The sequence below is a fragment of the Salinicoccus jeotgali genome (genome assembly GCF_055379195.1).
The window spans coordinates 2,117,345-2,232,687 of record NZ_AP043830.1; the positions used below are offsets into that span (position 1 = coordinate 2,117,345).

119 protein-coding genes, 7 tRNA genes and 1 other annotated feature (1 of these 127 cut by a window edge) are annotated in these 115,343 nt (G+C 48.2%); of the genes, 29 read left to right on the forward strand and 97 right to left on the reverse strand.

Translation table 11 applies throughout. The annotated features are described in order from the left end of the window. Positions 1–108: 108 nt before the first annotated feature. A complete protein-coding gene (nhaC, locus tag ACZ43I_RS10900) occupies positions 109–1,575 on the forward strand; it encodes a Na+/H+ antiporter NhaC (protein WP_344704293.1) in 1,467 nt (488 codons plus the stop codon). A 62-nt stretch (positions 1,576–1,637) separates the two neighbouring features. Here nhaC and ACZ43I_RS10905 read toward each other — a convergent pair whose 3' ends face one another. Further along, positions 1,638–2,267 (reverse strand): SDR family oxidoreductase, encoded by a 630-nt coding sequence (locus ACZ43I_RS10905; protein WP_344704291.1) that lies wholly within the window; start codon positions 2,265–2,267, stop codon positions 1,638–1,640. A gap of 231 nt (positions 2,268–2,498) precedes the next feature. Here ACZ43I_RS10905 and ACZ43I_RS10910 point away from each other — a divergent pair, with 231 nt between their 5' ends. Then, entirely contained in the window at positions 2,499–3,383 is an 885-nt protein-coding gene (locus ACZ43I_RS10910; RefSeq protein ID WP_344704289.1) for a DMT family transporter, read from the forward strand. 32 nt (positions 3,384–3,415) lie between these two features. Here the strand turns inward: ACZ43I_RS10910 and ACZ43I_RS10915 are convergent, their stop codons facing one another. The 13 genes from ACZ43I_RS10915 to pta all read right to left on the reverse strand — a co-directional run bounded on the left by ACZ43I_RS10915 (position 3,416) and on the right by pta (position 16,859). Then, complete coding sequence (locus ACZ43I_RS10915; protein WP_344704288.1) at positions 3,416–4,516, reverse strand: M24 family metallopeptidase; 1,101 nt, start codon at positions 4,514–4,516, stop codon at positions 3,416–3,418. Between the two features lie 86 nt (positions 4,517–4,602). Then, positions 4,603–5,160, reverse strand: coding sequence for a sugar O-acetyltransferase (locus ACZ43I_RS10920; protein ID WP_344704286.1), 558 nt, complete (start codon positions 5,158–5,160; stop codon positions 4,603–4,605). 100 nt (positions 5,161–5,260) lie between these two features. Continuing rightward, on the reverse strand, positions 5,261–7,201 hold the full coding sequence (locus tag ACZ43I_RS10925) for a S9 family peptidase (RefSeq protein ID WP_344704284.1): 1,941 nt from the start codon (positions 7,199–7,201) through the stop codon (positions 5,261–5,263). Positions 7,202–7,288: 87 nt separating this feature from the next. Further along, the gene (locus ACZ43I_RS10930; RefSeq protein WP_344704282.1) at positions 7,289–8,239 is read right to left on the reverse strand and encodes a FecCD family ABC transporter permease; all 951 of its coding nucleotides are present in this window, start codon (positions 8,237–8,239) and stop codon (positions 7,289–7,291) included. Further along, positions 8,232–9,104 carry an ABC transporter substrate-binding protein gene (locus tag ACZ43I_RS10935; RefSeq protein WP_344704280.1) on the reverse strand — a complete coding sequence of 291 codons (873 nt, stop codon included), beginning with the start codon at positions 9,102–9,104 and terminating at the stop codon, positions 8,232–8,234. Before ACZ43I_RS10935 ends, ACZ43I_RS10930 begins: the two co-directional genes overlap by 8 nt. 74 nt (positions 9,105–9,178) lie before the next feature. Beyond that, entirely contained in the window at positions 9,179–10,825 is a 1,647-nt protein-coding gene (gene argS / locus ACZ43I_RS10940; RefSeq protein WP_344704278.1) for an arginine--tRNA ligase, read from the reverse strand. A 4-nt stretch (positions 10,826–10,829) separates the two neighbouring features. Further along, entirely contained in the window at positions 10,830–11,228 is a 399-nt protein-coding gene (locus ACZ43I_RS10945; RefSeq protein WP_344704276.1) for a YwiB family protein, read from the reverse strand. A 50-nt stretch (positions 11,229–11,278) separates the two neighbouring features. Then, entirely contained in the window at positions 11,279–12,628 is a 1,350-nt protein-coding gene (gene mgtE / locus ACZ43I_RS10950; protein ID WP_344704274.1) for a magnesium transporter, read from the reverse strand. Positions 12,629–12,816: 188 nt separating this feature from the next. Further along, on the reverse strand, positions 12,817–13,341 hold the full coding sequence (locus tag ACZ43I_RS10955; protein WP_344704272.1) for a YwhD family protein: 525 nt from the start codon (positions 13,339–13,341) through the stop codon (positions 12,817–12,819). A 14-nt stretch (positions 13,342–13,355) separates the two neighbouring features. Next, positions 13,356–14,657, reverse strand: coding sequence for an HD domain-containing protein (locus ACZ43I_RS10960; RefSeq protein WP_344704270.1), 1,302 nt, complete (start codon positions 14,655–14,657; stop codon positions 13,356–13,358). 97 nt (positions 14,658–14,754) lie between these two features. Further along, a complete protein-coding gene (locus ACZ43I_RS10965) occupies positions 14,755–14,964 on the reverse strand; it encodes a hypothetical protein (protein ID WP_344704268.1) in 210 nt (69 codons plus the stop codon). Between the two features lie 100 nt (positions 14,965–15,064). Beyond that, the gene (locus ACZ43I_RS10970) at positions 15,065–15,883 is read right to left on the reverse strand and encodes a lipoate--protein ligase family protein (RefSeq protein ID WP_344704266.1); all 819 of its coding nucleotides are present in this window, start codon (positions 15,881–15,883) and stop codon (positions 15,065–15,067) included. Further along, complete coding sequence (gene pta, locus ACZ43I_RS10975) at positions 15,873–16,859, reverse strand: phosphate acetyltransferase (RefSeq protein WP_344704264.1); 987 nt, start codon at positions 16,857–16,859, stop codon at positions 15,873–15,875. Before pta ends, ACZ43I_RS10970 begins: the two co-directional genes overlap by 11 nt. A gap of 134 nt (positions 16,860–16,993) precedes the next feature. Between pta and hemQ the strand changes: the two genes are divergently transcribed. Beyond that, a complete protein-coding gene (gene hemQ / locus ACZ43I_RS10980; RefSeq protein ID WP_344704262.1) occupies positions 16,994–17,740 on the forward strand; it encodes a hydrogen peroxide-dependent heme synthase in 747 nt (248 codons plus the stop codon). 202 nt (positions 17,741–17,942) lie between these two features. Here the strand turns inward: hemQ and ACZ43I_RS10985 are convergent, their stop codons facing one another. The 6 genes from ACZ43I_RS10985 to ACZ43I_RS11010 all read right to left on the reverse strand — a co-directional run bounded on the left by ACZ43I_RS10985 (position 17,943) and on the right by ACZ43I_RS11010 (position 21,379). Next, positions 17,943–18,632, reverse strand: coding sequence for a hypothetical protein (locus ACZ43I_RS10985; protein ID WP_344704260.1), 690 nt, complete (start codon positions 18,630–18,632; stop codon positions 17,943–17,945). A gap of 1 nt (position 18,633) precedes the next feature. Then, entirely contained in the window at positions 18,634–19,500 is an 867-nt protein-coding gene (locus tag ACZ43I_RS10990; RefSeq protein ID WP_344704407.1) for an ATP-binding cassette domain-containing protein, read from the reverse strand. A 1-nt stretch (position 19,501) separates the two neighbouring features. Next, positions 19,502–19,882 (reverse strand): GntR family transcriptional regulator, encoded by a 381-nt coding sequence (locus tag ACZ43I_RS10995; RefSeq protein WP_344704258.1) that lies wholly within the window; start codon positions 19,880–19,882, stop codon positions 19,502–19,504. A 145-nt stretch (positions 19,883–20,027) separates the two neighbouring features. After that, positions 20,028–20,393, reverse strand: coding sequence for a DUF423 domain-containing protein (locus ACZ43I_RS11000; RefSeq protein WP_344704256.1), 366 nt, complete (start codon positions 20,391–20,393; stop codon positions 20,028–20,030). Between the two features lie 24 nt (positions 20,394–20,417). Next, positions 20,418–20,729: a DUF5327 family protein gene (locus ACZ43I_RS11005; RefSeq protein WP_344704254.1), complete on the reverse strand. Its 312-nt coding sequence runs from the start codon at positions 20,727–20,729 to the stop codon at positions 20,418–20,420. Then, positions 20,729–21,379 carry a uracil-DNA glycosylase gene (locus ACZ43I_RS11010; RefSeq protein ID WP_344704252.1) on the reverse strand — a complete coding sequence of 217 codons (651 nt, stop codon included), beginning with the start codon at positions 21,377–21,379 and terminating at the stop codon, positions 20,729–20,731. The genes ACZ43I_RS11005 and ACZ43I_RS11010 overlap by 1 nt, the downstream gene beginning before the upstream one ends. Positions 21,380–21,496: 117 nt before the next feature. Here ACZ43I_RS11010 and thiD point away from each other — a divergent pair, with 117 nt between their 5' ends. The 6 genes from thiD (at position 21,497) to ACZ43I_RS11040 (ending at position 25,998) form a co-directional block, all read left to right on the forward strand. Beyond that, a complete protein-coding gene (gene thiD, locus ACZ43I_RS11015) occupies positions 21,497–22,327 on the forward strand; it encodes a bifunctional hydroxymethylpyrimidine kinase/phosphomethylpyrimidine kinase (protein ID WP_344704250.1) in 831 nt (276 codons plus the stop codon). A gap of 58 nt (positions 22,328–22,385) precedes the next feature. Then, entirely contained in the window at positions 22,386–22,745 is a 360-nt protein-coding gene (locus ACZ43I_RS11020) for a DUF1806 family protein (protein WP_344704248.1), read from the forward strand. A gap of 11 nt (positions 22,746–22,756) precedes the next feature. Then, positions 22,757–23,425 (forward strand): bacillithiol biosynthesis deacetylase BshB2, encoded by a 669-nt coding sequence (gene bshB2 / locus ACZ43I_RS11025; RefSeq protein ID WP_344704246.1) that lies wholly within the window; start codon positions 22,757–22,759, stop codon positions 23,423–23,425. Between the two features lie 11 nt (positions 23,426–23,436). Continuing rightward, a complete protein-coding gene (gene folE2, locus ACZ43I_RS11030) occupies positions 23,437–24,315 on the forward strand; it encodes a GTP cyclohydrolase FolE2 (RefSeq protein ID WP_344704244.1) in 879 nt (292 codons plus the stop codon). A gap of 121 nt (positions 24,316–24,436) precedes the next feature. Next, positions 24,437–25,105: a transposase gene (locus tag ACZ43I_RS11035; protein WP_344703107.1), complete on the forward strand. Its 669-nt coding sequence runs from the start codon at positions 24,437–24,439 to the stop codon at positions 25,103–25,105. Positions 25,106–25,152: 47 nt separating this feature from the next. Next, positions 25,153–25,998, forward strand: a complete 846-nt coding sequence (locus ACZ43I_RS11040) for an IS3 family transposase (protein WP_464761327.1) — start codon at positions 25,153–25,155, stop codon at positions 25,996–25,998. Positions 25,999–26,219: 221 nt separating this feature from the next. Here ACZ43I_RS11040 and ACZ43I_RS11045 read toward each other — a convergent pair whose 3' ends face one another. The 5 genes from ACZ43I_RS11045 to ACZ43I_RS11065 form a co-directional block, all read right to left on the reverse strand. Beyond that, a complete protein-coding gene (locus tag ACZ43I_RS11045; RefSeq protein WP_344703523.1) occupies positions 26,220–27,125 on the reverse strand; it encodes an HAD family hydrolase in 906 nt (301 codons plus the stop codon). 61 nt (positions 27,126–27,186) lie between these two features. After that, positions 27,187–27,645 (reverse strand): tRNA adenosine(34) deaminase TadA, encoded by a 459-nt coding sequence (gene tadA, locus ACZ43I_RS11050; RefSeq protein WP_425568400.1) that lies wholly within the window; start codon positions 27,643–27,645, stop codon positions 27,187–27,189. A 5-nt stretch (positions 27,646–27,650) separates the two neighbouring features. After that, positions 27,651–28,355 (reverse strand): HAD family hydrolase, encoded by a 705-nt coding sequence (locus ACZ43I_RS11055; RefSeq protein WP_344703527.1) that lies wholly within the window; start codon positions 28,353–28,355, stop codon positions 27,651–27,653. 45 nt (positions 28,356–28,400) lie between these two features. Next, the gene (locus ACZ43I_RS11060; RefSeq protein WP_344703529.1) at positions 28,401–29,342 is read right to left on the reverse strand and encodes an L-threonine 3-dehydrogenase; all 942 of its coding nucleotides are present in this window, start codon (positions 29,340–29,342) and stop codon (positions 28,401–28,403) included. A 15-nt stretch (positions 29,343–29,357) separates the two neighbouring features. After that, positions 29,358–30,548 carry a glycine C-acetyltransferase gene (locus ACZ43I_RS11065; RefSeq protein WP_344703531.1) on the reverse strand — a complete coding sequence of 397 codons (1,191 nt, stop codon included), beginning with the start codon at positions 30,546–30,548 and terminating at the stop codon, positions 29,358–29,360. A gap of 134 nt (positions 30,549–30,682) precedes the next feature. Between ACZ43I_RS11065 and ACZ43I_RS11070 the strand changes: the two genes are divergently transcribed. The 3 genes from ACZ43I_RS11070 to ACZ43I_RS11080 are packed head-to-tail and all read left to right on the forward strand — an operon-like array spanning position 30,683 to position 34,205. After that, positions 30,683–31,861, forward strand: a complete 1,179-nt coding sequence (locus ACZ43I_RS11070) for an amidohydrolase (RefSeq protein ID WP_344703533.1) — start codon at positions 30,683–30,685, stop codon at positions 31,859–31,861. Continuing rightward, positions 31,846–33,036, forward strand: coding sequence for a M20 metallopeptidase family protein (locus ACZ43I_RS11075; RefSeq protein ID WP_344703535.1), 1,191 nt, complete (start codon positions 31,846–31,848; stop codon positions 33,034–33,036). Before ACZ43I_RS11070 ends, ACZ43I_RS11075 begins: the two co-directional genes overlap by 16 nt. Beyond that, a complete protein-coding gene (locus ACZ43I_RS11080; protein ID WP_344703537.1) occupies positions 33,033–34,205 on the forward strand; it encodes an amidohydrolase in 1,173 nt (390 codons plus the stop codon). Before ACZ43I_RS11075 ends, ACZ43I_RS11080 begins: the two co-directional genes overlap by 4 nt. A gap of 83 nt (positions 34,206–34,288) precedes the next feature. Here the strand turns inward: ACZ43I_RS11080 and tuf are convergent, their stop codons facing one another. The 31 genes from tuf to ACZ43I_RS11235 all read right to left on the reverse strand — a co-directional run bounded on the left by tuf (position 34,289) and on the right by ACZ43I_RS11235 (position 66,385). Continuing rightward, the gene (gene tuf, locus ACZ43I_RS11085) at positions 34,289–35,476 is read right to left on the reverse strand and encodes an elongation factor Tu (protein WP_344703539.1); all 1,188 of its coding nucleotides are present in this window, start codon (positions 35,474–35,476) and stop codon (positions 34,289–34,291) included. 123 nt (positions 35,477–35,599) lie between these two features. Beyond that, on the reverse strand, positions 35,600–37,681 hold the full coding sequence (gene fusA, locus ACZ43I_RS11090) for an elongation factor G (protein ID WP_344703541.1): 2,082 nt from the start codon (positions 37,679–37,681) through the stop codon (positions 35,600–35,602). Positions 37,682–37,738: 57 nt separating this feature from the next. Beyond that, positions 37,739–38,209 carry a 30S ribosomal protein S7 gene (gene rpsG / locus ACZ43I_RS11095; RefSeq protein WP_344703543.1) on the reverse strand — a complete coding sequence of 157 codons (471 nt, stop codon included), beginning with the start codon at positions 38,207–38,209 and terminating at the stop codon, positions 37,739–37,741. A 39-nt stretch (positions 38,210–38,248) separates the two neighbouring features. Further along, positions 38,249–38,668, reverse strand: coding sequence for a 30S ribosomal protein S12 (gene rpsL, locus ACZ43I_RS11100; protein ID WP_344703545.1), 420 nt, complete (start codon positions 38,666–38,668; stop codon positions 38,249–38,251). Between the two features lie 222 nt (positions 38,669–38,890). After that, positions 38,891–42,514 carry a DNA-directed RNA polymerase subunit beta' gene (gene rpoC, locus ACZ43I_RS11105; RefSeq protein WP_344703547.1) on the reverse strand — a complete coding sequence of 1,208 codons (3,624 nt, stop codon included), beginning with the start codon at positions 42,512–42,514 and terminating at the stop codon, positions 38,891–38,893. A 37-nt stretch (positions 42,515–42,551) separates the two neighbouring features. Next, the gene (gene rpoB / locus ACZ43I_RS11110; protein ID WP_344703549.1) at positions 42,552–46,088 is read right to left on the reverse strand and encodes a DNA-directed RNA polymerase subunit beta; all 3,537 of its coding nucleotides are present in this window, start codon (positions 46,086–46,088) and stop codon (positions 42,552–42,554) included. Between the two features lie 217 nt (positions 46,089–46,305). Further along, positions 46,306–46,911 (reverse strand): class I SAM-dependent methyltransferase, encoded by a 606-nt coding sequence (locus ACZ43I_RS11115; protein WP_344703551.1) that lies wholly within the window; start codon positions 46,909–46,911, stop codon positions 46,306–46,308. Positions 46,912–47,007: 96 nt separating this feature from the next. Beyond that, a complete protein-coding gene (gene rplL / locus ACZ43I_RS11120; protein WP_344703585.1) occupies positions 47,008–47,376 on the reverse strand; it encodes a 50S ribosomal protein L7/L12 in 369 nt (122 codons plus the stop codon). Between the two features lie 27 nt (positions 47,377–47,403). Further along, a complete protein-coding gene (gene rplJ, locus ACZ43I_RS11125; protein ID WP_344703552.1) occupies positions 47,404–47,904 on the reverse strand; it encodes a 50S ribosomal protein L10 in 501 nt (166 codons plus the stop codon). A gap of 30 nt (positions 47,905–47,934) precedes the next feature. Beyond that, positions 47,935–48,081, reverse strand: a sequence feature (ribosomal protein L10 leader region). Between the two features lie 51 nt (positions 48,082–48,132). Next, on the reverse strand, positions 48,133–48,825 hold the full coding sequence (rplA, locus tag ACZ43I_RS11130) for a 50S ribosomal protein L1 (RefSeq protein ID WP_344703554.1): 693 nt from the start codon (positions 48,823–48,825) through the stop codon (positions 48,133–48,135). A gap of 76 nt (positions 48,826–48,901) precedes the next feature. Continuing rightward, a complete protein-coding gene (rplK, locus tag ACZ43I_RS11135) occupies positions 48,902–49,327 on the reverse strand; it encodes a 50S ribosomal protein L11 (protein WP_344703556.1) in 426 nt (141 codons plus the stop codon). 140 nt (positions 49,328–49,467) lie between these two features. Continuing rightward, positions 49,468–50,007 carry a transcription termination/antitermination protein NusG gene (gene nusG / locus ACZ43I_RS11140; protein WP_344703558.1) on the reverse strand — a complete coding sequence of 180 codons (540 nt, stop codon included), beginning with the start codon at positions 50,005–50,007 and terminating at the stop codon, positions 49,468–49,470. A 16-nt stretch (positions 50,008–50,023) separates the two neighbouring features. Continuing rightward, the gene (gene secE / locus ACZ43I_RS11145) at positions 50,024–50,200 is read right to left on the reverse strand and encodes a preprotein translocase subunit SecE (protein WP_344703559.1); all 177 of its coding nucleotides are present in this window, start codon (positions 50,198–50,200) and stop codon (positions 50,024–50,026) included. Between the two features lie 18 nt (positions 50,201–50,218). Continuing rightward, complete coding sequence (gene rpmG / locus ACZ43I_RS11150) at positions 50,219–50,356, reverse strand: 50S ribosomal protein L33 (RefSeq protein WP_344703562.1); 138 nt, start codon at positions 50,354–50,356, stop codon at positions 50,219–50,221. A 37-nt stretch (positions 50,357–50,393) separates the two neighbouring features. Beyond that, on the reverse strand, positions 50,394–51,026 hold the full coding sequence (locus tag ACZ43I_RS11155) for an RNA polymerase sigma factor (RefSeq protein WP_344703564.1): 633 nt from the start codon (positions 51,024–51,026) through the stop codon (positions 50,394–50,396). A gap of 59 nt (positions 51,027–51,085) precedes the next feature. Beyond that, positions 51,086–51,613 carry an NYN domain-containing protein gene (locus ACZ43I_RS11160; RefSeq protein WP_344703566.1) on the reverse strand — a complete coding sequence of 176 codons (528 nt, stop codon included), beginning with the start codon at positions 51,611–51,613 and terminating at the stop codon, positions 51,086–51,088. A gap of 1 nt (position 51,614) precedes the next feature. After that, a complete protein-coding gene (gene rlmB, locus ACZ43I_RS11165) occupies positions 51,615–52,352 on the reverse strand; it encodes a 23S rRNA (guanosine(2251)-2'-O)-methyltransferase RlmB (protein ID WP_344703568.1) in 738 nt (245 codons plus the stop codon). Continuing rightward, positions 52,345–52,746, reverse strand: a complete 402-nt coding sequence (locus tag ACZ43I_RS11170; protein ID WP_344703570.1) for a Mini-ribonuclease 3 — start codon at positions 52,744–52,746, stop codon at positions 52,345–52,347. Before ACZ43I_RS11170 ends, rlmB begins: the two co-directional genes overlap by 8 nt. After that, positions 52,739–54,133: a cysteine--tRNA ligase gene (gene cysS, locus ACZ43I_RS11175; RefSeq protein WP_344703571.1), complete on the reverse strand. Its 1,395-nt coding sequence runs from the start codon at positions 54,131–54,133 to the stop codon at positions 52,739–52,741. Before cysS ends, ACZ43I_RS11170 begins: the two co-directional genes overlap by 8 nt. Then, positions 54,117–54,761: a serine O-acetyltransferase gene (cysE, locus tag ACZ43I_RS11180; protein WP_344703573.1), complete on the reverse strand. Its 645-nt coding sequence runs from the start codon at positions 54,759–54,761 to the stop codon at positions 54,117–54,119. Before cysE ends, cysS begins: the two co-directional genes overlap by 17 nt. Before the next feature lie 255 nt (positions 54,762–55,016). Further along, entirely contained in the window at positions 55,017–56,468 is a 1,452-nt protein-coding gene (gene gltX / locus ACZ43I_RS11185) for a glutamate--tRNA ligase (protein WP_344703575.1), read from the reverse strand. After that, on the reverse strand, positions 56,461–56,952 hold the full coding sequence (gene ispF, locus ACZ43I_RS11190; RefSeq protein WP_344703577.1) for a 2-C-methyl-D-erythritol 2,4-cyclodiphosphate synthase: 492 nt from the start codon (positions 56,950–56,952) through the stop codon (positions 56,461–56,463). The genes gltX and ispF overlap by 8 nt, the downstream gene beginning before the upstream one ends. Position 56,953: 1 nt before the next feature. Next, entirely contained in the window at positions 56,954–57,634 is a 681-nt protein-coding gene (gene ispD / locus ACZ43I_RS11195) for a 2-C-methyl-D-erythritol 4-phosphate cytidylyltransferase (protein ID WP_344703579.1), read from the reverse strand. Then, a complete protein-coding gene (locus tag ACZ43I_RS11200; RefSeq protein WP_344703581.1) occupies positions 57,631–58,686 on the reverse strand; it encodes a PIN/TRAM domain-containing protein in 1,056 nt (351 codons plus the stop codon). The genes ispD and ACZ43I_RS11200 overlap by 4 nt, the downstream gene beginning before the upstream one ends. Before the next feature lie 18 nt (positions 58,687–58,704). Next, positions 58,705–60,078: a DNA repair protein RadA gene (radA, locus tag ACZ43I_RS11205; protein ID WP_344703583.1), complete on the reverse strand. Its 1,374-nt coding sequence runs from the start codon at positions 60,076–60,078 to the stop codon at positions 58,705–58,707. A gap of 208 nt (positions 60,079–60,286) precedes the next feature. Beyond that, complete coding sequence (locus ACZ43I_RS11210; RefSeq protein WP_464761327.1) at positions 60,287–61,132, reverse strand: IS3 family transposase; 846 nt, start codon at positions 61,130–61,132, stop codon at positions 60,287–60,289. A gap of 47 nt (positions 61,133–61,179) precedes the next feature. Next, positions 61,180–61,848 (reverse strand): transposase, encoded by a 669-nt coding sequence (locus ACZ43I_RS11215; RefSeq protein WP_344703107.1) that lies wholly within the window; start codon positions 61,846–61,848, stop codon positions 61,180–61,182. 86 nt (positions 61,849–61,934) lie between these two features. After that, positions 61,935–64,373 (reverse strand): ATP-dependent Clp protease ATP-binding subunit, encoded by a 2,439-nt coding sequence (locus ACZ43I_RS11220; RefSeq protein ID WP_344703221.1) that lies wholly within the window; start codon positions 64,371–64,373, stop codon positions 61,935–61,937. 3 nt (positions 64,374–64,376) lie between these two features. Next, positions 64,377–65,405: a hypothetical protein gene (locus tag ACZ43I_RS11225; protein WP_344703219.1), complete on the reverse strand. Its 1,029-nt coding sequence runs from the start codon at positions 65,403–65,405 to the stop codon at positions 64,377–64,379. Beyond that, positions 65,395–65,913, reverse strand: coding sequence for a UvrB/UvrC motif-containing protein (locus ACZ43I_RS11230; protein WP_344703217.1), 519 nt, complete (start codon positions 65,911–65,913; stop codon positions 65,395–65,397). Before ACZ43I_RS11230 ends, ACZ43I_RS11225 begins: the two co-directional genes overlap by 11 nt. Before the next feature lie 4 nt (positions 65,914–65,917). Next, positions 65,918–66,385 (reverse strand): CtsR family transcriptional regulator, encoded by a 468-nt coding sequence (locus ACZ43I_RS11235; protein WP_344703215.1) that lies wholly within the window; start codon positions 66,383–66,385, stop codon positions 65,918–65,920. A gap of 212 nt (positions 66,386–66,597) precedes the next feature. Between ACZ43I_RS11235 and ACZ43I_RS11240 the strand changes: the two genes are divergently transcribed. Beyond that, positions 66,598–67,809 carry a NupC/NupG family nucleoside CNT transporter gene (locus tag ACZ43I_RS11240; protein ID WP_344703213.1) on the forward strand — a complete coding sequence of 404 codons (1,212 nt, stop codon included), beginning with the start codon at positions 66,598–66,600 and terminating at the stop codon, positions 67,807–67,809. A 137-nt stretch (positions 67,810–67,946) separates the two neighbouring features. Continuing rightward, positions 67,947–68,762 carry a metallophosphoesterase gene (locus ACZ43I_RS11245; protein WP_344703211.1) on the forward strand — a complete coding sequence of 272 codons (816 nt, stop codon included), beginning with the start codon at positions 67,947–67,949 and terminating at the stop codon, positions 68,760–68,762. Positions 68,763–68,987: 225 nt separating this feature from the next. Here the strand turns inward: ACZ43I_RS11245 and ACZ43I_RS11250 are convergent, their stop codons facing one another. The 6 genes from ACZ43I_RS11250 to ACZ43I_RS11275 form a co-directional block, all read right to left on the reverse strand. Beyond that, complete coding sequence (locus ACZ43I_RS11250) at positions 68,988–69,866, reverse strand: hypothetical protein (protein ID WP_344703209.1); 879 nt, start codon at positions 69,864–69,866, stop codon at positions 68,988–68,990. A gap of 74 nt (positions 69,867–69,940) precedes the next feature. Next, entirely contained in the window at positions 69,941–71,119 is a 1,179-nt protein-coding gene (locus tag ACZ43I_RS11255; RefSeq protein WP_372909181.1) for an IS256 family transposase, read from the reverse strand. A 167-nt stretch (positions 71,120–71,286) separates the two neighbouring features. Further along, positions 71,287–72,819, reverse strand: coding sequence for an HNH endonuclease (locus ACZ43I_RS11260; RefSeq protein WP_344703129.1), 1,533 nt, complete (start codon positions 72,817–72,819; stop codon positions 71,287–71,289). 108 nt (positions 72,820–72,927) lie between these two features. Next, entirely contained in the window at positions 72,928–73,887 is a 960-nt protein-coding gene (locus tag ACZ43I_RS11265; RefSeq protein WP_380710055.1) for an IS30 family transposase, read from the reverse strand. Between the two features lie 86 nt (positions 73,888–73,973). Next, positions 73,974–74,351, reverse strand: coding sequence for a hypothetical protein (locus ACZ43I_RS11270; protein ID WP_344700689.1), 378 nt, complete (start codon positions 74,349–74,351; stop codon positions 73,974–73,976). A 531-nt stretch (positions 74,352–74,882) separates the two neighbouring features. Then, positions 74,883–75,842: an IS30 family transposase gene (locus tag ACZ43I_RS11275; protein WP_464761595.1), complete on the reverse strand. Its 960-nt coding sequence runs from the start codon at positions 75,840–75,842 to the stop codon at positions 74,883–74,885. Between the two features lie 496 nt (positions 75,843–76,338). Here ACZ43I_RS11275 and ACZ43I_RS11280 point away from each other — a divergent pair, with 496 nt between their 5' ends. After that, complete coding sequence (locus ACZ43I_RS11280; RefSeq protein ID WP_344703757.1) at positions 76,339–77,226, forward strand: ABC transporter ATP-binding protein; 888 nt, start codon at positions 76,339–76,341, stop codon at positions 77,224–77,226. Continuing rightward, positions 77,223–78,032 carry an ABC transporter permease subunit gene (locus tag ACZ43I_RS11285; protein ID WP_344703651.1) on the forward strand — a complete coding sequence of 270 codons (810 nt, stop codon included), beginning with the start codon at positions 77,223–77,225 and terminating at the stop codon, positions 78,030–78,032. Before ACZ43I_RS11280 ends, ACZ43I_RS11285 begins: the two co-directional genes overlap by 4 nt. An 83-nt stretch (positions 78,033–78,115) precedes the next feature. On the opposite strand, the gene ACZ43I_RS11290 is transcribed toward ACZ43I_RS11285, so the two are convergent. Beyond that, entirely contained in the window at positions 78,116–78,493 is a 378-nt protein-coding gene (locus ACZ43I_RS11290; protein WP_344703653.1) for a hypothetical protein, read from the reverse strand. A 324-nt stretch (positions 78,494–78,817) separates the two neighbouring features. On the opposite strand from ACZ43I_RS11290, the gene ACZ43I_RS11295 reads away from it, so the two are divergent. Next, positions 78,818–79,837 carry a YeiH family protein gene (locus ACZ43I_RS11295; protein ID WP_344703655.1) on the forward strand — a complete coding sequence of 340 codons (1,020 nt, stop codon included), beginning with the start codon at positions 78,818–78,820 and terminating at the stop codon, positions 79,835–79,837. A 22-nt stretch (positions 79,838–79,859) separates the two neighbouring features. Beyond that, the gene (locus ACZ43I_RS11300; RefSeq protein ID WP_425568404.1) at positions 79,860–80,642 is read left to right on the forward strand and encodes an arsenic resistance protein; all 783 of its coding nucleotides are present in this window, start codon (positions 79,860–79,862) and stop codon (positions 80,640–80,642) included. Between the two features lie 91 nt (positions 80,643–80,733). On the opposite strand, the gene ACZ43I_RS11305 is transcribed toward ACZ43I_RS11300, so the two are convergent. After that, positions 80,734–81,021 (reverse strand): YerC/YecD family TrpR-related protein, encoded by a 288-nt coding sequence (locus tag ACZ43I_RS11305; RefSeq protein WP_344703657.1) that lies wholly within the window; start codon positions 81,019–81,021, stop codon positions 80,734–80,736. Between the two features lie 162 nt (positions 81,022–81,183). On the opposite strand from ACZ43I_RS11305, the gene ACZ43I_RS11310 reads away from it, so the two are divergent. Genes ACZ43I_RS11310 through hisIE form a run of 9 tightly spaced genes read left to right on the forward strand, consistent with a single transcriptional unit; the run spans position 81,184 to position 88,035 of the window. After that, positions 81,184–81,987, forward strand: coding sequence for an ATP phosphoribosyltransferase regulatory subunit (locus tag ACZ43I_RS11310; protein ID WP_344703659.1), 804 nt, complete (start codon positions 81,184–81,186; stop codon positions 81,985–81,987). Next, positions 81,984–82,589 (forward strand): ATP phosphoribosyltransferase, encoded by a 606-nt coding sequence (gene hisG / locus ACZ43I_RS11315; protein WP_344703661.1) that lies wholly within the window; start codon positions 81,984–81,986, stop codon positions 82,587–82,589. The genes ACZ43I_RS11310 and hisG overlap by 4 nt, the downstream gene beginning before the upstream one ends. Then, positions 82,586–83,818: a histidinol dehydrogenase gene (gene hisD, locus ACZ43I_RS11320; protein ID WP_344703663.1), complete on the forward strand. Its 1,233-nt coding sequence runs from the start codon at positions 82,586–82,588 to the stop codon at positions 83,816–83,818. The genes hisG and hisD overlap by 4 nt, the downstream gene beginning before the upstream one ends. 4 nt (positions 83,819–83,822) lie before the next feature. Beyond that, complete coding sequence (locus ACZ43I_RS11325) at positions 83,823–84,857, forward strand: pyridoxal phosphate-dependent aminotransferase (RefSeq protein WP_344703665.1); 1,035 nt, start codon at positions 83,823–83,825, stop codon at positions 84,855–84,857. Beyond that, positions 84,802–85,380: an imidazoleglycerol-phosphate dehydratase HisB gene (gene hisB, locus ACZ43I_RS11330; RefSeq protein WP_344703667.1), complete on the forward strand. Its 579-nt coding sequence runs from the start codon at positions 84,802–84,804 to the stop codon at positions 85,378–85,380. Before ACZ43I_RS11325 ends, hisB begins: the two co-directional genes overlap by 56 nt. Next, complete coding sequence (gene hisH / locus ACZ43I_RS11335; protein ID WP_344703669.1) at positions 85,377–85,952, forward strand: imidazole glycerol phosphate synthase subunit HisH; 576 nt, start codon at positions 85,377–85,379, stop codon at positions 85,950–85,952. Before hisB ends, hisH begins: the two co-directional genes overlap by 4 nt. Next, positions 85,953–86,654 carry a 1-(5-phosphoribosyl)-5-[(5-phosphoribosylamino)methylideneamino]imidazole-4-carboxamide isomerase gene (hisA, locus tag ACZ43I_RS11340; protein WP_344703671.1) on the forward strand — a complete coding sequence of 234 codons (702 nt, stop codon included), beginning with the start codon at positions 85,953–85,955 and terminating at the stop codon, positions 86,652–86,654. It abuts the gene before it with no gap. Continuing rightward, on the forward strand, positions 86,651–87,415 hold the full coding sequence (gene hisF / locus ACZ43I_RS11345; RefSeq protein WP_344703673.1) for an imidazole glycerol phosphate synthase subunit HisF: 765 nt from the start codon (positions 86,651–86,653) through the stop codon (positions 87,413–87,415). Before hisA ends, hisF begins: the two co-directional genes overlap by 4 nt. After that, positions 87,412–88,035 (forward strand): bifunctional phosphoribosyl-AMP cyclohydrolase/phosphoribosyl-ATP diphosphatase HisIE, encoded by a 624-nt coding sequence (hisIE, locus tag ACZ43I_RS11350; protein WP_344703675.1) that lies wholly within the window; start codon positions 87,412–87,414, stop codon positions 88,033–88,035. Before hisF ends, hisIE begins: the two co-directional genes overlap by 4 nt. Before the next feature lie 162 nt (positions 88,036–88,197). Here hisIE and pdxS read toward each other — a convergent pair whose 3' ends face one another. Next, complete coding sequence (pdxS, locus tag ACZ43I_RS11355) at positions 88,198–89,079, reverse strand: pyridoxal 5'-phosphate synthase lyase subunit PdxS (RefSeq protein WP_344703677.1); 882 nt, start codon at positions 89,077–89,079, stop codon at positions 88,198–88,200. Between the two features lie 101 nt (positions 89,080–89,180). Between pdxS and pdxR the strand changes: the two genes are divergently transcribed. Then, complete coding sequence (gene pdxR, locus ACZ43I_RS11360; RefSeq protein ID WP_344703679.1) at positions 89,181–90,518, forward strand: MocR-like pyridoxine biosynthesis transcription factor PdxR; 1,338 nt, start codon at positions 89,181–89,183, stop codon at positions 90,516–90,518. 57 nt (positions 90,519–90,575) lie between these two features. Here the strand turns inward: pdxR and ACZ43I_RS11365 are convergent. The 30 genes from ACZ43I_RS11365 to ispE all read right to left on the reverse strand — a co-directional run bounded on the left by ACZ43I_RS11365 (position 90,576) and on the right by ispE (position 113,858). After that, positions 90,576–90,649, reverse strand: a tRNA-Ile gene (locus ACZ43I_RS11365). A 21-nt stretch (positions 90,650–90,670) separates the two neighbouring features. Beyond that, positions 90,671–90,743: transfer RNA gene (locus ACZ43I_RS11370), tRNA-Ala, on the reverse strand. Between the two features lie 23 nt (positions 90,744–90,766). After that, positions 90,767–90,840 (reverse strand) — tRNA-Pro (locus ACZ43I_RS11375). 11 nt (positions 90,841–90,851) lie between these two features. Continuing rightward, a tRNA-Arg gene (locus ACZ43I_RS11380) sits at positions 90,852–90,925 on the reverse strand. Between the two features lie 42 nt (positions 90,926–90,967). Then, positions 90,968–91,042 (reverse strand) — tRNA-Gly (locus ACZ43I_RS11385). Between the two features lie 57 nt (positions 91,043–91,099). After that, positions 91,100–91,175, reverse strand: a tRNA-Thr gene (locus ACZ43I_RS11390). 16 nt (positions 91,176–91,191) lie between these two features. After that, a tRNA-Val gene (locus ACZ43I_RS11395) sits at positions 91,192–91,267 on the reverse strand. 123 nt (positions 91,268–91,390) lie between these two features. Next, on the reverse strand, positions 91,391–92,878 hold the full coding sequence (gene lysS / locus ACZ43I_RS11400; protein ID WP_344703681.1) for a lysine--tRNA ligase: 1,488 nt from the start codon (positions 92,876–92,878) through the stop codon (positions 91,391–91,393). 12 nt (positions 92,879–92,890) lie between these two features. Continuing rightward, positions 92,891–93,886, reverse strand: coding sequence for a tRNA dihydrouridine synthase DusB (dusB, locus tag ACZ43I_RS11405; protein ID WP_344703683.1), 996 nt, complete (start codon positions 93,884–93,886; stop codon positions 92,891–92,893). After that, a complete protein-coding gene (gene folK, locus ACZ43I_RS11410) occupies positions 93,879–94,355 on the reverse strand; it encodes a 2-amino-4-hydroxy-6-hydroxymethyldihydropteridine diphosphokinase (protein WP_344703685.1) in 477 nt (158 codons plus the stop codon). Before folK ends, dusB begins: the two co-directional genes overlap by 8 nt. After that, positions 94,355–94,720 carry a dihydroneopterin aldolase gene (folB, locus tag ACZ43I_RS11415; RefSeq protein WP_344703687.1) on the reverse strand — a complete coding sequence of 122 codons (366 nt, stop codon included), beginning with the start codon at positions 94,718–94,720 and terminating at the stop codon, positions 94,355–94,357. Before folB ends, folK begins: the two co-directional genes overlap by 1 nt. Next, on the reverse strand, positions 94,713–95,501 hold the full coding sequence (gene folP / locus ACZ43I_RS11420) for a dihydropteroate synthase (RefSeq protein ID WP_344703689.1): 789 nt from the start codon (positions 95,499–95,501) through the stop codon (positions 94,713–94,715). Before folP ends, folB begins: the two co-directional genes overlap by 8 nt. Before the next feature lie 122 nt (positions 95,502–95,623). After that, positions 95,624–96,553: a cysteine synthase A gene (gene cysK, locus ACZ43I_RS11425; protein WP_344703691.1), complete on the reverse strand. Its 930-nt coding sequence runs from the start codon at positions 96,551–96,553 to the stop codon at positions 95,624–95,626. 68 nt (positions 96,554–96,621) lie between these two features. Beyond that, the gene (gene hslO / locus ACZ43I_RS11430) at positions 96,622–97,491 is read right to left on the reverse strand and encodes an Hsp33 family molecular chaperone HslO (RefSeq protein WP_344703693.1); all 870 of its coding nucleotides are present in this window, start codon (positions 97,489–97,491) and stop codon (positions 96,622–96,624) included. Between the two features lie 75 nt (positions 97,492–97,566). Beyond that, entirely contained in the window at positions 97,567–99,630 is a 2,064-nt protein-coding gene (ftsH, locus tag ACZ43I_RS11435) for an ATP-dependent zinc metalloprotease FtsH (protein WP_344703694.1), read from the reverse strand. Positions 99,631–99,704: 74 nt separating this feature from the next. After that, positions 99,705–100,253 (reverse strand): hypoxanthine phosphoribosyltransferase, encoded by a 549-nt coding sequence (hpt, locus tag ACZ43I_RS11440; RefSeq protein ID WP_344703696.1) that lies wholly within the window; start codon positions 100,251–100,253, stop codon positions 99,705–99,707. Next, entirely contained in the window at positions 100,237–101,490 is a 1,254-nt protein-coding gene (gene tilS, locus ACZ43I_RS11445) for a tRNA lysidine(34) synthetase TilS (protein WP_344703698.1), read from the reverse strand. The genes hpt and tilS overlap by 17 nt, the downstream gene beginning before the upstream one ends. Positions 101,491–101,547: 57 nt before the next feature. Beyond that, positions 101,548–101,922 (reverse strand): S1 domain-containing RNA-binding protein, encoded by a 375-nt coding sequence (locus tag ACZ43I_RS11450; protein ID WP_344703700.1) that lies wholly within the window; start codon positions 101,920–101,922, stop codon positions 101,548–101,550. A gap of 85 nt (positions 101,923–102,007) precedes the next feature. Further along, on the reverse strand, positions 102,008–102,418 hold the full coding sequence (locus ACZ43I_RS11455; RefSeq protein WP_344703702.1) for an FtsB family cell division protein: 411 nt from the start codon (positions 102,416–102,418) through the stop codon (positions 102,008–102,010). Positions 102,419–102,480: 62 nt separating this feature from the next. Next, positions 102,481–102,756 carry an RNA-binding S4 domain-containing protein gene (locus tag ACZ43I_RS11460; protein WP_344703704.1) on the reverse strand — a complete coding sequence of 92 codons (276 nt, stop codon included), beginning with the start codon at positions 102,754–102,756 and terminating at the stop codon, positions 102,481–102,483. Continuing rightward, on the reverse strand, positions 102,746–103,924 hold the full coding sequence (locus ACZ43I_RS11465) for a MazG nucleotide pyrophosphohydrolase domain-containing protein (RefSeq protein ID WP_344703706.1): 1,179 nt from the start codon (positions 103,922–103,924) through the stop codon (positions 102,746–102,748). The genes ACZ43I_RS11460 and ACZ43I_RS11465 overlap by 11 nt, the downstream gene beginning before the upstream one ends. Then, positions 103,921–107,391 carry a transcription-repair coupling factor gene (gene mfd, locus ACZ43I_RS11470; RefSeq protein WP_344703708.1) on the reverse strand — a complete coding sequence of 1,157 codons (3,471 nt, stop codon included), beginning with the start codon at positions 107,389–107,391 and terminating at the stop codon, positions 103,921–103,923. Before mfd ends, ACZ43I_RS11465 begins: the two co-directional genes overlap by 4 nt. Further along, positions 107,384–107,956, reverse strand: a complete 573-nt coding sequence (gene pth, locus ACZ43I_RS11475) for an aminoacyl-tRNA hydrolase (protein ID WP_344703710.1) — start codon at positions 107,954–107,956, stop codon at positions 107,384–107,386. The genes mfd and pth overlap by 8 nt, the downstream gene beginning before the upstream one ends. 64 nt (positions 107,957–108,020) lie before the next feature. Next, the gene (locus ACZ43I_RS11480; RefSeq protein WP_344703712.1) at positions 108,021–108,650 is read right to left on the reverse strand and encodes a 50S ribosomal protein L25/general stress protein Ctc; all 630 of its coding nucleotides are present in this window, start codon (positions 108,648–108,650) and stop codon (positions 108,021–108,023) included. 118 nt (positions 108,651–108,768) lie between these two features. Then, complete coding sequence (locus tag ACZ43I_RS11485) at positions 108,769–109,743, reverse strand: ribose-phosphate diphosphokinase (RefSeq protein ID WP_344703714.1); 975 nt, start codon at positions 109,741–109,743, stop codon at positions 108,769–108,771. Positions 109,744–109,756: 13 nt separating this feature from the next. Then, complete coding sequence (gene glmU, locus ACZ43I_RS11490) at positions 109,757–111,118, reverse strand: bifunctional UDP-N-acetylglucosamine diphosphorylase/glucosamine-1-phosphate N-acetyltransferase GlmU (protein WP_344703716.1); 1,362 nt, start codon at positions 111,116–111,118, stop codon at positions 109,757–109,759. Positions 111,119–111,248: 130 nt separating this feature from the next. Continuing rightward, positions 111,249–111,635, reverse strand: coding sequence for a septation regulator SpoVG (spoVG, locus tag ACZ43I_RS11495; protein WP_344703718.1), 387 nt, complete (start codon positions 111,633–111,635; stop codon positions 111,249–111,251). A gap of 65 nt (positions 111,636–111,700) precedes the next feature. After that, positions 111,701–112,078, reverse strand: a complete 378-nt coding sequence (locus ACZ43I_RS11500; protein ID WP_344703720.1) for a RidA family protein — start codon at positions 112,076–112,078, stop codon at positions 111,701–111,703. A 23-nt stretch (positions 112,079–112,101) separates the two neighbouring features. Further along, positions 112,102–112,950, reverse strand: a complete 849-nt coding sequence (gene purR / locus ACZ43I_RS11505) for a pur operon repressor (protein WP_344703722.1) — start codon at positions 112,948–112,950, stop codon at positions 112,102–112,104. A 62-nt stretch (positions 112,951–113,012) separates the two neighbouring features. Beyond that, entirely contained in the window at positions 113,013–113,858 is an 846-nt protein-coding gene (ispE, locus tag ACZ43I_RS11510; RefSeq protein WP_344703724.1) for a 4-(cytidine 5'-diphospho)-2-C-methyl-D-erythritol kinase, read from the reverse strand. 211 nt (positions 113,859–114,069) lie between these two features. On the opposite strand from ispE, the gene ACZ43I_RS11515 reads away from it, so the two are divergent. Continuing rightward, positions 114,070–114,633: an NADPH-dependent FMN reductase gene (locus tag ACZ43I_RS11515; RefSeq protein ID WP_344703726.1), complete on the forward strand. Its 564-nt coding sequence runs from the start codon at positions 114,070–114,072 to the stop codon at positions 114,631–114,633. An 85-nt stretch (positions 114,634–114,718) separates the two neighbouring features. On the opposite strand, the gene ACZ43I_RS11520 is transcribed toward ACZ43I_RS11515, so the two are convergent. Further along, positions 114,719–114,982 carry a Veg family protein gene (locus ACZ43I_RS11520; RefSeq protein WP_344703728.1) on the reverse strand — a complete coding sequence of 88 codons (264 nt, stop codon included), beginning with the start codon at positions 114,980–114,982 and terminating at the stop codon, positions 114,719–114,721. 74 nt (positions 114,983–115,056) lie between these two features. Beyond that, on the reverse strand, positions 115,057–115,343 hold the end of the coding sequence (gene rsmA / locus ACZ43I_RS11525; RefSeq protein ID WP_344703730.1) for a 16S rRNA (adenine(1518)-N(6)/adenine(1519)-N(6))-dimethyltransferase RsmA. The gene runs 610 nt beyond the window's last position; the window shows 287 of its 897 coding nt (coding positions 611–897); its start codon lies beyond the right edge, outside the window; the stop codon is at positions 115,057–115,059.

A 115,343-nucleotide genomic window follows, 5' to 3' on the forward strand; every position in this document is an offset into this window, starting at 1 on the left:
TTCAATTCCATAATGTCATTTAACAGAAAATACTTTATTCGGTTATTTATGAAACCGTTTTTATAGTATAATCTAGAAGAATGATTAATATGGAATGATGGTGATTAAATGGCTTCACAAAACAACAAAAAAGACTTTACATTCTTCATGGCACTTCTGCCTCTGCTATTGATGATTCTCGCAATGGCCACTGCTGTAATATGGCTTGCTCAAGATCCGCACCTGCCGCTTATTTTTGGAACTGCTTCAGCTGCAGTTGTAGCGTTGCTTCATGGGTTCAAATGGAGGGAGGTAGAAGAAATGATGTATAAGGGGATCCGTCTGGCCCTACCTGCCATCGTCATAATCATACTGGTTGGATTGGTCATCGGCTCCTGGATTGGCGGTGGGATTGTCGCCACCATGATCTACTACGGCCTTGCCCTGATCAGCCCCTCCCTTTTTCTGGTGACCATTACGATTCTGTGCGGCATCGTCGCATTATCGATCGGCAGTTCATGGTCGACGATGGCAACAGTCGGTGTGGCTGGTATGGGAATTGGCATGAGCATGGGCATCCCGCCTGCCATGGTTGCAGGTGCTGTTATATCTGGTTCTTATTTCGGTGATAAGATGTCTCCGATGTCCGATACGACCAACCTCGCTTCCGGGCTGACGAACACCGATCTTTTCGTACATATCAAGCACATGTTCTATTCGACCATACCAGGGCTCATCATTGCACTCACGGTCTTCTTTTTCCTCGGCCGTCGATTTGGAGGGGATGGCAGTGTCAACGCCAGCGAGATTTCAGGCATGATGACATCACTTGATGATCAATTCCTCATTTCACCGTGGCTGCTCGCTGTACCGCTTGTCGTCATACTATGCATTGCCTTCAAGATGTCCGCCATCCCTGCATTGATAGTCGGCATAGTGCTCGGATTCCTCTGTCACCTCTTCGTCCAAGGTGGAGATCTCGGGACGGCGATTTCAACGTTGCAGGGAGGATATGTTATTGAATCGAGCAATGAGATGATTAATGAACTCTTCAACAATGGCGGTCTCGAATCGATGATGTACACCGTCTCCATGACGATAGTCGCAATGACTTTTGCAGGTATACTCGAATACAGTGGCATGCTCCAATCCATCATGAAACAGATTATAAAGATCGCCAAGGGGACACTTGGCTTGGTCACTTCCACAGTGGTTGCGGCGTTTGCCACGAATGCAACATGTTCAGAACAGTATATTTCCGTAGTGGTGCCGTCCCGGATGTTCCTACGTACCTATATCGAGAAGAATCTGCATTCCAAAAACCTGTCGCGTTCCCTGGAGGACGGTGGTACCCTGACTTCAGTATTCATCCCGTGGAATACATGTGGCGTATTCATCTACGGAGTACTCGGGGTCGCTGCCTGGGAGTATGCACCCTACGCAATATTCAATATGGTAGCGCCGTTCATTTCAATACTGCTTGCCGCCACAGGCATCGGCATCCACAAAATCACGGATGAAGAGAAGAATGCTTTTCTCACAAAATATTATGGCGGGGAATCAGAAAAAGATGATCTGGCCGCCGAGAAGCTCTAGAACCCGCGCATCAATAAAAAACCTGCAGTCCAGATTTTCCCGGACTGCAGGTTTTATAATTACTATTTCAATGTGTCTTCAACAGGCGTATCGCCTTCCAATACATAATAGGTCTTGTTTTCAGGCTTAGCCGTATCCACTATATGGGCCAATACATTCGCCACATCTTCTCTTGGTACTTCGCCCATCTCAGTACCGCCTTCAAACAACCTTACTTTGGAAGTGCCCGCTTCATTTTTAAGCATACCTGGTCTCAAGATTGTGTAATCCAACCCTGAAGATTTCAAGTATTCATCTGCACGATGTTTTGCATACATATAGAATTTCATTTTCTCATCAGATTCTTTCGGTTGGTCAGCCCCCATGGAGCTGAGCATTACGAAATGTTTGATGCCTGCATCCTTCGCATTATCGACAGTTTCAATGGCCCCTTCCTGGTCGATGACAATTGTCTTATCAGCGCCTGTATCGCCGCCTGATCCGGCTGCGAATACAACTGATTCAACGTCTTCAAATGCATGGGAGAAATCTTTTTCAAGATCTCCGAGAACTGTGTCGATACCTTTATCTTTGAATACTTTCTGTTGTTCTTCCTTGCGTACCATCGCTACCGGCTGATGGCCCTGATCCTTCAATTTTTCAACAAGTTGATGGCCTACCTGACCATTCGCACCTATTACAAGTACTTTCATGTCAAAAGTCCCTCCTTGATTTGTCTTTTATCTATACCCAATTGGGGTGGGGGGTCTAAACATAAAAGACGCACTTTCTCTATACGAGATGCCCTACTGGCCTCTGACAGGAGATTGAGAAGCTTCCAGTGAGGGATTCTACAGATTATTTTCTAAATATTTCAAATAAAGCGCTTTATAGCGTATATTGTTTATAATGTATCTTTCTGAAAGTGTTGGAGGGGAATATCAATGAATAGAAACTTAGCACCGTTCCTTATACTGATGGCTGCAGTTCTATGGGGCACGGTGGGGACCGCAAAAACTTGGCTGCCAAACGATGTCGACAGTATTTCACTCGGGGCCATGCGACTTTTGATCGGCAGTCTTATCCTGCTCGTCATTGCCGTGTCGACCGGCCAACTAAAGCGCCGGGGATGGCCCATCCATATTGTATTGATGGCCGGTGTGGCCATGGCCCTCTTCCAGCCTTTCTTCTTCAATGCGGTCACTTTGACCGGGGTGGCTGTCGGCACGGTGGCCTCAATAGGCAGCGCGCCGGTATTCTCTGGCTTTATAGAGTGGGCCGTCCATAAAACCCGTCCGGGACGCATCTGGTGGCTTTCGACTTTCCTTGCAGTCACGGGATGTCTGCTACTTATGCTCAATTCAGGGGCGGTGACGGTCGACCCGCTTGGAGTATTATCAGGGCTTGGGGCAGGTTTTTCCTTCGCAAGCTATGCCATCCTGAACTCAAAGCTTGTCCAGACCCACCCACCGGTCGCCAGTGCTGCGGTAGTCTTTACACTCAGCGCTGTCATGCTGGCACCGTTCCTCTTCTTCAATGATCAAACTTGGCTGATGACGGCAAATGGTCTATCCGTATCCCTCTATATTGGTCTGATAGCCACAGGCTTGGCCTATTTCCTCTTTGCCTACGGCCTGCAGCATGTGAAGTCTTCTTCCGCGGTCACCATGGCTTTGGCAGAACCGCTTACGGCCGCCCTGCTTGGTGTACTACTAGTAGGTGAAGTACTGTCAGCACTTTCCTGGGTAGGCATGATCATGCTGCTTATGGGTATAATGCTCCTTGCCCTCCAGTCGCGCCTCTCGCGCCGCACAAGGCGTCCCATATAAAAAACCCGCCCTTCACCCGGGCGGGCGCAGTCTTATGCTTCTAACGTAATATCTTCTATATCTTTAGGGAATGTAGTCAATACTTCTGTTTCTTCATCGATATACAGCATATCTTCTATACGTACACCGCCGAACCCTGTCTTATAGACGCCGGGCTCTATCGTAATGACATGTCCTTTCTCCAGCAGGTCCGTATTTTCGGCATCAAGGGATGGCGCTTCATGTAGTCCAAGGCCCAGTCCATGACCAATGCGGTGGGTGAAGTAATCTCCATAGCCATCTGAATGGATTGAACTCCGGGCTACGTCATCCAGTTCATGCATCGGTGTGCCAACCTGTGACTTCTCTATACCGGCAGCATTCGCCTTGAGCACGGATTCATAGATCGAGCGCTGCTCTTCTGTTGGCTCACCAATGATGAAGGTCCGCGTCATATCCGAGACATAACGGTCTTTGGTCACCACTCCAAAATCGATAAGGAGGAAATGTCCAGGCTCTACTGCCTTGTCCCCCGGCTCACCATGGGGCATCGCTGATTTTTCGCCCGTCAGTACAAGTGGCCCGAACGATACATCGATGGCGCCGTAGGCTTTGACACGTTCAAGCAGAAATTCTGCTATCTCCTTTTCCGTCTTGCCGGACACCGGCTCCTTCACGAAGTCATGCAGCGCTTTTTCAGTGATCTCCACCGCTTCCTGAAGTTTTTTCTTGTCGTCTTCATCCTTTTGCCCGCGCAGTGAATTGATGCTGTCTTCAACTGAAACAATCTGGTCCGCTGTATAGTTTTCCAGTAGTTTCTGATAGCGGTTATACGTGACATGACCGCCTTCAATGCCGATGCTTTCTGCCTCCAGCATATGTTCAAACAACTGGTTGAATGGTTCTTCTCCGTCGTTATATGGCAGATGCACATCTGCGGTCGCGGTATCATTCACCACTTCCTGGTCGAGCGCTGGGAACATCAATGCTGTTTCCTTCGTCTTCGTATCCACAAGCAGTGCCAGCATGCGCTCATGCGGTTCGATGAAACAGCCCGTGAAATAGAATACGTTCATCGGATCGGTGATCATCACCATATCTACATCCACCTGTGCCGTCAGGCGTGCCACTCTGTCTTCATATTTGTGCGTCATACTCTACATCCTTCCTGATGAATTATAATGTTTCACCTTACCATTATAATAAACATCTCCACACATTCAAAATGCTTGAGGGTCCTTTATTCATCAGGACCGGCAAGCGCTCTGATCACGCGGCATGGATTTCCTGCCGCCACAACATTCGGGGGCATGTCTTTCGTGACGACTGAACCTGCACCGATGACCGTATTATCCCCAATCGATACCCCAGGGTTCACCGTGACATCGGCACCCAACCAGACATCATCACCGATTGTAATCGGCAGGCCGAATTCCAGCCCTTCCCGCCTCTTCATAGGATCGAGGGGGTGGGTTGCTGTTATCAGTGAAACATTAGGGCCTAGACACACATGATTCCCGATAGTGATTTTAGCGACGTCCAGCAATGTGCAGTTGTAGTTTGCATAGAAATTGCGCCCCACCTTGATATTGATGCCGTAATCACAAAAGAAAGGCGCCCGGATTGATGCATCGTCGGCATGGTATCCAAACAGCATATCCAAAAGACGCGTCTGCCCGCCTCCACCCGGATGGTTATACTCATCCATCAGATATTGGGCATTTTCACGCAGATGAACAAGTGTCGGATCACTCGGATCATAATACTCCCCGCTGAGCATTTTCTCCTTCTCTGTCATTCCATATCCCCCATCTCCATTTCAGCGTCCCGGCCTACGCCGGCTGATAAGCATAAATGCAATGATTTCCCGGGAAATCATTGCATTTATAGAAATATTTCTACTTCATATATTCATTAAACCAATTGACGATCCGCTTCAGCCTATCGATCCGCAGATTCGGTTTGCCGGTACGTGACAGATTGTGGTCTGCCTCCGGGAACCGTACAAACTGGACGGGCTTCTTCCTATATTTCAATGCGATATACAATTGCTCGCCCTGTTCAATCGGACATCTCAAATCCTGTTCACTATGCAGTATAAGCAAGGGTGTCTCGACGGCATCCACATATCTGATCGGAGAGTGATGCCACATTTTATCGATATCATTAAATTCTGCCCTGATCTGCCAATCTGTAAAGTAATAGCCGATATCCGACACTCCCCGGAAACTGATCCAGTTGGATATACTGCGCTGCGTCACCGCAGCTTTGAAACGGTTTGTATGCCCAACGATCCAATTCGTCATGAAACCGCCATAGGAGCCGCCCGTCACTCCAATATTATCGGCATCTATCCATTTGTACCTGGACGTGATGAAATCCACACCTGCCAGGATATCCTTGTAGTCGCCGCCACCGTAGTCGCCCCGTACCGCGTCGACGAATGACTGCGAATAGCTGTGCGAACCGCGCGGATTGACGAATAGTACGGCATACCCGGCAGCTGCAAGCACCTGCATTTCATGGAAATATGAATGTCCATAAAATGCATGCGGTCCACCATGGATATTGACGATCATCGGATGCGCCCCGTCCGGGGTGAAGCCGACTGGCGGCATGAACCATCCATGCACTTCTGTGCCATCAAAACTATTGTAGACGATATCCTCCGGTTCGATGATGAGAGTCTTTTCCGTATAGTCGGTGTTGATGCGGCTCAATTGTTCAAGCGCTCCTGTCGCATAGTCGTAGCGGTACAATTCTCCCGGGGAGGTATGGTTCGCAATCGTCAAGGCAGCAAAATCCGGCCCCACGTCCATCCCATGTATATGATGCCTACCTTCCAGCACCGGTTTTATGTCCCCTTCTATATTTCCTTCGTAAAGGTTTACACTGCCATGATCGGAAACAAGGAAAAGGAACCGTTCGTTGGAGATCCACTTCGCAATATCCGTTTCCACGGATTGCTGCGTGTCGGCCACAAGATGATCACCGACTGGTCGGTCGAGTCCTGCTGTCACATGCAACTTGTCGCCTGACTTCAGATCATAGAGATGAAGTGTTGCGTGTGTGGCATTTTCATATTCCCGGCCCATCTCGACGATAAGGAGCCGCTGTCCATCAGGAGAGACTTCGACTTGCACCACTCCGCCTTCTTGCGTCGGTATTTCAGTGTCTTCCCTGCCCCTTCTGATGAAGAGCCTCTCACTGAAGTTGAAATCCCTGTCTTCACTTCTGTCCGTCGCATAGATGAAGCCATCATCAAGCGTTTCCAGAAGTGTATGGTTCTCCTCTCCCTCAAGAAGAGTATCCACCGTTTTGGAACTGATGCTGATCGATTTGATGTTTGCATACTTCTCTTCCATGAGGCCGACGCCATCTGCCTTATATTTCATCCGATCGATGACGACAGGCTCAGGTTTTTTGTCTTCATCAGCTATGTCACCCGTCTCCTCTCCCTTCAGACTATGGAGAGACTGGTAGAATACACGTCCGCCTCCTTTGGAGAACTCGGCATGTGAAACCCCTTCCTTTTCATGGGTCAGCTGCATCCTCTCTCCGCCAGATGTCTCAAGTAGGAAGACCTGGTTTTTATCATCCGCCTTGGTGATGAACAGGAGCCACCGGCCATCTGCTGAATGCCTGATGTTCGACAGCCGCTCTTCGTTATATGTAAGTTGCCTTTCCCCGTCCTCATCCATCTTGTAAAGGTGGGTAAAATAGTCGTTCTTTTCTTCATCGAGACGTGTCACCAGCGCCGTTATGCCAAAAGTGCCGATTTTAGGTGCCGTCACGGCGCGGATTTTAAATATATCTTCCACTTGTGTTCTCTCTGCCACTGCCATTCCCCCTTAAAATAGAAAAAAGACTGAATATACAGCCTTTTCTCTATTTTAGCATGTAACGTATCGTTTGCATAATCATCCCTAGGCTTTGGTCAGTACGCGCTTATACATCAAAAAGATGAACAGCGGTACAGCCGATATCATGACCATGACGCCGGTCGGTATCTGGAGCGGCGCGATGACCGTACGGCCGATTGTATCCGCAATATTGACATAGATCGCACCGTAAAGGAATGACAGTACCAGCAACGGACGAAATCGCATCGGCTTGAAGTAGAGCAGCATCTGCGGGACGATGATGCCGACCAGGGCGATCAGTCCGGTGTAGCTGATGATGACCAGAGGTGGAACGGCAGCCGCTATAAGGAGGAAAGGACGGATTTTTGCGGCATCGACGCCCAAACTGTAGGCTCTGATATCCCCGAGGTTCAACATATCGAGCGCGTGTCCATACCTATAAAGGAAAGCCGCCCCCAACACAGTCAATACCCCCGTCAGCAGCGTTTCCTGATAACGTGATCCAGATAATGAACCGAACATATAGCGGGCGATTGATTCGGTCTGTTCCGGTGCCATCAGAATGATGATGTAGAGCACGCCACTCATCATCGCTCCAAGGAGCACACCGATGACGATCAATGTTTCCGGACGATACGCTGTATCTATGCGCTTCGCTGCAGCAAGTACAATCCCCATTGCAATCATGCCCGCCAGTATGCTCAATATCGGACGCATGAAAAAAGGCATGATGCCTGCCACCGCCACAGCACTGCCGAGCACTGCGGCATTCGCCATGCCTAATGTAAAGCTATCTGCCATCGGGTTTCTGAGGACAATCTGGAAGACTGCACCGCTCATCGCCAAGGCGGCCCCTGTTATCATGGCAGACAACATACGGGGCAGCCGGATTTCAAAGAGGATCGTATGTTGCTGTTCAGCATCCAGGGTTGCCAGGCCGACGGAGCCTGCAAACAGGGAGGCCCCCCCGCTGATGATGAGCACCAACAGTAGAATCCAGACATGCCTACTCATAGATGCAGCGTCCTACCGCCCTCAACCCATCCGCTATACGCGGACCCGGACGTGCCAGGAGGTCAGGCTCGATGTTGCATTGTTTTTTGGGGTCATCCAGTTCATGCCCTTCAATACCCGGGATGCCACTGAGTGCCTCCTCCAATTCTTCATCGTCAAGTCCCATGATGGAAACCACCTCGGTTGGATTACGTTCAATGACTGCTTCAGGACTGATTGCTGCGTAGCCGTCGATATCATCAAAAGCATTTTCGACATGTATTTCAGATAGGGCGTCATCTATGAATGTTTCCGCCCCCGCTGTATACAATTCAGGATCGCTTGAAATGTGGATGAATACCCGGGCTTCTTCATCACGATTTTCGAAGACGCTGTTCTGGACATTGACCTTTCGTTCAATATCCTCTTTCAACCACTCGGCCGCAGTCTTCTCATTGACGAATTCTCCGATAGCCTTTATGGAGTCGTATATGCCTGAAATCGATTTGGCTTCATCCACTATAAGCACTTCCGCTCCGGTACTTTCAGAAACTCGTTTCAGAGTATCTTCATAATAGGGTGCCGAAGATTCATAGCCGAGGATATGGGTCGGTTCAAGGGCGATCATTTTCTCGGCATCAAGTTCAAACGTGTTGAATTTTGTAAGTGACGCGTCATTCGCCACTGATTCTGGATAGTTATCTTCGCTCGTTACCCCAACCAGATTGCCCTCCAGGCCAAGCTCGACCAGTATTTCCGTGTTGCTCGGCATCAGCGAGATGATGCGCCTATCTTCAAAGCCCGACTCGATATCCTCTTCCGTACCACTGCATCCCGTCAGGATGAACAGCGTCATGGCCAGAAGGACCAACCATCTTTTCATCATAGAACCACTCCCCCTGGTCTTTTTCGTGCCTCACGACACATGATCCCCCTTGCCGGGAGGCAGGGGGGACCCGTCTACATTTTATCAGGCGCAGAAACACCTATCAGTCCAAGTGCATTGGCGAGTGTTTGCCTCACTGCCTCTATCATAAGAAGATAGGCGGCGGTCTTGGCACGGTCATCCGTCAATACTTTGTCTGCATTATAGAATTTATGGAATGCCGAAGCAAGTTCCTGGATATAATTCGGAATGCGGTGGGGCGCACGGTTTTCCGCCGCATTTTTGACGATGTTCGGGAAGTCGGCAAGCTTCTTCAATACCAGAAGCGCCTGTTCATGCTGGATGACATCAAGGTCCGCAGACTCATCTAATGTATGACCTGCGTCCTTCGCCTGACGCAATATTGAACAGATCCGCGCGTGGGCATACTGTGCGTAATAGACCGGATTGTCGCTTGATTCCGATTTGGCAAGTTCCAGATCGAAGTCGAAATGGGTGTCCGGACTGCGCATCGCAAGGAAGTAGCGGCTGGCATCCACACCGATCATATCAATGATATCCCTCAATGTAATCGCTTTGCCGGTACGCTTGCTCATTTTGACCTCTTCGCCGTTTTCAATCAGGCGCACCATCTGCATGATCTGAATTTCAAGTCGCTCCGGATTTTCACCAAGCGCACCGAGAGATCCCTTCAGACGTTTGATGTAACCATGATGATCAGCACCGAAAAGGTTGATCAGCTTGTCGAATCCCCGTTCAACCTTATCAAAATGATAGGCCACATCCGGCATCAGATAAGTATAAGTCCCATCCTGCTTCCTCAGCACGCGGTCCTTATCATCCCCGAAATCTGTCGTTCTAAGCCACAATGCTCCATCCGCTTCATAAGTGTAGCCGTTCTTCGACATCTTTTCCAAAGCCAGATCGATTTCGCCTTTTTCATAAAGCATCGATTCACTGAACCAGTTGTCGAAATGCACATTAAAATCTTCAAGGTCCTGCTTCAGCTTCTTCATTTCGTAGTCGACGCCCATCTGACGGAACATCCTGATGCGGTCTTCACGGGTGGTTTCCGCAAGCTCCGGGGACTCCTCTGCCAACTTTTCGGCCATCTTCTTAATATCCTTGCCCATATAGCCGTCCTCCGGCATATACAGTTCCTGGCCAAGTGCTTCCATGAATCTTGCTTCGATGGATTTGGCCAGATTCTCAATCTGGTTTCCGGCATCGTTGATGTAGTATTCGCGCGTAACATCGTAACCGGCAAAATCCATGATGGCAGCGAGCGTATCTCCAACACTGGCATTGCGTGCATGTCCGATATGGAGGTCCCCTGTCGGATTCGCGCTGACGAATTCGATCAGGATCCTCTCCTTGTTCTCCAGTTCACTCCGGCCGTAATCCTCTTTCTCTGATAAAATCTGCGTGATGATGGCCGCCAGCGAAGCTTCATCCATCCTGAAGTTGATGAACCCGGGCCCTGCAATCTCGACGGATTTGACGCTTGCCGCTTCACAATCCAGATTATCGATGACGATCTGGGCGATTTCACGTGGATTGCGCTTGGCCTGCTTAGTGAGCACCATTGCCACGTTTGTGGAAAAGTCACCATTCGCCTTATCTTTAGGTACCTCTATCTTGACCTCAGGGACGGCTTCAACTATCCCGGCCTGTTCAACTGCTGCTTCGATTGAGCTCTTCAACTGCTGTCTCAAATCCATCGTTTTACCCTACTTTCCTGATTTTATAATGGTAATCCCCAAGCTTGTCTCCGGAGTCATGCACTTCATAATGGATCTCAATGGCCTGCTCACCGATTTCAAGCGACTTTGTCCTGATTCTCAGATGATGTTTGCCGGCCGGGGATTCATAGAATGTGTCCGTCATTTCACCTTCAACGAAATGGAAGTTCATATTGATGACACCGCGGCGCTGTATCTTTACAAAGCCATCACCCACCCGGAGGATGACATCCAAAGCATGCTCATCAAGCTGTTCGACATAGCGCATGTAGATGTCATTGCGCTCTATCACTTCAACATCGACGCTCTGGCTGTAGCGCTTTGTTTCGTCATTCATCTTGACCGTTTGGTCCACCTGGTATTCTGCTCTAATGTTATTCATATTATCTCCTTCAAGTACCGTAAATTATAACATACCCCCGCGCACCCTGCCTATATCTGCAGCAGGGTCGTGGCAATCGAAAAGTAGATGGTCAGGCCGATCACATCATTCAATGTCGTGATGAATGGCCCGCTTGCTACGGCAGGGTCTATTTTCAGCTTGCTGATGATGACCGGCAGGATGGTACCGATGACAGTCGAGATACTCAATGTAATCAGCAGGGACATGCCTACGACGAACGCCAGCCACACTTCCTGATAGAGTACCGTAATCAACAAGACGATGGTCACACCACTTGCCAGACCGACCAAGACACCTGTGGCAAGTTCGCGCCTGAGGATGCGGAACAGTCCATGGTCATGGTATCCGCCTGTTGAAATCAGGCGCACCATCACAGCAAGCGACTGCGTCCCGGTATTCCCCGCTGCATCCATGATGAGCGGTATGAACAAGGACAGCAGCACGACCGCTTCCAAAGTCTCTTCAAAAGCCCCGATGACATTGGCGGTCAGCAGCCCGAGGAACATCAGCAGGACAATCCATGGTGCCCTCTTTTTGGCCGTTTGGTAAGGGGAGACCTCCAGGTCGACGGTGCCTCTGGAAGCAGCGAGTTCACTCATATCTTCCGTTGCTTCAAACTCGATGATGTCGATGATGTCATCGACGGTGATGATGCCGAGCAGACGATTGGCGCTGTCAATGACCGGGATGGTGACTACGTCATAGTCCTGCATGATATGCGCCACAGCTTCCTGATCTTCATCCGCATTCACCGTTATGATGACCTTTTCGCTAAGTGCTTCCATCGTCTGGTGATCTTCGGCCATCGCCAACTCACGCAGGGAAACAAGCCCCTTCAATTTTTCGTCCTCTACGATATAGATCGAATGGAGACCCTCATTCCTCGGAACATGACGCAGTCTGGCCACGACTTCTTTTGCGCTTTCTTCCTCGGTGGCGGTCATGAACTCCTTCTGCATGATGCTTCCCGCACTATGCTTTTCGTATGCCAGCAGCTCTTCGACGTGGCTGCGTTTCTGTTCGCTCAATCCTTCGAGTAATCTTCTGCGGCGCGCCTCATCCATTTTGGAGAAGAAGCGCTGCACATCATCGGAAGGCAGGTGCTCGAGCATCACCCTGCCATATTCGTCGGGCATACGGCTGAACAGCCGCGATTGCCCCGTATATGAAAACCATTTGAAGAGCTTGGCAAAATCTTCAGCCGGCAGCAGTTCAAAAAGCGTCTTCTGATGCTGCGCTTCCATCTCCTCGATGATCTGATACTGTTCGTTGCTGTGCAACTGCTTAAATTCACCCAAAAATGCCTGCGGATCGTCGATAAGCAGGTTGATGTAGTTTTGGATCACTTCTTTATCCAGGTGTATCTTAAGGTCCCTCATGGATAAGCACCTCCCTAAAATGATTTTAACTGACATTACTTCTATTATAGACAAAAAAACAAAAAAAGTGGCCGGGATGTCTCCCGGCCACAAGTGTCCTAGTTATATCTCATATAACTATATATATTCTATATTCCAATTACAGAATCTGCAATCTTTTTATAGATTTGACACAGTATCGTCACAAATCAGTCATTTTTCATTTCTTCCTGGAGATCGGTTGCGTTATTCCACATTTCTTCATTATAGGAAATCAGGAACTTCTTTAGGGCTGTACGGCTGAAACCGTCCATTTCACCCAAGTCGATCTTCCCCTTAACTGCACGGTCCAGCATGTTGACATGCTCAGGCATCAATTTGTAGGCCCGGCGTTTCGTGCGGTTTATCATTTCGAAGCAAGCACCTATGCCACTGTATTGTGGGCCGTTCTCTTTGCGTTCAACCGCCACCCAGACCAGCCATAAGTTTTTGGCATCCTCGCCTTCCACTTCGCTTTTGTCAGTTACCCACTTCACACGGCGCTCCACTTCCGCACGGCCATGGAGACCCCCCATATCGATATACGTTTCACCTGTATCTGCATTCACATAGACGGGTGCCACATTCTCCAGGCTGATTGATCCGATATTCTGACCTTTGTGCCCGTCAAGCGGGTCATTTTTGATGATGTTGAACTGGAATCCTTTTTTCTTGCCATTAGATTCATTAGCCATTCTATATCCTACTCCTATGCCAATTCATTAAGTAAATTGATGATCTCGCCTTTTAGCTCAAGATTTTCTATCTGCAGTATCTTTTCTTTGGGGTAGTACAACTTCGAATCCATGCGATGCACGCCGGTAATGCTGTTTATGATGGCGGACTGGGAGCTTATCTCCCTCAGCTCCCCGTTATTCCTTATGATATGGATCGGCCAGCGGTTGCTTTTGGAACCTGGGCGGTCGTAATCATATGGCAGATCCGAATAGGAGTCGCTGAAGAAATAATACTCGGGATCGATGCCGGCCTTCTCGAACAGGTGCTGCAGTTCGGTAAAGGTGATGACTGAACCGTCGAACGGCAGATATTTGAAGAGATCCCTGTTTACCAGTCGATGCGACAGGTCGCTTAATACAGGGTCATCCTCATGGATCCATTCCTGGAGATAGAAATTGACCACCATTTCGTCCAATCTCAAATAATCTTCGACGCTCACTTCCCCAGAAAAGAACGGAATGAAGTATTTTGGTGCTTGCTTGAACTGATAGCCTTCTTCATGCAGATGTTTTGCACGCCGCAGTATCAGATTCAAAAGGACCTCCCCACCACGTGAGACCGGGTGGAAGTACACTTGCCAATACATCTGGTAGCGGCTCATCAAATAATCTTCGACCGCATGCATACCGCTCTCCTTGATGATGATCTCATCCTTGCTCGGCCTCATCACCCGCAGTATGCGTTCCATATCAAAGGTCCCGTAGCTGACACCGGTGTAATACGAATCACGCTGCAGATAATCCATCCGGTCCGCATCGATCTGACTCGATATCATGCTGATCACCAGCTTATTTTCGTGGGTCTTGTCGATCACCTGAGCCACTTCCAATGGAAAATCGACGCCGACCTTCTTCAAAACGGCATTCACTTCGGTATTCCCCAGTATGATCTTGCGGGTGAACTCCTCATGGTCGGTATCGAAGATCGTCTCAAAGCAATGGGAAAATGGACCGTGGCCCAAGTCATGAAGCAAGGCCGCCGCAAGCGCAAGCAAACGGTCGTCGTTATTCCACTCTTCAAACTCCTGGAAGTTGGTTACCATACGCCTGACTATTTCATAGACGCCAAGTGAGTGGTTGAACCGTGAATGTTCAGCTGAATGGAATGCCAGGTACAGGGTCCCAAGCTGCTTTATCCGCCTCAACCTTTGGAACTCCTTGGTTTTGATCAGATCCCATATCACCTGGTCACGAACATGAATATACCGATGCACCGGGTCTTTGAAGACTTTTTCTTCTATAAGCTGCTTTTTTCCATATTCGTCTTGTGACATCCCGCCATCCTCCCTTTAACTGCCTTTAACTGCCTTTAATGATACTTTACCATAAAAAGATGAGCTACCGAAATACGGCAGCCCAACGTGGGGTTCCTTAAGGGGCGTCGGTGTTCTCCAACGGGTTCTTTTTATCCTTTTGCTGTTGGACATCCTTCTCCCTTTCTGCTTCCTTCCTGCTGTCTTGCTGGGGCGGATTATCCGCCGGCACTTCTTCCGTCACTTCATTGCCGGATTTATTCTGCTCTTTTTTAAGCTTCTCTTCTTCTTCCCTTGTCGTCATTCTTTTGTTTTCATCTGCAGTCACATCATCCACTCCTTTTATGCTACTGTTCCACTTGCCGGGACTGGTTAAACCTTATTTCCGCCTAAAAAAAGAAGGCGCCGGCCAACCGGATTGCCTTCAATCATTTCTGTTCCAGGACGTGGATATCTTTATTGCGTGTTTTCATCCGCTCGAGATGATGGGTGTAGCGGGCTTTCTGCGTTTCATCCATTTCTGGTAGCGGTGTGACCGCACCATGTTCCTCCAAGATGCCGAGCATGGTCTCAAGCACCTCATCAACCGACAGCTCAGTGCCGAGAAGTTCATTGAGGGAGGCCATATCTTCTGGATGGACATCCGGGTAGGTGAACTTCGTTCCCTCGCCCTTTATGCCTAATGCATAGAATCGGCGCATCACTTCTGCGCGCCGACTGCCGCTGCCCGTAATCGAGAGGTAGATCTGCACTGCGACGCCATCCCTGATGCGGCGCTGCGAGATGCCTGCGAACTTCCTCCCTCCGATACTCAGATCATAGCTGCCAGGGCAGTAGCTGTTGACGATTTCGCCCGTTTCCACTTCCGCTTCGGAGAAGGTTCTTCTGACCAGGTCCAGCATAAGATCATATCCATCATCTATCTGGGGCAATGTCGATTTCGGCAAAATCAGTGAGATGTTCAAGATGCCGGAGTCAAGGACGACGCCGAGACCTCCGCTATTGCGTACGATATATTGGAAGCCAATCTCTTCCAGATAATTGAGCCCGTCCTGAAGGTGTAGCAGACGGGCATCGTGCAGCCCTAGTATGACGAAAGGATCATGGACCCATGCCCGGATTTTAGGTATGCCATCCTGTGACACCATCTCCTGCAGTACATCATCCATGGCAAATGACATGAACGGATGGGGTGTTGCATCTATCGGCACAAATTGCCAGTCTGCCTTCAGTTCATCAATCATCATGCTGATTCAAGGCCTGGGTCGCTGTAAACAGCGCCAAGTTATAGACTTCATCCTTGGAACATCCGCGCGACAGGTCATTGACCGGCTGGTTCAATCCTTGCAGTATGGGGCCATATGCTTCAAATCCACCGAGACGCTGCGCAATCTTATAGCCGATGTTACCCGCTTCAAGCGAAGGGAAGATGAAGACATTCGCGCGGCCTTCTAGCGGAGAGTCTGGTGCCTTCTTCTCTGCCACACCTGGAACAAATGCCGCATCAAATTGGAGTTCTCCATCAATCGGCACCTCAGGAAGTTTTTCCTGGGCATATTGTGTAGCCAGTTTCACCTTCTCTGTTTCTTCGGTTTTGGCAGAACCTCTTGTTGAGAAACTGAGCAGGGCGACACGGGGCTCCATCTTGAAATCCCTTGCGGTTTTGGCCGTTTCTACAGCCACTTCCGATAACTCCTCAGCATTGAGTTCGGGATTGATTGCACAGTCACCCATGACATAGAGTTCATCTTCACGGATCATGAAGAATACACCACTTGTACGGGAAACGCCTGGTTTTGTCTTGATGATCTGCAATGCAGGACGGACTGTGTCCGGCGTCGAATGGATCGCTCCGGATACCAATCCTTCAGCACGTCCCGTGTAGACGAGCATTGTACCGAAATAATTGACATCGTTGAGGATCTCATCAGCCTGTTCCGCCGTCACTTTTCCTTGACGACGCTCGACGAATGCATCGATCAAGGCATCTTTATCTCCGTAATCTGCAGGATCGATCGTCTCGATCTTCTCCAAATCCAGGTTTTCCTGCTCTGCCAATGCGTCCAGCTCTTTTTTGGCACCGAGAACAATCGGTTGGACATAAGTCGTATCCGCCAACTCGACTGCTGCAGTAAGAATTCTCTTGTCGCTCCCTTCGGGAAAGACGATTTTGACATTCTTGCCTTCCAGGTTCGACTTGAGGTCTTTTAGAAATTTACTCATAATATCCTCCTTGATTACCTTTACATACGCAATATTATACTCTTTTTGTCACATCATTTCATCCCTGCATGCTTTTAAAACGTTTTCTTATGGAGTAAGATGAGGAGAGATATGAAAAAAGGAGAGATACACAAATGAACGAAGCTGCACAAACACTTGACGGTTGGTATAGCCTCCACTTGCTCTACAGTGTCGACTGGCCTTCCCTCCGCCTACTGGAAAACGATGAGATGGAGACGCTCGTCACGGAGCTCCAAGATTTCCTCAAGCGTCAGGAAGAAGTTCATGATAAGAAGGAAGGCAGTTATGCCTTCTACAATATAACTGGACAGAAGGCTGATTTGATCCTATGGATGCTGAGGCCGACGATCGACGAACTGAATGCATTGGAATTGGAATTCAACAAACTGCAGATCAGCGATTTCCTCATCCCTTCCTATTCCTATGTGTCGATCATCGAACTGAGCAACTATTTGGCAAAAGAGTCGGATGAAGATCCGTATCAGAATGAATACGTCAAAAAGCGCCTTTATCCGGAAGTTCCAAAATCACGCTACATCTGCTTCTATCCAATGGATAAACGCCGCCAGGGTGAAGATAACTGGTATATGCTCGATATGGAAAAACGCCGTGAGCTCATGCGTTCCCATGGCATGATCGGACGTGGATATGCCGGCAAGGTGAAGCAGTTCATCACAGGCTCGGTCGGACTCGATGAATACGAGTGGGGCGTCACGCTCTTCTCTGACGAGATGCTCCAATTCAAGAAATTGATCTATGAGATGAGGTTCGATGAGGTTTCAGCGAGATATGGGGACTTCGGAGACTTCTATGTCGGTGTGCACCTGCCAGCGGATTCACTGCTGTCATTCTTCAGATAAAGTTTAAAACATCATATTGATGGCTATATATTAATAAACATATCCATCAAGTTGGGAGGAATGAGCATGGCCCGTCTATTGCGTAGGCTGATCCCTTTGGCACTGCCATTTATCATCAAAAAATTCAAAAACCGCAAAAAAACGAAATAACATAAGTTTTTCCATAAGAAACGGCCTTCCGAAATTTCGGAAGGCCGTTTTTTCACTTGATTTTTATCGGCAACGAACGGATGAGTGATTGAATCAGGGCAATTGTAAACAATATAAGCAGTCCGCTGAACACAACGGTAAGGAAGATGTTGCCTGATGCGCCGCTGATCATATTCAGCTCGAACAACACCCCTTCGGTCCGGAATGTCCATAAAGATTCTATCGCTACAGCGATGCCGACACCAAGTACAATGGCGATGAGTCCGCCGAACCACCCGCGGTAGAATCCGATGCTGATGATGAATCCTGCCAGATAGAACAAATAGGCGGCCAACAGATGGCCAAGCACCATGGAGACAGGTCCACCCATACCTGATGCGGTGGTTTGTGTACCGAACCATGGCATCACGCCGAGGATCAACGATATGATGCCCGCCACTAATGCAAGGGTTACAGTGAAGATGACACCTGTCCATAGCACCGCCCGCATAAACGTCATCCGTGTCAATCCAAGCTGGATTGCACGCTCCAAAAACACGAAGACTGTAAGAATGCCTGCCACCAGCATGAATACGCGGTTGGCCCCAGATGCCATGAAGAAGAATGACATGCCGTTGATTCCGGAGTCATCTATAAAGAGCATCAGCAATATATAAAGGGCAACCATAACAGCCATATACCACGCGGCCCACTTCGCCATCTCCTTCGAGAAATCGGCCGTCGCCAGTTTTACCTTATCCATTTTACCCCTCCTTGGTCGCAGTCAATATGGTGAAGAGTTCCTGCACCTTCAGTGGCTCAATATAGAGATGCTGTTCCTTCGCAGTCTTACGGTCTGCCTCATCTACAGATCCAAGCACCACCACCGAGTGAATCGATCCGCTGGCGTGCGTTGAAAGTACATTCATGCCATCTGTGAACCGCACCACTTTCTCCTTCGCACCGCTCACGCGGAAGCCCCGTTCCAAAAACCTGTCAATAGGTTCCTGCAATATGACTCGGCTCTCGTCTAGTATAATGATCTCATCGAAGAGATGGTCCATACCAGAAACGGTATGGTTGGAGAATATCATCGTCCTTGGATAATGCGCATTGGCCTCTATGGCCATTTTATAGAACTGTTCGCGTAAAGTTGCCTCCATAATGTTCGTCACTTCATCAAAGATGGTGATTGGGGCATTGGCTGCCAGCCCAAATATCGCATTCACCGCAGCCTGCTGCCCTTTGGACATCCGATTCAAGGCTTTGTCAGAGTCGATTCCGAGCCCTTCCAACATTGTGAGCGCATAATCTGAATCAAACGCTGGCCGGTAGCGTTCCGTCACTCTACTTAAATACTTCGGGGTATGATGAGTTTCGGTGTAATCGACTTCGTGCACGAAGCGCACTTTGGCCATCAGCGCCTTATCTTCGTAAGGGTCCCGCCCGTCAATCTGTACAGCACCTTTAGTCGGTTTTCTATAGGAGGCAATCAGTGACAGAAGACTCGTCTTGCCTGCTCCTTCCTGCCCGATCAATCCGTAGATCCTGCCAGTTTCAAGCTGAAGTGTCACGTCTTCTAAAATCGTATTTTTCTTTATATCCAGTGATGCATTAGTTAAATCGACCATGCTACTCAATGGAAGCCATTCCTCCCATCTTCTCCATCATCCAACCGATCTCCCTGGCATCAAAGCCGAGTTTTCTAGCCTCCTCGAGCATCGGTTCCATATACTGGACTGTAAAGTCTGCACGCCGTCTGTCCAATAGAATTCTCTTGGCCTCAGCAGTCACAAAGACGCCGACGCCCCGCTTTTTATAGAGCAGACCTTCCTCCACCAATTCATTGACGCCTTTTGCCACGGTCAGATGATTCACTTTATAGAGGCAGACAATTTCATTAGTTGAAGGAATCCTGTCATGTGGTTCGAATGTGCCATCGATGATCTGATCGCCAATCCATTTTCCGATCTGATGGAATATGGGTTGGTGGTCATTCAAAATACTGTTCATGCGCATCTCCCCTCGATATATGGTCATATATATAAGTATATAACCTGTATATCAAATGTTAAACCGGGACTGATGGAATAATGCTTTGACGTATTTTATCTTCCATACGACAAAACCTCCGTTTACACGGAGGTCATGTTGTCTTTTATATTTTGATCATACCAACAATCAGGAATACCCATCCTGCCAGGAACAATACACCGCCGATGGGGGTGATGGCACCGAGAATCGATATACCACTGACTGCCAGAATATAGAGGGAACCACTGAAGAAGATGATGCCAAGCAACATCAGCCATCCTGCTGTCCCGAGGAATGGGGCGCCGGTCAGCTGGACCAGAATTCCAACGGCAATCAGGCCAAGGGCATGGTACATCTGGTAGGACACAGCCTTTTCCCATACATCCATATAATGTTCGCTTATCTTACCCTCGAGTCCATGGGCCCCGAAGGCACCGCACGCCACTGAAATGAATGCATTTATCGCACCCATGATGATGAAAAGTTTCATTTTGCTACTCCTTACATATTAAGTCTAAAAATCAAACAGTGATTCTCCATTGCCTGAGCCATCTTCTGTCTCAAGCTGCCTGCCTTTTGTCTCCTGCCGGGTTGAATGGGGCACTCTGCCGCCCATCTGTTCCAGCATGCTGCGGTCCGTTTCGGACATCGAGCCCGGGGCCGTATGATTCGCTTCAGGACGTGCATCACCCGCATCCTCTCCGGTCTTCAGAAGACTGAGCAGCCGTTCCATGGCATATACGTGTTTGTCGAACTCATGCTGCCCGTCTGCTGTTTCCATAAGGTTCAGCTCCTGCTTGAGTTCTGCGATGATTTCACGCCTCATTACCGTTCACTCCAGTCCACAGGCTCCCGGCCGCGGGATGTCAGGTAGTCGTTGGTCCGGCTGAACGGCCGTGTGCCGAAGAAGCCCCTATATGCAGAGAGTGGGCTTGGGTGCGTCGATTTGATGACGTGATGTTTGGTCGTATCGATCAATTTTTCTTTCTGTTGAGCCGGCTTGCCCCATAGTATGAAGACGACATCTTCGAGATTCTCCGAAACTTTCTGTATAACGCCGTCGGTAAACTTCTCCCATCCAAGACCTCTGTGCGAATGCGCCTGATGGGCATCAACCGTAAGCACGGTGTTCAGCAGCAGCACACCTTCTTCTGCCCAATCCTTCAGATTGCCCTTTGTCCGTTTGATGCCGAGGTCGGATTCCAGCTCCTTATACATGTTGCGCAGGGAAGGCGGCACTTTGACGCCTTCGTTGACCGAAAACGCAAGACCATGGGATTGGCCTTCACCATGGTAGGGATCCTGGCCGATGATGACGACCTTCACCGCTTCAAACGGCGTCAGTTCGAAAGCTGTATATATTTCTTCACGGGGTGGGAATACGGGGCCCGTGCGATATTTCTCTTCAAGTGTTTCTTCAAGTGAGGAGAAATCATTCTCCTCTTTTATCATTTCAAATACATCTTTCCATTCCATCTCTTTTCACCTCTGTCTAAATTTTGATTATATCATCTATACAAGCATCTCTCTAGAAATACACTCTCTTATATAGTAAAATACCATTATTAATGACACATTGGAGGAATTTAAATCATGGCACTTAAAAAGACGCTCACCATTGCGGGTTCAGATACAAGCGGCGGCGCAGGAATTGCAGCTGACCTGAAGACTTTCCAGGAGCATGAAACATACGGCATGACTGCATTGACGACCATTGTCACAATGGATCCCGAAACGTGGTCCCACGGCGTCAATCCGATTCCGTTGGAAGTCGTGGATGACCAGCTTGAAACGGCCCTATCCATTTCCCCGGATGCAATCAAAACAGGCATGCTGCCTTCTGAAGAAGTGATAGAACGCAGTAAGAAAGCCTTTCTCGACAGCCAGGCCGACCACTTCGTCGTCGACCCGGTCATGGTATGTAAAGGGGATGACGAAGTCCTCAATCCAGGACTTGTGGATGCCATGATTGAACACCTTCTTCCACATGCGACAGTCGTCACACCGAACCTTTTCGAAGCCGGCCAGCTGGCCGGCAGGAAGACACCAAAAACTTTGGATGAGGCCAAAGCATGTGCCGAAGTCATCCATTCCAAAGGTGCCGACCATGTCATCATCAAAGGTGGTTCCGAAATCGAGGGCGACAAAGCAGTGGATGTCTATTATGATGGCAATGAGTACCACCTGCTCTCAAGCAAAAAGATAGATGCTTCCTACAACCATGGCGCCGGATGTACTTTCGCCGCAGCCATCACTGCAAACCTTGCGAACGGCCAGGCTCCTCTGGAAGCGATCAAGAATGCAAAGGCGTTCGTCACGGCAGCGATCAAAAACGGCTGGAAGATGAATGAACACGTCGGAGTCGTACGACACGGTGCGCTCAATACCGTCGAAAAAATTGATGTTACAGACGAACAAATATAGACGGAAAGGGCGCTGGCGCCCTTTCTTCAGGTTTTAATTTAAGGAGCGTTTCACAGATATGGAAAAGATCAATCGGGATAAGGTCCAGCAGCTGCTGGACAGCTACCAGAACAAGAAAGTGTTTGTACATGTGGAAGTTACCGGAGGCATGTACGCCAGCCACTTCGACGACAAAGTCTTCAATGCTGGGATGTTCCTCCGCAACGTCCAGGTGACATTCGTCCAAGGCGGCATACGCGGTGGCGAAAATGGTGAATACCGCGTAGGCCTCAAACTCGATAATGATGGCTGGATATATGTCCTTGGCCTGACACATTACGAAGTGAATGACGACAATGAATTTATAATGCATGGCTTCAACTACGATGGAAAACTCGCCAGTGCATTGGAAATCTCCACCCAGGAATTCTTGAAATAGGAGGCACGGACATGGAAAAGGAAAGACAAGTACTCGTCATCTTCCCCCACCCCGATGATGAAGCATTCGGTGTCAGCGGGACGATGAGCCGCTACGTGGATATGGGCGTGCCCGTCACATACGCCTGCCTGACATTCGGTGATATGGGGCGCAACCTTGGCTATCCGCCATTTGCAACCCGCGAATCACTGCATGAGATCAGAAAGAAAGAAGTGCAGGAAAGCGCACGACTGATCGGTCTGGATGATCTGCGTCTGTTGGGCTACCGCGACAAGACATTGGAATTCGAAGCACCAGGTCACTTAAAGGGTATCGTCAAAGATATGATCGATGAATTGAACCCGTCAAGGATCATCACATTCTATCCAGGCTACTCCGTCCACCCCGACCACGAAGCGACAGCCGAAGCAGTCATTGCAGCAGTAAAAGAGATGGCGCCTGCAGAACGTCCGGCGCTTCAGCTCGTCGCATTCAGCAACGACACATACAAAGATCTCGGGGAACCCGATATTTCGGTCGATATTTCAGGTTACGAAGACCGCAAGGAGAAAATCATGGCCGCCCATGAATCGCAGACCGGTCCGCTTCTGAAGACACTCGCCGGAAATACTGCGGAAAGTGAAGCAGCCCGCCAGATGTGGATGAAGAATGAAGTGTTCTACAGTTATGATATAGATTAAGGAGAAGAGACATGGAACAATTGGATCTCACTACGAGAGAAGGCCGTTTCAAGCATTTCGGATCCGTCGATCCCATAGAAGGAAAAAAGCCTAAAGAAAAGGAATGCATGGCCGATCTGCAAAGTTCAAAAAAGGATTTCCTGTTTGAAGTCGACTCAGTCGGCATAAATAATTTGAGCTATCCAGTCGTCATCGGTGACTACCAATCGGTCGGCACCTTCGAATTGGCTACAAGTCTGAGACGCGATGAAAAGGGCATCAACATGAGCCGCATACTTGAATCGCTGGAGACGGAGAATGAGGGCGGTGTGTCACTCGACTTCACCACTCTTGGAAATGTATTGGAAACACTGCGTACGCGCATGCATCAGGAAGAAGCGGAAGTTACCGGAGCAGGTAAATGGTATTTCCCTAAACCAAGCCCCGGGACACGTCTGAGCGGCATGGCGCACGCCGATGTCGAATACGCCTTGAAGATCGACGGCAATGGCGTACAACAGAAAAAACTGGGCATGACGGCCATGGTCACTACACTATGCCCTTGCTCAAAGGAAATCAGTGAATACAGTGCGCACAATCAGCGCGGCTACGTAAAAGTGCTGCTCGATATCGATCCGGATGCCGAATTGCCGGAAGATCATAAGGAGCAGCTGTATCAACTGCTTGAAATCAACGCATCTTCCCAGCTTTATCCGATATTGAAGCGTACGGACGAAAAGATGGTCACAGAACGTGCCTATGAAAATCCGCGCTTCGTAGAGGATCTCATCCGCCTGATCGCCTATGATCTAGTGGAGCTCGACTGGGTCAAAGGCTTCGAGCTTGAATGCCGCAATGAAGAAAGCATCCACCAGCATGACGCCTTCAGCAGGATGTCATACCAAAAATAATCGCGCCTCTATTATGGTGGAAGCGGCAGATACACAAAAGGACCGGACAGCAAATTTGATTTGACCCCCTCCAGGTTTACAGATGAAATAAAACATCTGTAAACCTGGAGGGGGTTCTTTTATGACTGACAAATATTATTCATTTGAAGAAAAGCTGAAAATGATTCAGGAATTGAGGGTAGGCATCAGTCCAAGCCATATATCCACAAAGCATCAGGTGTCTGTTGAGACACTTAGAAAGTGGCGGATAAAGTATGAGAAGCATGGTGCTGAGGGATTAAAGAAACGGGACAGGCATAGAACATATACCCGCGGCTTTAAAAAAATGGTCGCAAAAGAATATATGAATGGAATGATCTCCACTCACGAACTCGCACACAAATATGACATACCGTCGAAAACAACTGTTCGGAATTGGATTATACGTTACAATAATGGTGAAGAAATAAGAACGACGCGGGAGGGAGCTTCACCATTGACCAAGGGACGGAAAACAACGTACGCAGAACGGGTTGAGATTGCGCAGTATCATGCACAGGGGGATATCAGTTATCGTGAACTTGCCGAAAGATTTGAGGTGAGTTACCAGCAGGCCCGGAATATCATTGTGAAATACAAGGAATATGGTGAAATCGGCCTTGAGGACAGACGCGGAAAAGGAAAATCAGAAGACCAGCTCACTGAGACGGACCGCTTGAACAGAGAAATTTCCATGCTCAAAGCAGATAAACGAAAGCTTGAGGTGGAGAACGCCCTGCTAAAAAAGTTGGAGGAACTCGAGAGGGATTAAAATACAGCCGGGTTCCCAGTCACACGCTCCACACTGCCATCACTACGTTGCATAATGAAGGCTATGCCATCTCTGAATTATGCCATACGGCAGGCATCTCAAGACAAGCGTATTATCAATATCAGAAACGCCCCGTGCCACACGCTGAAGCAGAGAATGACACAGTGGCCAGTGCGATTGCCGAAATCTATGTTGAAACGGACGGCATCTATGGCTATCGTCAGATGTGCCATGCGGTCAACAAAGCCTTGAGGACGGGGTATAACAGGAAACGCATCTATCGGCTGATGACACGGATGGGCTTGAAATCGGTGACCCGGATCAAAAAGAAACAATACGTCCCCCACACACCGCAACAGGTCGCTGAGAACGTATTGAACAGAGATTTCCACGCAGCCCATGTGAATGAGAAATGGCTCACCGATGTGACTGAATTCAAAGCGCTGAACGGAGAGAAAGCCTACTTGAGCGCGATCATCGATCTGTACGACAACAGTATTGTGGCCTACAAATTCGGCCGTTCAAACAATAATCAGCTTGTTTTTGATACATTCACTTCTGCGATTCAAAAGCACCCGCAGGCAACGCCGCTTGTGCACAGTGACCGTGGCTTCCAGTACACCTCCTACGGCTTTAAAAAGATTCTGGATGCCCAGCAGATTCAACAAAGCATGTCCCGCGTCGGAAGATGCATCGATAATGGCCCGATTGAAGCATTCTGGGGAAAAATCAAATCGGAACGGTTCCACATCAGACGCAAGCAGAAGTACTATGCGGATTATCAAACAATTATAGAAGACATTACACGCTATATTGAGTTTTACAACCACCACAGACCGCAACACAAATTCAAGGGATTGAGTCCGCTGGAATTCAGGGCATTGGCGGCATAGAAAAACGCCTGAGAATCTCCATTCTCAGGCGGGAAACATTTATATTATTTCATCTGTCAACTTGGTAGGGTTCAGATCAATTGAGCTGCCCGGTCCTTTTTCATCGTCACTTTAATCTAAAATATAAGTCACCTAAAGCCATATAAAAATAATAAAATGCCCGATTCCTTATAAGGAATCGGGCATTTCTGGTAATTGCGCCTATGCTGATTATCACAATTCTACGATTCGGATAAGTCCCCAGCTTGGGCCTCCTGCTTTTCTTCAAGTAGGTCAAGCGCCTCTTCAATGGCTATGGCAACACCGTCCTCGGTGTTGCTTTCTGTCACTTTATCTGCGATGGCCTTCACTTCGGAAGCGGCGTTACCCATCGCTACTGCCATACCGACTCGTTTCAACATGGAGATGTCATTGAGATTGTCCCCGACTGCCATGACATCTTTCATATCAATATTCATGATGTTGGCGATATCAGTGAGTGCAATGCCTTTCTGTGCATTTTCATGAGTCAGTTCTATATTTCCTTCAGATGAAGAGGATACTGCCAGATTACCGATGTCATAGAGTTCATTCCTCGCCCGGAAAAGCTTTGGTTTGCTTGGCGAAGAGGCGAGCAGTTTCAAAATGTTCTCTTCCTCGTTCTCGAATATCGTCCTATAGTCATCTGTCTCCACCAAGGTGCCGCTTTTCAGGCGCTCTTCCATGAACCCTCTGATTCTCTTCTCGCTAGCGGGATTGTTTTCTTCCCCCGCAAGCTCCATGAAAATCTGGATATCGCGTTCCACGTCTGCCGTATAGATGGCACGGTCGGTATAGATCTGATAGAAAATATCCTCTGAGCGGAACACATCCGCCACCTTATGGACCAGTTCGGCATTCAGCGCATTCGTCGCCAGTATCTCATGGGACTCGTTGCGCACTTCTGCTCCATTCAGACATATATAAGGTAGCGGGGTGTTGAGTTGGCGTATGATGCCATGCGCTTCATAGAAGGCACGCCCAGTCGCCACGACAACCTGTATTCCCCGTTTCATCGCTTCATTGATCGCCTCCATATTCCGGCGGCTGATGTCATGGTGGGGAGTCAACAATGTCCCATCCATATCCAATGCGATTAATTTGACCATAAGCGTTCTAAAACTCCCTTATCATTTTAAATTCATTTTATCAGAAAATTCATTCATTATTCTACTTTTTATGTTTTTTCCTGAGGTTTTTAAAAAATGATGTCAATAAGTTACTGCATGTATCCTCTAATACACCGGAAGTCACTTCTGCACGGTGGTTGAACCGCGGTTCATCCAAAAGGCGCATCAGACTGTCTACTGTGCCCCCTTTAGGGTCTCTCGCCCCGTACACTACATGGGGGATGCGACTCATTATGATCGCACCTGAACACATGGCACAAGGTTCCAAAGTGACATAGAGGGTGCATGCTTCAAGCCGCCACGATCCCACTACTGCACTAGCCCGGTCAATGGCGAGCACCTCTGCATGGGTCAAGGGATTTTGTGAAGTTTCCCTAAGATTGTGTCCCCGTGCGATGACACGGCCGTCATGGACGATTACTGCTCCGATCGGAACTTCGCCGATCTTTCCTGCTTTTTCCGCTTCTTCCACTGCCAAAGCCATAAATGCCTCGTGCATGACCTTCACCGCCTCTTCTCCAGGATGAAACGTCCGTCTTCAATGATATCTACCACACTATCCAACACCAAATCGGCACCTTCCAGGTCCTCTCTACGCGATGTGCCTGATAGTACTCCAATCGTTTGGAGACCCGCTTCATACCCAAGCATCGTATCCGCCCGGTTATCCCCTACCATCACCATCTCATCCAGGGTATAACCATACTTTTGTATAAGGGGGTCAAGTATGCGCAAATCTGGTTTATGATAGGGCGAATCGTCTCCCGCTACAACATGATGGACGACCGATTCCAACGAAAATTTTTCGATGAAATACTGTGTGCTCAAGCGGCTGTCGCTGGTGACGATGATGTTTATATGCCCATTTTCTGCAAGTTGGTCAAGCACAGGGGCGGCCCCCTCGATCAACTCCATATTATTGCGCAAGAGATCGAGGTTCTCTTCGTAGAAGGCCTTCATCCATTCACCGCCGCCACTCTGATAGCGTTCGAAGCAATCTTGGATATTCTGGCCCGTTCCGCTTGCCAGTATGGAATTCGGGGCGATGCGCCCATTGATCAGTCCTAGGCGATGGGCGAGTTCATCTTTGATGTCATGACGGTCGAATTCCTCTGCAAAGGCTTCGATTGTGGTTTTGGCATAAGGCGTCCAAATTTTATGATAATCCATCAGTGTACCATCTTTATCAAACAAAATTATACGCGTCATTAAACTGCCCCAATCAGAAAAATAAGAAGGCAGTATGCCTTCTTATCATTTATTTCGTATTGCTTCCAACATTGTTACAGTCATTTTTTCAAGGTCGTATTGTGGTGCAAATCCCCACTGCCGTTCAGCTTCCGTCGCATCGATGGCGTTCGGCCAACTCTCTGCGATCCCCTGACGTACAGGATCTACATCATAGAACAGTTCGAAGTCGGGTATATGCTTTTTGATTTCATTCGCCACCATCTCAGGATTGATGCTCATCGCTGTGACGTTGAAGGCGTTGCGGTGTTCCAGATTCGAAGCATCCGCTTCCATCAGCTTGATGATCGCTTCGATGGCATCATCCATATACATCATGTCCATATTCGTATTTTTATCTATGAACGATGTATACTGTCCATTCCGGATGGCTTCAAAGAAGATTTCAACGGCATAATCGGTTGTACCGCCGCCGGGCTCCTTGACATGGGAAATGAGTCCCGGGAACCTCACGCCCCGTGTGTCCACACCAAATTTCTCATGGTAGTAGTCACACAGCAGTTCTCCCGATACTTTATTCACACCATACATCGTGGTCGGCCTTTGGATGGTGACCTGCGGGGTGTTCTCCTTCGGAGTCGATGGTCCGAAAGCACCGATGGAACTTGGAGTGAAGAATTTAAGGTCCCGCTCCCTTGCAGTCTCAAGGGCGTTTATAAGCCCTCCCATATTGATGTCCCAAGCGAATTGCGGATTCTTTTCGCAAGTCGCGCTGAGTAGCGCGGCCATATGCATAATCGTATCGGGTTTGAAATCCTCTACGATTTCATCCATCCGCGTTTTATCCCTGACATCCAGGATCTCAAAGGGCTTACCTTTCAATTCGTCACTCTCAGGTTCTTTGATGTCCGTCGGCAGAACATTTTCGTCCCCGTATTTCTCTCTTAGTTTTAAAGTCAGCTCAGTGCCGATCTGCCCGAGCGCACCGGTAATAATAATCCGTTCCATCGCCGTGCTCCTTAATTATGAGATTACGTTCAGTTCTTTTCCTACTTTTTCATATGCAGCAAGCGCATCATCCAACATTTCTTTAGTGTGTGCTGCCGTCGGCATGTTCCTTACACGCCCTGTACCTTTGGGTACAGTCGGGAAGACGATGGACTTGGCATATACGCCTTCTTCCATGAGGCGTTTCGAGAACTCCTGGGTCGTCTTTTCATCGCCGATTATGCAAGGGGTGATCGGTGTTGCGGAATTACCGATATCAAAACCGAGATTCTTAAGGCCTTTTTTCAGGTAATCACCATTCTCCCAGAGCTTGTCGTGCAGCTCTGTGGAATCCATCAGCTTGTGGACTGCCTCAGTTATCGCACGCGTATCCCCAGGTGTCAGTGATGTGGAGAACAGGAATGGACGGGCTGCCACTTTAAGGTAGTCGATCAGATTTTGACTACCTGCAACATAGCCGCCGACGACACCGATCGCTTTTGACAGTGTACCCATCTGGATGTCGATTTCCTTCTCCAGGCCGAAGTGCTTAACAGTTCCTGCACCTTTGCCCATGACACCTGAACCGTGTGCGTCGTCCACATATGTGATGAGGTCGAATTCCTTGGCGATTTCCACGATTTCCGGCAGCAACGCAACATCGCCATCCATCGAGAATACACCGTCAGTAATGTACATGACTTTTCCGTACTGGCCCGATTCCACAGCTTCTTTGGCTTTTTTGCGGAGATCATCCATATCGGAGTGGTTTACACGGATGATTTTTGCGCGGGAAAGGCGGCATCCGTCGATGATTGAGGCGTGGTTCAATTCATCAGACAGGATCGCATCCTCTTTGCCCATGACCGCCTGAATCGCTGCCATGTTACAGTTGAAACCGGATTGGAATGCAACTGCCGCTTCAGTGCCTTTGAATTTAGCCAAAGTCTCTTCCAGGTCCACATGCAGATCCAGGGTACCGTTGATTGTACGTACGGCGCCTGCGCCTACACCATGGGTATCGATTGCTTCTTTCGCAACCTTCTTAAGTGTCTCGTCCGTCGCAAGGCCGAGATAGTTGTTGGAAGATAGATTGATCAGCTTCTTGCCGCCAATCGTGATTTCTGGTCCATTGGCACCTTCAACCACATCGATTTCATTATAGAGTCCGTTATTTTTCAATTCCTGCAGATTTGATGCAAGATACTCATCCAAAATTTTAGACATTTACAATCTCCTCCTCTTTCCCATATCATATCATAATTGAAAGCTGTCTTAGAATTGAAACGATGTTTTTATTAAGTTCCAAAAAGTTCGAAAATTTGATAATATTATATGACATGACCAAGGAGGTTGAAGTTATGAAGATTCGGGATATGGCACAAGCGGCGTTACCCGGAATGATCGACACAAGACGTTATCTGCATATGCATCCGGAAGTTTCATTCCATGAAGAGGAGACCTACAGATACATATTGAAACGCTTGCAGAAGTACCCGGAGCTGAAAATACGTGAAGGGGTCGGGAAAGGCGGCATCCTCGCTACAATCGGCGATGGCGGACATCCGCACATCGCCATCCGTGCCGATTTCGATGCCCTTCCCATACATGACGGGAAAGATGTGCCCTATAGATCTACAGTGGACGGTGTCATGCATGCGTGCGGGCATGATGCCCATACAAGTACACTGCTTGCACTGCTCGATCTCCTTTATGAAAATAGGGACGCCATTCAAGGCAGCGTATCCTTCATCTTTCAATTCGCTGAGGAGATACAGCCAGGCGGTGCAGTTGCGATGGTCGAGGATGGTGTCCTCGACGGCATCGATAGGGTCTACGGCCAGCATTACTGGAGCCAGTATCCGACCCATACAATCAAGACAAAACCAGGCCCCATCATATCCAGTCCGGATATGTTCAAAATAAAAATAAAAGGCCGGGGTGGCCATGCAGCACATCCAAGTCAAGCAGTCGACCCCATAATCATTGCAGCAGAGCTGATCACCAGTCTGCAGACTGCTGTATCACGGCAAATATCCCCCCTCGACAATGCAGTCGTCACCGTCGGTAAAATACGTGCCGGCGATGCCTTTAACGTCATCCCGGACACGGCTGAGCTGGTTGGTACGGTAAGAACTTTCGAGCAGTCCATCAAAGAACGCATCAAGGATATCTTCCAAAAAGAAGTCGACTACACAGCAAGGAAACGGGGGGCGACCGCTGAACTTGAGTATAATATCGGCTATCCTGCAGTCGTTAACCATAACAGGGAAGCAGAGATCATCGAAGAAGCCGCAGCTGCCATAGGTCTTTCCTTTGAGACTGCCAAGCCGATGATGATAGGCGAGGATTTTTCCTACTATATCAATGAGGTCCCGGGGGCCTTCTTCTTCACGGGATCGGGCAATGCAGCCAAGCAGAGTGATTATGTCCACCACCATCCCATGTTCGACTTGGATGAAGAAGCGATGACCAGTGGATTATCGATGTTCATGAAAATTCTCGAGATTGAGCAGGTGATTGAATGGAAACAAGAATGATAGAACAATTGGCGGAAGACCACTACGATGAAATGGTCAGATTGAGACGCCATTTCCATATGTACCCGGAGCTGTCCTTCCATGAAGTCCAGACTCCCGCATATATCGCAGAATACTTAAGGGAGCTCGGCATAGAGACAAAAGAAGGCGTCGGCGGCAGAGGTGTTGTAGGTCGTCTGATCATCGACCCGGAGCGACCGACAGTCGCATTGCGCGCTGATTTTGATGCCCTACCGATACAGGACCAGAAGGATGTGCCCTACCGTTCGACCGTACCCGGGGTGATGCATGCCTGCGGCCATGATGCCCATACCGCAGTACTGCTCACCGTAGCCCGCATCCTTTCTGAAAATAAAGCACAGCTGCGCGGCAACGTGGTATTTATCTTCCAGCATGCTGAAGAAGTCGACCCGGGAGGCGCCTTGCAGATGATTGCGGATGACTGTCTGCACGGAGTGGACGCCATATTTGGCCAACATGTGAGCAGTGGCCTCGATGTCGGTACAATCGGCTATAAATACGGCACGGCAACCGGCATGCCCGACGACTTCACCATTAAGATAAACGGGCGCGGCGGCCATGCTTCAAAACCGCACGTCGCAATCGATCCTGTCGCTGCAGCCATTACCTTCTGCAATCAGCTGCAGTACATCGTCACAAGAAAATCCAAGCCGATGGAGCCTGTCGTCCTATCCATCACAATGTTCAATGCCGGACACCAGCATAATATCATTCCCGATACGGTTGAAGTCGGAGGCACTATCCGGACTTTCAACCACGAGACACAGGCGGTGATGATCAACGAACTTAAAAAGTGCCTTGAAGGCCTTGTGACCACAACAGGAATAACCTATGACCTCGATTATATGAAAGGGTATCCTCCTGTGGTTAATGATACCGACAAGACAGATCTCGTTCTCCAGGCGGCGACTGACATCTCTACAGTACAGGAAGTGCAGGAGCTGGAACCGGATCTCGGCGGGGAAGATTTCTCCTATTACCTACAGAGGGTGCCAGGCACCTTCTACTATACCGGTACCCGCAACACCAATTTCAAAGCCGACTACCCGCATCATCATGGCAAGTTCGATATTGATGAGAAAGGCTTGACGAATGCCGTCTCCGTCATGGTGAAATCCGTATTCAACTACTTCGATAAGGAGGCGAGCATATGATGAAGATCCAACAGGATATAGAAAACCTATATGAGGAAATGGTTCATATGCGCCGGCATATGCATATGCACCCGGAGCTCTCCTTTAAGGAAGCAGAAACAAAACAGTATATCTATGAGCAGATCAGCGACCTTGGCTTGGACATCCGCCAGAATGTAGGCGGCAATGGCATCGTTGCTCGACTGGACATCGATGATGACTTTAAAACTATCGCGCTGCGCGCCGATTTTGATGCCTTGCCGATCGAGGATGAAAAGGATGTGCCCTACAGGTCCACAGTGCCGGGAATCATGCATGCATGCGGCCACGATGCACATACTGCAATGCTCATCACAACCGCACGTATACTCGCGGCACGCAAAGAAGAACTGAAGGTCAATGTCGTGTTCCTCTTCCAGCATGCTGAGGAGATGCTTCCAGGGGGTGCACAGGCGATGATCGAGGACGGCGCACTTGATGGTGTCGATTATATATTCGGGACACATGTCTCCTCCCTCTATCCAACAGGTACGCTATCCTACACGAAGGATTTCGCATATGCCGCAGCAGATGCTTTTACAATCACTGTAGAAGGTCGTGGGGGACACGGTGCAGAACCTCACGAAGCGGTTGATCCCGTCGTTGCCGGGGCTTCTCTGATCCAGCAGCTCCAATCCATCGTTTCCCGCACCGTCGATCCCCTAAAGTCAGCTGTTGTGACGACCAGCATGTTCAACGGGGGTTCTTCTTTCAATGTCATCCCCAACTCAGTGGAACTGCGGGGCACGATACGTACATTCGAGCAAAGTGTAAAAGATGATGTGCTGAGACGGATGGACGGCATCATAAAGGGCATCGAGTCAAGTTTCGAGGTCACATGTAAACTTGACTATCAGCATGGCTACCCTGCGCTGCTCAACAATAACTCGCAACTTGACCATGTCCTCCATTCCCTTGAAGATGCAGCATATGTAAAAATCACTGAAGAAAACCCTCCTTCCATGGGTGGTGAGGATTTTGCCTATTACCTTGAAAAAGTGCCTGGCTGCTATTTCTATACTGGCGTCCGTAATCCGGAAAAAGGAATCGATCATCCTCATCACCATCCATTGTTCGACATCGATGAGGATGGCTTGAAGGCCGGGGTGGAATCCCTCTGCAGCATTGTTCTTAATTTCAATGACCATTAAAAAAGGCCATCTCTTTCGAGGATGGCCTTTTCACATATAAAAGAAGCCGGGGGAACCCCCGGCTTCTAGTATCTTCAAATATATTATTTGACGATTTCAGTTACAACGCCTGATCCAACAGTACGTCCACCTTCACGGATGGAGAAACGTGTACCGTCTTCGATCGCGATTGGAGAAATGAGTTCAACGTTCATTTCAACGTTATCGCCAGGCATAACCATTTCTGTACCTTCAGGAAGTTCTACAACACCAGTTACGTCCGTAGTACGGAAGTAGAACTGTGGGCGGTAGTTGTTGAAGAATGGAGTGTGACGTCCACCTTCTTCTTTTGAAAGTACATAAACTTCAGCTTTGAAGTTAGTGTGTGGTGTGATGGATCCAGGAGCAGCAAGTACTTGTCCACGCTGGATGTCTTCACGTGCTACACCACGGAGGAGCGCACCGATGTTGTCGCCAGCTTCTGCATAGTCAAGAAGCTTACGGAACATTTCAACACCTGTAACAGTTGTTTTAGTGGAATCTTCATTGATACCGATGATTTCAACTTCTTCACCGACTTTGATGCTACCACGTTCAACACGGCCAGTAGCAACTGTTCCACGTCCTGTGATGGAGAATACGTCCTCTACAGGCATCATGAATGGCTTGTCAGAGTCACGCTCTGGAGTCGGGATGAATTCGTCGACTGCATTCATGAGTTCCAAGATTTTGTCTTCGTATTCTTCTACGCCTTCAAGCGCTTTAAGAGCAGAACCTGCGATTACAGGGATGTCATCGCCAGGGAAGTCGTATTCAGAAAGAAGCTCACGCACTTCCATTTCTACGAGTTCAAGAAGCTCTTCGTCGTCTACCATATCTACTTTGTTGAGGAATACAACAAGTGCTGGTACACCAACGTTACGTGAAAGCAGGATGTGCTCACGAGTTTGTGGCATTGGGCCATCCGCTGCAGAAACGACTAGGATACCGCCGTCCATTTGAGCTGCACCAGTGATCATGTTTTTGACATAGTCAGCGTGACCTGGGCAGTCAACGTGCGCGTAGTGGCGTGTTTCAGTTTCGTACTCGATGTGGGAAGTGTTGATCGTGATTCCACGCTCTTTTTCTTCCGGTGCGTTATCGATCTGAGCATAGCTCTGAGCTTCGCCTGATCCTCTTTTAGCGAGAACTGTTGCGATAGCGGCTGTCAGTGTAGTTTTACCGTGGTCAACGTGACCAATTGTACCTATATTGGCATGCGTCTTGGAACGGTCGAATTTTTCTTTTGCCATTTGTATACCTCTCCTTAAAAGAATTGTTTATATTTATATTGAAACTCGGAAACGGGACGTGCCCGCCCGAGGTGTTTCTAAACCACTTATAAATGATTATGATCCAAAAATCAAGCGAGCTGATTATTCACCTTTGTTTTTCTTGATGATTTCTTCAGAAATTGATTTTGGAACTTCTTCGTAGTGATCGAATGCCATTGTATACGTGCCGCGTCCCTGCGTGTTGGAACGCAGATTCGTTGCATAGCCGAACATTTCGGAAAGTGGAACGAAAGCATTGACGACTTGCGCGTTACCGCGTGCAGCCATACCTTCAACACGTCCGCGACGGCTTGTGACATCACCCATGATATCACCCATATACTCTTCAGGCATTACAATTTCAACTTTCATGACTGGCTCAAGAATGACCGGCTCACATACTTTGGCAGCTTCTCTGAGTGCCAATGATGCAGCAACTTTAAAGGCCATTTCTGAGGAGTCGACATCGTGGTAGGAACCATCGAAGAGTTTTGCTTTGACGTCTACCATAGGGTAGCCTGCAAGCACACCGTTCTCCATGGAGTCCCTGAGTCCTGCTTCGACGGATGGAATGTATTCACGTGGAACCACACCACCGACGATCGCGTTTTCAAACTCGAATCCGCCGCCTACTTCGTTAGGTGTGAATTCGATGTGAACATCACCAAACTGGCCACGTCCACCGGATTGACGGGCGAACTTACCTTGAACAGCTGCCTGCTTCTTGAATGTCTCGCGGTAGGACACCATTGGCGCACCTACGTTACAATCCACTCTGAATTCGCGCTTCATACGGTCTACGAGGATATCAAGGTGGAGTTCACCCATACCGCCGATGATGACCTGACCCGTTTCGTTATCGGTGTGTGCCGTGAAGGTAGGGTCTTCTTCCTGAAGCTTGACGAGTGCGCTGGACATTTTGTCTTGGTCAGCTTTGGATTTAGGTTCCACAGAGAGGTGGATAACCGGCTCTGGGAAGTCCATTGATTCAAGGATGACCTGGTTCTTCTCGTCACAGAGCGTATCCCCTGTTCCAGTATCTTTCAAGCCGATCGCAGCAGCGATGTCGCCTGCATAGACAGTGGAAATTTCTTGACGGGAGTTGGCGTGCATCTGCAGGAGACGACCAACACGCTCACGTTTGTCTTTCGCCGTGTTCTGAACATAGGAGCCTGCGCTGAGGGTACCTGAGTACACACGGAAGAAAGTCAATTTACCGACGAATGGGTCCGTCATGACCTTAAAGGCAAGCGCTGCAAATGACTCAGAGTCGTCTGGCTTGGCGATAACCTCTTCATCTTCGTCATCTTTTCTGTGACCGACGATCGGTTTCACATCAAGCGGGGACGGAAGATAGTCGATTGAAGCATTAAGAAGGAGTTGGACCCCTTTGTTCTTGAATGCAGTACCGCAAAGTACAGGATAGAACTCAACATCACAAGTCGCCTGACGGATTGCAGCTTTCAATTCTTCAAGAGAAATATCTTCTCCGCCGAGGTATTTTTCCATGATGTCTTCATTCACATCGGCAAGTCCTTCAATGAGGCCTTCCCTAAGCTCTTCTGCCTTTTCTTTGTACTCAGCCGGGATTTCAATCTCCTGGACATCAGTACCAAGGTCATTGTTGTAGTTAAATGCTTTCATCTCAACCAAATCTATGATTCCTGTGAAGTTATCTTCAGAACCGATTGGGAATTGGATTGGATGCGCATTTGCTTGAAGGCGATCCTTGATCGTACTTACGGAGTACTCAAAGTCTGCACCGACTTTATCCATCTTGTTGATGAAGACGATACGCGGTACACCGTAAGTTGTCGCCTGCCTCCAGACAGTTTCCGTCTGCGGCTCAACGCCAGACTGGGCATCAAGTACCGTCACCGCGCCATCAAGTACACGTAGGGAACGTTCAACCTCTACTGTGAAGTCTACGTGGCCTGGTGTATCGATGATGTTGACACGGTGGCCGTCCCATTGTGCTGTAGTCGCAGCGGAAGTGATCGTGATTCCACGCTCCTGCTCCTGCTCCATCCAGTCCATCTGTGACGCACCTTCATGCGTTTCACCGATTTTGTGGATACGGCCGGTATAATAGAGGATACGTTCAGTCGTTGTTGTCTTACCAGCATCGATGTGGGCCATGATACCGATATTACGCGTTTTTTCTAAAGAGAATTCTCTTGCCATTGATATCTTTTTCTCCTTCCAGGAATGGAATAGATAGGCTGTTGCACAACCTTCTTATTACCAGCGGTAGTGTGCGAAAGCTCTGTTTGCTTCAGCCATCTTATGAACGTCTTCACGTTTCTTGACAGCACCACCAGTGTTGTTGGCAGCATCAAGAATTTCGTTTGCCAGGCGCTCTTCCATAGTCTTCTCCCCGCGCAGACGCGAGTAGTTCACGAGCCAGCGGAGGCCGAGAGTCGTACGGCGTTCTGGGCGCACCTCAACAGGTACTTGGTAGTTTGAACCACCTACGCGACGTGCTTTGACTTCAAGTACTGGCATGATGTTTTCGATTGCTTCATCAAAAACTTCTCCTGCATCTCTGCCGGAACGTTCCTGTACAAGATCGAAAGCTGAGTAAAGAATTCTTTGGGAAGTACCGCGTTTTCCGTCTACCATCATTTTGTTGATGAGCTTAGTCACAAGCTTGGAATTGTGGATCGGATCCGGCAATACGTCTCTTTTTGGGACTGGTCCTTTACGTGGCATAGTCATCCTCCTTTCAAAAATTTATATCATTTTATATTTTTATTTTTTCTTTTTGGCGCGTTTTGTACCGTATAGTGAACGGCTCTGTTTACGGTCGTTGACACCTGAAGTATCAAGCGCACCGCGTACAACGTGGTAGCGTACACCAGGAAGGTCCTTTACACGTCCTCCACGGATGAGTACAACACTGTGCTCTTGGAGATTGTGTCCGATTCCAGGTATATATGCGTTCACTTCAATAGTATTTGAAAGTCTCACACGTGCATATTTACGGAGGGCGGAGTTCGGTTTCTTAGGAGTCATCGTACCGACACGCGTACATACACCTCTTTTTTGTGGTGCATTTTCGTCTGTCATACGTTTCTTAAGACTGTTGTAGCCCTTGTTCAATGCTGGTGAGTCTGTGCTTTGTGATTTGCTTTGACGCGGTTTTCTCACAAGCTGGTTAATCGTTGGCATGGTTTTCCTCCTCTCTTCAATTAATCCCACACATCCAGGTGGCTCATTTTAAAGGTATAAAAAAATGTGTAAGAAATAATTCTTACATTTTGCATTTTATCTCTCCATAACAATCGTAAAGATTCAATATGGAGTAACCTTAATTATAGTAGCATCTCTGAATAGGGATGTCAACATACTATTTTAAAACAGCACCCGCTCAAAAGAGCGGGTATTCTGTTTTTATTCTTCAATGAGAATTTCTTCCTTCTGCTCTGCAGATTCAGGATGTTCGACATCAATTTCCACATCGCGGTATCTTGGCATTCCTGTACCTGCCGGTATGAGTTTACCAATGATGACGTTCTCTTTGAGGCCGAGAAGTTCATCGCGTTTACCTTTGATTGCAGCATCTGTGAGCACTCTTGTCGTTTCTTGGAAGCTTGCTGCAGAAAGGAAGCTTTCTGTTTCAAGTGACGCCTTGGTGATACCGAGCAGTACCGGTTTTGCGGTTGCCGGACGTTTGCGCTTCTTGAAGATATCACGGTTGGCATCCGTAAAGGCATGGATGTCGACCAGTGCGCCAGGGAGCAGCTTAGTATCACCTGCATCGATGATACGAACCTTCCTCAGCATCTGTCTGACCATAACCTCAACGTGCTTATCATCTATTTCAACACCCTGCATGCGGTATACTTTCTGAACTTCCTTAAGCAGGTATTCCTGCGTACGGTTCAGACCTGCAACTGCGAGGAGTTCCTTCGGTTCGATCGAACCTTCGGTCAGTATCTCACCCGGTTCGACCTTATCGCCGATTTCTACAAGCAGGCGTGCTGTCGCCGGTGCGGTATACGTCTTCGTTTCCTGCTCACCTTTGATCTTGATCTCCTGCTGGCGATCTTTGACGATTTCAATATCAGTCACCGCGCCGCGGATTTCTGAAATCATCGCCTGACCTTTCGGATTACGTGCTTCGAAGAGCTCCTGTATACGCGGCAGACCTTGAGTGATGTCGCTTCCTGCGACCCCACCTGTGTGGAATGTACGCATTGTGAGCTGTGTACCCGGCTCACCGATGGATTGTGCAGCGATTGTACCAACCGCTTCACCCACTTCCACTTTTTCGCCGGTTGCAAGGTTCTTACCGTAGCAACGTTCACATACACCGTGGCGTGTATTACACGTGAAGGCTGAACGGATGTACATTTCTTCGACGCCACTGTTCACAATCGCTTTCGCTATCTCATTTGTGATCAGTTCATTTGAGTGGACCAAGATCTCCTTCGTTTCAGGGTCCTTGACCGTTTCTTTGGCATAACGCCCTTCGAGGCGGTCGATGAGTGGCTCGATCAATTCTGAACCTTCTGTAAGCGCTGAAACGAGCAGCCCTTTATCAGTTCCACAGTCGTCATCGCGGACGATGACATCTTGTGCGACGTCGACCAGACGTCTTGTGAGGTATCCTGAGTCCGCCGTCTTAAGTGCAGTATCAGCCAGACCCTTACGTGCACCGTGCGTGGAGATGAAGTACTCAAGAACCGTCAACCCTTCACGGAAGCTGGACTTGATCGGAAGTTCTATGATCTGGCCTGACGGGTTGGCCATCAGACCGCGCATTCCGGCCAGTTGAGTAAAGTTGGACGCGTTACCCCTGGCACCTGAATCACTCATCATGAATATCGGGTTCAGGCGATCAAGTGACTGCATCAACCGTGCTTGGATATCATCCTTCGCACGCGTCCACAGCTCTATGACCGTGCCGTAGCGTTCTTCTTCCGTGATCAGGCCACGTGAGAACTGTTTCTGGACTTTTTCAACCTTCTCTTCTGTTTCATCGATGATTTCCTTCTTCTCAGGAAGTACGACTATATCAGACACACCTACAGTGATTCCGGCTTTAGATGAATACTTGAAGCCAAGATCTTTCATAAGGTCGAGCATGACGGAAGTCTCAGTGATGTGGAAGGCGTTGAACACTTCCGCTATGATCTGCCCCAGGAATTTCTTGTTGAACGGATCGACTAGAGGCGCCTCTTTGAAACGCTCTGCCAATCCACCCTCGCCAAGTTCCGATGCAGCGACGAAGTAGCGGTCCGGTGTCTTCACCTCAAGGTTTTCCCTTGTCGGTTCATTAATGTACGGGAAGGAAGGCGGCATGATTTCATTGAAGATGACTTTTCCTATCGTCGTCATGAGGATCTTGCCCTGATTTTCCTCGGAAACCTTTTCTGCTGCGAAACTGTCGGTATGCACTCCGATGCGGCTGTGGAGTTGTACATAGCCGTTCTGATAAGCCATTACAACTTCATCGGCATCCTTGAAGATATGACCTTCGCGTTTTGTGTTCTCCCTCTCGAGTGTAAGGTAGTAGTTACCGAGCACCATATCCTGTGAAGGTGTAACAACCGGCTTACCATCCTTAGGGTTCAAGATGTTTTGGGCAGCCAGCATCAATGTGCGGGCCTCAGCCTGAGCTTCTTTAGATAGCGGAACATGCACTGCCATCTGGTCACCATCAAAGTCTGCGTTATAGGCAGTCGTAACCAATGGGTGCAACCTGATCGCACGCCCTTCGACGAGTGTTGCCTCGAACGCCTGAATGCCCAGACGGTGGAGTGTCGGTGCACGGTTCAGCAGTATCGGGTGCTCCTTGATGACATCTTCAAGGACATCCCATACCTCATTTTCCATGCGCTCGATCTTACCTTTGGCATTCTTGATGTTGGTTGCCATTTCACGTTCAACAAGTTCTTTCATGACGAACGGCTTGAACAGTTCGAGAGCCATTTCCCTCGGCAGTCCACACTGATACATCTTCAGGCTTGGACCAACTACGATGACTGAACGTCCAGAGTAGTCGACACGTTTACCGAGCAAGTTCTGACGGAAACGTCCCTGTTTCCCTTTCAGCATGTGGGAGAGGGATTTGAGCGGACGGTTCCCCGGACCAGTCACCGGACGACCACGACGGCCGTTATCGATCAATGCATCAACAGCTTCCTGGAGCATACGTTTTTCGTTCTGGACGATGATTCCAGGTGCTCCCAAGTCAAGGAGACGCTTGAGGCGGTTATTACGGTTGATGACCCGGCGGTAGAGGTCGTTCAAGTCACTTGTGGCGAAACGTCCGCCATCAAGCTGGACCATCGGACGGATTTCCGGCGGGATGATCGGCAGTACATCAAGAATCATCCAGGCAGGGTCATTACCTGAGCTCCGGAACGATTCGACGACTTCAAGACGCTTGATTGCACGCGTCAATCTTTGGCCTGTTGCTGTTTCCAGCTCTTTTCTGAGTTGGGCGAGTTCATCTTCAAGATTGACATCCATCAACAGTTCTCTGATGGCTTCAGCACCCATCTTGGCCGTAAACGTATTGCCGTGCTTATCGTAATATTCCCTGTACTCGCGCTCAGTCAGCAGTTGCTTAGGCTCAAGCCCTGTAGATCCCGGCTTGATGACTGCATAGGAAGCGAAGTAGATGACTTCTTCCAGGGAGCGTGGGGACATATCAAGCAGCAGTCCCATCCTGGACGGGATGCCTTTGAAATACCAGATGTGGGAGACAGGGGCAGCAAGTTCAATGTGCCCCATCCTCTCACGTCTGACTTTGGCACGTGTCACTTCCACACCACAGCGGTCACAGACCATGCCTTTATATCTTACACGCTTATATTTACCGCAGCTACATTCCCAATCTTTCGTCGGGCCGAATATCTTTTCACAGAAAAGGCCGTCACGTTCAGGCTTAAGCGTTCTATAGTTGATCGTTTCAGGTTTCTTGACTTCACCGAAAGACCATGAACGGATCTTTTCGGATGAAGCCAGACCTATTTTCATATATTCAAATCTATTTACATCTATCAATGAGCTTTCCTCCCTAAAGTTTTATCAAGCTCAATCATCATTCAGTGACATCTTCAGTCGCTGCTTTTGGCTGCGCACTCAAATTCATCTGATTAGGCGCTTCGTCCTCTTCTGTATCACGCATCTCGATTTCTTCGTCATTCTCATCAAGCAGATTGACATCGAGACCGAGGCTCTGCAACTCCTTCATCAGTACACGGAATGATTCAGGCACGCCGGGTTTAGGGACATTTTCACCTTTTACGATCGCTTCGTAGGTCTTCACGCGACCGACGGTATCATCGGATTTGACCGTCAGGATTTCCTGGAGGGTATAGGCGGCACCATATGCTTCCAGTGCCCATACTTCCATTTCCCCGAAACGCTGGCCACCGAACTGGGCTTTACCGCCAAGTGGCTGCTGTGTAACAAGTGAATATGGTCCGGTACTTCTCGCATGGAGTTTGTCGTCGACCATGTGGGCAAGTTTGAGCATGTACATGACACCAACGGAGATGCGGCTCTCAAACGGTTCTCCCGTTCTGCCATCGTAGAGGACAGTCTTACCATCATGGGCAAGTCCTGCTTCTGACATCGTCTCCCATACATCTTCCTCATTCGCACCGTCAAATACTGGAGAAGCCATCTTCACACCCATGGCACGGGAAGCCATGCCGAGGTGAAGTTCAAGCACTTGTCCGATATTCATACGCGATGGTACCCCAAGTGGGTTGAGCATGAGGTCGATTGGTGTGCCATCTGGCATATAAGGCATATCTTCCTCAGGTAGGATCCTGGAGATGACACCTTTGTTACCGTGTCGTCCACACATTTTGTCACCTACGTTGATCTTACGCTTTTGTACGATATAGACACGCACGAGCTGGTTGACCCCTGGAGAGAGTTCGTCACCATCTTCACGGTTGAAGACTTTGACATCCAGTACAATGCCTCCTGCGCCATGCGGTACACGAAGTGAGGTATCACGCACTTCACGCGCTTTCTCACCAAATATCGCATGGAGTAGACGCTCTTCAGCTGTCAGTTCGGTTACACCTTTAGGGGTGACTTTACCGACGAGGATATCGCCGTCCTTGACTTCAGCACCGATGTGTACGATACCGCGATCATCCAGTTTCTTCAGCGCATTATCAGAAACGTTCGGAATGTCCCTTGTGATTTCTTCAGGCCCAAGTTTCGTATCTCTGGATTCAGATTCGTACTCTTCTATGTGAATGGATGTATAGACGTCATCCTTGACCATACGTTCACTCATGATGACAGCGTCCTCATAGTTGTAGCCGTCCCAAGTCATGAAGCCGACCACCAGGTTTTGACCCAGTGCCATCTCGCCGTTATCCATGGACGGACCATCAGCAAGGATTTCACCTTTGGCGACAATGTCGTCTTTTGCGACAATCGGTTTCTGGTTATAGCACGTTCCGGAGTTCGAACGGATGAATTTGGACAGTTTATATACATCTTTGTCCGTCTCAACTTCTTTTCCATTCTGATCTTCAATCCGACGTATGTGGATTTCTTTCGCTTCCACACGTTCTACACGGCCTTTGTAGCGTGCGACGATTGCAGCACCAGAGTCGCGTGCAGCTACGTGCTCCATGCCCGTACCGATGTGTGGTGACTGTGGAATCAGGAGTGGTACAGCCTGACGTTGCATGTTGGCACCCATCAAAGCACGGTTCGAGTCATCGTTTTCGAGGAACGGGATACACGCCGTCGCCGCAGAAACAACTTGTTTCGGGGATACGTCCATGTAGTCCATGCGTTCTCTCGCCATCTTCGTGTTGTTACCACGGAAGCGGCAGACGATTTCTTCATTGGTGAATGAACCATCTTCCTCAAGGAGCGCGTTCGCCTGGGCGACGACGTAGCTGTCTTCTTCGTCAGCCGTCAGATAATGCGTCTCGCTCGTGACCTTGTTCGTTTCCGGATCAACTCTTCTATAAGGAGTCTCGATGAAGCCGAACTCATTGACCCGTGCATAACTGGACAGGGAGTTGATCAGACCGATGTTCGGCCCTTCCGGCGTTTCGATTGGACACATGCGTCCGTAGTGGGAGTAGTGTACGTCACGTACTTCCATTCCTGCACGCTCACGCGTCAGACCGCCGGGTCCAAGTGCAGATAGCCGTCTCTTGTGCGTCAATTCGGCAAGTGGATTCGTCTGGTCCATGAATTGCGACAGCTGTGAACTTCCGAAAAACTCCTTGATGGAGGCGATTACCGGACGGATATTGATCAGCTGCTGAGGAGTGATGGATTCAGCATCCTGAATCGACATGCGTTCCCTCACTACACGTTCCATACGGGAGACACCAATCCTGAATTGGTTTTGGAGCAGTTCCCCTACAGAGCGCAGACGGCGGTTGCCGAGGTGGTCTATATCGTCAGTGTGTCCTACGCCGTGAAGCAGGTTGAAGAAATAGCTCATTGAAGCGATGATGTCAGAAGGTGTGATTGACTTCACTTCAACATCAGGGAATGCGTTTCCTATGATCGTTGTCGTGCCCTCTTCCATGTTCGGCGCTTCAACTTTTATGGATTGGATCTCAATCGGCTCATCGAGCAGTCCATTCTCTAGATGATATGTTTCCAGGTTCGCATTGGATTCAAGGACATCCATGATGCCGTCCAATGTACGCCTGTCGATTGTAGTGCCTGTTTCTGCTACAATCTCTCCCGTTTCCCGGTCGACGATCGGCTCAGCCAATACCTGGTTGAACAGACGGTCTTTCAGGTGGAGTTTCTTGTTCATCTTATAGCGCCCTACACTCGCAAGGTCATAGCGTTTCGGATCGAAGAAGCGGGAATATAGAAGGTTTCTCGCATTTTCGACAGTTGGTGGTTCGCCTGGGCGAAGTCGTTCGTAGATTTCTAGGAGTGCCTGATCTACCGTTTCGGTAGTATCCTTCTCAAGCGTATTCCTGACGTATTCATTATCTCCAAGAATATTGATGATTTCCTGGTCAGTAGAGAATCCAAGCGCTCTAAGAAGTATAGTCATAGGCAGTTTACGTGTACGGTCGATCCTCACGTAGACGATGTCCTTGGCGTCTATTTCATATTCAAGCCAGGCACCGCGGTTTGGAATCACTGTCGCGCCAAACCCTCTTTTGCCGTTCTTATCGATTTTCTCGGAATAATAGACAGATGGACTTCTGACAAGTTGTGATACTATGACGCGTTCCGCCCCATTGATGACGAACGTGCCGGTATCAGTCATCAGAGGAAAATCACCCATGAACACTTCCTGTTCTTTAACCTCGCCCGTCTCTTTTATGATCAGACGGACTTTCACACGCAAAGGTGCAGAATAAGTTGCATCATGGTTCTTTGCTTCGTCCTCATCATATTTAGGTTCGCCAAGTTTATAGTCGACGAACTCCAATGACATATTACCCGTGAAGTCTTCAACTGGAGAAATGTCCTTGAACATCTCTATAAGGCCTTTCTCCAGGAACCATTCGTAGGATTTTGTCTGGATTTCGATCAGGTTCGGCAGATCCATTTTTTCTTCGATTCGTGCATAACTTCTGCGTGTAGCGTGTCTTCCATATTGAATCAGTTCACTCATCGACAGATTCACCCCTAATAAAAATTACGTAAAACATTCACCGAAGCAGTTAAACAGTTAATAAGACAAAAAGAAAACGGAATCGAAACCAACCCCATTTTCTATTAATCAACTATATTTATACGCTCCATTCAATCCGCACTGAAAAAATGCATACTGATTGACATTATATTTTTACATTCTATAACTATATCACAGAAAAAAAGTCAAGTCAAATTTAAGATTGGCTGACGATTCCCTTCAGGACATAGTATCCTTTATCCTTCACAAGTGTCTCCACATTGCCGAATCTTTCTTGGATGGCTTTGCGATATGAAGCCATCCCCTGCTTTTTTTGGACGACCATGTAGAATGCACCATCCTCCAAACGTCCGGCGGCATCTTCTATGATGTCGAGCACCACATCTTTGCCTGCCCTGAACGGAGGATTCGTAACGTAGAAGTCTGGTTTAAAAGCTTCGGCATGGGCGTCGTATTCACTGCGGTCCATCACTTCGGCCGTCACTTTATTGCGGGTGGCATTCTCCCTGGAGAGCAAAAGCCCATCCGGATTCACTTCAATCATCAGGGGGACTGCATTAAGGACATCTCCGAGGACAATCCCGATCGGACCGTAGCCTGCCCCCATGTCAATGAAGTCTCCGCCCGCATCAGCACCCCTATCCTTTATGATAGCATCAATAAGAACCGCGCTGCCGTAATCGATCCGATCCTTGGAGAAGACACCGCGGTCTGTTTTAAATGTGTAGCGCTTATCTTGGTACACATACTCTATATCCTTATAGTTATGTTCCGAATCGTGTCCGGTGAAATAATGGCTCATCACACCACTCCTATATTCATGCGCCGTCATTATGTAAATAAAGAGACTCATTTAAACAACCGTTTAAAATGAGCCTCCCTACATGTCTGAATTAGATTATTTAAGTTCTACGCTTGCGCCAACTTCTTCGAGTTGTGCTTTAAGCTCTTCAGCATCTTCTTTAGAAGCGCCTTCTTTGACGACTTTAGGTGCACCGTCAACGACTGCTTTAGCATCTTTGAGGCCAAGGCCTGTCGCTTCACGAACGACTTTGATGACTTTGATCTTGGAAGATCCAGCATCTGTAAGTTCAACGTCGAACTCAGTCTGCTCTTCTGCTGCCGCTTCGCCTGCACCAGCGCCTGCTGCTGCTACTGGAGCTGCAGCTGTAACGCCGAACTCTTCTTCTATTGCTTTGACAAGGTCATTCAGTTCAAGTACGGACATACCTTTGATTTCTTCAATGATTTGTTCTTGGGACATTATAATTCCTCCATTTATTGGTATAGTTTATTAAGCTTCTTCGTTTTCCTTCTCTTCACCGACAGCTTTAACTGCATAGGCGAAGTTGCGTACTGGTGCTTGCAGTACAGAAAGTAGCATGGACACGAGTCCATCTTTGTCTGGAAGCGTTGCAATTGCTTTGACATCTTCAACCGGTGTGAATTGACCTTCGATGATGCCTGCTTTGATTTCCAATGCTTCATGATCTTTGGCGAAGTTGTTCAAGATCTTCGCAGGCGCGATCACATCTTCGTTTGAGAATGCAATAGCGTTTGGTCCCGTCAGGAATTCATTGATTTCAGTAAGCTCAGCTTTTTCTGCCGCGCGGCGCGTCATCGTATTCTTGTAGACTTTGAATTCGATATTCGCTTCACGGAGCTGTTTGCGAAGCTCAGTCATTTCAGAAACAGTCAGACCACGGTAGTCTACAAGTACAGTAGATACAGAGTTCTTGAATTGTTCTGTGATGACATCGATGTGTTGCTGTTTAGCTTCAATCACTGTTGACATAGTTACACCTCCATATTTATTTGTGTATCCGGTGCAATAAAAAAAGCACCTTTTACCCTCGGCAAAAAGTGCTTGAATTTATATTGAATATCATTCAAGTCTTAATCATTTGCCTCGGTAGGATGGGCTTTTAAGCACGATGGCTCCTACTGTCTTAGGTAGTATTAAAATACAACTGCAACTATACATAATATAGATGCAGTTGTCAATATATACTTTAGGGTCGTTCTAGGCCCTGATTATGCTAGGATCCACTTTGATGCCAGGTCCCATAGTTGAAGAAACTGCAGTGGTCTTGAAGTATACACCTTTTGAAGATGCTGGCTTCGCTTTTGCAAGCGCGTCATGGACTGCTTTGAAGTTCTCGACAAGCTTATCTTCATCGAAGGATACTTTGCCGATCGCTGCATGCACGATACCGGATTTTTCTGCACGGTATTCCACTTTACCTGCCTTGATTTCTTCGACTGCTTTCGTAACGTCCATCGTTACAGTGCCAGTCTTAGGGTTTGGCATGAGACCTTTAGGTCCAAGCACACGGCCGAGTTTACCTACTTCGCCCATCATGTCAGGTGTTGCTACGATTACGTCGAAATCGAACCATCCTTCATTAATCTTCTTGATGTAGTCCTCTCCTACGAAATCTGCACCTGCTGCTTCTGCTTCCTTAGCCTTCTCACCTTTAGCGAATACCAATACACGTTGTGACTTCCCAGTACCGTGCGGCAAGACGATTGCTCCACGGATCTGCTGGTCATTCTTACGCGTATCAATACCCAGGCGGAATGCTACTTCAACAGAGGCATCGAAGTTGACAGTGCTTGTCTCTTTAGCGAGTTTGACTGCTTCTTCAATGCTGTAAGATGCGTTTTGGTCAAACTTCTCAAGAGCTGCCTGATACTTCTTACTTCTCTTAGCCATTTCTATTCCTCCTTGTGGTTATAGCGGGTAATCCTCCCACGTTTGTATTAATACTTTGTTTTCATGTTCAGTCAAATTATTTTTCTATAGAGAAGCCCATGCTTCTGGCTGTACCTTCGACCATACGCATAGCCGCTTCGACGTCTGCTGCATTAAGATCTTCCATTTTAGTTTCAGCGATTTCACGCACTTGCGCTTCAGTTACGCTGGCCACCTTGTTTGTGTTTGGTTCTCCAGAACCTTTTTCAACGTTTGCAGCTTTCTTGAGAAGAACTGCTGCTGGTGGTGTTTTTGTGATGAATGTAAATGAGCGGTCTTCGAATACGGAAATTTCAACCGGAATGATGAGACCCGCCTGTTCTTGTGTACGTGCGTTGAATTCTTTACAGAATCCCATGATGTTCACACCAGCTTGACCCAATGCCGGACCTACCGGTGGTGCTGGATTCGCTTTACCTGCAGGAATCTGCAATTTTACAATGTTGATTACTTTTTTAGCCACGATGTGCACCTCCTCGTTATCGTGATGTGGTCACAGGATGTCAGTTTTCACCCTCCCACTCGCATCTATAAAAAAAGATGGCCGAAAAAATTTCGACCATGATAATATACCACTATTCCATTAAAAAAGCAAGTGAGTTATTACAATTTCTCGATCTGGTCAAACTCCACTTCGACCGGGGTTTCACGCCCGAACATCTCGACCAGCACAGTCAATTTATAGTGCTCTTCATCGATGGAGCGGATTTCGCCCATCTGATTTTTGAACGGTCCATCGACGATGTTGATGGATTCGCCGACTTCGACTTCGAAATCGACGGTGCGTTCAGCCATGCCCATCTGTTTCAGGATGAACTTCACTTCTTCCGGCAGAAGCGGATTCGGCTTACTGCCTGCACCTTGGGAGCCGACGAAGCCTGTAACCCCTGGGGTATTGCGGACGATGTACCAGGACTCATCCGTCATGATGAGTTCGACGAGCACATATCCCGGGAACGTCTTCTTCATTGCCGTTTTGCGCTTGCCGTCCTTTAAGGTCGTCTCTTCCTCTTCAGGGATGATGACGCGGAAAATCTGATCCTGCATGTTCATCGATTCAAGCCGGGCTTCAAGGTTCTTCTTCACTTTATTTTCATATCCGGAATAAGTATGCACCGCATACCAGTTCTTTTCTCCAGACATAGTATCTCTCCTTTGGTTACATTAAGTCTATGAGTGCGGAGATACCCAGGTCCAGCGCATAGAAAAACGCCAGAAAGAATATCACTGTGAACATGACGACCGCTGTATAGCGGACCGTTTCCTGACCGGTCGGCCAGCTTACCTTCTTCATCTCGCTGACAACGTTCTGCAGGAAATTCTTATCATTTGCCATCGGTTGTTTCCTCCTGTATCAGATGGAACTCTTATGAGTCTGATGCCGGTTGCACGTTTTGCAGTACTTCCTGATGGATAGTCTTTCCTTGTGCTCGGTAGTCGTCCTATAATTGCGCGACCCGCATCCAGTGCATGTTAGCGCCACTTTCATCATAGCTCCCTCATTTCAATTCTAATTCACTATACCGATTTCATGCCGTGTTGTCAAATGGCCCTCCTTCCCACCCCTCATGGCTTAGAAGCTCTTTTTTACGCCTGATGCGGTGCAGCGTATTGAGCACCGCTTTCCTGTCCAGTTCAAAGGCCAGACACACATCTTCGATGCTGTGCCCCAGGTCGAGGTGTTGCAGAACTTTCTGCTCCAGAGGTGAACAGATTCCCTTTTTATGCAGCAGGTATTGGAGCTGCTCTTCCTTTACCATCATATTGATCGGATCCGCTTCCCGCTCGCTGCGCTTTGATTCGTCATACATCTTTTCGATGGATGTCCGTTCCCGGCAGCGCCTGAGTCCGTTCGCGCTGGACCTGCTCATCATTTCGAAGCGAAGCGTCCGGTAGAGGTAATGCATATATTTGCCGCGGGTATGGTCATAGCGGCTGCATAGTTTGAGCGCGACTTCCATCATCTCCTGTTCCATATCCTCGCGGTCCTGGAAATGTTCGGAATAGCGGTAGGTCAGCCGCCTGACATATGGTCTGATCCTTTCATCCATTATATCAAAAGCGGCAACGTCACCCCCATCCACACGGCAGGCGAGCTCATCCATGTCATCATCTGTTCCACGCTCACGGATATAAAATTGGTATGCAGTGATATGGTACATGACCGATCCCCCCAGAACTTTATTCAAGAATAAGAGGAATCATCAATATATTCAATATGCTAAAAACGGCCACGCCGCCATTTCTCGAGTTTCGCTTGGACATCCTGCCGGATATCCAGTTTCTGTCTGGGCATTTTTTCGTTAATCGCATCTATTTTTTCACTGATATTCTTTTCAGCTTCCGCCAAGTTCAGCCACATCTCACGGGATGATATCCGGTAGGCGCCGAGGGCAAATATCGCATTCTGTTCAGTCAAGTCACTTGTCACGACACTGATCTCCGATAAGTGGGGGTGGTAATGATCATGCACAAACCGTTCGATGTATTCATCCGCCGTCTCCTTCTCTTTTGTGTAGACCACGGTGACGCCGTGAAAATCACGCACACTCTCCTTCGAACGCACTTCATAGGCATCGAACACACAGATGATTTCCTGATTGACCACCGACTGGTACTCCGCGAGAGCGGCCAATATCTTCTCCCTTGGCAGCTGGAGCGACTGCAGCGACTCTTTATGCAGTTCCGGGTCGGCCCCGAGGAGGTTGTAGCCATCGACGATCAGAATGCGTCTTTTTTTACGTCTCATGTCATTCACGCCCAGCGTCTTGTTTGCGGAACACTTCATACATCAGCAGAGCAGCTGAGACCGATGCATTAAGACTGGTAATATGGCCGATCATAGGAATCTGGACGATGAAATCGCATTTTTCCAGAGTCTTTCTGCTGATCCCCTTGCCCTCGCTCCCGACCACCAAGGCGATATTCATATCTGCTGACATTTCCCGGTAATCCATGTTGCCTCTGCCTTCACTTCCGACGACCCAGAATCCCTGATCCTTCAAGGTATCAATTGTCTGGTTGATGTTCGTCACCCTTACGACCGGCACATGTTCAATTGCCCCGGTGGATGTTCTTGCGACGGTATCTGTAAGTTGGACGGAGCGGCGATTTGGTATGATCACCCCGTCAAAACCGGTCGCATCACATGTCCTGAGTATAGATCCGAGATTATGTGGATCTTCCAGGCCATCCAGGATAATCACGTTTGAACGTTTGCCCGCCACTTTTTCCAGCAGCGTCTCAAGCGCCATATATTCGTGCGGGCTGCCCATCGCCACAACACCTTGATGCCGTTCATCAGTCATACCGTCGAGCTTCGTCTTCGGTACTGTCTGCACGACGATTTTCTTTTTTCTGGCGGCATCCAATATATCCTTGATCTGTCCTTTATTGACGGAATCCTGGATGAACACCTTATTGATCTCCGTTTCTCCCTGCAGGGCTTCCCTTACTGCGTGGCGTCCTGCAATCACTCCATTAGTCATCTTTATCCCTCCCGATTTCCAATATGATGGCCATAAGCGCATCGATCCGGCTAGTGTTGCCGGAAAGATGGAGATGCCCGATCAATGCCTCGAGCCCGGAAGCATTGCGGTAATCCTTTATGGTTGCGTTCTTGGCCCTTGTGGCACTTGATTTATTACGCGCCTTTCTGGCAATGTCCCACTCCGCTTCCGTCAGTTCATTCTTTCGGAGATAATCCAGTGCACGCGCCTGCGCGGAGGCATTTACCATCCGGTTGGCCGCCTGATGGAGCGCATCCGGCTTCAAGTACGGATTGGCAGCCAAAAGGTGGCTCCTCACATAGACGGAATAGACGGCGTCACCCACGAAGGCAAGCGATAAGGGCTGCATCGTTTCAAGCTTGCGATCATCCACGCCTGAACCTCACACCTTCCTTGGTGTCCTCCAGGATGATGCCCTGCGCCTTCAAGTCGTCCCTGATTGCGTCGGCGCGCTTGAAGTCACGGCTCTGCCGCGCCTCATTGCGCTCTGCTATTAGCGCTTCGATGTCTTCATCAAGCAATACTTGTTCTTCTTCCAGGCCAACACCAAGCACTTCGCTGTAGCTGTCGAACGCCTCGATGAAACGCATGAGCGTCTCTTTGCATGTCGTCTGGCGGCGCATGTATTTATTCAATTCCGATGTCAGATCGTGCCAAGCACTGATTGCGTTGGCGGTATTGAAATCGTCATCCATGTGCGCTTCGAATACTTCGAGGTTCTGTTCTATAAGGCGATGGACTGCTTCGTCTCCTTCATTACCCACTGCACTGTCCAGACGTTCCTTAGCCTTCGCATAGCTAGACTGGATGCGTCTGAGTCCATTCTCCGCAGCCTGCACCAGTTCCCTGTTATAGTTTATCGGGTTGCGGTAGTGCACACTGATCATGAAGAAGCGTAGTACGTCCGGATCGATTTCTTTCAGGATGTCGTGGACCAGTATGAAGTTGCCGAGGGATTTCGACATCTTTTCGTTGTCGATATTGATGTAGCCGTTATGCATCCAGTAGTTTGCAAACGTCTCATCGGTCATGCATTCACTTTGGGCAATTTCATTTTCGTGGTGTGGGAACGTAAGGTCTTGGCCGCCTGCATGTATGTCGATCGTATCACCCAGGTGGCGCCTTGCCATGACGCTGCACTCAATGTGCCAGCCCGGCCGGCCTTCGCCCCACGGTGAATCCCACTTTATCTCATTCGGCTTCGCTTGTTTCCACAGTACGAAGTCAAGTGGGTCTTCCTTCTTTTCACCCGCGTCGATCCTCGCGCCAACTTTCAGGTCATCAACCGACTGATGGGACAGTTTACCGTAATCTTCGAAAGAGCGTGTATGGAAGTAGACGTCGCCCTCCGATTCATAGGCATGCCCTTTGTCAATCAGCACTTTGATGAATTCGATGATGTCATCCATATGATCCATGACACGAGGATGCGCTGTGGCCTTCTTGACGTTCAACGCGCCCGTATCCTCAAAGAACGCCTCTATGAAACGCTCCGCAATGACAGGCACTTCTTCTTTCAGTTCATTGGATGCCTTGATCAGCTTGTCATCAACATCCGTGAAATTGGAGACGTAGTTGACTTCATATCCCTTGTACTCCAGATAGCGGCGGACGGTGTCGAAGGCGATGGCAGGGCGGGCGTTACCGATATGGATATAGTTGTACACGGTTGGTCCGCACACGTACATCTTGACCTTCCCTGCTTCGAGCGGTTCGAATGTCTCTTTTCTCCTTGTGAGTGAATTAAATATCTTTATCATTTTCAACATCTCTCCTGAATTCTTTTATTTCGTCCTCCAGTGCACGGATCTTCTCCTGGAGTGGGTCTGGGAGGCTGCTGTGTTCGAAGACCTGTCCCCTCCTTACCCTCTCCCCTTTCTGTTTGACCACCTGGCCCGGGATGCCGACCACTGTCGAGTGTGGCGGGATATCCTTCAGCACTACGGAGTTCGCTCCCACTTTTGAGCATTCCCCGATGCGAATATTGCCGAGCACCTTCGCTCCGGTCGCGATCAGCACGAAATCATCGATGTCTGGATGCCGTTTCTTTTCTTCCTTACCCGTACCGCCGAGGGTGACCCCCTGGTAGATTGTTACATCATTACCGATGCGGCATGTCTCCCCGATCACTGTGCCACTACCGTGGTCGATGAACAGACGCCGCCCGATTTCTGCGCCCGGGTGTATTTCGATGCCGGTGAAGAAGCGGCTGATCTGGGAAATGATCCGGGCCAGGCTGGTGGCGTTCCTTCTATAAAGGCGATGGGCCAACAGGTGGCTCCATACTGCATGTAAACCTGAATAAGATAAGAAGACTTCCCACCTGCTCTTTGCTGCCGGGTCCAGCTCCATAACCATATCGATGTCTTCTTTCATTCTGCTGAACATATGTCATCCTCCTATATTAAAATGGCCTCTGTCCATATATGGACAGAGGCGCATCATGCACGGTTCCACTCTGTTTGCAGCTTTAGCTGCCACTTGAATATTCATATCAACATTACAGAGGGCAGTTCTGATCGATAGACGGTTATCCTTTCAGCAGCCGGATAATCTCTTATTTCCGCTCAATGACCATACTCGGGGTCTCTGTTGTAATAATCATAAGGTATTGATTCACAGGGTGCAACAAGTTTGCTTATTTTATGTCAGCTTCTGAATTCTGTTAAGCGTCTTTTCCTTGCCGATGAGCGCAATGGCGTCCGGCAGTTCCGGCCCACGCGTCTGGCCGGTCACGGCGACACGGATCGGCATGAAAAGTTTCTTGCCTTTATAGCCCGTTGATTTCTGGACATCTTTTATTGCAGCTTTGATCGCTTCAGGGGTGAATGTTTCAAGGTCACTGAAACGGGCATGGAGCGCCGCCATCAGCTCAGGTATATGCTCCTGCGAGATCACTTCGTTGGCCGCCTCGTCAAACTCAATCTCTTCTTTGAAGAACTGTTCAGACAGCGTTGTGATTTCTCCTGCAAAACTCATCTGCTCCTGATACAGGGCAACAAGTTTACGGGCCCACGCCAGCGACTCTTCGGAAGCATTCTCTTCAAGCAAGCCCTCTTTTACAAGGTGCGGCAATGCCATATCAAAGACAGTTTCCGTGTCTTTTTCTTTCATGTACTGGTTGTTGATCCAAGTCAACTTCTGCTTGTCGAAGAATGCAGGTGATTTCGACAGGCGCGTTTCATCAAACAATTCGATGAATGCTTCTTTGGAGAATATCTCCTCTTCCCCTTCAGGCGTCCATCCGAGCAGGGCGATGAAGTTGAAGAGGGCTTCCGGCAGATAGCCGAGTTCTTTATATTGTTCAATGAACTGGATGATGGAGCCGTCCCTTTTGGACAATTTCTTCTTCTCTTCGTTGACTATGAGGGTCATGTGGCCGAATTTCGGTTCTTCCCAGCCCATTGCTTCATAGATCATCTGCTGCTTCGGTGTGTTGGAGATGTGGTCATCTCCCCTGAGTACATGCGAGATTTCCATCATATGGTCATCGACCGCCACTGCGAAGTTATAGGTCGGTACGCCGTTCTTCTTCACAATGACCCAGTCGCCGATGCCGTTTGAATCGAAGGATACTTCACCTTTGACGATGTCATCGAATTTATATGTCTTGTCGGCGGGCACGCGGAAGCGGATGCTCGGTTCCCTGCCTTCATCGATGAAAGCCTGCTCCTCCTCAGGCGTGAGGTTGGCGTGCTGGCCGCCATAGCGTGGCATCTCACTGCGGGCGATCTGCGCTTCCCGTTCTGCCTCAAGCTCCTCTGAAGTCATATAGCAACGGTATGCTTTATTTTCTTTAAGCAGCTGGTCGATGACCGGCTGGTAGATGTGCTGCCGTTCTGATTGGCGATATGGGCCATAGCCGCCATCGCGGTCGACGCTCTCATCCCATTCGAGCCCGAGCCACTTGAGGTAGTGCAGCTGGGACTCCTCGCCCCCTACTATGTTCCTCGAAGTATCGGTATCTTCGATGCGGATGATGAAATCGCCGTCATAGCGGCGGGCAAACAGATAGTTGAACAGTGCAGAACGTGCGTTTCCGATATGCAGATAGCCTGTCGGGCTCGGTGCATACCTTACTCTTACTTTACTCATGGTCATTCCTCCGTTTTTCTATTAATACTACAGCCTCAGAAGCGATGCCCTCGCCCCTGCCTGTGAATCCGAGTTTTTCGGTCGTCGTCGCCTTGATGTTGACGTTGTCCACCGACGTCTCAAGAAGAGACGCGGTAACCTCGCGCATAGCATCGATATGCGGTCTGAACTTCGGCGCCTCAGCCATTATGACGGCGTCGATGTTCCCTATGATATATCCTTTTTCGTGCATCATCCCCACTACTTCTCCAAGCAGCACTTTCGAGTCCATATCCTTGAAGGCCTCATCCGTGTCCGGGAAAAACTTGCCGATATCGCCAAGCGCAAGCGCCCCGAGTATCGCATCGGCAACGGTATGGAGCAGCACATCTGCATCAGAATGCCCTTTAAGTCCGCGGTCGTGCGGGATATCAATGCCGCCGACGATCAGCGGGCGGCCTTCTTCAAATGCATGCACATCAAAGCCGTGTCCAATCCTTAACATGTCATCCCTCCCTTTTATTCATGATGGATTCTGCCACTTTCAGATCTTCCCTGGTCGTTATCTTAATATTATCATATGTCGACGGGGTGACATGGACGCTTACGCCCAACGCTTCCACCATCATTGAATCGTCGGTGACCGACAGTTCGTTTTCCAGTGCATTCCGGTAGGCGGACACCAACAATTCGTAGTCGAACGCCTGAGGGGTGTGGACCGCAACCACCCGGTCACGGTCGATGGTCGCCTCGACGGTGCTGCCATCTATGCGCTTCAACGTATCTTTCGGCTTCACTCCGCAGATCACTGCCTTATGGACCGGCACCGCTTCCTTCAGATGGGTAAGCGTCTCTTTTGAAACAAAGGGCCGGGCGCCGTCATGGACGAATACGTAATCTGCCGGTTCAATCGCGCTGAGCACGTTATATATGCTGTGCTGCCGCTCTTTCCCACCTTCGATTATGCCCCTGACTTTTGTGCATCCTGCCAAGATCTCATGGAGGGTGTCGATTTCATTCTTGCGGCCGGCAAGATAAATGGCGTTGCAGTCTGGGTCCGCCTCAAATTTCTCCACGGTCATGCGTATGACCGGCGATTCACCGAGGGGGATGAAGATCTTGTTATAATCCGTGTTCATCCTGCTTCCCATGCCGGCAGCCGGGATGATTACTGTGTATTTCATCATTTCCTCACTCTCTTTGCAAACACGATACGTCCTGAATTGGTCTGGAGCACACTGACGACTTCCACGGTGATGGTTTTGTTGATGTCTGCCTTGCCATCTTCAACGACCACCATTGTACCGTCTTCCAGATATCCGACGCCCTGGTTTTCTTCCTTGCCCGTCTTTGATACGAGCAGGCTGAACCGATCCCCTTGGATGACGGCCATTTTGATGGCATCGGAGAGCTCATTTACATTGAGTACTTTTATCTGGTGGAGCTGGCACACCTTATTAAGGTTATAATCGGTCGTTATGATGGCACCTTTTTCAGCCTTTGCAATTTCAATCAGCTGGTGGTCTACATCAAGCTTGTCATACTCGACGTCCCTGATTTCAACCTCGGCCGCATTCTGCTTCTGCAGGGCATTCAACATATCCAGGCCCCGCTGCCCCTTATCACGCTTGATCGGGTCGGTGGCGTCGGCGATCAATTGGAGTTCGTCAAGCACGAATTGCGGGATGACAAGCACACCTTCAATGAAGCCGGTTTTTGCTACATCCACTATTCTACCATCTATGATCGCACTCGTATCAAGGAATTTTTTATGGTTCCTATATTCTTTTTCTTTAGATTTAGAGAAGTTGCCCGGCAGGAAATCAAGCACCTCGCCGAATTTCTTGAGCCCAATCTGAAACCCGAGGTATCCGAGGATCACAGCCACTATAAACGGGACGATGTCGCGGACTATGGGAATGTCCATGGCATTTATCAAAAGGGATATCAAAACAGCAATCAGCAGTCCGATAAGCGTCCCCAATGTAGCGGATACAATCTCTGCAAGACTCCGGTTCAAGATGAGGCCCTCGCTCCGTCTTATGAGACTTTCGACTTTGGGGAGGGTCCATGAGAAGAAGACGAGAAAAAGAAGCAGACCCGAAAGCCCGAAGACGAGCACATTGTCCAAGATGAGCGGAACGTCCCAAGGCAGAATTTGAAATATTAAAGGCATCAGCCAGACACCTAAGGAAATCCCGATCAATACATACAATACATAGAGCAGGTATCGCAACATAACCATTCACCTCCTGTTTTATTTGGATATCGCCATCTTCAGGGCATCCTTCAGATTGCGCACACTTACAACTTCTATACCATCCGGCACATTCAAGCCACTCATGTTGGAAGCTGGGATGACGGCGCGGTTGAAGCCAAGCTTGGCAGCCTCCTGCAGACGCTGTTCTATTTTGGTGACCCGCCTGACTTCGCCGGTCAATCCGACCTCTCCGATAAAGCAGTCGTCCCCTCTTATCGAGGCGCCCTTGAAGCTCGAAGCGATGCTGACGACGATGCTGAGGTCGACTGCAGGCTCATCGAGTCGGACGCCACCGGCCACTTTGATGTAGGCGTCATGCTGCTGCATAAGCAGCCCTTCGCTTTTCTCGAGCACCGCCATGAGGAGTGATAGGCGGTTATGGTCGACGCCGGTCGCCATGCGTCTTGGGTTGTGGAAATGGGTCGGCGTCACAAGCGCCTGGACTTCAACCAACAGGGCGCGAGTACCTTCCATGGTGGCCACGATCGCTGAACCTGGTACATTCTTCGAACGCTCTTCAAGGAATATTTCAGAAGGGTTGAGCACTTCTTTGAGGCCTTCATTCTTCATCTCGAACATGCCCATTTCATTCGTCGATCCGAAGCGGTTTTTGACGGCACGCAGCATCCTGTAGGTATGGTGCTGATCCCCTTCAAAGTAAAGGACCGTATCCACCATATGTTCAAGCAGCCGCGGGCCGGCAATCTGCCCATCTTTCGTCACATGCCCGACGATGAATGTTGCGATGTTGCCGCTTTTGGCGATATTCATGAGACTTTGGGTACATTCCCTGACTTGCGCCACACTGCCCGGGGCGCTCGTCACATCCGGATTGAAGATGGTCTGGATCGAATCGATGATGAGGAAATCGGGGTCCAGCCGCTTTATTTCGTCGTGGATGTAGTAGAGGTTCGTCTCGCTGTAGACATTGAGGTTGTCGCTTGATTCCAGCAGACGGTCCGCCCGAAGCTTGATCTGTTCTGTCGATTCCTCGCCTGAAACATACAGCACTTCGTGTTTCTCGGATAGGGCGAGGGCCGTCTGCAGCAGGATGGTCGATTTGCCGATGCCCGGGTCCCCGCCGATCAGAATCAATGAGCCGTTCACTACGCCCCCGCCGAGCACCCGGTCGAACTCGGGACTTTGCGTCTTCGTCCTTGGCGTGTGGCTTTTCTTGACCCGTTCAAGTTTCTGGCTGCGTTGTCTGGTGTCGGATTCCACCTTGCCGAAAGTTCCCCTGCCCTTTGTTTCCTTATGGACGATCTTTTCCTCCATCTGGTTCCAGGCACCGCAATTCGGGCATCTGCCCATCCATTTCGGCGATTCATGTCCGCAGGCCATGCATTCAAAAACATTTTTCGCTTTCGCCATATATAAGCCTCTCCTGTAGTTCGATTTTATTATTATATAGTGTATAACTATTACATGTAATTTTAAAGTGGTAGCCATCAGAACCACCATTCTGGATAGAATATGAAGAAAAAGGCCGGGCGGTGGATCTGATCTGAACCCTACCAAGTTGACAGATGAAATAATATAAATGTTTCCCGCCTGAGAATGGAGATTCTCAGGCGTTTTTCTATGCCGCCAATGCCCTGAATTCCAGCGGACTCAATCCCTTGAATTTGTGTTGCGGTCTGTGGTGGTTGTAAAACTCAATATAGCGTGTAATGTCTTCTATAATTGTTTGATAATCCGCATAGTACTTCTGCTTGCGTCTGATGTGGAACCGTTCCGATTTGATTTTTCCCCAGAATGCTTCAATCGGGCCATTATCGATGCATCTTCCGACGCGGGACATGCTTTGTTGAATCTGCTGGGCATCCAGAATCTTTTTAAAGCCGTAGGAGGTGTACTGGAAGCCACGGTCACTGTGCACAAGCGGCGTTGCCTGCGGGTGCTTTTGAATCGCAGAAGTGAATGTATCAAAAACAAGCTGATTATTGTTTGAACGGCCGAATTTGTAGGCCACAATACTGTTGTCGTACAGATCGATGATCGCGCTCAAGTAGGCTTTCTCTCCGTTCAGCGCTTTGAATTCAGTCACATCGGTGAGCCATTTCTCATTCACATGGGCTGCGTGGAAATCTCTGTTCAATACGTTCTCAGCGACCTGTTGCGGTGTGTGGGGGACGTATTGTTTCTTTTTGATCCGGGTCACCGATTTCAAGCCCATCCGTGTCATCAGCCGATAGATGCGTTTCCTGTTATACCCCGTCCTCAAGGCTTTGTTGACCGCATGGCACATCTGACGATAGCCATAGATGCCGTCCGTTTCAACATAGATTTCGGCAATCGCACTGGCCACTGTGTCATTCTCTGCTTCAGCGTGTGGCACGGGGCGTTTCTGATATTGATAATACGCTTGTCTTGAGATGCCTGCCGTATGGCATAATTCAGAGATGGCATAGCCTTCATTATGCAACGTAGTGATGGCAGTGTGGAGCGTGTGACTGGGAACCCGGCTGTATTTTAATCCCTCTCGAGTTCCTCCAACTTTTTTAGCAGGGCGTTCTCCACCTCAAGCTTTCGTTTATCTGCTTTGAGCATGGAAATTTCTCTGTTCAAGCGGTCCGTCTCAGTGAGCTGGTCTTCTGATTTTCCTTTTCCGCGTCTGTCCTCAAGGCCGATTTCACCATATTCCTTGTATTTCACAATGATATTCCGGGCCTGCTGGTAACTCACCTCAAATCTTTCGGCAAGTTCACGATAACTGATATCCCCCTGTGCATGATACTGCGCAATCTCAACCCGTTCTGCGTACGTTGTTTTCCGTCCCTTGGTCAATGGTGAAGCTCCCTCCCGCGTCGTTCTTATTTCTTCACCATTATTGTAACGTATAATCCAATTCCGAACAGTTGTTTTCGACGGTATGTCATATTTGTGTGCGAGTTCGTGAGTGGAGATCATTCCATTCATATATTCTTTTGCGACCATTTTTTTAAAGCCGCGGGTATATGTTCTATGCCTGTCCCGTTTCTTTAATCCCTCAGCACCATGCTTCTCATACTTTATCCGCCACTTTCTAAGTGTCTCAACAGACACCTGATGCTTTGTGGATATATGGCTTGGACTGATGCCTACCCTCAATTCCTGAATCATTTTCAGCTTTTCTTCAAATGAATAATATTTGTCAGTCATAAAAGAACCCCCTCCAGGTTTACAGATGTTTTATTTCATCTGTAAACCTGGAGGGGGTCAAATCAATCCGCCCGGCCTTTATGCATCTATTCCGCCGCCACTGCGTCTTTAGTTTTTACGTCGAATTCATCATTTTTGTAGTCGATCGTGACGACTTTGCCTTCAAGCTCTTCCCCAGATAGGAGGGACTCGCTGAGACGATCCTCAATGTGACGCTGTATGGACCGTGCAAGCGGCCTTGCGCCGTATTCCGGATCATAGCCTTCGTCAGCGATTTTCTCTTTGGCCGAATCCGTCACTTCAAGATGGATATCCTGGCCGCTGAGACGGTCTCTCAGCTGATCGATCATAAGTGAGACGATCTGTTTGAGGTGTTTCTTCTCGAGGCTGTGGAAGACGATGATGTCATCCACACGGTTGATGAATTCCGGACGGAATGTGTTTTTGAGCTCTTTCATCATCGTGCTTCTGATCGTATCGTAGTCCTGGCTATCGTCTGTCGTGCCGAATCCTACGAACTTGTTGTCCTTGAGTTCCTGGGCGCCGACGTTCGATGTCATGACGATGATCGTGTTGCGGAAATCGACGGTGCGGCCGTTCGAATCGGTCAAGCGGCCATCATCCAACACTTGCAGAAGCATATTGAAGACATCAGGGTGGGCCTTTTCGATCTCGTCAAACAGGACGAGGGAGTAAGGTTTTCTCCTCACTTTTTCCGTCAGTTGCCCACCATCATCATAGCCGACGTAGCCAGGAGGCGAACCAACGAGACGGGAGACGGAATGCTTCTCCATGTACTCACTCATATCGACGCGGATCATGGCTTCTTCCTCACCGAACATCGATTCACTGAGGGCACGGGCAAGTTCTGTTTTACCCACACCTGTCGGACCGAGGAAGATGAAGCTTCCGATCGGACGCTTAGGATTCTTCAAGCCTGCACGGGCACGTCTGACCGCTTTTGAAATGGAGGCCACTGCATCTTCCTGGCCGATTACACGGTCATGCAGGATGCTCTCCAAGTTCAGCAGGCGCTCTGACTCCTCTTCTGCAATCTTGGCCAGCGGTATGCCGGTGATGCCGCTGATGACCAGTTCGATGTCGCTCTTTTCAACGGATTGAGAAGCCTGGCCCTGTTCCTTCTTCCAGTCATCCTCGCGTTTTTTGAGTTCTGCTTCAAGTTTGCTCTGCTTGTCCCGGTAGCTTGCCGCCGCTTCAAATTCCTGGCTCTGCACCGCGGAATCCTTTTCTTTCTTGACGGCTTCAAGCTTACTTTCAAGATCTTTCAGATCTGGAGGGGAGGTATAGCTTCTGAGCCTCACTTTAGAGGATGCCTCGTCAATCAGGTCGATCGCCTTATCCGGCAGGTACCTGTCCTGTACATAACGGTTACTCATGATCGCCGCCGCTTCAAGCGCCTCATCTGTGATTGTGATCCTGTGGTGCGCTTCGTAGCGGTCCCTCAGTCCTCTAAGGATGAGGATCGCATCTTCAACACTCGGTTCATCCACCTGGACAGGCTGGAAGCGACGTTCCAATGCCGCGTCTTTTTCTATATGCTTACGGTATTCTTCGAGCGTCGTGGCACCGATGCACTGCAGCTCACCACGTGCCAGTGCCGGCTTCAGGATATTGGATGCATCGATTGCACCTTCTGCGCCGCCCGCACCGATCAACGTATGGAGCTCATCGATGAAGAGCACGACGTTGCCGGCCTTATGGATTTCGTCCATCATTTTCTTCATGCGCTCTTCGAATTCACCGCGGTATTTCGTACCCGCAACGACCGTACCCATATCCAATGACATGATACGCTTATCCTTCAGCGTCTCAGGCACTTCATTTTTGACGATGGCCTGTGCCATCCCTTCAGCGATGGCTGTCTTACCGACACCTGCTTCACCGATCAGGACAGGGTTGTTCTTAGTCCTTCTGCTCAGCACCTCGATTACACGGGTGATCTCTTTGGAGCGTCCGATTACCGGATCGAGCATCTCATCACGTGCGATCTGCGTCAGGTCCCGGGCAAGGGAGTCGAGCGTCGGTGTATTGTGATCTTTCTTCAGATTGTCCTTTTGCTGGAATGCGTCCGGATTGCCGAGCATTTTGATGACGGCCGCCCGCGCTTTTGTGATGTTCAAGTCAAGATTGGCCAGCACGCGTGCCGCCACACCTTCGCTCTCCCTTATCAGGCCGAGCAGGAGATGTTCTGTCCCGACGAAATTATGGTGGAGCTTACGTGCTTCGTCCATAGACAGTTCGATCACCTTTTTGGCTCTCGGCGTGTAATGGATGGAAGACGATGGTTCCGTCCCTTCGTTGATCAGGTTGAACACTTCTTCTTTGACCTTCTCTTCTGTGATGTTGAAGGAGACGAGCACTTTTGCCGCGATGCCCTCATTTTCCTTCGCAAGCCCGAGCAGAAGATGTTCTGTCCCGATGTTCGAATGCTTGAGGTTGATCGCTTCTTCCTGTGCATACGCCAATACTTTCTGTGCACGTTCTGTCAGTCGTCCAAATAGCATACTTTATTCCCCTCCTATTAAATATCTCATCATTGTTGCACGCTCTTCTTCAACAGCCTGCTCCAGTGATGTGTATGTGCCTTCTTTATCATTCAGACGCATTTTGATGAATGCCGGCTGGATGAGTTGAATCCATTTCTGGAAATGAAAATGTGGGTGTTCGATCAGACCGAGGTCGATTCCGAACTTGATGTCGCTCAAGCACTTCGCCGCCTCGTTCAAAGACAGCTTATAGGCATGTCCCAAAAGGCCGAGCGAGCGGTGGACCGCATCTTTTACGTCCAGGAGATGTTCATCTTCAAGCCATGAGCGCATCTCAAGTTCCTCTTCGATGATCCTCTGCTTCAGTTCATCCAGGGTGGTGATGATCTCTTCCTCCGTCTGCCCGAGCGTCAACTGGTTGGACAGCTGATAGATATGGCCGAGCGGTACGGAACCCTCTCCATATATTCCCCTTAATACGAACCCGAAACGGCTCAAATTTCCAGCCATGCGCTGGATGCGTTTGCTTGAAGTGAGTGCCGGGAGATGCAGCATCACAGACGCCCGGAGACCTGTGCCGACATTCGTCGGACATGCTGTCAGATAACCGTACCGCTCATCAAAGGCGTAGTCCAGTTCGTGTTCGATCCGGTCATCTATATCGTTGGCCTTCCGGTAGATGTCCATCATGGACTGGCATGACCCCATCGCCTGGATGCGCAGATGGTCTTCTTCATTCACCATGACGGAGATCGACTCATCTTCACTGGTGTAGTTCTTCAGTCCTTGCTTGGTGAACAGCGGACTCACCAGATGCTTCTCGACAAGCAGCGCCTTGTCCTCAAATTTAAGGTCCGCCATATCCTTCTGGTCATACCCTTCAAGTACCCCGTCCAGAAGCTCCAGGATCTGCTCGATCCCACTGCTGTTCTGCATCATATGGGGGTAGGGGATATGGTCGATGTTGCGTGCCAGGCGGATGCGGGTCGACATTTCGACCGGCTGCTCTTTTACATCATGCATCCATGGGCTGATGTTTTTATATTCCATCGTCTTCACCCGCCTTTTCCAAAGCGCGTATCTCATCTCTGACGACGGCCGCTTCCTCGAATTCCTGGGTATCGATGAGCGCCTGGAGCTTGGCTTTCAACTGCTCCATCTTACGCTTCGTCTTCAAGTATTCCTTCGACTTCTCCGGTATCTTGCCGACATGCTCAGTCTGGTTGGCCTGCACACGGGCTACGATATCCGGCAGACGTGCCTCGAATGTGCGGTAGCAATCGGGACAACCGAATTTCCCGGACTGGACGATGCTGTTCAATGTCGATCCGCAAGTGCTGCACTGCAGCGTTTTTTTCTGCTGCTGATGCAACGCAGGCTGTTGGGACAGAGATTGGAGCAGTTTCTGGATGTTGAAGGTGTCATCCGGATAGCTGAAATCATTCTCGAATGAGGCATTGGCACATTGTTCGCATAGGAACCGCTCGCTCTTCTCCAGTCCATCGCCTTTCGATATATGGATGCTTGCTTCCCTTTCGTTGCATGACTCACACTTCATTCCATCACTCCTCACTGTATAGGATGACATCCATCACCCTCTTGAGTATCTTCGCCCGCAAGCGATCCCGGTACGGCAGCTCGAGCATCAATGTCTCACGGTCCATTACAGCACTTATGATCTTCGCCTCTTTTTGCGTCACCACTTCGTTTTCATACAACGACTGGATGATATGTTTGGCATTCTGCTGCGACAGTTGCTCCCCGACCAGCCGCTTCAGATGGGCAAGGTATTCCGCTTTGGAATGCGTCTCGACTTTAGTGATCCGTATATACCCGCCGCCGCCTCTTTTACTCTCCACAGTGTAACCGTGCTCGTTGGTAAAGCGCGTCTTTATTACGTAGTTCAGCTGCGAAGGCACACAATCGAACTTTTCTGCGATGTGCGCACGTTTTATTTCGACGACCTCAGTGCCGGACTCCTCTATCAGCTTTTTGAGGTACTGTTCAATTATATCTGACATGTTACGCATTTCATCACCTCTTTTGACCTTCTTTGACTTTGATTATATAGGCTGTGAATCAATATAGCAAATGGAAAGTTTCATGGATTCGCCCTTTATTTCTGTAAACGTTTGCATTATAATTAACCAGGATACATATCCATCGTTCCAGACGCATACAGTCATTCATTCAGACTACGGTAATATAATGGCTTAAAAAATAACTCTACGAGGTGAAAATATTGAATATTCTAATGGGAATAATCGGTATCCTGTTTACATTCTTCCTGGCTTGGCTCGTCAGCAGCAACCGTAAGCTTGCGTTCAAGAAATGGAAGAACATCGTAATACTGCTTGCGCTCCAATTGGTTTTTGCATTTATCCTCCTATCCACCGGCGCAGGCCAGTTCGTCATAGAAGGTCTGGCCAATGGGTTCAACGCCCTGCTCGGATTCGCAGCTGAAGGGGTCGGCTTCGTCATGGGCGACTTGATGGTAGGGGAAGATGGCGGCGTCGCTGACGTGTTCTTCTTCAACGTCCTGCTTCCGATCATCGTCATCTCCGCCCTGATCGGTATACTGCAGTATACGAAGATCCTGCCACTCATCATCCGCGGGCTCGGCATACTGCTTACAAAAGTGACCGGAATGGGTTATCTCGAGTCCTACAACGGAGCTGCATCCATGCTCCTTGGACAATCAGAAGTGTTCATTTCATTGAAGAACCAATTGCCGCACCTGCCGAAACACCGTCTCTATACGCTCTCGGCACAGGCAATGAGTTCAGTATCACTCTCCATCGTCGGCGCCTACATGACCATGCTCGATCCGCAGTATGTCGTAACGGCGATCGTCCTTAACCTGTTCGGTACTTACGTGATTGTGCACATACTCAATCCATACGACGTAACCGACGCTGAAGATGAGGCCGATGTCGATGACAATCCGGATGCCGGCAAATCATTCTTCCAGATTCTCGGCGACTACATCATGGACGGTGCCAAAGTCGCGATGACCGTTGCGGCCATGCTGATCGGTTACATCGCATTGATTGCGATTCTGAACCAGGTCTTCCTGCTCATCCCGGGCATGGAAATCACCTTCCAGGACGTGCTCGGCTACATCTTCATGCCGCTCGCATTCCTTATCGGAATCCCTTGGTCTGAAGCGCAACAGGCAGGTAGCCTGATGGCGACAAAACTCATCACAAATGAGTTCGTGGCCATGCTCGACTATACCGCGATAGCAGATGATTTCAGCAGAAAATCACAGGCGATGATTTCAGTATTCCTTGTGTCATTCGCCAACTTCTCAAGTATCGGCATCATTGCAGGCTCTGTTAAGGGACTGCATGATGGAAGCGGCAATAAAGTCGCCACCTTCGGCTTGAAGCTCGTCTACGGGGCATCCCTCGTCAGTGTGCTGACAGCTGCGGTAGTCGGTATATTCGCTTAATAGACATAATTTATATGCATACAAAAGAGGCAGGCCATATGGCCTGCCTTCTTCATTTCCATGGGTACTTCAGTTGACTTTGGTTGAGGAATTACCTGATACTGCCTATGAGATAAAAATTTGATGGAGCGATTAATATGAGAATAGGCATCATTGCAGATCTGCATATCGATCGTAGGCAGACACGCTATACAATCCAGGATTTTGAACATGTACTGACACAGGAAATCCACAAACAGAAAATAGAACTGCTGCTCATTGCAGGCGACATAGCCAGCGATTACCGCATCACCCTTGAGTTCGTCTATACGCTTATGGACAGGACAGGGATTGATATCCGCTTCGTCCCCGGCAACCATGATTACTGGCAACCCGAAGCGGGCAATATATCCACCCCCGAAATCCATCAGCTCTATAAGGAAGACCCAACCAGCGTGATAGACGCCCCACTGATTATAAATGACCAGTGGGCCATCGTCGGCAATAGCGGATGGTATGACTATTCCTACGCAGACCCGAGGTTTTCCCGGGAAAAGATCGCAACGGGCAAGTTCTCCGGCGGCACCTGGCAGGATAAGATCCGCGCCAACTGGTCAATGGACGATCCGGCGGTATCGAAAGCATTCGCTGAATCCGCAAAACAGGACCTCGAACGCGTCGGCGACCGCAACATCATCCTAATGACGCACGTCGTCACCCATCCACGATTTGCAGTCCCTACACCCCACCGCCTATTCGACTTCTTCAACGCATTCATCGGCACATCCGACTTCGACCCACTCTACAGAGAATTCCCCATACGCTACAGCATCATGGGCCACGTCCACTTCCGCCACCAGATCACAGACGGCGGCATCCATTACATCTGCCCATGCCTCGGCTACCAGCGCGAATGGCGGACCGATGATCTGGCTACGGAAGTTGCGGACGCTTTGACGGTGATAGAGGTGTAGAATAATTCAAAAATGATTAAAGCGAGAGAGAATAAAGAAATCATTCATTTGTATAGATAAATTATAGTATTTTTCAATATCGGGTGGGATTTATGTTTGATAATTCAAGACAATTTAAACTCAATCTTATTAAATAGTACAGTTAAAATGATATAAATAACGTTCTTACCTAATTTCTAAAATATATTATCTAGCCCTTTCTCTTCCCTAGAGCATAATCCTCTATTATATATGATCATACAATATTCGATTATGCTCAGAGTACCAAGAAGAAGGATGATTTGAATAAAAAATTTTAGCTGAAGTGAAATTTTTTTTAATTTCTGTTGATATTAAATTTCTTATATTGACATCTAAGCCATTCAATATATCTATCTTAGATTGCTTTATTCTGCATTCTTCTTTTAGAAAATTCATAGTAAAATCACGCTTTTTATTGGTATTGTATCCAGTTTTTTTATTATCCAAAGGATAATGCTTTCCTCTAGTTGAACAATTAATAATTATAGTTGGATCAAGTTTTTTTACCCTTTCAATAAAGTTACATTTATAATATTCATCATTGCAAAACCAAAGTCGAGCCCACACCCTATCTCTATAAAAATATGTGTTAGCACCTAAACTGCATTGGTTTTGAATGGAATTAATTAGAGATACTGAATAATCGCCCGGAGGTAAATTGCCACTTTCTTTTTTAAAAATTTCACTTTTTTTAAGAATTTCACTAAAATATTTTTCAAAGAGTCTACCTGTCTGACCATTAGCTGGTCTAGCTTTTAAAAAACCTTCGTCTCGACCAAAAACCTGTAACTCTTTTTCGAAAAATTCTTCTGTATGAGGACTCTCTAAAATTATAGCTATTTTACCATTGTATTTAACGTTTTGTTCTTTACAATACCTATCATGATCTTCTATTTTCACAAACGCAGTTTTGTAGTTTTTTCTAACTTCAAATCTCACGTCATCTCCGCCATCTCTATTAATACTCACAAAACCTATTAATTCATCAAGGCAAATTTTATTTCTCCATTCTTTACTCATTAAATAATCTCGATAATTTATTGATATTATGTTATTACATCTTTCGTTATATTCATTATTCATTTTTATCCTCCTGAGACCGTCAATAATTATGTGTAAATAGATAAAATCTTTTCTTGTATGTAATCACCGTGCGACTATTCTTTGAACATCGCCGTCAGTTCTGCCCGTGCCTGGTCGAATCCCAAATGACAACGGGTGGAGAAGCTCTGATTATAGATTTCGAACTGTGAGACCAGGAAACGGTCCAATGAATCTTCGTTCGGGAACTGCTCCTTGCGCTTACTGTATTTCTTCACCTTCTTATTGAATGATTCGATGAGGTTCGTTGAATAGATGCTTCTCCAAATGGATTTTGGGAAGTCATAGAAGGTGAAGATATAGGGATTGGATGCCAGTGATTGTGTCACTTTCGGGTAAGTCTTTTTCCATTTGTCGACAAAAGCTTGTAGCGCTTTCTCGCCCGATGCCCGGCTCTCTGCCCGGTATACTGACTTGAAGTCGTCACAGATTTCAGCCCGATCAGCGACACGCACTTTATGGGAGATGCCACGGGACAGGTGTACACAGCACGCTTGGTACCGGGCGTCTGGAAAGACCGCAAAGATCCGGTCGGTGATGCCTTTCAAACCGTCAGAGATGAATAGAAGGACATCTTCGACCCCACGCGCTTTGACATCCTGGAGGACCTCCTCCCAGACAAATGCAGATTCTGTCGGGGCAACGGTATAGGCCAGCACTTCTTTCGATCCATCCTCCCGGATGCCCACGGCGATATAGACGGCTTCTTTGGAGACCGTGTCGCGTTTGAGAGCGATGTAGGTCGCATCCAGATAGATACAGGCATAGCGTGCAGCCAGCGGACGGTGCTTGAACGCATCCACCTGTTCACTCATCGCTTTCGTCATATTGGAAACGGTCTGAGGCGTGTAGTGATGACCATACATCTTCTCAATCAGATCCGAAATCTCCGACATCGTGACGCCTTTTTGAAACATATGGATGACAAAGGATTCCAGCGTATCGTTCGCACGCTTATACGGAGCGACCGTCTGCTGATTGAATTCGCCATTTCGATCCCGGGGCATCGACAGCTCCAGATTCCCATATTCCGTATGGAGGGTGCGGGTGTAGGTGCCGTTCCGTGAATTCCCGGAGTTGAAACCGATACGGTCATATTTTTCGTAATCCAGGAAAGCAGAGAGCTCTGTCTGAAGGAGCGTATTGACCGCCGTCTCCAGATGGGTACGGAAAACTTCGGAGATGTCTTCTTTTTTTACTAGAGCCTGCATGATATCTGTTGTAAACTGAGTCATAGGGGAGGCCTCTTTTCTATGAATTGGTTGTGGTGACTTAATTCTACAAGAAAAGGGCTTCCTTTTTCTATTTATTCATTTACACAAGATATTTTACGCTCTCAAAATATTATTGAATATTTAGATATACATTATGTCTTTCTTACTATAAAAATAAATTACTATAATCATTTCAAATGAAAGTCAATTATTATCCTTAATTCTTCTCCTTTAGAGTTAATTAACTTCGATCTCTCTCGATTTAATTTATAGTTTCCGCCTTTATGGTAATGAACATATTTATGATGGAATGGACATAAACATATTAAATTACGATAATTATCAAACTCTAGGTCTTCTTCATCCTCAGCCACTTTGGCATTATGAAGTGGCGTTATATGATGTATTTCTACATAATTACATCCATTTTCCATCACTATAGTATCTGATTCCGGTCCACAAACTTGACACTGATAGTTATACAGTTTCTTCAATTTATCGGTTAACTCCCTAGATCTTACTACTGTTTCACCATTGAATTTTTTAAGACGAATTTTTTTCTGAATGTTTTTAATTTCACTAAGTAAATTTAACTTTATCGGTGAAATGCCAGATTCCTCTGTTTCTAATATATACTCCTTTGGACGACTATAAGTGCGTACAAAGCCCCATTCTTTTAATTTTTCATTTATAGACTTTTTCTGTAACAAAGCATGATAAAATAACTGGTCATAGAAATAATGCTTAGAAGGAATATAAACTCTTCCATTATAAACAAAAGATTTTTCAATTTCTTTCTTAAAATCTATATCATTACCTACATTTTTTATATCCTGAATCCAATCATATGGTTCATAGTTTTCTGGTAATTGATTAAGTAAAAGTCTTTCAAATCCCAGTTCATTTAAAAATTGGTCTATAGTCTTTCCTTGCCTTCTTGCTCTAACGTACATATTTTTATAGAAACGATCATAAGGAGATATGTAAATATAGGAATCTTCAACTATATACTTGCTTTTAATCTCTGATATTAATGCATTCTTATTTGCCTCATTTTCATTTTCTCTTAACTTATATTTAAATCCCAATGACCTCACATAATCGGCAATTGACATATTACTTCTACTTGCATATAGACGTAAAGATTGCGCTTCATTATTTTGACTTGGGAGAGACACAGTTATTCCATCATCAAGAACAAATTTACGAAGCTTATCTAGAAGCTCCTCTTGTGTTAATAGTCTTTTATCATTATATTTTACACTTTGTTTATAGCCGAGTCTTTTCAGTAATAAATTTATAGTTATATTTAAACTTTTAGCCACTATTCTAAAATGTCTATACTCATCACTAGTTAATTCTATTTCATCGCCTGAATCACAATATGTATTTAAGATTGAACTAATTTGTCTTAAGTGATATTCATCATCACTGTCTAATTTACAATACTGACTATCGTCAATCTCTCTTTGTAAATCTGGCTGCATATCGAAAACATAATAAACCTTTTCCTTATCTTTTACAAAAATAGCAACTTTTTCTTGTGTATTGTGTTTATAAATTGAGACAGAAAGCCCATTATTATCAACATACTCACTTTTGTAACTTCTTATCATTTGATATATTATTGTTCTGTGAATCTCTTTTATTTTTTTTCTTACAGATTTAAATTCCCCAGAAGCTTCATCAATCTTATCTTTAGTAAAAACTTGTCTAGACACTCCAAAAAGTTCAGCGTGAGCAGCTAAGTTTATTTTGTAATTATCTCTTAATTCTTTTAATGCCAGAAAATCATATTTACTTCTACTCGCATTTATTACTTTCGTTTGTCAAAATAAGCTAGACAGTTCCTTTTCACCCATGTAACTCAAAAAGACTTCCAATGGTGTCCGGTAGTTCAATGATTTTCTCGGTATGTGGTTTCTTCTTGAAGCGACAGACGAGACAAATATCTGATCGACCGTGTTGAAATCCATGTCTTTGGGCAGTCCATCCTTTCTGAGCAGGCCATTGGAATGTTCATTCAATCCCCGTTGAGACGGTGTCCCTGGGTCGGCAAAGTAGATGGACAGATCGTTCTGGTTGCTCATCGATTGCCAGTTGGAGAATTCCTTACCACAGTCGAAAGTGATGGACTTGAACAGGTTTCTGGGCATCTCTTGACACCACGTATTGATGGCAGACTCGATTGCCTGTGCCGTCCGGCCTTCAGGCTTCAAGGTGATAATGACCTTAGACAGGCGTTCAACCAGCGTGATGACGGCACTCTTGTGGCGGACACCGACGATGGTATCTCCCTCGAGATGGCCGAATTCTTCATTGAACGCCGGGTAGTCAGTTGTTCTTTCAGAGATGTTTCGCCTGAAGGCCTGTCTGCCCCGGCGTTCCTGATGGCCATTTGGTTTTCGCTTGCCTTGCATCGGCAGTGTGGCTACATCAAAGGTTTTTCGTTTGAACATTCGATACAGTGTACGGCCCGAGCAGTCAATTGGCATCTCCTGCCGACCGACAATCACATCCGGTGTCCAGCCTTGCGCCACCTGCTTTTCAACATGTTTCTGCTGATCGGTCGGTAGAACAATCCGTTTTCTACCACACCGGCTTTTGTTTTCCTTATAGCGCCGATAATACTCCAGCGCAGTGTGCCCGTCCTTGAGATATGCGATGACATTATGGACCGTCTGACGGGCACGCCCAATCCGTTTCGCAATCTGTGAAGTCGGGGTCTCTTGATGGAAATAGGCTTCTATGATTACTAGCTCGTCCGTGGTAATATGGGTGTAGGTCATGCGTGATCACTCCTATGATTTTCTTTGGTCGGAAAACTCATTTTGAGTGTATCACGCGTGACCCTTTTTAGGTGTCTAGCTTAATTTTACAATCGGCGTACATTAAATCCTATAGATTTTAAATATTCTTTTTTAGACATTTTTCTTTCTTTATGAAATTTATTAATCCTTGTATCTAATTGAGAATGACATTCTCTAATCGAACCCAGTTTTTCAATTGTTTTATCAGGAAAAATATCTTCTAGCAGATCGGGAATCTCATTTTCTAATATTGTACCTTTCCTATATTGCTGAAAACCTAAATTCTTAAGCTCCTGTCTATAATCCAATGAGTTAAGTTCACAGAAGGTTTTTATCTGTTGAAGTACAACTGTTTGTTCGTTCATACCCTTTATAATTTTTTCAGGATAGTCTCTCAACAATTTATCTTCAAATAATTCTTTGAATGATTTATTATAATTCAAGTCAAATTCAACCCCTATAAATATTATATCTAATGAGAATCTGCATAAATTACACCTGTTTCCTTAATGAAATAACCTACACATATGACTTATAATTGCTTTCAAAGGAGTTTAGAAAATCGAACGTTTCATAAGTTGTGATTCTGCTTGGTAGCATTCACTTTAGTTAACCTTGATTTTCAAGTTATTTACTCAATTATAATTGACACCTTACATCTCTTAAACACTGCATCAAATCACTCATTCAATTACCAGTGAATGGTAACTAAGGTTCAAAAAGTAGAATAACTTAGTGTCTATATATGTATCGATCCCTGGTTGTGAATTCTTTGTCACACACAGATACTTCCTCACAATGATATCATTTTTTAAATAAAAGCGCCCTTGATGAAATACTACTACAAAATTGTTTGTTTCGAGAATTAGAAGTTATAATTGCAAAATTATTGTTATAGTCTAACCGTTATTATTCACCTTATATTTTTCTAGGATAAAGAGACATAAATTATCGTTTTTTAAATATTTCGTTTGTCAAAATAAGCTAGACAGTTCTTTCTCACCCATGTAACCCAAAAAAACTTCCAATGGTGTACGATAGTTCAATGATTTTCTTGGGATATGATTCCTTCTGGCGGCAACCGATGAGATAAAAGCTTGGTCGACCGTGTTGAAATCCATATCTTTAGGCAGGCCACCCCTTCTGAGCAAGCCGTTGGAATGTTCGTTTAATCCCCGCTGTGATGGTGTGCCCGGATCGGCAAAGTAGATGGATAGATCATTTCGATTGCTCATCGACTGCCAGTTGGAGAACTCCTTGCCACAATCGAAGGTGATGGATTTGAATAGGTTTCTAGGCATCTTTTGACACCATGTATTAATGGCAGACTCAATATCCAGTGCGGTTCTGCCTTTGGGTTTTAATGTGATGATGGCTTTTGACAGACGCTCAACCAGCGTGATGACCGCACTCTTGTGACGGACACCGACAATGGTGTCGCCTTCAAGGTGGCCGAACTCTTCATTGAAAGTGGGATAGTCATCCACTCTTTCAGAGATATTACGCCTGAAGGCTTGTCTGCCCCGGCGTTCCTGATGGCCATTCGGTTTTCGCTTGCCCTGCATTGGCAGCTTGGCCGCATCAAAGGTTTCCCGTTTGAACATGCGATACAGCGTGCGACCCGAGCAGTCAATTGGCATCTCCTGCCGGCCGACGATCACATCCGGTGTCCAGCCCTGAGCGACCTTCTCTTCGATGTACTTCCGTTGACTGGTCGGCAAGACACTTTGTTTTCTACCACATCGCTTCTTATTTTCTTTATAGCGCTGATAGTAGTCGATGGCGGTGTGCCCGGCCTTGAAATGCGTGATGACATTGTGGATAGTCTGCCGGGCACGTCCGAGCCGTTTCGCAATCTGAGCCACGGTAGTTCCGTGTTGGAAATAGGCTTCTATGAATACTAATTCATCCATGGTAATATGGGTGTAGGTCATGCATGATCACTCCTATGATTTCTTTTGTCGGAAAACCATTTTGAGTGTATCATGTGTGACCGTTTTATGTGTCTAGCTTAATTTTACAATCGGCGATACATGATTGGTATAGGGCTATATTGTATCCAATCAGTGCAATTTAACATCTAATATTTTTGTTATTTCTTAATTTTTTGCAATAAGAATTTAAGGTTTAAACTTTTTCAATACATTTACTATATAACGATCGATTTGTTGAGCAGACTAATTACATAACCGATAACAACATCTCATTATAAGAAATAAAATGAAAAAACTTTAATAATCTGATCGTAATATATATTTAATTAGAATTCTAAGGACATTGTCCACTGCTAGGAAAAGGACTATAACCCAAAATAATCCTCAGTTTCTTAGTATCACACTCCCTACCCATAATGAATGACGCCACCGTATTGGTGGTGTAAAATTAAAACAACAGATGATCTTTGATTCCATCAATCAAGGGGTGAGCATGATGATAGAAATAAATGGTCTGACTCAGGAGTTTTCCAATGGAAAAGGCATTTTCGATGTGACATTCAATGTCGAGGATGGTGAAGTGTTTGGCTTCCTCGGACCGAATGGCAGCGGGAAGTCCACGACGATCCGGCATCTGATGGGATATATGAAGGCACAGAAGGGCTATGCCAAGATCAAGGGGCTGGATGCATGGCATCAGCAATCGGCAGCACGCAGCCATATCGGCTACCTGCCGGGTGAAATTGCGTTTTTGGATGGCATGACGGGGCATCAGTTCCTGAATATGATGGCCGGACTCCAAGGCGTCCACAATAAGGCGCGGCGCGCGGACCTCATTGATAAGCTCCAATTTGATCCGAAGGATCCCATCCGGAAAATGTCGAAGGGGACGAAGCAGAAGGTCGGCATCGTGGCGACGTTCATGCATGACCCGGACATCTACATTTTGGACGAGCCGACATCGGGGCTCGATCCTTTGATGCAGAACCTTTTCATCGACCTGGTCATGGAAGAAAAGGCGCGTGGGAAAACATTTTTGATGTCTTCACACAGCTTCGCTGAGATTGAACGCACGTGCGACCGGGCGGCCATTATACGGAATGGCAAAATAGCCACAACCAAAAATATACATGAGCTCCAATCGATGCAGCGGAAGGCGTTCAATGTAACGTTGACGGAAAAGAAAGAAGTTGCCTCCCTCCTCGAATCCGAAATGCAGACGGAAAAAGTGGATGAGCTGACAGTGAAGATAGAATTGCAGGGCAATTATAGTGCCTTCATAGATACTCTGTCGGGTTACCACATTAAAAATATCAGTGCAGATGATCAAAGCTTGGAAGAGATCTTTATGGATTACTACAGCAGGGAGGAGGTGGAGTCATGAACATGTCCTTTTATACACAGATGATGAGGATCAACTTGAAGATGTTCCTCGGCTTCGGATTGGGCTCGGCCATATATGTCACCCTGATGACTTTAGTGTTCCCCCTGTTAAATGACAATATGGAAGAGTTCGACAAGATGATCGAACTCTTCCCGGAACCATTGCTCCGGGCACTGGGATTGGAGTCGCTGAGCAGCTATGGCCAATTCATATCAGCGGAATACTACGGACTTTTCTACTTGATCATTTTGGCCGTATTCAGTGTGATGAGCGCCATCCAACTGATAGCGAGACTCGTTGACCGCGGTTCGATGGCCTACCTGTTATCAACGCGCGTCTCCCGTACTCAGATCATTATGACGCAGATATTGGTTTTTGTAAGCGGACTCCTCCTCATCCACCTGATGACGTTCGCCGGTGGATATATCGCAGCAGAGTTTTTGGTTGATATCGAAAGCAACATCGCATTCGACCAGTTCTTCTTCATCAATTTTGTCGGATTCCTGCTCTTCTTTGCGGTGGGTGGCTATTCACTGCTCATTTCAGCGCTGTTCAATGACGAAAGAAACGCCTTTGCATTGGCAGGCGGCATCACCTTCCTCTTCTACGGCATGGATATGATCGGGAAGATAGTGACGGATATCGATTGGATCCGCAACTTCACTCCGTTCTCCCTCTATGAACCTGGCCGGATTGCGAATGGCGAGGCGGATATTCTGATGTCTTCGATCATCCTTGGATCAATCGGTGTAATCGCGTGCGTCCTGACACTCCTTATATTCAAAAAGAGGAATCTGCCGCTATAGGATTTCATGTAGCGGCAGATATTATCGCATGTGTTTTAGGCATCGATGCTTCTGCCAATTCGACACTGATGTCAATGCAGCGCTTATTCCTCTTTCGGTACATTCAAGTTCAAAAACAGATTGATTCCGAATAGAATGATGGCCAGCAGGAACATCGGTCCCCCGACAAACGTAAAGATATGCGCAACGCCAGGGTTCACCTGCACAAAAAATGTGCTGAACAGAAATAGCGGTACGCCAATGTGATACAGCCAGAACGTGGCGACACCGAGACCGTTTTTAGCGAGGTGCGGATAGATGGAGAGGACTGCGCCGATCCCAAGGGTCGACAACCATCCCACGACGTTGACGTGGGCATGGCCTGCCGCCCAGTTCAATTGAAGCGTCCATGACATGAACAATCCGACTGAAATGCCGATGACCAGATAGACTACGGACAATTTAATCCAAGTTTGTCCCATTTAATGACCTCCTTGATCCTTTCTCATCTAAAACATAACATCCATACAAATTATGTCAATTAAATATCTGAATAGTCAGATATATATAACCCAGTCAGATGTCCTGATTTCTCCAGGTCACTCAAAAGGTCTAGGACGCTGTGTATTGATGCTGCATTCATTTCATCCATTCATGGAAAATGCTATTCATTACCTGCTGTCCGGTCTAAAATAAATATATCTGACTGCGATCCGGCACTCATGGCATCGCCTTGTCCAGATCTGCATAATCGTTTAATCATAAGGGATATTCTCCTATCATGGTGAGTATCAGGAGGCTTTTTTATGTCTAACCGACTACATAGTTTTTTACATAATCATGCATGGGGCGCTTGGACCCTCGGCATACTCTTCACTTTCGCCATTGCCTTAGCCGGTTATCTGTTGGCATTGCTGCCTGGCTTCAACCAGATCGGACAACTGGCTTCCGCCATCATCATCGCTGTCATATACCGTCAATTTTTCGGCTATCCGGAAGCGATCCGTAGTGGCATTACCTTTTCGTCACAGAAACTACTACGATTGGCCATCATTTTGTATGGCTTGAAACTGAGCATCGATACGGTATTCCAGGACGGGCTGGGCCTACTTGCGCGGGATATCATCATCATCGCTTTTGCCGTGCTCTTTATGGTGTGGCTCGCCAAACTGCTGAAAGCGGATAAGATGATTTCCCTTCTGCTTGGCATCGGGACAGGCGTCTGCGGTGCAGCGGCCATCGCAGCCATCGCCCCGACCGTTAAGGCCAAAGATGAAGATACGGCCATCGGCGTCGGCATCATTGCCCTGATGGGCACGGTGTTTGCGATCGGCTATACCATCATCGGCCCGCTTCTGCCCATGTCCCCGGTGGACTACGGCGTCTGGTCCGGCACAAGCCTGCATGAACTGGCGCATGTCGCCATTGCTGCAGCGCCGGCTGGTGATGAAGCGCTCGCCATCGGGTTGCTGGCTAAATTGGGACGTGTATTTCTGCTGGTGCCGCTCGCTTTCATATTTATCTTCATCATGAAGCGTAAGAGTGATGGCAGCACCGGACAAAACAGCGTACCGTTCCCATGGTTTCTGATTGGCTTCATTTTAATGAGTGTCTTCGGCAGTTTTGTGCTGGGCAAATTTATTCCTGCACCGGCTGGCGTCATGGAGGGCATATATAGCGTGACGACATGGATCCTGACTGCTGCCATGGTCGGACTCGGATTGAATGTGAGTCTGCGGGATCTGCGGCACAGGGCAATGAAACCATTGCTCGCCATGACCCTCACATCTGTTTTTGTGTCCATCATCGCCTATCTGCTCATTTGATGGATCGTGAAGGAGTGTACCCATGAGCATGCTCGAAAAATATCAGACGGCCATCATCAACTTCATATGGTCGCCTATTTTGGCATGGGGTCTCGGCGCATTATTTCTCGCCGATCACCCTGCCCTATGGATCGGCTTCATCATGCTGATGGTCACGCCGTGTACCGACTGGTATTTGTTGTTCACTGCCATGGCTAAAGGCAATACTGCCCTCTCCACCACCATCCTGCCGGTCAATCTTATGCTGCAGATGGTACTTCTGCCCGTCTATCTGTATATATTCGCCGGTGCCATCCAGCCTGTCCCATTGTCGATTATCGGACAAAGCATGATAGTGGTCTTGGTCCTGCCCTTCGCCCTTGCCCACCTGACCCGCTATGCCTTGAGGAAGAAAGCACACTTACTTAATGACAGACTGATTCCATTTTTTACAAATGCGCAAATGATCTTCCTCTCTTTGGCGATTATGGCCATGTTCGCGTCACAGGGGAACCGTCTGCTCGATAACCTCGAAGTCATCTACATATTGATCCTGCCGATGGTGCTTTTCTTCTTCATCAATTTCATCCTTGCGCAAGTCATGGGGAGACACATGCAGTTCTCCTACGAGGATACGGCGAGTTTGAGCCTTACCATCATCGCACGCAACTCCCCTGTTGCCTTGGCGATTGCCGTCACAGCTTTCCCCGACGAACCGTTGATTGCATTGGCGCTGGTCATCGGGCCGCTCATCGAATTGCCCGTCCTGATGCTCGTCTCACAAATATTGCTTCTAGTGCGCAAAACTCATGTTGGCAGAGCATGATTATAACGAGGTGTCCGTTTAAGGGATGACACCATAAAAAGGCCTTGCTGAATACAGCAAGGCCTTTTTATCATTTCAACACTCTGTCGCTTCAATCCATCCGGTCGATGATCGTATGATACCCGTCACTTCCATAATCCAGGCACCGCTTCACCCGCGATACTGTCGCGCTGGAGGCACCTGTCTTATCCTGCACCTTGGAGTACGTCTGTCCTTCCTTTATCATCTTCGCCACCTGGAAACGCTGCTTAAGGGAAATCATTTCATTTGTCGTGCACAGATCATCAAAAAATTGATGGCACTCCTCCACCGTCTCAAGCTTTAATATCCCTTCGAACAGATCATCGAGTTCCTGACCCCTCAACTTGTCTATCTGCATATATTTCCCTCCATTTGAATACGTTCATCATATCAAAACACTTTAGTATTTTAAAGTGATGAACAAAATGTGCCCGAATCTCTTGTCACCCTCCATATATTTTGTTATTATCAGACTTATTGATTATTCTTTATTACGCTAAAGCATTAAAGGAGGCTTTGCATGCAAAATGATCTGGTCATAAGACGCTTGGAATTTGCCCTGGATTACACCCGGTTATTGGACGATGAAAAATATAGATTGGTGGACATGAACATGGTCGAGCCTTTCACCATCGAGGATAAACGCCATCATCCCTCCGCCATCATCCTCGAACGCAATGAGCAGCTGTTCTCCATACGGAGCGACTGGACGCGTTCATTGCTGAACTACAGCGAGAACTATCACCTTGATCAGCGCTTTTTCGGCTACTTCGGCCCAGTCGTGCGGGACTACGCTACAGTCCATCAGGCAGGAGTGGAACTGTACCGCCCTTCCAATGATGAAATTCTGGAGAGCATCGATATGCACCTGTCATTCATCACCGATAGATATGCGCAGTCGTTCCATTCCATCGTGGTCAACGATGATGCACTGCTCGACCTCTACCTCAGTAAATATGGACTGGACGGAGACATACGCCATCTTGTGCATGAGAAGAACCTATCCGAGCTGAGGAAATGTCTTGGAGTGGAGCATCCACTCTATGCACTCCTGTCTGCAAAAGTCAGCGATCAGATTGATCTGGTCAATGAAGAGTTTGCAGAACATGACATCATGCGCTTTATCGCGAGACTCAGGCAGACATTGGAGAAGTATGGAATGAAATTCATGCTGGACCTGTCGTTCCGCTCTCCCCAGTCCTACTACAACGGATTCTATTTCCAGGCATTCCTGGATCATGACCACCCGCTCCTAAGCGGCGGGGAATACAACAGCAGTGCTTTCGGCATTGCTGTAAACCTATCCGATGGAGGGTTATTATGATAACTGTGGCACTGACGAAAGGGCGCCTTTTCAAAGACTTCCTGAAATATATGAGTGAAAATGACCTCGCCGACTACAGCACTGCACTCGAAGATGAGACGCGTTCACTCTACACGATAGTGAACAATGTCAAATTCATCTTCGCCAAGGGACCGGATGTGCCGACTTATGTAGAGAGCGGTGTCGCGGACCTCGGCATCGTCGGCTCGGACATCATCACCGAGAATCCGTTCAACATATTGAATGTGTCGCAGCTGCCGTTTGGGGACTGCCATTTCTCTGTAGCAGCTCTGCCCGGCCAGGAAAGTTTCGGAGTGATCGCAACGAAATATACGAATATCGCAAAAGAGCACTTCAAAAACAAGAAGCAGGATATTTCCCTGATCCACTTGAATGGCTCGGTGGAACTCGCGCCGCTCCTTGGCCTGTCGGACGGCATCGTCGATATCGTCCAGACAGGCAGCACCTTGAAAGATAACGGCCTGGTCGAATATGAAAAAATCATGGATATCCATGCGCGCCTGATTGCGAACAAACGGACTTTCTATACAAAGGAAGATGAAATATATGGCTTCCTGACTGAGATTGGAGTGATTGAATGAATGCAGCGGCGTTTAAGGCCAACTTCAAAAAAGAACAGGAGACGGCCGGATTCGAAGGCTACAAAGGGGTCATGGAGATCATCGAACGCGTCCGTACAGAAGGGGATGCAGCGCTACTAAGCTATACCGAACAGTTCGACGGACAATCACCGGAGTCCTTCAAAGTGCCTAAAGAAAGGCTCGAGGAAAGTTATGATGCATTGTCATATGAGGAAAAAGAGGCGTTCGAAACAATCCGTCGGCGGATTGAGCAGTATCAGCTCAGCATCAAATATGAAGATAAAGCAGAGGGAGAATTCCAGTATGTCTATCACCCGCTTGAAAAGGTCGGGGTCTACATCCCGGGCGGCACTGCCCTTTATCCCTCAAGCGTACTGATGACAGTCGTGCCCGCGATTGCAGCGGGCGTTCAGGAGATCCATGCCGTCACCCCGACTTTCGAGTCGACCAACATCACGTTCGCCGCACTTTACGCATGTGGGGTAGAAAATGTCTATACGGCAGGCGGCGCCCAAGCGATTGCAGCACTCGCCTACGGTACCGAATCGATTCCAAAAGTCGACAAGATTGTAGGACCCGGCAATTACTATGTCGCACTCGCCAAACGCCTGCTGTTCGGCCAAGTCGGCATCGATATGATCGCCGGACCGAGTGAAATACTGATCTATGTGGACGATGCTGTGCATATCGATGCCATCGTGTATGATATTTTCGCCCAGGCGGAGCACGATGCCAACGCACGGACATTCCTCCTCAGTGAGGACCCGGCGGTCATCGATCGGATTGCAGAACGGATGGACGCGCTGATAGATCAGCAGTCACGCAGCAGCATCATCCACCAATCCATCGCCCACAACCACTACCGCATCGTCGATTCACGCGAGTCCCTAATCAGCCTGATCAATGATGTGGCCCCAGAGCACGTTTCAATCCAGCATAAAGATGCTGAGATGATCATATCGAACATCAAGTATGCCGGCGCCGTCTTCAATGGCTACTATTCACCTGAAGCGATCGGCGACTATGCGGCCGGACCTTCCCATGTACTTCCGACGGATGGCACAGGCCGCTTCAGCCATGGCTTGAACATCAATGATTTCCTGACGAGCCATGCTGTCATCTCCATCGAAAAAGACACTTACGGAACAATTGCACCACCGGCAAAAATCATAGCACAGCGCGAAGGCCTCGACGCCCATCACCAATCTTTGGATATCCGAATGGAGTGACGATATGATTCATATGGACCGCAACACGAGCCCCCTGCCACCGCTCAGCCATGAAGCCCTGATGGAAGCTGTAGGAGAAACTGCTTTAAATGAATATCCGAGCGTCGAGATAGGCCGCTTCAAGCGCCTCTACGCCGATTATTATGATATCGGCAGCGATACCGTCGAAGTCGCAAACGGCTCTGACGAATGGATCCAGAAGGCGATCATGACACTTGGCCAAGGCGGCGTCATGACGCTCGAACCTGATTTTGTCATGTATCACGAATACGCCCGTCAAATAGATGTACCTGTCCACACCATCCCGTGCGATGACGACTTCCTTTTCGATTTCTCGGCAGTCATAGGGGAAGTGGAGGCGAAACGGCCTTCCCTCTTCCTTATATCGGTGCCGCACAATCCGACCGGGCAGATGTTCAGCCCGGACGACCTGCAGCGGCTGTCGGACGCGATGGCGTCACATGGTGGTTACCTCATACTTGATGAAGCCTATTATGAATTCGCCTCGCCATATGTGCGCCCGACCGGCCAGCATGTACTGATCATCCGCACATTGAGCAAAATGTTCGGAGTGGCCGGACTGCGCATCGGCATCGCCATCGGCGAAGGGGAAGCATTCAGGAGGATTACACGGATCAACCACCCGTATCCCGTCAACGCGCTGTCTTTGAACATCGCCAGCCGCATTTTCGAAGATCGTGAGGCACTCGAGGCATTCATCGAGTACCAGTTGGAGTCAAAAAGACAGCTCGCGGCTGCCCTCGGCAATATTTCCGATGAAGTGGCCGTGCTCGAGTCCTCCACAAACTTCATCTTCACATACGGTGAGCATGCACGCGACCTCGGCCATTTCATGAAGACGCGCGGCTATCAGCCACGGATGTACGACACGGCACCACTCGATGAGGCGGTCAGATACTCCATCATAAAGCATGAAGACTATGACCGGTTCAACCAACTAATCAAAGAATGGAGCAATCGACATGATCAGCAAGGAACGCACGACAAAAGAAACGGCAATCTCAATAGCACTCGATGAGGAAAAGTCACCCGGCGCCTCTTCCATCAAAACAGGCTCCGGCTTCTTCGACCATATGCTGACCCTCCTCTCATTCCATTCGGGCCTTCATATGGAGATTTCAGCACAGGGTGACCTGGAAGTTGATGCACACCACACTGTGGAAGATGTCGGCATCATATTGGGGCAGCTCATCCGCGAATTGTATACGGCGAAGGCATCCTATCAGCGTTACGGCACCACGTATATTCCGATGGATGAATCGCTGGCCCGCGTGATACTCGACCTCTCCGGCCGCCCGCACCTCAATTTCCAGGCGGAGTTTTCAAAGTCGACAGTCGGAAACTTCGACACTGAGCTTGTGATGGAATTCTTTAATGCCGTCAGCATGAACAGCCGCATGACACTCCATATCGACCTATTGAAGGGCGGCAATACCCACCATGAAATCGAGGCCATCTTCAAGGCATTCGCCAGAAGCCTTGCCGCCGCACTGCAGCCGAGCAGCATGGGCGTCCCTTCATCAAAGGGTGTCATCGAATGATCGGCATCATCGACTATTCACTCGGCAATATACAAAACGTCAAAAACGCCCTTGATAAGTTGGACTACCCGAGCCTCTTTTCAAGCGACTACGTAGTGCTGAAGGAATGTGACACCATTCTGCTGCCCGGCGTCGGCCATTTCGGTCATGCCATGACACACATCGAGACTTCTGGCCTTAAGCCGACACTCCTTAAACTGGCTGAAAATAAGCCACTGATCGGGATATGCCTCGGCATGCAGCTCCTTTTCGAACACAGTACCGAAGGGAACGCCAACGGGCTGGGTCTGCTGCCTGGCGATATCGTGCGTATGGAGACAGAGCACCCGGTGCCGCACCTTGGCTGGAATACGCTATCCAGCCCTAACCAAGTCCTGGATGGCAAGGACGTCTATTTCATCCACAGTTATATCGCCACCCGGACCGATACCGTCATCGCAACATCAGAATACGGCATCGACATTCCGGCAGTCGTCAAAAAAGGGCACATCATCGGCATCCAGTTCCACCCGGAAAAGTCAGGACGCACAGGACTCGAAATCCTCAAACAAGCCATTGAAGGAGGCATATAGATGAACATCATCCCGGCAATCGACATCATCGATGGACAGAACGTCCGTCTCACACAAGGAGACTACGGCAAAAAGTCTGCGATGGCACGCACACCTGAAGCGGCCGTTAAATTCTACAGTGGTTTCAAGCAAGTTTCACGTATCCATATCATCGATCTGATGGGCGCTCTGAAGCAGGATGCCAAGGAAACGACCCTCGTCCAGAAGTTGAAACAAAAGACCCACCTGCCGATCCAGATCGGTGGCGGGCTCAGAAGCATTGACACGATTGAGCACTATGACGCGATCGGCATCGATCATTTCATCCTCGGCACCCGGGCCATCATGGATATGGAATGGCTCAAGTCGACAGTGGAGAAGTTCCCGGACAGGATCTTCGTCGGCATCGATGCCAGGCAGAACGACATCTATGTAAATGGCTGGACCGAAAACAGCGGCATCACGATCGATGATTACCTGACAGAAATTGAAGATCTGGCGCTTGCCGGCATCATCTATACGGATATCGCCAAAGACGGCATGGGCCAGGGTCCGAACCTTGAAAATACGGGCCGCATCAACGACTTGACGCACCACACCGTCATCGCAAGCGGCGGCATCCGGAACAAAGAAGACCTCGACGCGCTTGAGGCGATGGGCATCCATAACGCCATCGTCGGCAAGGCGAGCCACAATGATGACTTCTGGAGGGATATCACATGATTAAAAAACGTATCATCCCCTGTCTCGATGTGACAGAGAGACGGGTCGTCAAAGGGATAAACTTCGTCGGGCTGCGGGATATCGGGGACCCGGTTGAGCTCGCCACCCGTTACAATGAAGCCGGGGCCGATGAGCTCGTCTTCCTCGATATTTCAAAGACCCAGAAGGGCCATGATCTGATGCTTGACGTCATCAGGAATACAGCCGAAACACTCTTCATCCCCCTTACTATAGGCGGCGGCATTTCATCCGTTTCAGATATACGCGATCTTCTGAATGCAGGGGCCGACAAAGTCAGCATCAATTCCGCGGCAATCAAAAATCCGCAGCTGATAGAAGAAGCCAGCCGGATGTTCGGCAGCCAGTGCATCTGTGTCGCCGTCGATGTGAAATACGATGCTGAAGCTGGGGATTATTTCGTCCATACCCATGGAGGGTCCGTAAAGACTGAAATTCCGGCATTCGAGTGGATTGCGCAATGTGAATCACTCGGCGCCGGGGAACTGCTGATCACGAGCATCGACCATGACGGGGTGAAGGAAGGATTCGACATCGATTTTCTGACCAAGGCCAATGAATCAGTCCAGATCCCGATCATTGCGAGCGGAGGCGCCGGCAACCCGGAACATTTCATAGAACTCTTCAATGAGACGGATGTTTCTGCAGGGTTGGCCGCTTCCATCTTCCATAATGAAGAAGTAGAAATTGAAGATCTGAAACAAAAATTGAAGGCGAGCGATATAGAGGTGAGGATTATATGAAACCGGATTTCGAAAAGGGGGGCGGCCTCCTATCCGCCATTCTGCAGGACGCACATACAGGGCAGGTGCTGATGAATGGCTTTATGGACGAAACTGCATACCAGAAGACTCTCGAAGAAGGAATGGTCTGTTTCTACTCGAGGTCGAAGGGGCGCCTGTGGAAAAAAGGCGAGACGAGTGGCAATGTCCAGATTGTCAAAAGCATGGCACTCGATTGCGACTCGGATGCCCTGCTCATCCAGGTCGAACCAAAAGGGCCGACTTGCCACCTCGGCAGTCAAAGCTGCTTCGGGGATACGCATTTCAACCTGCAGACGCTGGATCGGATAGTTGGACGCAAGGTGGAAGCGCCTGAAGCAGGGTCATACACCAAATACCTCATTGAGGAAGGCACGGATAAGATCCTGAAGAAGTGTGGGGAAGAAATGACGGAAGTCGTCATCGCTGCAAAAAATAGCGATAGGGATGAGCTGATCGACGAGACGAGCGATCTGCTTTATCATACGCTTGTGCTTTTGAAAAATCAGGGTGTTTCCCTCAAAGAAGTGGAGGATAACCTGAAGCTCCGGCACGGCCAGGACCTCACCTATAAAGTGCGCGGGGAGATAGATGAATGGTAATGGAAAAAGCCTCTGACGAGAAGTCAGAGGCTTTTCCAGTGAGTAGGCACAGACCTTCAAATAAAGGGGCTGGTTCAAGTTTAAAAGCGCCGGAGACAAATCCTCCAACCCCTCTATACTTCTACGCTACGTGGCCCCAGATCGATTCTGGAAGGCAACATTCTACCATCCACGCTCCTGCATACGTTCTTCAGCGGACAGTTGCTTGATGTCGAGCCCTTTCATCGCTGTACCCAGTTCTTTTGAAAGCTGGCCGATCAGTTCATAATCCTGATAGTTTGCGGTCGCCTGCACAATGGCTCTGGCGAATTTCTCAGGCTGGTCCGATTTGAATATGCCGGAGCCGACAAATACGCCGTCTGCGCCCAGCTCCATCATCAGCGCAGCATCTTGAGGCGTGGCCACACCGCCGGCTGCGAAGTTGGTGACCGGCAGCCTGCCCGCCTCTTTTATCTGCTTAAGGATTTCATAGGGCGCACCGTGGTTCTTCGCTTCCGTCATCAGCTCATCATCACTCATGACGCTGATTTCACGGACTTGTCGGCTGACCATGCGCAGATGTCTGACGGCTTCTACAATGTTGCCGGTGCCCGGCTCACCCTTCGTCCTGAGCATCGAGGCACCTTCTCCGATACGCCTTGCGGCTTCTCCAATATCGCGGCAACCACATACGAACGGTACTGAATAATCATCTTTCTTCAAGTGGAACACTTCGTCTGCCGGCGTCAGTACTTCAGACTCGTCTATATAGTCGATCCCCATGGCTTCAAGGACCCTTGCTTCTGTGATATGGCCAATCCTGCACTTCGCCATTACCGGTATCGACACTGCATCGACGACTTGTTCGACGATCCCCGGGTCGCATGCCCTCGCTACGCCTCCGGCTGCACGGATATCGGACGGTACACGCTCTAGCGCCATAACCGCTACAGCGCCCGCGGCTTCGGCTATTCTTGCCTGCTCTGCATTGACGACGTCCATGATGACCCCGCCTTTTTGTATCTCGAGTTTGTTCCTGCTGCTGTCAGTTTGAATTTGTGGCATATGTAATGACTCCCCCTAAATTGATTTTCCATTAATTTAGTATAAAATTAAATCTGATCACTTATAAGTGCCACATTAAAACAAATTCAGGGGGTCAGATTATGCTTATCAATTTGGATAAAACCGCATGCCAACCACTTTTTGAACAGCTCTACACCATTATCAAATCCCAGATTCTAAACGGAGATCGTGGTGCCGATGAGAAGTTACCGAGCAAACGGCAGCTACAGGAGGACTTGTCGGTCAGCCAGACCACGATCGAACATGCCTACCACCTCCTGGTGGATGAAGACTTGATCTACAGCAAGGAAAAGAGCGGCTATTATGTATCAGCGATTGAACAGCTCAAGCAAACTGACACCCCGAGTGTGCCCCATATTGAGCGCCCCCGAAAAAAAGAATACCGGCTGCCGCTCGGCACCATCGATACGTCCCTTGTCCAAAGTGATGCTCTGAAGCAGATCGCACGGGAGATATACTCGGACGCCGAACTTTTGAATAAAGGTGAAGACAGCGGTGAATCCCGACTGAAGGCCCAGATACAGAAATACCTCCACCTGAACCGGGGGGTGACATGCTCCATCGACCAGATATTCATCGGCCCGTCGACAGAGTTCCTCCTCGAGCAGGTGCTCTATCTGCTCAAATACCCGCGTATGACGATTGAAGACCCGGGCTATCCTGTAATACAGAAAGTGCTGGAGAAATATGACGGCGGGATGGATCCCGCCCGGGTCTTTGGGGATGGTATAGATATTAATCAGGTGGCGGCCTATGGCAATCCTGTAGTGCATGTGACGCCTTCCCACCAATTTCCGAGCGGTGCGGTGATGTCGCTTAAAAAGCGCATCCAATTGCTCAACTATGCAGGGGACGAAGGCCATTACATCATAGAGGACGACTACGATAGTGAATTCCGCTATACAGGGCGGCCCCTCCCTTCACTGCAGGGGTTGGATCAGAACGACCGCACCATCTATATGAGCACTTTTTCCAAATCACTCTACCCTTCTCTGCGGCTGTCGTGCATGGTACTGCCACCAACGCTTGCAGAACTCTACTATAAAAGAGAGATGTCATGCAATGTGCCGCGGCAGAACCAGCATATCGTCGCGCGCTTCATGGAAGATGGCTACTTCAACCGTCACATCAACCGCATGAGAAAAGTCTATAAGAAGAAGATGGAAGAGATCACCAGCTGGGTACGCACCCATTACGCCGTCCACATCGAGGGGGAGCATACAGGAATGCACTTCATCCTCAAGCTCAAAGGCAAAAATATAAAAGACCAGGCCATAAAGCATGGGCTGGTCCACGGTGACGCCTATTCATATTCGAATCATCTGACCGACTCGGTCGTAATCGGTATCGGGGAAAAGGACAGTAATGAAATCATCAGCATCCTAAAGGCCTTCCTGGAAGATTGCGCGCGCTTATAATGCGGTACCTTTTAGGCCAAAAATAAAAGAGACATGAAATCCTCCATGTCTCTTGAGTGGGCCTAGGTGGACTCGAACCACCGACCTCACGCTTATCAGGCGTGCGCTCTAACCAACTGAGCTATAGGCCCCCGGTATATGTAATTGAAATATGGAGACTAGCGGGATCGAACCGCTGACCTCCTGCGTGCAAAGCAGGCGCTCTCCCAGCTGAGCTAAGCCCCCATGATATGATGAATCTAAAAGAGTCGGGAAGACAGGAATCGAACCTGCGACCCCTTGGTCCCAAACCAAGTGCTCTACCAAGCTGAGCTACTTCCCGTGGTTGCTGAGCGCGCCCGAGAGGATTCGAACCCCTAGCCTCCTGATCCGTAGTCAAGCGCTCTATCCAATTGAGCTACGGGCGCATAAGCAAAAAAAATAAAACGGCATAACCGCTTAATAAAAAATGGAGCGGAAGACGGGATTCGAACCCGCGACCCCCACCTTGGCAAGGTGGTGTTCTACCACTGAACTACTTCCGCAAATAAGTTTAACAGATATTACTTTATCAATTAATTCCCGGTACGTCAAGAGTAAAATGGTGCCGCCCAGAGGAATCGAACCCCCAACCTACTGATTACAAGTCAGTTGCTCTGCCAATTGAGCTAGAGCGGCTGAGTATGGACTTAAATGGTGGAGAATGACGGGTTCGAACCGCCGACCCTCTGCTTGTAAGGCAGATGCTCTCCCAGCTGAGCTAATTCTCCTAGATGATCATTTCACCATCAACCTTTTCCATCATACTCCATTTAGCATCATAAAGTCAACCTCCTTTACATTTTTAATGGAATAAAAATACACTCCAGAGTTTACTGGAGTGTATCCCATTACTATTTCTGTCTCATATAAGGGAATAGCAGGACATCCCGGATGGATGCAGAATCGGTCAGCAGCATTACCAGGCGGTCTATGCCGATGCCAAGCCCTCCTGTAGGCGGCATGCCGTATTCAAGCGATTCCAGGAAGTCTTCATCCATATCATGCGCTTCATCGTTGCCCGCTTCTTTCTCTGCAACTTGAGCTTCAAAGCGCCTTCTCTGATCGATCGGGTCGTTGAGTTCCGTGAATGCATTGGCGTGCTCGCGTCCGACGATGAACAGCTCGAAGCGGTCTGTAAACCTTGGATCGTCGGTGTTCTGTTTAGCCAGTGGTGAAATCTCAACCGGATGGCCGTAGACAAATGTCGGTTGAATGAGCGTCTCTTCCACTTTCTGTTCAAAGAACTCGTTCAATATGTGACCATACTGCATATTGTCACGCACTTCAATGCCGTGCTCTTTGGCGAGTGCGTGGGCTTTTTCATCAGATTCTACACTGTAGAAGTCAACGCCCGTCTTCTCTTTGACCGCCTCGACCATGTGCACCCGTTTCCATCTTGGTGTCAGATCGATTTCTTCACCACCATATTCGACGACTGTCGTGCCATTGATATTTTTGGCGATATGGGCAACCATCTCTTCCGTAAGATCCATAATATCATTGAAATCTGCATATGCTTCATACAATTCAATCATCGTGAATTCCGGGTTGTGGCGCGTTGAAATGCCTTCATTCCTGAACACACGGCCGATTTCGTAGACTTTTTCGAGGCCTCCAACAATCAGGCGCTTCAGATGCAGTTCAATTGCGATACGCATGAACAGTTCCATATCAAGAGCGTTGTGGTGCGTCACGAAAGGCCGTGCCTGTGCCCCACCTGCAATCGTGTGCATCATCGGTGTCTCGACTTCAAGGAAATTGCGCTGATTCAGATAGTTGCGCATTTCCTGGATGATCTTACTGCGTTTGATGAACGTCTCTTTTGAGTCTTCACTTGTAATCAGATCGAGGTAGCGTCTGCGGTAACGCTCTTCAACATCTTTTAGGCCATGGTACTTGTCAGGCAATGGGCGCAGCGCCTTAGTCAGCAGTGTAAACTCCTGTGCCTTGACGGATAGTTCTCCCGTGTTGGTCTTGAACATCACACCTTTGACCCCGACTATATCTCCAAGGTCAGCCTGCTGCCATATTTCAAAATCGGCTTCACCCACCTGATCCTTCCTGACATAGATCTGGATCTGGCCGTTGATGTCCTGGATATGCGCAAATCCGGCTTTACCTTTACCACGCTTGGTCATCAGGCGTCCTGCGATCATCGTTTCAGATTGGTCTTCCTTTTCAGCAAGCTCTTCTTTAGAGAATGCATCCCATTCTTCCTTCAGATCACTTGAGTATGCCTTACGTTCGTATTTCGATCCGAATGGATCCATGCCAAGATCGATAAGCTGCTGCATTTTTTCTCTTCTGACGTTTATCTGGTCGTTTATTTCTTCACTCACAGTTTCTCTCTCCTATACTATCAATTCTGTATTGTTTGCCTGATGTTCCGCTACGAATTCATCGAGCACTGCAACAAGCTGGGATCTCGTTTCAGATTGATTGATCCCTTTCCTTATCCGGCCATTGCCCTTTATATTCTTCATATACCAAGAAGCATGTTTGCGCATCTCCATAAGTGCCACCTTTTCACCTTTAAGGTCGATCAGACGGTCCATATGCAGTTTAAGTACATCCATCTTCTCTTTCAGATCGGGTTCCCCGATGAGTTCACCTGTTTCCAAGTAATGCACCGTGCGGTAGATCATCCACGGGTTACCAAGCGCCTCACGGCCGATCATGACTGCGTCGACCCCTGTTTCATCGAGCATCTTCTGGGCCAGCTCCGGCGACGTGACATCGCCGTTGCCGATGACCGGGATGTCCACCGCCGCCTTGACCTGGCGGATGATTTCCCAATCCGCTTGCCCTTCGTACATCTGCTCGCGGGTACGCCCGTGCATCGTGATCGCAGCGGCGCCTGCTTTTTCGGCCATTCTTGCGTTCTCCACTGCATAAATATGCGCGCTATCCCATCCGATCCTCATTTTGACGGTCACCGGCTTGGAGACATTCTGGACGACAGCATTGACCATGTCATATATCTTCGGGGGATCGAGCAGCCAACGCGCACCTGCTTCGCACCGGATGATTTTAGAAACCGGGCACCCCATATTGATGTCAATGATATCAGCTGAGGTGTTCTCATCCACATATTTTGCCGCCTCAACCAGCGTCTCCTTCTCGCCACCGAATATCTGGAGTGACATTGGATGTTCATTTTCATCGATATACAGCATGCGCTTAGTCTTTTCATTGCCGAACAGAAGAGCCTTATCACTGATCATTTCCGCACAGACAAGGCCAGCCCCGAATTCTTTCACAGTCAATCTGAAGGCCACATTGCACACCCCAGCCATAGGTGCAAGGACGACCCTGTTATTTATCTCGACATCACCGATCTTAAACATTGTGCCCACCTGCTTCAAGCTCTTTCTTCAAGGTGCCGATCGTCTTGCCGAAAGTGGGGTGGACGACATCTGCGGCGATTTCTGAGAGTGGGTTAAGGACAAAGTCACGCTTATGCAGCTCAACGTGCGGAATGGTCAACTCATCCAGTTCAAGCTCCAGATCTTCATAGAGCAGTATGTCGATATCAATTGTCCTGGGCCCCCAGACTTCTTCCCTGACACGCCCCATATCATGTTCGATGATGTGGATCAGTTCCAGAAGCTCAAGTGGTGAGACACGGGTTTTGATCATCAGACACATATTCAAAAAGTCAGGCTGATCCGTCTTTCCGTATGGCAGGGTTTCGATTATCGAAGAACGTTTTACGACTTCCACTTCTGGCTGCTCATCCAGTTTTTGGATGGCCATTTCCAGGTTATCGCTGCGTTTTCCAATATTGCTTCCCAATCCTAAATATACAACCGCCATTAATTTTCCCGCTTTCTATTCAGAGTGATGCTGACGTTTTCGTAGTGCCCTTCAATTGGAGGGTTCACTTTAGTTATCGTCACTTCTACTCCTACTATTTTATCATATCGGTCAAACAAGGTCTGCGACACCTTTCCCGCCAAATATTCTATAAGGTTGACAGGTTCTCCTGCAATCACATCTTCTATCAACTTATAGGCTTCGCCGTAATTGACCGTCAGATTGAGATCATCCGTCGTGGAGGCGGCTGTCAGATCGAGGTGCATGGTGACATCTGTGATGAAGAATTGTCCGAGCTGACGCTCCGCATCAAATACCCCGTGATACGCATATGTTTTAATGCCATTTATCTTAATGTTATCCATCCAGATCCTCCTTGAGCTTCATATAGGAATCGGCAATCTTTCTATTAAGCCGGACATTATGGACGCGCACCGCCCTGACGCCTTTATCAATACCGTAGATTGTCGTTGCGGCAGTGGCTTCGTCACGTTCGGCAGCGGGCAGCGCTTCAGCCATCAATTCTTTGATCATGCGTTTACGGCTTGTGGCCAAAAGCACAGGGTAACCTGTTGCCACCAGCTCCTCTAGGCGCCGCATGACCTCAAGCTCCTCTTCACGCGTCTTCGCAAAGCCGATGCCGGGGTCAAGCCAGATCTTATCCGCCTTGACACCGCGGGATTTGGCCATCTTAATGGAAGTCTCAAGTTCCCCGATCATATCCCGGACTACATCTCCGTACGTTGCATGGGTATTATTGTGCATCAGAAAAATCGGGACATTGTAGTCGCTCACGACATCGAATATCTTTTCATCGTATTGACCCCGCCACTGGTCATTGATCATCGTCGCACCAGCCTCCAGGGCACTTTTGGCGACTTCACTCCTGAATGTATCGACCGCTATATCCACTCCTATTCCGCGGATTGCTTCAATGACAGGAACGACCCTTTCGGTTTCTTCTTCTATACTGATTGCGCTGTGCCCGGGACGGGTCGAGTAGCCCCCGACATCGATGATGTCGGCACCTTCTGAGACCATTTCTTCAGCACGAGCGGCAGCATCCTCCACTGAATTATACCTGCCACCATCACTGAAAGAATCCGGCGTCACATTCAATATGCCCATGATTTGAAGGCGCTCCATACACTCACCCTTTTCCACAATATTAGGTGTAGTATATCACAACTTAAGCATGAAATATATTCCTCCTGAAGGCAAAATAAAATACCATATCCTATGTCGGATATGGTATTTCTTCAATTCCTCTAATCTTCAAAGTTGAATAGTGGGGTGGAAAGGTAACGCTCCCCGTTTGACGGCAATACTGTGATGACCGCCTTGCCTTCGCCAAGCTTCTTCGCCACGTCGAGGCTCGCTTTGATGGCTGCACCTGACGAGATGCCGCCCAATATGCCTTCTTCCGCGGCCAGCCTGCGTGCCCAATCCATCGCCTCATCATTGCCGATCTGCAGCACTTCGTCATAGATTTCTGTATCCAGGGTGCCTGGGACGAAGCCCGCGCCTAGGCCTTGCAGCTTGTGCGGACCAGGCTCACCGCCGCTCAACACTGCGGAATCTTTTGGCTCGACTGCATAGATGCCGATATCCGGATAGTTCTCTTTCAGGACTTTACCGGCACCTGATATCGTGCCTCCCGTCCCGATTCCAGCTACGAATGCGCCGACATCCAGGCCTTCAGCCTGCGCCACAAGTTCACGTCCTGTAGTCTTTTCATGGATCTCTGGATTCGCCATGTTCTCAAACTGCTGCGGCATGAAATAGCCATGCTTACCGGCGAGTTCTTCTGCCTTCTTGATTGCACCCTTCATGCCTTCAGCGCCTGGTGTCAGGATGAGTTCCGCACCATATGCCTTCAGGAGGTTACGGCGTTCCTTACTCATTGTGTCAGGCATGACGAGAACCGTCTTATACCCTTTACTTGCAGCAACCATCGCAAGTCCGATGCCGGTGTTGCCGCTGGTAGGTTCGATGATGGTCGTGTCTCCAGTCAGCACGCCGTCCGCTTCAGCACGCTCGATCATCGACAGCGCAATCCTGTCTTTGACGGAACTGCCCGGATTCATGAATTCGAGTTTGACATAGATGTCCGCCATGCCTTCACCGGTCAGCCGATTGAGCTTTACAAGCGGCGTATTGCCGATCACTTCAGAAATATTATTATACAGTCTGCTCATATAAACACTCCCCTATTCCTACTTATTGACTATGGATAATATACCATTTTATCCGTATTCAATCAATTTTAATGGGTCAGAAGCGCCTGCAGCTCTTCCTTCTCAATCCATACTTTGTTGCGGCAGAAATGGCAATCTGCTTCCGCCCCGCCATCTTCCTGTATCATCGCGATGATCTCTTTCGGATCGAGTGAAGCGATGGCGTTGAGGAAGCGTTCCTTTGAGCAGTTGCATTCAAATTTCACCGGTGATTCGTCAAGCACCCTCCAGTTCTCTGCGCCTATCGCTTCATCTATGATTTCTACAGGGGATAATCCGGCATCAATCAGCTTGGAAACAGGCGTCATCTCTTTTGCACGCTCATCCAAAAAGCGGACGGTTTCATCGCTTGCGCCTGGCATCACCTGGATGATGAAGCCACCGGAGGCCTTGATTGAGTTATCCGGATTGACCAACACACCAAGCGCTACGATGGAAGGCACCTGTTCACTCGTATAGAAGTAATAGGAAAAATCCTCCCCGATCTCTCCGGACACAATTTCCGTCGAACCGGTGAAGTGTTCCTTCAAACCGATATCTTTCGCCACACTTAAATAGCCATCTGTGCCCACTGCACGACTGACATCAAGCTTACCTTTATCATTAAGTGGAAAATGCACTTCAGGATTGCTGAGATAGCCGCGCACGGTTCCTTTGGCATTGCTGTCGACCACTATGGCGCCGACCGGCCCGCCACCTTGCAGCGTCAGTGTGACCTTCTCTTCATTTTTAAGCATTGATCCCATCATCAATCCTGCAGTCATGGAGCGTCCAAGAGCGGCAGCTGCCGTCGGCAATGCCCCGTGTCTGCTTACTGCTTCATTTACCGTTTCTGTAGTATCCACTGAAAAAATACGTATTTCATCATTCATTCCAATTCCTCTGACCAAGTGGTCCATCCAATTTCCTCCTATAAATCACCAAAAGTCGCCCTCAGGCGACTTTGGCATCAATTTCTTCAGTTATTCTGCCATCTAGTTATGTCCACGATCATTTCGATCACCGACAGATGCATCTTGTCCATTGCGATAACCTTTGTCATCGTCTGGCCCATCGTATTGTGAAGTTTCTTCCTGCTCCACCATTTCTTCCTCATCTTCTGACGAGTGGTGCAAGTTCTCCTTCACCTCTTTATAAGATGAACCTGGTTTTTCTTCTTTATCTTCCTGATCTTCGTCATAGACACGAACAGGGAGCTCACCATGATAGAAGAGTCCTTCAATCTGTTCACGGTCGAGCGTCTCTTCAGTAAGGAGCGTCTCCGCGATCAGGTTGAGCTGTTCCTGGTGTTCCGTCAATATCTGACGGCAGCGCTCGTACTGTGTCTTGACGATACGCTGCATTTCCTGGTCGATTTCATACGCGATATCATCAGAGTAGTTCGGATCTGACTGCATATCTTTACCAAGGAATACTTGGCCGTTCGAATCTCCAAATTGAAGCGGTCCGAGCTTTTCACTCATACCATACTCCGTAACCATGCTGCGCGCAATGCCTGTGGATCTCTGGAAGTCGTTATGGGCACCTGTGGATACTTCACCGAATGAGATTTCTTCGGATACGCGGCCACCGAGCAGCCCTACAATCTTATCCTCAAGTTCAGGTTTGGTCATGAAGTAGCGATCTTCCTTAGGAAGCATCACTGCATAACCACCAGCCTGGCCACGCGGTACAATCGTCACTTTGTGCACCATATCGGCGTCGTCAAGCACCATGCCGATGACGGTGTGACCCGCTTCATGATAGGCGACTATATTGCGTTCCTTCTCGGAGATGACGCGGCTCTTCTTGGCAGGTCCGGCGATGACGCGGTCTGTCGCTTCATCGATGTCCCGCATATCAATTTTGCGTTTATCGGATCTTGCCGCCACGAGAGCTGCCTCGTTCAGAAGGTTCTCAAGGTCTGCGCCGGAGAATCCAGGCGTTCTGGCTGCGATTGCACCGAGGTCGACGGATTCATCGAGCGGCTTGTTTTTGGCATGTACTTTCAGTACTGCTTCACGGCCTTTGACATCTGGACGGCCAACCGGAATCTGTCTGTCGAAACGGCCTGGACGAAGTAGTGCAGGGTCCAGGATATCCGGTCTGTTCGTTGCAGCAATCAGGATGATGCCTTCGTTTTCACCGAAGCCATCCATTTCGACCAACAGCTGGTTCAATGTCTGTTCACGCTCATCGTGTCCACCACCGACGCCGGCACCACGCTGGCGTCCAACAGCATCAATCTCATCTATGAAGATGATGCATGGGGAGTTCTTTTTGGCGTTCTCGAACAGGTCACGTACACGGGAGGCACCTACACCGACGAACATCTCGACGAAGTCGGAACCACTGATGGAGAAGAACGGTACACCCGCTTCCCCTGCTACAGCTCTTGCGATCAATGTCTTACCGGTACCTGGTGGTCCAACCAGCAGCACCCCTTTAGGGATACGTGCACCGATACGGTCAAAGCGGCGTGGATCTTTCAAGAAGTCGACGACTTCCACAAGTTCAGCCTTTTCTTCATCTGCCCCTGCGACGTCATCAAAATGGACTTTCTTCTTGCTTTCGTCATAGAGCTTCGCTTTACTCTTGCCGAAATTCATCACACGGCCACCGCCGCCACCGCCGCCACCTTGTGCCTTACTCATCAGGAACAGGAAGAGGAAGAGGATAAGCAATAGCGGAATGAAAGTGAGCAGCATGCTTGTCCAAGGACTCTGCTCTTCGGCAGGTTCAATGGTAAAGTCCAAGCTTTCTTGCGCTTTTGCACTTTCCAGTATCTGATCGAGGTCCGACGTGCTGTTATATGGAATGACCGAAGTGAAAGACTCCTGCTCATTCTGATCTGCCAGACGCCCCTCGACGAGATATACGTTCTGCTCGGGCTGGAGCGTGAGCGATTCTATGTTGCCTGCATCCAGCTCCTCGAGGAATTCTCCATATTGAAGCTCTTCTTCAAGAGCTGAATCACCATTAAAACTTTGAAATATACCAAACATTATAACTGATAAAATCAATATCAGCACGATGTTACGGCCTATATTCTTAGGCATTCGTAAACCTCCATTTCTAATACAACTAAAAGGAATAGTACCATAATTTCATAGCAATATTCCACTTTTTTGATTTATTTTACCGACTTGTATAATTCCGGTTTCAAAAGACCGATATAAGGCAGGTTGCGGTACTTCTCATCGAAATCAAGTCCGTATCCCACAACGAAGCCGTCCGGAATTTCAGTGCCCACATATTTGACATCCACTTCAAGTTTCCTGTTTACCGGCTTATCAAGCAGGGTCACAATCTCAAGTGATGCTGCGTTGCGGTATTCGATCAGATCGACTATGGAGTTCAACGTCGTCCCCGTCTCAATGATGTCTTCAACCACCAGTATATGGCGCCCATCCACAGAGGTCGATAGATCCTTCAATATCTTGACTTCCCCTGAAGATTCAGTTCCCACATAGCTCGAGACATCCATGAAATCAATTTCGAGATGCGTGTCTATGTACTTGACCAAATCACCCATGAACATAATCGAACCTTTCAGCAGTCCGACCAGTATCGGGGTTTTTCCTTCATAATCTTCAGTAATCTTCTTACCGAGCCGTCTTGCTATATCCTGTATTTCTTCTTCAGATAATACAATTTCGCTAATATCATTTCTTAGGCTCATCAGTAAACTCCTTCTCAATAAGTAATCGACTATCTTTTTCCTTGTCATCCATTATATTATAAATTTCACCCAGTGCAATGATTTGATCATCCTGATCCAGGATGACCGGCATCTCCTCCCTGTCGTCAGCAGGGACCTTCTTATCGATGAAGATGCGGGATAGTTTTTTTGTGCCTGTGCCCGGCACGCGCATCCGATCCCCTGGCTGCCTCGTCCTGACGGTAAGTGGATAATGCTCTGGGTGGAGGGTGGCGGTGATCCTGTAGCCATTGAACATGTATGTGCCACCATAATCGATCACCAGGGTATCTTCGGTATACACTTCCCCGGATGCAACCATCACTTTTTCATATGCAATGACCAGACGTACATCCCCGATATCGAACGAAGCGTTCGATAGATCTGATGCCACGATTCCAATAATCTCTTCGGCATGGCGCCTTCTTACGGTAGCGCCGTACCGCTTCAACCATTTCACCAGAATATAGAACTTTAGAATGGCGCGCTGGCCATTGAAGCTGGAACGATTAAGGCCCTGCTCCTGCCCTGTAAGGAAATCCTCTGCCATTTCCGAAAGCATGGCGTCGATTGCCCCCATGTCTTCCTTGATCTGGAGAAGATGACTCACATCAAGATGATTGCTCGCTTTGATCGGCGGTATGATATTGTGCCGGATGTAATTCCTTGTATAGTCGCTGGCACTGTTTGTTTCATCTTCGAAGAATGTAATGGCGTGCTCGGTGCAATAGGCTTCAATCGTTCTGCGGGAAACGCCGATCATCGGCCGGACGATTTCATATGAATCTGACCTCCTGATATCCGGAATCCCCATCGCACCCGGGAGATGACGCCCGGACAGCAGACTGTGCAGCACCGTTTCATACTGATCATCAAGATGATGTGCAGTAGCCAGTACCCCGGCGCCATGCTTTTTCATCATTCTGTCGAAGAAACGGTAACGTTCGGCCCTGGCCACCTCTTGATTGAATGATGCTTCCGGGATATCCAGAGTGACCATTTCAAATTGATGGCCATCGCGCATAGCCATATCACCGATATACTCTGCCTCGTACAACGATGCCTCACGCTGTCCGTGGTTGACATGAAAAAGCACGAGCTTCTCCTGCCTGTCTGCATAGCGTGTATGCAGCAGGTGATAGAGCACCATCGAATCGACTCCACCCGATATGGCAAGCCCCACCGTTTCATCCTGATGCCAGGGTATGAAGAGTTCCATAGCCTCATCCTTCTCAAAATAAAATAAGACGATTACAGGAATCGTCTGATTATATATTTATCTTTTGCCGCCTCGGCGTGACTCCGTCTGCTTCTTGATTGTCGAGAGGCGATCTTCGCTGTCTTTCATGAAGCTTGAGAGCTTCTTCTCGAAATCCTCAGGAGATGATTCCTTGCGCGGCTTGGGTTTAGGTTTCTGTTCTTTTGCCTTTTTGATGGACAGGCTGATTTTACCGTCGTCACCAACGGATAGGACTTTCACTTCTATTTCTTCGCCCACACTAAGGTGTTCGTTGATATCTTCCACATACTGATCTGCAACCTCACTGATATGCACAAGTCCTGTCTTGCCTCCCGGTAATTGTACGAACGCACCGAAATTCTTGATACCTGTGACCTTACCTTTTACTTTACTGCCCACTTCAACTGACATCTTGATATATGATCCTCCCAATTAGCATTTAATCTCCTACCATCATACCATTAAATAGAAAAATAATCATTACAATATGCAATGATTATTCTTCATGTTCTTTATTTTCTTTTGGCTCTTCTTTTGTTCCATTCTGTTCTTTGACATCAGGGAGATTGAATATGATTTCCCCTTCTTCCGATAGGGAAAACTCACTCCTTGCGATGCGCGCTATATAATCATCATCATTCAATTGCTTGATCTGCTGTTCCAGATCTTTGGATTCTTCAATGCGCTCTTCCAAGACCACCTGGGCCTGGACCCGCTCCTCGTGGAGCAGTTGATTCTCGTTTTTCTGATTGAAGGCGATAAGAAGCATCACGCCAACGACAAGAAGCAGCAGACTGCCGATGACCATCGTACGTTTTTTGACGACGCGGTCCTCCGCCCGTTCCACTTTCTTCTCTTTCTCGCGCCTTTTTGTGTAATTGTTGATTACTTTAACAACTTTACTCACGGCAACACACCCTTAATTTGTCCGTTCTCTATCTTTAAAATACACCATAAGGGCGCCGTTTGCTAGAGAAAATCAGAATCTCTTTCAATTTTCTGTTCTTTTATTATTTCATACATACGCTCGGCATCTTCTTTCTTTGCATGAGCACCGAGCTCCATGACCTTCAAAGTTACAATTTTACGACCGAATTCAATTTCGACGATGTCGCCGACGGATAGAACAGTACCCGCTTTTGCCGCCCGGTCATTCACTTTCACCCTGCCGTCATCACTGATTTCCTTGGCCAACGTACGGCGCTTGATGACTCTGGCCACTTTCAGGAATTTATCAAGTCTCATTTTTGTATCCTCCTTCCTTCAGGATCTCGTCCAGAGCTTTACCTTCATGGATCGTTTCCTTCATCCAGCCCAAGACAATTTCCCCGTATGCTTTCTCGTGCTTGATCTTTTCGCGCTTGCCTTCCTTCTGCTTTGCACGAGCCCAGACACGGTCGAGGTCTTCACGGGTCTCCACAATTTCTTCACCGAAGACATGAGGGTGCCGTCTGATGATCTTTGCCGTCAGGCTCTCCAGCACATCATAGAAATCGAAGAAGCCATCTTTCTTACCGATTGCGCTATGCAGGGCCACCTGAAGCAGGATATCACCAAATTCTTCGACGATGGCTTCATCATCCTCGTTTTCAATGGCTTCTATCACTTCATATGTTTCCTCTATAAGGTGCCGTTCGAGCGATTCGTGCGTCTGTTCCTTATCCCATGGACATCCATCTTCCCCGACGAGCACATCGAAAACTTCGACCATATAGTCGATATCACGCATGTCGAGACGTTCGTCATCCACTTTCGGGATATACAGACACAACAGGTTACCGGCTATGCCGCCATGGTCTATTTCGTGGAGTGCTGCGTCATATATCTTTTGCTCGGGACTGCCTGCTGCATCTACAACCCGGACTGCTGTATCGGCCGGATAATATTCCAGCAGGGAGAGTTTAGCTTCCCCAAGGCTATGCTGATCATACACTTGTGTGACCAAGGTGTGCTGACGATGGTTCAAGTCCTTTGTGGTGATGTTCATGCCATCTATGACTTGGAAGCCTTCATTCACAGGTATTTCAAGTGCCGTGACAACTGCATCGATGAAGCTCTGCCCGCCGGTTATCTTCAACTCGACTTCGTTAGCCGCAGCATGTTGCATAAGCAGTTCAGTAGTCGTTTCATAAAAGAGCGGATGTCCCGGGACTGCGTACAATACATCAGCCTCCGTCGCCGCTTCAAGCAGCGCATCCACTATATGCCGGTACGTCCCCTCAAAGGATTCATGCTGTTCATATACCCCATCAAAATCCAACAGCACCATGCCCTCTTCTTCCAGTGCCTGCACTGCCGGATGGTCTTTAGTGCGCAGATGGATCTTTTCCGCCTGCGTCAGTCGCTGCCAGATGCCAAGCGGCATCTGGGCAAGGTCCGAACTGCCCAGACCGATCACTTCTATTCTTTTCATAGGACTTCCTCCATTCTGCTTTCCTGTATCACTTCAAGGATCTTGACCAGTTGGGCGACATCCCGACTTTGGATGGTAATCTTCATTTCACCGTTCTGCACAGAAACCTTCATGATGCGCCCGAATTCCTGGGTATCCATGAACAGTTTCTGCCCATCAATCTGTTCTGTCGATTTCTTCGAGACATACAGATAGAAGTGACGTTTGTCTTCCTTCACCTGATAGATGCCGAACATGAGGGCGTAGACTTTAATCCGCACCAGTTGCAGGAGCCGCTCTACCTCTACTGGATATTCACCGAATCGATCGAGCAGTTCATCCTCGATATCACGGATTATCTCTATCGATTCTGCACGCCTCAGACGTTTATATATATCTATTTTCGATTGTTCATGCGGAATGTAGGTCGCTGGAATATAGGCATCCAACGTGACATCGATTGGGATGTTCACCGGTTCTGATTCAGGCTCCATCCCCTGCTTTTCTTTGACTGCCGTCTCCAGCATCTCAGAGTAGAGCTCATAGCCCACCGAGTCTATGAACCCGGACTGGTGTTTACCCAACAGATTTCCAGCACCCCGTATATTCAGATCTCGCATAGCAATTTTGAAGCCGCTGCCGAGTTCTGTATATTCTTTGATTGCCTCCAACCGTTTTTCGGCCACTTCCGTCAGAACCTTATCCGGTTGATGGAAGAGATAGGCATAGCTGATCCTGTTGCTTCGTCCAACACGGCCACGTAGCTGGTAGAGCTGGCTTAGGCCGAAACGATCTGCGTCTTCGATGATCAATGTGTTGGCATTCGGCACATCGACGCCCGTTTCGATGATCGTCGTCGTCACCAGGACATCATATTCGCCGTTGACGAAGGCGAACATGGTCTCTTCTATCTCCTTCTCATTCATCTTGGCGTGCATGACGCCGACTTCGGCATCGGGTACGAGTGCTTCCACATGTGCCTTCTTCTGATAGATTGTATCGACCCTGTTATACAGGTAGAATACTTGGCCGTTCCTGGCCACTTCCCGTTCTATCGCCTCCCGGACGAAGTCCGCCTGGTATTCGAGGACATACGTCTGGACGGGGAAGCGGTTCTCCGGAGGTGTTTCGATGACCGACAGATCCCTGACACCAGACAGACTCATATGCAGCGTACGGGGGATCGGAGTAGCCGTCAGCGTCAATACATCCACATTCGTCTTCAATTGCTTGATCTTTTCCTTGTGCTTTACCCCAAAACGCTGCTCCTCATCTACGACAAGCAGGCCAAGGTCTTTGAATTGGACATCTTTCGACAAAATCTTATGTGTGCCCACCACAATATCGACGGTGCCTTCTTTGAGTCCTTCCCTTGTCTTTTTCAGCTGCGCCGGCGTCCTGAAGCGGCTCATCATTGCCACGTTCACCGGAAAGTCCTCTATACGCTCGATCAGGCTTTCGAAATGCTGCGCTGCAAGGATGGTGGTCGGGACCAGAAAAGCCACCTGCTTGCCATCCTGGACGGCTTTAAAGGCGGCCCGGATCGCAACTTCCGTCTTGCCGTATCCTACATCCCCGCAGAGCAGACGGTCCATCGGCTGCTCTGCCTCCATGTCTTTTTTGATTTCATTGACTGAAGCATACTGGTCGGGCGTCGGTTCATATGGGAAGCGTTCTTCAAAAGACATCTGCATATCATTGTCCTCGGCAAACGCGTACCCTTTCGCCTGGCTGCGTTCCTGGTAGAGCTTGATCAGCTCATCCGCTATCTCGTTGACATTGGCCTCGACCCTGGCTTTCGTCTTCTTCCACTCCGTACCGCCGAGCTTGTGCATTCTAGGTTGGCCATCGTCACTCGCCACGTATTTTTGGACAAGATCCATCTGATCGACCGGAATGTACAGCTGGTCGGTCCCTTTATACTGGAGTTTCATATAGTCGTTATGGATGCCGGATACTTCCATCGTTTCAATGCCAAGGTAACGGCCTACACCATGGTGGAGGTGAACGACGTAATCGCCTACATTCAACTCCTGATAGGATTTGATCTTTTCGGCGTTGGAGAGCTTCTTTTGGCGCTTCTTCTTTCGGCTGGTCTTGTTGTACAGTTCCTTTGAGCCGAGTACCGCCACCTTCATGAACGGCAATATGAAGCCTTTAGGGAGTGCCCCTTCCGTAAGGACGATCCCGGAGTCCACGGGGATCTCCCGGATATAGCTCGGTATCTTCAAGTCTTCAAGAAGTTGACGTGTCTTCATGATCTCATCTTCATCACGGAGCACGATGTTTATCATATAGTCATCCTGGAGCATGCGGTTCAAATTGGACGCCAGAATATCATACTGGCCGTAATAGATTTCAGTCGGACGCACCGAAATCTTCACTATATGTCCGATGTCGACGGGCATGCTTTTAGTGAAGAGCGTAAAGTAGGTCGCACCTTTTATCGACAGCATGCGTTCATACTGGCCTTCAAGGAAGTTCCCACCACCTTTGAACATCCGCCCTGCGGCAACCATCGACTCATAATAGCTGCTTACCGATGTGAATTCCGCCTCGTACGCTGAAGCCATATTCTTCACTTCGTCGACGATTACACGGTGGTCCTCTGTAATATAGTCGATGATGGATATCGGCCGTTCAAACAACAGATGGCTGTACTGGACCAGATGATTGAACGTCTGATCCGGATGCGTGACGGTATCATAATATTCATCAAGTGCTTCTTTCCCTGCCTGGTCGAGCTGTTCGCGTGTCTCCTGGTACAGCTTTTCGATCCTTTCGAGTAGCTGCTCCCGCTCTTGCCGCTCGATGATATGCTCTGCATGGGGCTCCATCGTGATTGCATCGATATTTTCGATGGAGCGCTGCGTTTCAGGATCTATGGATCGGAGTGAATCAACTTCATCGTCGAAGAACTCGATCCGTACAAGTCGCTCTGACATATAGACGTCTATGATGTCTCCGCGCACCGCAAATTCACCAAAATGGACTGCCTGATTCATCCTCCTGTACCCGAGGCTTACAAGATCTTCTATGAACTGGTCATAATCGATTACACTGCCAAGCTTGATGGTCTTCTCATAGCTTAGGAGCTTATCCTTCGGCATGACCGGCTTGAGAAGCCCGTGTACAGGCACGACGAATAAGCCCGGTTCATTGTGGGCCAGAGCAAATAGGCTGCTCATGCGCGACTTCATGAATTCAGGGCTTTGTTTGGCATGGTTTTCCACCATGATATCGCCGACCGGGAACGTATGGACATTATCCATCATGTCCATCAAGGGGTTGGCCAGTTTTTCCATCTGATGGTTATTCTGAACGAATATTACAATCGGACGCTTTTCAGCTTGCGCGAGTTCGTACAACAGGGCAGGTTTAAAGTCATCGTTGATGCCCGTCACCATCATGTTGAGGGCATCCCGATGATTCGCCACTTCCAAGAAGCGTTCATCTTCCTGGATGCGCCGGGATATATTCTTATTCATCTACATCACCATTATATTCTGTCATGATTTCCTGGAAGGGATCTGTAACAAATGCAGCTGAAGCTGCTCCAGACCGCTGAATGACTTTATCGAGCAGTTTGTGCTCAGCCTTCGGAAATTTGTCCAATACGTAATTCGGGATCGAGGAGCCGGGAGCCGGCCTGTCAATGCCAATCCTGATCCTGTTGTACTTTTCGGTACCAAGATGTTGGTTCAGCGATTTTATGCCATTATGGCCTCCACCACTCCCTTTTTGCCTCAGGCGTAATCTGCCGACAGGAAGGTCCAGATCATCATACAGCACCAAGATATCCTCCGTCTCAATATTATAATAGTCAAGGAGGGGTCTGACACCTTCACCGCTTAGGTTCATGAAAGTTTGAGGCTTTACCAGCATCACTTTCTGACCTTTATGATAACCCACACCAAAGTGGCACTTAAACTTTTTGTTCGACAGTTCTATACCAAGGTCATCCGACAGGTGATCGATGACCATAAACCCAATATTGTGACGCGTACCATCATATTTCTTTCCGGGGTTTCCAAGACCGATGACACATTTCATATACTCACCTCATACAACGTGAAAAAAGGCGATGGGAAATCCACCGCCATGTTCATTCACATTATTATTCTTCGTCTTTCTCTTCTTCAGCAGCTTCTGTTTCTTCACCTTCAGCAGCTTCTTCGTCCTCTTCAGGTTCCTCTTCTTTTTGAGGAGGTACCACTGTGACAAGCGCTTCATCATCTTCATTTTCGATGGTGAAGTTGCCTTTTTCACGGATATCTGAAACGTAGAGTGTATCTCCGATTTCCATTTCCTCGACATTGACTTCGATGGATTCTGGAATGTTGTCCGGAGTTGCTGTTACAGAAACTTCGAATATCGGCTGCTCAACGATGCCGCCTTCTTTAGTTCCAGCTGCTTCACCCACTACTTCAATGGTTACTTCAACCGTCACTTCAGACTTCATGTTGATTGCGATGAAGTCGATGTGCGTGATCTGGTTCTTCAAGGAATCGAACTGATACTCAGTAACCATCACTTTAGTTGTATTTCCGTCGATATCAAGGTCGATGACACCGTTACGTCCAACTTCGCGTATTACTTTGATGAATTCGTTCTCGTCTACTGCAACAGCAGTATTTTCCACTTGATAGCCATAGATGACCGCCGGGATTTGTCCCGTTCTGCGCAGTTCAGTAACTTCTGAACGCTTCGCTTTGCCTTCTCTATGCTTTGAGGCCAATTTTGCCATGGTATATTTCCACCTTTCATTTACAGACAGTTGTTTTAGCATTGCCTAATTTAACACATAGCCATGGATAATAATAGCATATTACCATGGTGTTTGTAAAAAATCTTGTGATATTCAGTTAATTGTCGAACAGGATACTTACAGATTCCTCTTCATAGACACGTACAATTGCCTGAGCCATCAACTCGCCGACTGATAGTTCGACAATCTTGCTGCTCTTTTTCTCTTCAGGCATTTGAATGGAGTTGGTGACTACAAGTTCCTTGATGACAGACTCTTCGATCCTCGAAATGGCCGGGCCTGACAATACAGGGTGTGTACAGCATGCATAGACTTCCTTGGCGCCTTTATCGAGTAACGCCTGAGCTGCCAATTTCATCGTGCCGCCTGTATCGATGATGTCATCAATGATGATTGCCGTCCGGCCTTCGATTTCCCCGACGATGTTCATCACTTCTGCAACATTCGGTTTCGGCCGCCTTTTGTCGATGATGGCAATCGGTGTCTTCAGACGATCCGCCATCTTACGGGCGCGGGTCACACCGCCGTGGTCCGGGGAAACTACGACTACTTCCTCAAAGTCCAGACCCTTATGCTCTACGAAGTAATCACTGAGGATCGGAACGCCCATGAGGTGGTCTATCGGGATATCGAAGAAACCTTGCAGTTGCGGGGCGTGCAGATCGAGTGAAATGACGCGGTCCGCTCCAGCTGTTTCTATCAAGTTTGCAACAAGCTTCGCCGTAATCGGTTCGCGGGATCTGCTCTTTCTATCCTGACGGGCATAACCATAGTAGGGCATTACAATATTTATCGTTGCTGCAGAGGCGCGCTTCAATGCATCAATCATAATAAGCAATTCCATCAGATGTTCGTTGACCGGCTGGCTTGTCGGCTGTACTACGAAGACGTCGCAGCCGCGGACACTCTCTTCTATATTGATTTGGACTTCCTCATCCGAAAACCTGTTGACCTGGCATTTGCCGAGGGGAATGCCGATGTGGTCTGCAATTTCTTTTGCAAGTGGTTCGTTGGCCTTCAGGGAGAAGAGACGCAGATTCGAGTTTTTGTATTGATTGCTAGAAGCTAACATGTTGATCCTCCAATTAATTGTCTTTTTTTAAGTATCCTTCTTTTGTCGTCTGTCTGTTACGCGCAATGGCCAAGCTATCTTCCGGCACTTCGTCTGTAATCGTCGATCCTGCGGCTATGAAGGAGCGGTCCCCGATCTTCACCGGTGCCATCAGATTGGAGTTGCACCCGATGAAGGCATCCGCGCCGATTTCAGTCTTGAATTTATTTTTGCCGTCATAGTTCACTGTAATTGTACCACAACCGATGTTCGACCTCGCACCAATTTCAGCATCTCCTATATAACTGAGATGCGACACTTTCGCCTCATCCGCAAGCTGTGATTTTTTCACTTCGACAAAATTGCCGATCTTGACTGATTTGCCGAGTTCAGAGCCTGGCCGCAGTTGGGCGAATGGACCGACAGTTGTGCCTTTGCCGACTTTAGAACCAAGCACAACCGAATGCTTGACCTCCACCTCATCGTCGATGAACGAATCTTTGATTTCAGAGCCTGAAGAAATGACTACATTTTCTCCAACTCTGGTCCGCCCTCTGAGCACTGCTCCAGGATATATGATGGTATCAGGACCGATTTGCACCTCTGCGTCTATATAAGTGGCGTTCGGATCTATCAAGGTGACACCATTTTGCATATGCTGCGTATTTATCCGCTCGCGTAACACCTCTTCCGCCTTCGCCAACGCCATCTTGTCGTTGATGCCGAGCACCTCTTCGAAATCGGGTGTGAGATATGCTTCCACACGGGCACCCCTGTCGCGCATTATCGCTATGGCATCCGGCAGATAGTACTCATTTTGTGCATTATCATTATCCACTTTCTCCAATGCTTCAAACAGTAGTCTATTATCAAAAATGAAGGTTCCTGAGCTTACTTCCTTGATTTCCTGCTCGGCGGGATTTGCGTCCTTCTGCTCCACAATCCTTCTGACCGACCCATTCTCTTTCCTTATGATTCTGCCATAACCATAAGGTATTTGGGTCCTTGTTGATAAAATCGTCGCCTTTGCGCCTGACTCCAGATGATATTTCATGAATGTCTGCATTGTCGTCTCGCTGATCAACGGCGTATCTCCGCATATGACCATCGTCTGTCCGTCGGTACCGCCAAGTGCTTCTTGCAACTGCTGTACTGCATGTGCAGTTCCAAGCTGTTCTTTTTGGATCGTAGTCTTGATGTCGTCATCAAGACGATCCCGCACAACTTGCGCTTCATGCCCCAGCACAGCGTGGATCTCTTCTATCCCTGCTTTTCTCAAGTTGTCGATGACGTGCTGGATCATAGGGACTCCGCCCACTTCATGCAGCACTTTAGATTTCTCTGATTTCATCCGTGTACCTTTTCCGGCTGCCAAGATTATCGCTCTCGTCTGCATAATGTCCCCCCATTTTATAGCTACATTCAATTATATTTTAGTAACCTTCCAGTTTCAAGGTTTAACCGTCATCATTCCCATACTTTCGGAACCTAAAAAACCCACAAAGCGGGTACTTTGCGGGTTCAGGCTATTCTTCTTCTTTTATCTGGGCCTGTCCGGCCTCGTCAGAATCTGTTTCGCGTCGGATCGTCTCCTGTTCAGAAGGGTCCACGATTGTCTCCGACGTTTCATCGGATGCTTCCCCTGCGGGTTCAGGATCTTCCGTTTCCTCATATACCCGCATCACTTCTTCCTGCACATGCTGCCGCATTTCAGAATTGATCGGATGGGCGATATCACGGAACTCTCCATCCGGTGTACGTTTGCTCGGCATCGCGACGAAGAGTCCGTTGTTCCCTTCTATGACTCTGAGGTCATGGATTACAAAAGCACCCTCAAAAGTGATTGATACAAGTGCTTTCATCCGAGTGTCCTGGTTGTTTACTTTACGCAGTCTTACGTCTGTTATCTTCATTATCCGCTTCCCCCAATAATAATTATTGTTGGATCGTATGTGTACTGCTTCAGTCAACCATATTGTTAAATCACATCAGATGCAATGACTTCTATTTCCACTTTGACATCCTTCGGTAAACGACTGACCTCTACACATGATCTTGCTGGTAGTTTACCCGTAAAATAACGTCCGTAAACTTCATTGATCTGTGGGAAGTCATTCATGTCATTGATGAAGATCGTCGTCTTGACCACGTTTTCATAACCGAGGCCTGCAGCTTCGAGGACATGGCCGACATTGTCCATGACTTGCTTAGTCTGGGCCTGTACTTCCTCGGAAATCACCTCGCCCTCCAAATTGAGCGGAATCTGTCCCGATGAATAGAACATGTTGCCTACCTTGACGCCGTGGCTATAGGGACCGAGTGCTTCCGGTGCTTTTTTTGCATTAATTGGTTCCATATATTTCAAAACTCCTTTTATTGTTATGACTGATGTTCCTCAGTATCATTTTCAATATACTCCAGACAATTGCCTTCTTCCACTACAAAGGATTGGTTGAATTCATCAATCTCCGATACTTTGAGCAATGATGTATAATCGTTGAATCTCCGGTTCTCCACCTGCTTGGCTTCAACCAGGACACTTACACCGACGACTTGGGCCGAAAATTCCTCCATAAGATTGATGACGCCTGTAATAGACCCGCCTGCCCTCAAGAAATCATCGACTACAAGGACTTTCGCTCCTTCCTTCAAAGTCCGCTTCGATAAGACCATCGTTTCTATTTTACGAGTCGATCCCGATACATAGTTGACGGAAACAGTGGATCCTTCAGTCACTTTGTTGTCTTTGCGTATGACCGCGACCGATACATTAAGTTCCCTTGCCACAGCGTTTGCCAGTGATATCCCTTTTGTGGCGACGGTGACGACGGCATCGATGGACGCCCCTCCATACATCGTGGCGATCAATTTTCCGATGTCGGACATCATATGGGGATCCCCCATTATATCCGACATGTAAAGGTAGCCTCCAGGCAGTAGCCGATCTTTAGTTTTAAGCACTTCCATGAACCGCTCAACGATCTCCACTGAGCGTACATGATCGATCTTTGGACGGAATGTCACGCCTCCGCCAGCTCCTGCGGTAGTTTGAACCAGTCCGATACCCTCTGTTTCAAAGACATCTTTGACTATTTTAATATCTTCACTGATGGAAGATTTAGCCTGACTGAACTTATCGACAAAGTAGGTCAGTGGGATCAACTGGTTCGGATGTGAAGTGAGATGCTGGGTCATGAAGACCAGCCGTTCACTGCGTTTGAATTTCATACACTGACTCCTAAACCGTATTTAATATAGTGATTTTAACATAAAAGTTCGGTTTTTAGCAATCATCCCAACAATCTGACTTTATATACTTCATTACAGCATCCTTTGATCGCATTATAGAGATGGATCGCCTGCCGTTCTTTCTGGACCAGGCCGAAGACCGTGGGGCCGCTACCACTCATCATGGCGCCTTCAGCACCGTTGCGCAGCATCGTATCTATAAGCTTATTGACCTCGGGGTAATTCTTTACAGTCACTTCTTGCAGATCATTTTTCATCAGGCGCATCATCTTTTCGTGATCCCCTGCACGGAGCGCTTCTGCCATAGCCGTTGAAACCGCCGCATTTTTCCCCGGCTCCAATGCCTGGTAGATTGTTTTAGTCGACACTTTCATATTTGGCTTCGCGAGCACGACCCAACCCTTCGGAGGCTTCGGCAGGCGTTCCACCTGCTCGCCCCTGCCTGTTGCCAATGCAGTCCCCCCGTATACACAAAATGGAATATCAGACCCGAGTCGACTGGCTAGATGGGCCAGGGTATCGATGTCTATGCCGAGTCCAAAGAGTGCGTTGATGCCCCTAAGCGTTGCCGCAGCATCTGCAGAACCACCGGCAAGTCCGGCAGCGATGGGAATATTTTTATCGATAGTTATCGTAACGCCCGCTTCAATCCCATATTCCCGGAACATCAGTTCAGCAGCCTGATAGGCCAGATTCCTCCGATCCAGGGGAACATGCCGATGTTCCGTATGGATTACGATCTTCCGGTCATTGCGCTTCTCGAACGAGAGCTGATCATTCAGATCGACTGTCGTCATGACCATGTTCACTTCGTGGTAGCCGTCTTTTCTTTTGTACAACGTATCCAGAGTCAAGTTGATTTTGGCGGGTGCCGTTTCAAAATGCATAATTTCACTTCCATCATACGGTCATTTTTTTATCAGTTTATCATAAAAAGCATATATAAAATATGACTTTATGATATATGAAGCCACAACACGCCGCTTCGCAGACAAAAAGGTTGCACTAATACGAATTTGAGATATTATTATAAACGGTAGTTACTTTTTAATAGTCTACTGCGTAAATTGATAATATTTTATGATGGAGGCAATTGCAATGGTTAAAATAGGTATCGTAACTGGTAGTACACGCCCTGCTCGAGTCAATCTCCAGGTGGCAGAATGGGTCAAGGATTTTGCAGAAAAAATGGATTTGGAAGCTGAATTTGAGATTGTGGATATAAAAGAATATGATTTTCCGATGTTCAATGAGGATCTGCCGCCGGCAATGGCTAACAAATCCTACTCTAAAGATACAGTTAATGCATGGTCAAAAAAGATTGATGAGTTGGATGGCTTCATATTCATCACTCCTGAATACAATAAAAGCATCACTTCATCACTCAAGAATGCCATTGACTACATCGGTCCTGAGTGGGGGCATAAAGCCGCCGGCATCATCGGTTATGGTTCGACGCTTGGCGTAGCAGCTTCTCTGTCGCTGCGCCAAATACTCGGCAACCTTAATGTTGCGACCGTAACACCTTTTGGAGCATTCAGCCTATTCACCGACTTTGAAGATATGAAGACATTCAAACCGAACCCTATCCATAATGCTACGGTGGAGAACGTCATCACTACAACGGTAAACTGGTCGAAAGGCCTGAAGACAATCAGATAAAATAAAAATAACGGACAGCCATCGGCTGTCCGTTATTTTTATTATCATGCATAAAGCTGCCATCAAAGATAGCAACTGCGTTCAGTTACTGGATTACAAATGCTTCTTTTTCTTCGTTATAGAATGTCACTTCAACATTGGATGTCAATACATCTGTATATGTATATGACACTGTTTCAAAGCTGTGCTCCTCCTGGTCTAATTCCACGACGAATACAGAAGGGTACGTTTCTCTAAGAACACCTCGTCGCTCAATCAATTTCTTGCGCCCTCCATTTGCACGGAGTAAAACTGGGTTACCCAATTGACAATCAAGAATTTTTTTGATGTCGATCAAAGTTTTTGGCATTTGGCCCACCTCACTAAAACCATTATAGCAAGTTTACATGAATTTGTCAAAATTTCATGGTAATTGCGACAGTTTTATGCTTTAGGTGCCAATTTCAATTCAGTAAACGATTCCAAAGCTTCATATATGCGTGCAAAATCCTCGATCGCCAGGCTCTCCCCCCGCCTTTTCGGATCGACATCTGCCTGTGTCAGCATAGCCTCAATTCTGGCCTTATTCTCTTTTCCTTCTTCAAACAGCATCGAATAATTGTTCAGTATCGTCTTTCTCCTCTGCGCAAATGCACCCCGCGTCAGCGCAAAGAATAATTCTTCGTCTTCAACCGCAACTTTGGGCTTCGTCCGCGCAACCATTTCCACAA

Coding starts and splice junctions, on each gene's coding strand:
- nhaC (WP_344704293.1), top strand. CDS start 109: ATGGCTTCACAAAACAACAAAAAAGACTTTACATTCTTCATGGCACTT.
- ACZ43I_RS10905 (WP_344704291.1), bottom strand. CDS start 2,267: ATGAAAGTACTTGTAATAGGTGCGAATGGTCAGGTAGGCCATCAACTT.
- ACZ43I_RS10910 (WP_344704289.1), top strand. CDS start 2,499: ATGAATAGAAACTTAGCACCGTTCCTTATACTGATGGCTGCAGTTCTA.
- ACZ43I_RS10915 (WP_344704288.1), bottom strand. CDS start 4,516: ATGACGCACAAATATGAAGACAGAGTGGCACGCCTGACGGCACAGGTG.
- ACZ43I_RS10920 (WP_344704286.1), bottom strand. CDS start 5,160: ATGACAGAGAAGGAGAAAATGCTCAGCGGGGAGTATTATGATCCGAGT.
- ACZ43I_RS10930 (WP_344704282.1), bottom strand. CDS start 8,239: ATGAGTAGGCATGTCTGGATTCTACTGTTGGTGCTCATCATCAGCGGG.
- ACZ43I_RS10935 (WP_344704280.1), bottom strand. CDS start 9,104: ATGATGAAAAGATGGTTGGTCCTTCTGGCCATGACGCTGTTCATCCTG.
- argS (WP_344704278.1), bottom strand. CDS start 10,825: ATGGATTTGAGACAGCAGTTGAAGAGCTCAATCGAAGCAGCAGTTGAA.
- ACZ43I_RS10945 (WP_344704276.1), bottom strand. CDS start 11,228: ATGAATAACATTAGAGCAGAATACCAGGTGGACCAAACGGTCAAGATG.
- mgtE (WP_344704274.1), bottom strand. CDS start 12,628: ATGAGGGACCTTAAGATACACCTGGATAAAGAAGTGATCCAAAACTAC.
- ACZ43I_RS10955 (WP_344704272.1), bottom strand. CDS start 13,341: ATGGCTAATGAATCTAATGGCAAGAAAAAAGGATTCCAGTTCAACATC.
- ACZ43I_RS10960 (WP_344704270.1), bottom strand. CDS start 14,657: ATGTCACAAGACGAATATGGAAAAAAGCAGCTTATAGAAGAAAAAGTC.
- ACZ43I_RS10970 (WP_344704266.1), bottom strand. CDS start 15,883: ATGATGATTGATGAACTGAAGGCAGACTGGCAATTTGTGCCGATAGAT.
- pta (WP_344704264.1), bottom strand. CDS start 16,859: ATGAGTAAATTTCTAAAAGACCTCAAGTCGAACCTGGAAGGCAAGAAT.
- hemQ (WP_344704262.1), top strand. CDS start 16,994: ATGAACGAAGCTGCACAAACACTTGACGGTTGGTATAGCCTCCACTTG.
- ACZ43I_RS10985 (WP_344704260.1), bottom strand. CDS start 18,632: ATGGATAAGGTAAAACTGGCGACGGCCGATTTCTCGAAGGAGATGGCG.
- ACZ43I_RS10990 (WP_344704407.1), bottom strand. CDS start 19,500: ATGGTCGATTTAACTAATGCATCACTGGATATAAAGAAAAATACGATT.
- ACZ43I_RS10995 (WP_344704258.1), bottom strand. CDS start 19,882: ATGAACAGTATTTTGAATGACCACCAACCCATATTCCATCAGATCGGA.
- ACZ43I_RS11000 (WP_344704256.1), bottom strand. CDS start 20,393: ATGAAACTTTTCATCATCATGGGTGCGATAAATGCATTCATTTCAGTG.
- ACZ43I_RS11005 (WP_344704254.1), bottom strand. CDS start 20,729: ATGAGGCGTGAAATCATCGCAGAACTCAAGCAGGAGCTGAACCTTATG.
- ACZ43I_RS11010 (WP_344704252.1), bottom strand. CDS start 21,379: ATGGAATGGAAAGATGTATTTGAAATGATAAAAGAGGAGAATGATTTC.
- thiD (WP_344704250.1), top strand. CDS start 21,497: ATGGCACTTAAAAAGACGCTCACCATTGCGGGTTCAGATACAAGCGGC.
- ACZ43I_RS11020 (WP_344704248.1), top strand. CDS start 22,386: ATGGAAAAGATCAATCGGGATAAGGTCCAGCAGCTGCTGGACAGCTAC.
- bshB2 (WP_344704246.1), top strand. CDS start 22,757: ATGGAAAAGGAAAGACAAGTACTCGTCATCTTCCCCCACCCCGATGAT.
- folE2 (WP_344704244.1), top strand. CDS start 23,437: ATGGAACAATTGGATCTCACTACGAGAGAAGGCCGTTTCAAGCATTTC.
- ACZ43I_RS11035 (WP_344703107.1), top strand. CDS start 24,437: ATGACTGACAAATATTATTCATTTGAAGAAAAGCTGAAAATGATTCAG.
- ACZ43I_RS11045 (WP_344703523.1), bottom strand. CDS start 27,125: ATGGTCAAATTAATCGCATTGGATATGGATGGGACATTGTTGACTCCC.
- tadA (WP_425568400.1), bottom strand. CDS start 27,645: ATGCACGAGGCATTTATGGCTTTGGCAGTGGAAGAAGCGGAAAAAGCA.
- ACZ43I_RS11055 (WP_344703527.1), bottom strand. CDS start 28,355: ATGACGCGTATAATTTTGTTTGATAAAGATGGTACACTGATGGATTAT.
- ACZ43I_RS11060 (WP_344703529.1), bottom strand. CDS start 29,342: ATGGAACGGATTATTATTACCGGTGCGCTCGGGCAGATCGGCACTGAG.
- ACZ43I_RS11065 (WP_344703531.1), bottom strand. CDS start 30,548: ATGTCTAAAATTTTGGATGAGTATCTTGCATCAAATCTGCAGGAATTG.
- ACZ43I_RS11070 (WP_344703533.1), top strand. CDS start 30,683: ATGAAGATTCGGGATATGGCACAAGCGGCGTTACCCGGAATGATCGAC.
- ACZ43I_RS11075 (WP_344703535.1), top strand. CDS start 31,846: ATGGAAACAAGAATGATAGAACAATTGGCGGAAGACCACTACGATGAA.
- ACZ43I_RS11080 (WP_344703537.1), top strand. CDS start 33,033: ATGATGAAGATCCAACAGGATATAGAAAACCTATATGAGGAAATGGTT.
- tuf (WP_344703539.1), bottom strand. CDS start 35,476: ATGGCAAAAGAAAAATTCGACCGTTCCAAGACGCATGCCAATATAGGT.
- fusA (WP_344703541.1), bottom strand. CDS start 37,681: ATGGCAAGAGAATTCTCTTTAGAAAAAACGCGTAATATCGGTATCATG.
- rpsG (WP_344703543.1), bottom strand. CDS start 38,209: ATGCCACGTAAAGGACCAGTCCCAAAAAGAGACGTATTGCCGGATCCG.
- rpsL (WP_344703545.1), bottom strand. CDS start 38,668: ATGCCAACGATTAACCAGCTTGTGAGAAAACCGCGTCAAAGCAAATCA.
- rpoB (WP_344703549.1), bottom strand. CDS start 46,088: ATGAGTGAACTGATTCAATATGGAAGACACGCTACACGCAGAAGTTAT.
- ACZ43I_RS11115 (WP_344703551.1), bottom strand. CDS start 46,911: ATGAGCCATTATTTCACCGGACACGATTCGGAACATAACTATAAGGAT.
- rplJ (WP_344703552.1), bottom strand. CDS start 47,904: ATGTCAACAGTGATTGAAGCTAAACAGCAACACATCGATGTCATCACA.
- rplA (WP_344703554.1), bottom strand. CDS start 48,825: ATGGCTAAGAGAAGTAAGAAGTATCAGGCAGCTCTTGAGAAGTTTGAC.
- nusG (WP_344703558.1), bottom strand. CDS start 50,007: ATGTCTGGAGAAAAGAACTGGTATGCGGTGCATACTTATTCCGGATAT.
- secE (WP_344703559.1), bottom strand. CDS start 50,200: ATGGCAAATGATAAGAATTTCCTGCAGAACGTTGTCAGCGAGATGAAG.
- rpmG (WP_344703562.1), bottom strand. CDS start 50,356: ATGATGAAAGTGGCGCTAACATGCACTGGATGCGGGTCGCGCAATTAT.
- ACZ43I_RS11155 (WP_344703564.1), bottom strand. CDS start 51,026: ATGTACCATATCACTGCATACCAATTTTATATCCGTGAGCGTGGAACA.
- ACZ43I_RS11160 (WP_344703566.1), bottom strand. CDS start 51,613: ATGAGACGTAAAAAAAGACGCATTCTGATCGTCGATGGCTACAACCTC.
- rlmB (WP_344703568.1), bottom strand. CDS start 52,352: ATGACTAATGGAGTGATTGCAGGACGCCACGCAGTAAGGGAAGCCCTG.
- cysS (WP_344703571.1), bottom strand. CDS start 54,133: ATGATAAAGATATTTAATTCACTCACAAGGAGAAAAGAGACATTCGAA.
- cysE (WP_344703573.1), bottom strand. CDS start 54,761: ATGTTCAGCAGAATGAAAGAAGACATCGATATGGTTATGGAGCTGGAC.
- gltX (WP_344703575.1), bottom strand. CDS start 56,468: ATGAGTAAAGTAAGAGTAAGGTATGCACCGAGCCCGACAGGCTATCTG.
- ispF (WP_344703577.1), bottom strand. CDS start 56,952: ATGTTAAGGATTGGACACGGCTTTGATGTGCATGCATTTGAAGAAGGC.
- ispD (WP_344703579.1), bottom strand. CDS start 57,634: ATGATGAAATACACAGTAATCATCCCGGCTGCCGGCATGGGAAGCAGG.
- ACZ43I_RS11200 (WP_344703581.1), bottom strand. CDS start 58,686: ATGTTGCGATACCTGCTCTATGTATTGTATGTATTGATCGGGATTTCC.
- radA (WP_344703583.1), bottom strand. CDS start 60,078: ATGGCGAAAGCGAAAAATGTTTTTGAATGCATGGCCTGCGGACATGAA.
- ACZ43I_RS11215 (WP_344703107.1), bottom strand. CDS start 61,848: ATGACTGACAAATATTATTCATTTGAAGAAAAGCTGAAAATGATTCAG.
- ACZ43I_RS11220 (WP_344703221.1), bottom strand. CDS start 64,373: ATGCTATTTGGACGACTGACAGAACGTGCACAGAAAGTATTGGCGTAT.
- ACZ43I_RS11225 (WP_344703219.1), bottom strand. CDS start 65,405: ATGGAATATAAAAACATCAGCCCATGGATGCATGATGTAAAAGAGCAG.
- ACZ43I_RS11230 (WP_344703217.1), bottom strand. CDS start 65,913: ATGAAGTGTGAGTCATGCAACGAAAGGGAAGCAAGCATCCATATATCG.
- ACZ43I_RS11235 (WP_344703215.1), bottom strand. CDS start 66,385: ATGCGTAACATGTCAGATATAATTGAACAGTACCTCAAAAAGCTGATA.
- ACZ43I_RS11245 (WP_344703211.1), top strand. CDS start 67,947: ATGAGAATAGGCATCATTGCAGATCTGCATATCGATCGTAGGCAGACA.
- ACZ43I_RS11250 (WP_344703209.1), bottom strand. CDS start 69,866: ATGAATAATGAATATAACGAAAGATGTAATAACATAATATCAATAAAT.
- ACZ43I_RS11255 (WP_372909181.1), bottom strand. CDS start 71,119: ATGACTCAGTTTACAACAGATATCATGCAGGCTCTAGTAAAAAAAGAA.
- ACZ43I_RS11265 (WP_380710055.1), bottom strand. CDS start 73,887: ATGACCTACACCCATATTACCACGGACGAGCTAGTAATCATAGAAGCC.
- ACZ43I_RS11275 (WP_464761595.1), bottom strand. CDS start 75,842: ATGACCTACACCCATATTACCATGGATGAATTAGTATTCATAGAAGCC.
- ACZ43I_RS11280 (WP_344703757.1), top strand. CDS start 76,339: ATGATAGAAATAAATGGTCTGACTCAGGAGTTTTCCAATGGAAAAGGC.
- ACZ43I_RS11285 (WP_344703651.1), top strand. CDS start 77,223: ATGAACATGTCCTTTTATACACAGATGATGAGGATCAACTTGAAGATG.
- ACZ43I_RS11290 (WP_344703653.1), bottom strand. CDS start 78,493: ATGGGACAAACTTGGATTAAATTGTCCGTAGTCTATCTGGTCATCGGC.
- ACZ43I_RS11295 (WP_344703655.1), top strand. CDS start 78,818: ATGTCTAACCGACTACATAGTTTTTTACATAATCATGCATGGGGCGCT.
- ACZ43I_RS11300 (WP_425568404.1), top strand. CDS start 79,860: ATGAGCATGCTCGAAAAATATCAGACGGCCATCATCAACTTCATATGG.
- ACZ43I_RS11305 (WP_344703657.1), bottom strand. CDS start 81,021: ATGCAGATAGACAAGTTGAGGGGTCAGGAACTCGATGATCTGTTCGAA.
- ACZ43I_RS11310 (WP_344703659.1), top strand. CDS start 81,184: ATGCAAAATGATCTGGTCATAAGACGCTTGGAATTTGCCCTGGATTAC.
- hisG (WP_344703661.1), top strand. CDS start 81,984: ATGATAACTGTGGCACTGACGAAAGGGCGCCTTTTCAAAGACTTCCTG.
- hisD (WP_344703663.1), top strand. CDS start 82,586: ATGAATGCAGCGGCGTTTAAGGCCAACTTCAAAAAAGAACAGGAGACG.
- ACZ43I_RS11325 (WP_344703665.1), top strand. CDS start 83,823: ATGATTCATATGGACCGCAACACGAGCCCCCTGCCACCGCTCAGCCAT.
- hisB (WP_344703667.1), top strand. CDS start 84,802: ATGATCAGCAAGGAACGCACGACAAAAGAAACGGCAATCTCAATAGCA.
- hisH (WP_344703669.1), top strand. CDS start 85,377: ATGATCGGCATCATCGACTATTCACTCGGCAATATACAAAACGTCAAA.
- hisA (WP_344703671.1), top strand. CDS start 85,953: ATGAACATCATCCCGGCAATCGACATCATCGATGGACAGAACGTCCGT.
- hisF (WP_344703673.1), top strand. CDS start 86,651: ATGATTAAAAAACGTATCATCCCCTGTCTCGATGTGACAGAGAGACGG.
- hisIE (WP_344703675.1), top strand. CDS start 87,412: ATGAAACCGGATTTCGAAAAGGGGGGCGGCCTCCTATCCGCCATTCTG.
- pdxS (WP_344703677.1), bottom strand. CDS start 89,079: ATGCCACAAATTCAAACTGACAGCAGCAGGAACAAACTCGAGATACAA.
- pdxR (WP_344703679.1), top strand. CDS start 89,181: ATGCTTATCAATTTGGATAAAACCGCATGCCAACCACTTTTTGAACAG.
- dusB (WP_344703683.1), bottom strand. CDS start 93,886: ATGTTTAAGATCGGTGATGTCGAGATAAATAACAGGGTCGTCCTTGCA.
- folK (WP_344703685.1), bottom strand. CDS start 94,355: ATGGCGGTTGTATATTTAGGATTGGGAAGCAATATTGGAAAACGCAGC.
- folB (WP_344703687.1), bottom strand. CDS start 94,720: ATGGATAACATTAAGATAAATGGCATTAAAACATATGCGTATCACGGG.
- folP (WP_344703689.1), bottom strand. CDS start 95,501: ATGGAGCGCCTTCAAATCATGGGCATATTGAATGTGACGCCGGATTCT.
- cysK (WP_344703691.1), bottom strand. CDS start 96,553: ATGAGCAGACTGTATAATAATATTTCTGAAGTGATCGGCAATACGCCG.
- hslO (WP_344703693.1), bottom strand. CDS start 97,491: ATGGACCACTTGGTCAGAGGAATTGGAATGAATGATGAAATACGTATT.
- ftsH (WP_344703694.1), bottom strand. CDS start 99,630: ATGCCTAAGAATATAGGCCGTAACATCGTGCTGATATTGATTTTATCA.
- hpt (WP_344703696.1), bottom strand. CDS start 100,253: ATGAGCCTAAGAAATGATATTAGCGAAATTGTATTATCTGAAGAAGAA.
- tilS (WP_344703698.1), bottom strand. CDS start 101,490: ATGGAACTCTTCATACCCTGGCATCAGGATGAAACGGTGGGGCTTGCC.
- ACZ43I_RS11450 (WP_344703700.1), bottom strand. CDS start 101,922: ATGTCAGTTGAAGTGGGCAGTAAAGTAAAAGGTAAGGTCACAGGTATC.
- ACZ43I_RS11460 (WP_344703704.1), bottom strand. CDS start 102,756: ATGAGACTTGATAAATTCCTGAAAGTGGCCAGAGTCATCAAGCGCCGT.
- ACZ43I_RS11465 (WP_344703706.1), bottom strand. CDS start 103,924: ATGAAAAGAATAGAAGTGATCGGTCTGGGCAGTTCGGACCTTGCCCAG.
- mfd (WP_344703708.1), bottom strand. CDS start 107,391: ATGAATAAGAATATATCCCGGCGCATCCAGGAAGATGAACGCTTCTTG.
- pth (WP_344703710.1), bottom strand. CDS start 107,956: ATGAAATGTGTCATCGGTCTTGGAAACCCCGGAAAGAAATATGATGGT.
- ACZ43I_RS11480 (WP_344703712.1), bottom strand. CDS start 108,650: ATGGCAAAATTGGCCTCAAAGCATAGAGAAGGCAAAGCGAAGCGTTCA.
- ACZ43I_RS11485 (WP_344703714.1), bottom strand. CDS start 109,743: ATGTTAGCTTCTAGCAATCAATACAAAAACTCGAATCTGCGTCTCTTC.
- glmU (WP_344703716.1), bottom strand. CDS start 111,118: ATGCAGACGAGAGCGATAATCTTGGCAGCCGGAAAAGGTACACGGATG.
- spoVG (WP_344703718.1), bottom strand. CDS start 111,635: ATGAAGATAACAGACGTAAGACTGCGTAAAGTAAACAACCAGGACACT.
- ACZ43I_RS11500 (WP_344703720.1), bottom strand. CDS start 112,078: ATGGAACCAATTAATGCAAAAAAAGCACCGGAAGCACTCGGTCCCTAT.
- purR (WP_344703722.1), bottom strand. CDS start 112,950: ATGAAATTCAAACGCAGTGAACGGCTGGTCTTCATGACCCAGCATCTC.
- ispE (WP_344703724.1), bottom strand. CDS start 113,858: ATGCATTTTGAAACGGCACCCGCCAAAATCAACTTGACTCTGGATACG.
- ACZ43I_RS11515 (WP_344703726.1), top strand. CDS start 114,070: ATGGTTAAAATAGGTATCGTAACTGGTAGTACACGCCCTGCTCGAGTC.
- ACZ43I_RS11520 (WP_344703728.1), bottom strand. CDS start 114,982: ATGCCAAAAACTTTGATCGACATCAAAAAAATTCTTGATTGTCAATTG.